At 67.0% G+C, this 112,985-nt stretch carries 105 protein-coding genes and 3 pseudogenes (2 of these 108 running past the window's edge); 51 read left to right on the forward strand and 57 right to left on the reverse strand.

What is annotated here, in order from left to right; genetic code table 11:
- The 3 genes from EC839_RS06180 to EC839_RS06190 all read right to left on the reverse strand — a co-directional run.
- Positions 1-185: the 5' end (the start) of a response regulator gene (locus tag EC839_RS06180; RefSeq protein ID WP_007159295.1), read on the reverse strand. It extends 2,227 nt beyond the left edge of the window; 185 of the gene's 2,412 nt are visible here — the first part of the coding sequence; it begins with the start codon at positions 183-185; the stop codon falls past the left edge of the window.
- Positions 186-284: 99 nt separating this feature from the next.
- Positions 285-746 carry a response regulator gene (locus tag EC839_RS06185; protein WP_007159296.1) on the reverse strand — a complete coding sequence of 154 codons (462 nt, stop codon included), beginning with the start codon at positions 744-746 and terminating at the stop codon, positions 285-287.
- Between the two features lie 8 nt (positions 747-754).
- Positions 755-3,004: an ATP-binding protein gene (locus EC839_RS06190; RefSeq protein ID WP_007159297.1), complete on the reverse strand. Its 2,250-nt coding sequence runs from the start codon at positions 3,002-3,004 to the stop codon at positions 755-757.
- Between the two features lie 214 nt (positions 3,005-3,218).
- On the opposite strand from EC839_RS06190, the pseudogene EC839_RS06195 reads away from it, so the two are divergent.
- Positions 3,219-4,244: pseudogene (locus tag EC839_RS06195) on the forward strand (alpha/beta fold hydrolase).
- A 106-nt stretch (positions 4,245-4,350) separates the two neighbouring features.
- On the opposite strand, the gene EC839_RS06200 reads toward EC839_RS06195, so the two are convergent.
- The 3 genes from EC839_RS06200 to EC839_RS06210 all read right to left on the reverse strand — a co-directional run bounded on the left by EC839_RS06200 (position 4,351) and on the right by EC839_RS06210 (position 10,013).
- Entirely contained in the window at positions 4,351-9,198 is a 4,848-nt protein-coding gene (locus EC839_RS06200; RefSeq protein WP_007159299.1) for an NAD-glutamate dehydrogenase, read from the reverse strand.
- 192 nt (positions 9,199-9,390) lie between these two features.
- Entirely contained in the window at positions 9,391-9,600 is a 210-nt protein-coding gene (locus tag EC839_RS06205) for a SlyX family protein (protein ID WP_007159300.1), read from the reverse strand.
- Entirely contained in the window at positions 9,597-10,013 is a 417-nt protein-coding gene (locus EC839_RS06210; protein ID WP_007159301.1) for an HIT domain-containing protein, read from the reverse strand. The genes EC839_RS06205 and EC839_RS06210 overlap by 4 nt, the downstream gene beginning before the upstream one ends.
- A 368-nt stretch (positions 10,014-10,381) precedes the next feature.
- Between EC839_RS06210 and EC839_RS06215 the strand changes: the two genes are divergently transcribed.
- Both EC839_RS06215 and EC839_RS06220 read left to right on the forward strand, forming a co-directional pair.
- A complete protein-coding gene (locus EC839_RS06215; RefSeq protein ID WP_007159302.1) occupies positions 10,382-11,704 on the forward strand; it encodes an OprD family porin in 1,323 nt (440 codons plus the stop codon).
- A gap of 150 nt (positions 11,705-11,854) precedes the next feature.
- Positions 11,855-13,561 carry a proline--tRNA ligase gene (locus EC839_RS06220; protein WP_007159303.1) on the forward strand — a complete coding sequence of 569 codons (1,707 nt, stop codon included), beginning with the start codon at positions 11,855-11,857 and terminating at the stop codon, positions 13,559-13,561.
- Positions 13,562-13,577: 16 nt separating this feature from the next.
- On the opposite strand, the gene EC839_RS06225 is transcribed toward EC839_RS06220, so the two are convergent.
- Positions 13,578-13,865 (reverse strand): acylphosphatase, encoded by a 288-nt coding sequence (locus tag EC839_RS06225; RefSeq protein ID WP_007159304.1) that lies wholly within the window; start codon positions 13,863-13,865, stop codon positions 13,578-13,580.
- On the reverse strand, positions 13,862-15,112 hold the full coding sequence (locus EC839_RS06230; protein ID WP_007159305.1) for a YihY family inner membrane protein: 1,251 nt from the start codon (positions 15,110-15,112) through the stop codon (positions 13,862-13,864). The genes EC839_RS06225 and EC839_RS06230 overlap by 4 nt, the downstream gene beginning before the upstream one ends.
- Before the next feature lie 91 nt (positions 15,113-15,203).
- Between EC839_RS06230 and arsC the strand changes: the two genes are divergently transcribed.
- Positions 15,204-15,557 (forward strand): arsenate reductase (glutaredoxin), encoded by a 354-nt coding sequence (gene arsC / locus EC839_RS06235; protein WP_007159306.1) that lies wholly within the window; start codon positions 15,204-15,206, stop codon positions 15,555-15,557.
- A complete protein-coding gene (gene wrbA / locus EC839_RS06240; protein ID WP_007159307.1) occupies positions 15,554-16,153 on the forward strand; it encodes an NAD(P)H:quinone oxidoreductase in 600 nt (199 codons plus the stop codon). The genes arsC and wrbA overlap by 4 nt, the downstream gene beginning before the upstream one ends.
- 15 nt (positions 16,154-16,168) lie before the next feature.
- On the opposite strand, the gene hda is transcribed toward wrbA, so the two are convergent.
- Complete coding sequence (hda, locus tag EC839_RS06245) at positions 16,169-16,873, reverse strand: DnaA regulatory inactivator Hda (RefSeq protein WP_017638945.1); 705 nt, start codon at positions 16,871-16,873, stop codon at positions 16,169-16,171.
- Positions 16,874-16,970: 97 nt separating this feature from the next.
- The gene (locus EC839_RS06250) at positions 16,971-18,050 is read right to left on the reverse strand and encodes a DUF2066 domain-containing protein (RefSeq protein WP_007159309.1); all 1,080 of its coding nucleotides are present in this window, start codon (positions 18,048-18,050) and stop codon (positions 16,971-16,973) included.
- 285 nt (positions 18,051-18,335) lie between these two features.
- On the opposite strand from EC839_RS06250, the gene purM reads away from it, so the two are divergent.
- The 4 genes from purM (at position 18,336) to EC839_RS06270 (ending at position 21,319) form a co-directional block, all read left to right on the forward strand.
- Entirely contained in the window at positions 18,336-19,397 is a 1,062-nt protein-coding gene (gene purM, locus EC839_RS06255) for a phosphoribosylformylglycinamidine cyclo-ligase (protein WP_007159310.1), read from the forward strand.
- The gene (purN, locus tag EC839_RS06260) at positions 19,394-20,062 is read left to right on the forward strand and encodes a phosphoribosylglycinamide formyltransferase (protein ID WP_007159311.1); all 669 of its coding nucleotides are present in this window, start codon (positions 19,394-19,396) and stop codon (positions 20,060-20,062) included. Before purM ends, purN begins: the two co-directional genes overlap by 4 nt.
- Before the next feature lie 15 nt (positions 20,063-20,077).
- The gene (locus EC839_RS06265; RefSeq protein WP_007159312.1) at positions 20,078-20,791 is read left to right on the forward strand and encodes a DUF3108 domain-containing protein; all 714 of its coding nucleotides are present in this window, start codon (positions 20,078-20,080) and stop codon (positions 20,789-20,791) included.
- Positions 20,792-21,139: 348 nt separating this feature from the next.
- Positions 21,140-21,319 carry a hypothetical protein gene (locus tag EC839_RS06270; RefSeq protein WP_007159313.1) on the forward strand — a complete coding sequence of 60 codons (180 nt, stop codon included), beginning with the start codon at positions 21,140-21,142 and terminating at the stop codon, positions 21,317-21,319.
- Positions 21,320-21,548: 229 nt separating this feature from the next.
- On the opposite strand, the gene EC839_RS06275 is transcribed toward EC839_RS06270, so the two are convergent.
- The 3 genes from EC839_RS06275 to EC839_RS06285 are packed head-to-tail and all read right to left on the reverse strand — an operon-like array spanning position 21,549 to position 25,284.
- On the reverse strand, positions 21,549-23,774 hold the full coding sequence (locus EC839_RS06275) for a xanthine dehydrogenase family protein molybdopterin-binding subunit (RefSeq protein ID WP_007159314.1): 2,226 nt from the start codon (positions 23,772-23,774) through the stop codon (positions 21,549-21,551).
- A complete protein-coding gene (locus EC839_RS06280) occupies positions 23,771-24,757 on the reverse strand; it encodes a xanthine dehydrogenase family protein subunit M (RefSeq protein ID WP_007159315.1) in 987 nt (328 codons plus the stop codon). Before EC839_RS06280 ends, EC839_RS06275 begins: the two co-directional genes overlap by 4 nt.
- Entirely contained in the window at positions 24,754-25,284 is a 531-nt protein-coding gene (locus tag EC839_RS06285; protein ID WP_132832477.1) for a (2Fe-2S)-binding protein, read from the reverse strand. The genes EC839_RS06280 and EC839_RS06285 overlap by 4 nt, the downstream gene beginning before the upstream one ends.
- A gap of 318 nt (positions 25,285-25,602) precedes the next feature.
- On the opposite strand from EC839_RS06285, the gene paoA reads away from it, so the two are divergent.
- Genes paoA through EC839_RS06300 form a run of 3 tightly spaced genes read left to right on the forward strand, consistent with a single transcriptional unit; the run spans position 25,603 to position 29,481 of the window.
- Positions 25,603-26,271 carry an aldehyde dehydrogenase iron-sulfur subunit PaoA gene (gene paoA, locus EC839_RS06290; protein ID WP_007159317.1) on the forward strand — a complete coding sequence of 223 codons (669 nt, stop codon included), beginning with the start codon at positions 25,603-25,605 and terminating at the stop codon, positions 26,269-26,271.
- On the forward strand, positions 26,268-27,248 hold the full coding sequence (locus tag EC839_RS06295) for a xanthine dehydrogenase family protein subunit M (RefSeq protein ID WP_007159318.1): 981 nt from the start codon (positions 26,268-26,270) through the stop codon (positions 27,246-27,248). The genes paoA and EC839_RS06295 overlap by 4 nt, the downstream gene beginning before the upstream one ends.
- A gap of 10 nt (positions 27,249-27,258) precedes the next feature.
- On the forward strand, positions 27,259-29,481 hold the full coding sequence (locus EC839_RS06300; protein ID WP_007159319.1) for a xanthine dehydrogenase family protein molybdopterin-binding subunit: 2,223 nt from the start codon (positions 27,259-27,261) through the stop codon (positions 29,479-29,481).
- 16 nt (positions 29,482-29,497) lie between these two features.
- On the opposite strand, the gene EC839_RS06305 is transcribed toward EC839_RS06300, so the two are convergent.
- A complete protein-coding gene (locus EC839_RS06305; protein WP_007159320.1) occupies positions 29,498-30,394 on the reverse strand; it encodes a DMT family transporter in 897 nt (298 codons plus the stop codon).
- A 22-nt stretch (positions 30,395-30,416) separates the two neighbouring features.
- Positions 30,417-31,319 (reverse strand): DMT family transporter, encoded by a 903-nt coding sequence (locus tag EC839_RS06310; RefSeq protein WP_007159321.1) that lies wholly within the window; start codon positions 31,317-31,319, stop codon positions 30,417-30,419.
- Positions 31,320-31,423: 104 nt separating this feature from the next.
- On the opposite strand from EC839_RS06310, the gene EC839_RS06315 reads away from it, so the two are divergent.
- The 5 genes from EC839_RS06315 to EC839_RS06335 all read left to right on the forward strand — a co-directional run bounded on the left by EC839_RS06315 (position 31,424) and on the right by EC839_RS06335 (position 34,409).
- Entirely contained in the window at positions 31,424-32,380 is a 957-nt protein-coding gene (locus EC839_RS06315; protein WP_007159322.1) for a LysR substrate-binding domain-containing protein, read from the forward strand.
- Between the two features lie 54 nt (positions 32,381-32,434).
- Positions 32,435-32,812 (forward strand): lysozyme inhibitor LprI family protein, encoded by a 378-nt coding sequence (locus EC839_RS06320; RefSeq protein WP_007159323.1) that lies wholly within the window; start codon positions 32,435-32,437, stop codon positions 32,810-32,812.
- A 70-nt stretch (positions 32,813-32,882) separates the two neighbouring features.
- Positions 32,883-33,539 carry a DUF2726 domain-containing protein gene (locus EC839_RS06325; protein ID WP_007159324.1) on the forward strand — a complete coding sequence of 219 codons (657 nt, stop codon included), beginning with the start codon at positions 32,883-32,885 and terminating at the stop codon, positions 33,537-33,539.
- Positions 33,540-33,555: 16 nt separating this feature from the next.
- Positions 33,556-33,882, forward strand: a complete 327-nt coding sequence (locus EC839_RS06330; protein ID WP_007159325.1) for a hypothetical protein — start codon at positions 33,556-33,558, stop codon at positions 33,880-33,882.
- Between the two features lie 20 nt (positions 33,883-33,902).
- Entirely contained in the window at positions 33,903-34,409 is a 507-nt protein-coding gene (locus EC839_RS06335) for a GNAT family N-acetyltransferase (protein WP_256680991.1), read from the forward strand.
- A 220-nt stretch (positions 34,410-34,629) separates the two neighbouring features.
- Here the strand turns inward: EC839_RS06335 and EC839_RS06340 are convergent, their stop codons facing one another.
- Positions 34,630-35,646, reverse strand: a complete 1,017-nt coding sequence (locus EC839_RS06340) for a LacI family DNA-binding transcriptional regulator (RefSeq protein ID WP_007159327.1) — start codon at positions 35,644-35,646, stop codon at positions 34,630-34,632.
- A 186-nt stretch (positions 35,647-35,832) separates the two neighbouring features.
- Here EC839_RS06340 and EC839_RS06345 point away from each other — a divergent pair, with 186 nt between their 5' ends.
- Both EC839_RS06345 and EC839_RS06350 read left to right on the forward strand, forming a co-directional pair.
- The gene (locus tag EC839_RS06345) at positions 35,833-36,366 is read left to right on the forward strand and encodes a gluconokinase (RefSeq protein WP_007159328.1); all 534 of its coding nucleotides are present in this window, start codon (positions 35,833-35,835) and stop codon (positions 36,364-36,366) included.
- A gap of 61 nt (positions 36,367-36,427) precedes the next feature.
- Positions 36,428-37,780, forward strand: a complete 1,353-nt coding sequence (locus EC839_RS06350; protein WP_007159329.1) for a GntP family permease — start codon at positions 36,428-36,430, stop codon at positions 37,778-37,780.
- Between the two features lie 4 nt (positions 37,781-37,784).
- Here the strand turns inward: EC839_RS06350 and EC839_RS06355 are convergent, their stop codons facing one another.
- The 4 genes from EC839_RS06355 to EC839_RS06370 all read right to left on the reverse strand — a co-directional run bounded on the left by EC839_RS06355 (position 37,785) and on the right by EC839_RS06370 (position 40,534).
- Positions 37,785-39,338, reverse strand: a complete 1,554-nt coding sequence (locus EC839_RS06355) for an alkaline phosphatase (RefSeq protein WP_007159330.1) — start codon at positions 39,336-39,338, stop codon at positions 37,785-37,787.
- Between the two features lie 62 nt (positions 39,339-39,400).
- Entirely contained in the window at positions 39,401-39,703 is a 303-nt protein-coding gene (locus tag EC839_RS06360) for a putative quinol monooxygenase (protein WP_007159331.1), read from the reverse strand.
- An 89-nt stretch (positions 39,704-39,792) separates the two neighbouring features.
- Positions 39,793-40,197, reverse strand: coding sequence for an RcnB family protein (locus EC839_RS06365; RefSeq protein WP_007159332.1), 405 nt, complete (start codon positions 40,195-40,197; stop codon positions 39,793-39,795).
- An 85-nt stretch (positions 40,198-40,282) separates the two neighbouring features.
- Positions 40,283-40,534, reverse strand: a complete 252-nt coding sequence (locus EC839_RS06370) for a hypothetical protein (RefSeq protein ID WP_007159333.1) — start codon at positions 40,532-40,534, stop codon at positions 40,283-40,285.
- A gap of 221 nt (positions 40,535-40,755) precedes the next feature.
- Here EC839_RS06370 and EC839_RS06375 point away from each other — a divergent pair, with 221 nt between their 5' ends.
- From EC839_RS06375 to trmA, 3 genes are all read left to right on the forward strand, one after another.
- Positions 40,756-42,099, forward strand: coding sequence for an MFS transporter (locus EC839_RS06375; RefSeq protein ID WP_007159334.1), 1,344 nt, complete (start codon positions 40,756-40,758; stop codon positions 42,097-42,099).
- A gap of 124 nt (positions 42,100-42,223) precedes the next feature.
- Complete coding sequence (locus EC839_RS06380) at positions 42,224-43,519, forward strand: NCS2 family permease (protein ID WP_007159335.1); 1,296 nt, start codon at positions 42,224-42,226, stop codon at positions 43,517-43,519.
- A gap of 63 nt (positions 43,520-43,582) precedes the next feature.
- The gene (gene trmA / locus EC839_RS06385) at positions 43,583-44,671 is read left to right on the forward strand and encodes a tRNA (uridine(54)-C5)-methyltransferase TrmA (RefSeq protein WP_007159336.1); all 1,089 of its coding nucleotides are present in this window, start codon (positions 43,583-43,585) and stop codon (positions 44,669-44,671) included.
- Between the two features lie 252 nt (positions 44,672-44,923).
- On the opposite strand, the gene EC839_RS06390 is transcribed toward trmA, so the two are convergent.
- Together EC839_RS06390 and EC839_RS06395 are read right to left on the reverse strand one after the other, a co-directional pair.
- A complete protein-coding gene (locus EC839_RS06390; RefSeq protein WP_039975366.1) occupies positions 44,924-45,844 on the reverse strand; it encodes a Gfo/Idh/MocA family protein in 921 nt (306 codons plus the stop codon).
- Between the two features lie 50 nt (positions 45,845-45,894).
- Complete coding sequence (locus tag EC839_RS06395; protein ID WP_007159338.1) at positions 45,895-46,779, reverse strand: LysR family transcriptional regulator; 885 nt, start codon at positions 46,777-46,779, stop codon at positions 45,895-45,897.
- A 109-nt stretch (positions 46,780-46,888) separates the two neighbouring features.
- Here EC839_RS06395 and EC839_RS06400 point away from each other — a divergent pair, with 109 nt between their 5' ends.
- On the forward strand, positions 46,889-48,037 hold the full coding sequence (locus EC839_RS06400; protein WP_007159339.1) for a YbfB/YjiJ family MFS transporter: 1,149 nt from the start codon (positions 46,889-46,891) through the stop codon (positions 48,035-48,037).
- Positions 48,038-48,189: 152 nt separating this feature from the next.
- Positions 48,190-49,836, forward strand: coding sequence for an acetolactate synthase large subunit (locus EC839_RS06405; RefSeq protein ID WP_027597019.1), 1,647 nt, complete (start codon positions 48,190-48,192; stop codon positions 49,834-49,836).
- A 178-nt stretch (positions 49,837-50,014) separates the two neighbouring features.
- Here EC839_RS06405 and EC839_RS06410 read toward each other — a convergent pair whose 3' ends face one another.
- Complete coding sequence (locus EC839_RS06410) at positions 50,015-50,884, reverse strand: LysR substrate-binding domain-containing protein (protein WP_007159341.1); 870 nt, start codon at positions 50,882-50,884, stop codon at positions 50,015-50,017.
- A 143-nt stretch (positions 50,885-51,027) separates the two neighbouring features.
- Here EC839_RS06410 and EC839_RS06415 point away from each other — a divergent pair, with 143 nt between their 5' ends.
- Positions 51,028-51,660 (forward strand): DUF998 domain-containing protein, encoded by a 633-nt coding sequence (locus tag EC839_RS06415; protein WP_007159342.1) that lies wholly within the window; start codon positions 51,028-51,030, stop codon positions 51,658-51,660.
- A gap of 34 nt (positions 51,661-51,694) precedes the next feature.
- On the opposite strand, the gene EC839_RS06420 is transcribed toward EC839_RS06415, so the two are convergent.
- From EC839_RS06420 to EC839_RS06460, 9 genes are all read right to left on the reverse strand, one after another.
- Complete coding sequence (locus EC839_RS06420) at positions 51,695-51,772, reverse strand: hypothetical protein (RefSeq protein WP_177416697.1); 78 nt, start codon at positions 51,770-51,772, stop codon at positions 51,695-51,697.
- Between the two features lie 51 nt (positions 51,773-51,823).
- Complete coding sequence (locus tag EC839_RS06425) at positions 51,824-52,159, reverse strand: hypothetical protein (RefSeq protein WP_007159343.1); 336 nt, start codon at positions 52,157-52,159, stop codon at positions 51,824-51,826.
- A complete protein-coding gene (locus tag EC839_RS06430; RefSeq protein ID WP_007159344.1) occupies positions 52,160-52,609 on the reverse strand; it encodes an ATP-dependent Clp protease proteolytic subunit in 450 nt (149 codons plus the stop codon).
- A gap of 96 nt (positions 52,610-52,705) precedes the next feature.
- Positions 52,706-53,062 carry a YajD family HNH nuclease gene (locus EC839_RS06435; RefSeq protein ID WP_007159345.1) on the reverse strand — a complete coding sequence of 119 codons (357 nt, stop codon included), beginning with the start codon at positions 53,060-53,062 and terminating at the stop codon, positions 52,706-52,708.
- 78 nt (positions 53,063-53,140) lie between these two features.
- Positions 53,141-54,760, reverse strand: a complete 1,620-nt coding sequence (locus EC839_RS06440; RefSeq protein WP_132832478.1) for a bifunctional aspartate transaminase/aspartate 4-decarboxylase — start codon at positions 54,758-54,760, stop codon at positions 53,141-53,143.
- 16 nt (positions 54,761-54,776) lie between these two features.
- Positions 54,777-56,474, reverse strand: coding sequence for an aspartate-alanine antiporter (gene aspT / locus EC839_RS06445; protein WP_007159347.1), 1,698 nt, complete (start codon positions 56,472-56,474; stop codon positions 54,777-54,779).
- A gap of 481 nt (positions 56,475-56,955) precedes the next feature.
- The gene (locus tag EC839_RS06450; protein ID WP_007159348.1) at positions 56,956-57,387 is read right to left on the reverse strand and encodes a carboxymuconolactone decarboxylase family protein; all 432 of its coding nucleotides are present in this window, start codon (positions 57,385-57,387) and stop codon (positions 56,956-56,958) included.
- Between the two features lie 3 nt (positions 57,388-57,390).
- Entirely contained in the window at positions 57,391-58,029 is a 639-nt protein-coding gene (locus EC839_RS06455; RefSeq protein ID WP_007159349.1) for an FMN-dependent NADH-azoreductase, read from the reverse strand.
- Positions 58,026-58,475 (reverse strand): GNAT family N-acetyltransferase, encoded by a 450-nt coding sequence (locus tag EC839_RS06460; protein WP_007159350.1) that lies wholly within the window; start codon positions 58,473-58,475, stop codon positions 58,026-58,028. The genes EC839_RS06455 and EC839_RS06460 overlap by 4 nt, the downstream gene beginning before the upstream one ends.
- Positions 58,476-58,561: 86 nt before the next feature.
- On the opposite strand from EC839_RS06460, the gene EC839_RS06465 reads away from it, so the two are divergent.
- The 7 genes and pseudogenes from EC839_RS06465 to EC839_RS06490 all read left to right on the forward strand — a co-directional run bounded on the left by EC839_RS06465 (position 58,562) and on the right by EC839_RS06490 (position 67,422).
- The gene (locus tag EC839_RS06465) at positions 58,562-59,962 is read left to right on the forward strand and encodes a PLP-dependent aminotransferase family protein (RefSeq protein WP_007159351.1); all 1,401 of its coding nucleotides are present in this window, start codon (positions 58,562-58,564) and stop codon (positions 59,960-59,962) included.
- Between the two features lie 349 nt (positions 59,963-60,311).
- A pseudogene (locus tag EC839_RS24865) lies at positions 60,312-61,085 on the forward strand (CHASE3 domain-containing protein); the annotation flags it as partial.
- Positions 61,086-61,346: 261 nt separating this feature from the next.
- A pseudogene (locus EC839_RS24870) lies at positions 61,347-61,943 on the forward strand (methyl-accepting chemotaxis protein); the annotation flags it as partial.
- Positions 61,944-62,072: 129 nt separating this feature from the next.
- Positions 62,073-63,266 carry a DUF2252 domain-containing protein gene (locus EC839_RS06475; RefSeq protein ID WP_007159354.1) on the forward strand — a complete coding sequence of 398 codons (1,194 nt, stop codon included), beginning with the start codon at positions 62,073-62,075 and terminating at the stop codon, positions 63,264-63,266.
- A gap of 212 nt (positions 63,267-63,478) precedes the next feature.
- A complete protein-coding gene (locus tag EC839_RS06480; protein WP_007159355.1) occupies positions 63,479-64,048 on the forward strand; it encodes an Sbal_3080 family lipoprotein in 570 nt (189 codons plus the stop codon).
- 73 nt (positions 64,049-64,121) lie between these two features.
- Positions 64,122-64,760, forward strand: coding sequence for an HNH endonuclease (locus tag EC839_RS06485; RefSeq protein ID WP_100168949.1), 639 nt, complete (start codon positions 64,122-64,124; stop codon positions 64,758-64,760).
- A gap of 49 nt (positions 64,761-64,809) precedes the next feature.
- The gene (locus EC839_RS06490; RefSeq protein ID WP_132832479.1) at positions 64,810-67,422 is read left to right on the forward strand and encodes an excinuclease ABC subunit UvrA; all 2,613 of its coding nucleotides are present in this window, start codon (positions 64,810-64,812) and stop codon (positions 67,420-67,422) included.
- On the opposite strand, the gene EC839_RS06495 is transcribed toward EC839_RS06490, so the two are convergent.
- Entirely contained in the window at positions 67,419-68,552 is a 1,134-nt protein-coding gene (locus tag EC839_RS06495) for an MFS transporter (protein ID WP_007159358.1), read from the reverse strand. The two genes, EC839_RS06490 and EC839_RS06495, sit on opposite strands and share 4 nt — an antisense overlap.
- 203 nt (positions 68,553-68,755) lie before the next feature.
- Between EC839_RS06495 and cobF the strand changes: the two genes are divergently transcribed.
- On the forward strand, positions 68,756-69,517 hold the full coding sequence (gene cobF / locus EC839_RS06500) for a precorrin-6A synthase (deacetylating) (RefSeq protein ID WP_007159359.1): 762 nt from the start codon (positions 68,756-68,758) through the stop codon (positions 69,515-69,517).
- Here the strand turns inward: cobF and EC839_RS06505 are convergent.
- Complete coding sequence (locus EC839_RS06505) at positions 69,484-70,029, reverse strand: GNAT family N-acetyltransferase (protein WP_007159360.1); 546 nt, start codon at positions 70,027-70,029, stop codon at positions 69,484-69,486. The two genes, cobF and EC839_RS06505, sit on opposite strands and share 34 nt — an antisense overlap.
- Before the next feature lie 103 nt (positions 70,030-70,132).
- Here EC839_RS06505 and EC839_RS06510 point away from each other — a divergent pair, with 103 nt between their 5' ends.
- The 3 genes from EC839_RS06510 (at position 70,133) to EC839_RS06520 (ending at position 73,093) form a co-directional block, all read left to right on the forward strand.
- Positions 70,133-70,540 carry a hypothetical protein gene (locus tag EC839_RS06510; protein WP_007159361.1) on the forward strand — a complete coding sequence of 136 codons (408 nt, stop codon included), beginning with the start codon at positions 70,133-70,135 and terminating at the stop codon, positions 70,538-70,540.
- A gap of 89 nt (positions 70,541-70,629) precedes the next feature.
- Positions 70,630-72,003 carry a PepSY domain-containing protein gene (locus EC839_RS06515; protein WP_007159362.1) on the forward strand — a complete coding sequence of 458 codons (1,374 nt, stop codon included), beginning with the start codon at positions 70,630-70,632 and terminating at the stop codon, positions 72,001-72,003.
- A gap of 481 nt (positions 72,004-72,484) precedes the next feature.
- Positions 72,485-73,093, forward strand: a complete 609-nt coding sequence (locus tag EC839_RS06520) for an FMN-dependent NADH-azoreductase (protein ID WP_007159363.1) — start codon at positions 72,485-72,487, stop codon at positions 73,091-73,093.
- Between the two features lie 131 nt (positions 73,094-73,224).
- On the opposite strand, the gene hutC is transcribed toward EC839_RS06520, so the two are convergent.
- From hutC to EC839_RS06565, 9 genes are all read right to left on the reverse strand, one after another.
- Entirely contained in the window at positions 73,225-73,938 is a 714-nt protein-coding gene (hutC, locus tag EC839_RS06525; RefSeq protein WP_007159364.1) for a histidine utilization repressor, read from the reverse strand.
- A gap of 76 nt (positions 73,939-74,014) precedes the next feature.
- Positions 74,015-75,547, reverse strand: coding sequence for a histidine ammonia-lyase (hutH, locus tag EC839_RS06530; protein WP_007159365.1), 1,533 nt, complete (start codon positions 75,545-75,547; stop codon positions 74,015-74,017).
- Between the two features lie 50 nt (positions 75,548-75,597).
- Complete coding sequence (locus EC839_RS06535; protein WP_039975375.1) at positions 75,598-76,989, reverse strand: cytosine permease; 1,392 nt, start codon at positions 76,987-76,989, stop codon at positions 75,598-75,600.
- Positions 76,990-77,073: 84 nt separating this feature from the next.
- Positions 77,074-78,738, reverse strand: a complete 1,665-nt coding sequence (hutU, locus tag EC839_RS06540) for a urocanate hydratase (protein WP_007159367.1) — start codon at positions 78,736-78,738, stop codon at positions 77,074-77,076.
- A 33-nt stretch (positions 78,739-78,771) separates the two neighbouring features.
- Positions 78,772-79,716, reverse strand: a complete 945-nt coding sequence (hutG, locus tag EC839_RS06545; protein WP_007159368.1) for a formimidoylglutamase — start codon at positions 79,714-79,716, stop codon at positions 78,772-78,774.
- Positions 79,706-80,920, reverse strand: a complete 1,215-nt coding sequence (gene hutI, locus EC839_RS06550) for an imidazolonepropionase (protein WP_007159369.1) — start codon at positions 80,918-80,920, stop codon at positions 79,706-79,708. The genes hutG and hutI overlap by 11 nt, the downstream gene beginning before the upstream one ends.
- Positions 80,921-81,078: 158 nt before the next feature.
- Positions 81,079-81,435 (reverse strand): hypothetical protein, encoded by a 357-nt coding sequence (locus tag EC839_RS06555; RefSeq protein ID WP_007159370.1) that lies wholly within the window; start codon positions 81,433-81,435, stop codon positions 81,079-81,081.
- 27 nt (positions 81,436-81,462) lie between these two features.
- The gene (locus tag EC839_RS06560) at positions 81,463-82,344 is read right to left on the reverse strand and encodes a transglutaminase family protein (RefSeq protein WP_007159371.1); all 882 of its coding nucleotides are present in this window, start codon (positions 82,342-82,344) and stop codon (positions 81,463-81,465) included.
- On the reverse strand, positions 82,344-84,824 hold the full coding sequence (locus EC839_RS06565; protein WP_085982626.1) for a circularly permuted type 2 ATP-grasp protein: 2,481 nt from the start codon (positions 84,822-84,824) through the stop codon (positions 82,344-82,346). Before EC839_RS06565 ends, EC839_RS06560 begins: the two co-directional genes overlap by 1 nt.
- Positions 84,825-85,136: 312 nt before the next feature.
- On the opposite strand from EC839_RS06565, the gene EC839_RS06570 reads away from it, so the two are divergent.
- Positions 85,137-86,336, forward strand: coding sequence for a putative zinc-binding metallopeptidase (locus EC839_RS06570; protein WP_007159373.1), 1,200 nt, complete (start codon positions 85,137-85,139; stop codon positions 86,334-86,336).
- 12 nt (positions 86,337-86,348) lie between these two features.
- Here the strand turns inward: EC839_RS06570 and EC839_RS06575 are convergent, their stop codons facing one another.
- Both EC839_RS06575 and erdR read right to left on the reverse strand, forming a co-directional pair.
- The gene (locus EC839_RS06575; RefSeq protein WP_007159374.1) at positions 86,349-86,717 is read right to left on the reverse strand and encodes a diacylglycerol kinase; all 369 of its coding nucleotides are present in this window, start codon (positions 86,715-86,717) and stop codon (positions 86,349-86,351) included.
- 109 nt (positions 86,718-86,826) lie between these two features.
- Complete coding sequence (gene erdR / locus EC839_RS06580; RefSeq protein WP_007159375.1) at positions 86,827-87,477, reverse strand: response regulator transcription factor ErdR; 651 nt, start codon at positions 87,475-87,477, stop codon at positions 86,827-86,829.
- Positions 87,478-87,649: 172 nt separating this feature from the next.
- On the opposite strand from erdR, the gene EC839_RS06585 reads away from it, so the two are divergent.
- Positions 87,650-88,546 (forward strand): DMT family transporter, encoded by an 897-nt coding sequence (locus EC839_RS06585; protein ID WP_007159376.1) that lies wholly within the window; start codon positions 87,650-87,652, stop codon positions 88,544-88,546.
- On the opposite strand, the gene EC839_RS06590 is transcribed toward EC839_RS06585, so the two are convergent.
- Complete coding sequence (locus tag EC839_RS06590; RefSeq protein WP_007159377.1) at positions 88,539-89,276, reverse strand: tRNA-uridine aminocarboxypropyltransferase; 738 nt, start codon at positions 89,274-89,276, stop codon at positions 88,539-88,541. The two genes, EC839_RS06585 and EC839_RS06590, sit on opposite strands and share 8 nt — an antisense overlap.
- A 141-nt stretch (positions 89,277-89,417) precedes the next feature.
- On the opposite strand from EC839_RS06590, the gene EC839_RS06595 reads away from it, so the two are divergent.
- Together EC839_RS06595 and EC839_RS06600 are read left to right on the forward strand one after the other, a co-directional pair.
- Complete coding sequence (locus tag EC839_RS06595; RefSeq protein ID WP_027597050.1) at positions 89,418-89,825, forward strand: quorum-sensing-regulated virulence factor family protein; 408 nt, start codon at positions 89,418-89,420, stop codon at positions 89,823-89,825.
- Positions 89,826-89,840: 15 nt separating this feature from the next.
- Positions 89,841-90,920 (forward strand): TIGR00730 family Rossman fold protein, encoded by a 1,080-nt coding sequence (locus EC839_RS06600; RefSeq protein WP_007159379.1) that lies wholly within the window; start codon positions 89,841-89,843, stop codon positions 90,918-90,920.
- Positions 90,921-91,303: 383 nt separating this feature from the next.
- Here EC839_RS06600 and recX read toward each other — a convergent pair whose 3' ends face one another.
- The 3 genes from recX to EC839_RS06615 form a co-directional block, all read right to left on the reverse strand.
- Positions 91,304-91,756, reverse strand: a complete 453-nt coding sequence (recX, locus tag EC839_RS06605; protein WP_007159380.1) for a recombination regulator RecX — start codon at positions 91,754-91,756, stop codon at positions 91,304-91,306.
- A gap of 65 nt (positions 91,757-91,821) precedes the next feature.
- Positions 91,822-92,865 carry a recombinase RecA gene (gene recA, locus EC839_RS06610; RefSeq protein ID WP_007159381.1) on the reverse strand — a complete coding sequence of 348 codons (1,044 nt, stop codon included), beginning with the start codon at positions 92,863-92,865 and terminating at the stop codon, positions 91,822-91,824.
- An 86-nt stretch (positions 92,866-92,951) separates the two neighbouring features.
- A complete protein-coding gene (locus tag EC839_RS06615) occupies positions 92,952-93,452 on the reverse strand; it encodes a CinA family protein (protein WP_007159382.1) in 501 nt (166 codons plus the stop codon).
- 163 nt (positions 93,453-93,615) lie between these two features.
- Here EC839_RS06615 and EC839_RS06620 point away from each other — a divergent pair, with 163 nt between their 5' ends.
- The 9 genes from EC839_RS06620 (at position 93,616) to fdxA (ending at position 104,069) form a co-directional block, all read left to right on the forward strand.
- The gene (locus tag EC839_RS06620) at positions 93,616-94,653 is read left to right on the forward strand and encodes a substrate-binding domain-containing protein (protein WP_007159383.1); all 1,038 of its coding nucleotides are present in this window, start codon (positions 93,616-93,618) and stop codon (positions 94,651-94,653) included.
- A gap of 57 nt (positions 94,654-94,710) precedes the next feature.
- On the forward strand, positions 94,711-95,493 hold the full coding sequence (locus EC839_RS06625; protein WP_007159384.1) for a sugar phosphate isomerase/epimerase: 783 nt from the start codon (positions 94,711-94,713) through the stop codon (positions 95,491-95,493).
- Positions 95,486-96,415: a sugar kinase gene (locus tag EC839_RS06630; protein ID WP_007159385.1), complete on the forward strand. Its 930-nt coding sequence runs from the start codon at positions 95,486-95,488 to the stop codon at positions 96,413-96,415. The genes EC839_RS06625 and EC839_RS06630 overlap by 8 nt, the downstream gene beginning before the upstream one ends.
- Before the next feature lie 37 nt (positions 96,416-96,452).
- Positions 96,453-97,736: an MFS transporter gene (locus EC839_RS06635; protein WP_039975381.1), complete on the forward strand. Its 1,284-nt coding sequence runs from the start codon at positions 96,453-96,455 to the stop codon at positions 97,734-97,736.
- 14 nt (positions 97,737-97,750) lie between these two features.
- Positions 97,751-98,734: a D-glycerate dehydrogenase gene (locus EC839_RS06640; protein ID WP_007159387.1), complete on the forward strand. Its 984-nt coding sequence runs from the start codon at positions 97,751-97,753 to the stop codon at positions 98,732-98,734.
- A 53-nt stretch (positions 98,735-98,787) separates the two neighbouring features.
- Complete coding sequence (locus EC839_RS06645; RefSeq protein WP_007159388.1) at positions 98,788-98,994, forward strand: hypothetical protein; 207 nt, start codon at positions 98,788-98,790, stop codon at positions 98,992-98,994.
- A 64-nt stretch (positions 98,995-99,058) separates the two neighbouring features.
- On the forward strand, positions 99,059-101,008 hold the full coding sequence (locus EC839_RS06650; protein WP_007159389.1) for an ATP-binding protein: 1,950 nt from the start codon (positions 99,059-99,061) through the stop codon (positions 101,006-101,008).
- 92 nt (positions 101,009-101,100) lie between these two features.
- The gene (gene mutS / locus EC839_RS06655) at positions 101,101-103,677 is read left to right on the forward strand and encodes a DNA mismatch repair protein MutS (RefSeq protein WP_132832480.1); all 2,577 of its coding nucleotides are present in this window, start codon (positions 101,101-101,103) and stop codon (positions 103,675-103,677) included.
- 68 nt (positions 103,678-103,745) lie between these two features.
- Positions 103,746-104,069, forward strand: coding sequence for a ferredoxin FdxA (gene fdxA, locus EC839_RS06660; protein WP_007159459.1), 324 nt, complete (start codon positions 103,746-103,748; stop codon positions 104,067-104,069).
- 407 nt (positions 104,070-104,476) lie between these two features.
- Here fdxA and rpoS read toward each other — a convergent pair whose 3' ends face one another.
- The 8 genes from rpoS to EC839_RS06700 form a co-directional block, all read right to left on the reverse strand.
- Positions 104,477-105,469, reverse strand: coding sequence for an RNA polymerase sigma factor RpoS (gene rpoS / locus EC839_RS06665; protein ID WP_007159460.1), 993 nt, complete (start codon positions 105,467-105,469; stop codon positions 104,477-104,479).
- 110 nt (positions 105,470-105,579) lie between these two features.
- The gene (locus EC839_RS06670) at positions 105,580-106,425 is read right to left on the reverse strand and encodes a peptidoglycan DD-metalloendopeptidase family protein (protein WP_007159461.1); all 846 of its coding nucleotides are present in this window, start codon (positions 106,423-106,425) and stop codon (positions 105,580-105,582) included.
- 176 nt (positions 106,426-106,601) lie between these two features.
- Positions 106,602-107,240 (reverse strand): protein-L-isoaspartate(D-aspartate) O-methyltransferase, encoded by a 639-nt coding sequence (locus tag EC839_RS06675; protein WP_007159462.1) that lies wholly within the window; start codon positions 107,238-107,240, stop codon positions 106,602-106,604.
- A 38-nt stretch (positions 107,241-107,278) separates the two neighbouring features.
- Entirely contained in the window at positions 107,279-108,034 is a 756-nt protein-coding gene (gene surE / locus EC839_RS06680) for a 5'/3'-nucleotidase SurE (RefSeq protein WP_007159463.1), read from the reverse strand.
- On the reverse strand, positions 108,022-109,080 hold the full coding sequence (truD, locus tag EC839_RS06685) for a tRNA pseudouridine(13) synthase TruD (RefSeq protein ID WP_007159464.1): 1,059 nt from the start codon (positions 109,078-109,080) through the stop codon (positions 108,022-108,024). The genes surE and truD overlap by 13 nt, the downstream gene beginning before the upstream one ends.
- Entirely contained in the window at positions 109,077-109,550 is a 474-nt protein-coding gene (ispF, locus tag EC839_RS06690) for a 2-C-methyl-D-erythritol 2,4-cyclodiphosphate synthase (RefSeq protein ID WP_007159465.1), read from the reverse strand. Before ispF ends, truD begins: the two co-directional genes overlap by 4 nt.
- Before the next feature lie 66 nt (positions 109,551-109,616).
- A complete protein-coding gene (fghA, locus tag EC839_RS06695) occupies positions 109,617-110,471 on the reverse strand; it encodes an S-formylglutathione hydrolase (protein ID WP_165904661.1) in 855 nt (284 codons plus the stop codon).
- A 38-nt stretch (positions 110,472-110,509) separates the two neighbouring features.
- Positions 110,510-111,622, reverse strand: coding sequence for an S-(hydroxymethyl)glutathione dehydrogenase/class III alcohol dehydrogenase (locus tag EC839_RS06700; RefSeq protein ID WP_132832481.1), 1,113 nt, complete (start codon positions 111,620-111,622; stop codon positions 110,510-110,512).
- A 101-nt stretch (positions 111,623-111,723) separates the two neighbouring features.
- Between EC839_RS06700 and EC839_RS06705 the strand changes: the two genes are divergently transcribed.
- Both EC839_RS06705 and EC839_RS06710 read left to right on the forward strand, forming a co-directional pair.
- Positions 111,724-112,629 carry a LysR substrate-binding domain-containing protein gene (locus tag EC839_RS06705; RefSeq protein ID WP_100168951.1) on the forward strand — a complete coding sequence of 302 codons (906 nt, stop codon included), beginning with the start codon at positions 111,724-111,726 and terminating at the stop codon, positions 112,627-112,629.
- Positions 112,630-112,735: 106 nt separating this feature from the next.
- Positions 112,736-112,985: the beginning of a hypothetical protein gene (locus EC839_RS06710; protein WP_007159469.1), read on the forward strand. 917 nt of this gene lie beyond the right edge of the window; 250 of the gene's 1,167 nt are visible here — the first part of the coding sequence; it begins with the start codon at positions 112,736-112,738; its stop codon lies beyond the right edge, outside the window.

The raw sequence follows: 112,985 nt of genomic DNA on the forward strand, positions 1-112,985 counted from the left end.
AGGATGATGTCGGAAAGGATGATGTCGTAGGTCTGCTGGCTCAGGGCCAGGGTGAGACCGGTACGCTCGTAGACGATCTTGGATTGCAGCTCGAAGCCGTGCCTTTCCAGCTCGATCAGGATCAGCTCGGCGTCGAGCTTGCTGTCCTCTACCAGGAGGATCTTGATCTGTTTCGAGAGGGGCATAAACGGACGTCGGCCTTGGATCTGTTCGCTCAGGGGAGCCGGGTCGCGCATATCTGCCGGTCGCGGATGACTGGATACGGATGCACTTATCTTCACTCGCTAACGGCCAATGCGCCTGGCGACACGGCGCGATCCTGGCGGCGGCTCGTTGAGTACGGCCCAGAACACGCCGAGGTCACTGATCGCGGCAACGAAATCACGGAATTCGACCGGCTTGACCACGTAGGCGTTCACGCCCAGTTCGTAGGCCTTTTCCAGATCGGGCTCCTCCCGCGACGACGTCAGCATGACCACGGGGATGCTGCACAGCTCCGGGGTACCACGCACCAGGTCCAGCACCTCGAGGCCATCGACCTTGGGCAGCTTGAGATCCAGCAGCATCACGGCGGGATTGCCCGGCTCGCGATCGGCATAGGGCTCGCGGCGCAACAGGTAATCGACCGCTTCGGCGCCGTCACGCAGGACCACGACATCGTTGGCCAACTGGCTGCGCTCCAGAGCCACCAGGGTAAGCTCCAGATCGTGCGGATTGTCTTCGACCAGCACAATGGGTTTGAGCATGAATAGAACTACCTTTTGTGTACCGGCGACGGTCGTTGTTTGGGAAGGGCGAAATAGAAGGTCGCGCCCTCGCCGATGGCACCCTCGGCCCAGACGCGACCGTCATGGCGCTCGATGATGCGTCTGACACTGGCCAGACCGATGCCGACCCCTTCGAACTCATCGGCATGGTGCAGGCGCTGGAAGACGCCAAACAGCTTGCCTACATAATCCATGTTGAAACCGACGCCGTTGTCCCGGACAAAGATGATGTCCTCGGAATCGCTCGGCAAGGTGCCGATCTCGATCACTGCCGGCTCTTCGTAGCGACTGTATTTGATGGCATTGGCCAGCAGATTGCGCAAGGCGAGATGGACGAAGGCGGCATCGGCGATGACGACAGGCAGGGGGCCGATGTGCCACTCCACCTGCCGCTCGGCATAGTCCGGCGCCATCTCTTCGCGGATGGCTTCCACCAGGGCGGTGAGATTGACGTCGGAATAGCGGATCGCGGCCCGCCCCATCTGCGAGAAGCTCAGCAGGTTGTCGACCAGGCTGCCGGCGAAGCGCGCCGACGAACCGATGTTCTCCAGGAAGCGCCGCCCCCGGTCCGACAGCTTGCCGCCCTCGATGTCGCCCAGCAGCTCGGCATAGCCGGCGATGTGGCGTAGCGGCGCCCGCAGGTCGTGGGACACGCTGTAGGAGAAGGCCGCCAGTTCCTTGTTGCTGCGCTGCAGCTCCTCGGCCAGCTCGGCCATCTCCTCGGCCTTGCGCAGGACGATCCCGCGCACCGCGTTGCGCAATTCGATGGCGCTTTCCAGCTCCAGCGGCGACCAGGGGAGCGACAGCCCCCGTACCGTCTCCTGCCAGAGCACGAAGCTCTGTCGGGGCGACAGGCGCCCGTCGCTGCCTTCCTGCTTGGTCGGCCGGCCGGCCCAGTTGACCACCTGCACCAGTTCGCTGCGGAACCAGATCAGGTAGTGGGAATGCAATTCGGAAATAGGGACGGCGAGCACCCCGGCCGCATGCTGGGCCAGCTGGGGGAGCTCGGCGATGTCCTTGGCCAGGTTGTCGGTGACGAAGTGGTCCTTGACGTTGACCGACAGCCACTCGACCAGGCTGTCCACCACCTCGCGCGGCGGTACCTGGCCGATTAGCTCGGTCCCGTCGGAGGAGATGATGGCGGCGCCCTGCGCCCGGGCGAAATCCAGAAAGACCTGCGGCAGCTCCAATAGTCCCTGGCAGACGCTGTCGCGGTCGGCCATGGTCGAGAGCATCTGCACCATGGATTGGCGCAGCGCCAGCCGGCGATCGGATTCCGCATGGGTCTCGGCGGCATCGATCTGCAGCGACAGCACCCGGCCGAACAGCTCGCAGGCGGTACGCGTCTGGAAGGACACCCGCTGGGGTTGACGGTCGTGGCAGAGCACCAGGCCCCAGAGGCGATCACCGACCACGATGGAGATGGACATGGACGCCAGGGTGCCCATGTTCCTCATGTACTGCAGGTGCACCGGCGACACGCTGCGCAGCTGCGCGAAGCTGAGATCCAGCGGCTGCCCGGTCAGCGGATTGGTCTGCGGCTGCAACGGCGAGGGCTGGTAGTAGGCGTTGCCGATCACCCGGATGCGGTTGGCCAGGTACAGGCGACGCGCCTGGGCGGGAATGTCCGAAGCGGGAAATCTCAGGCCCAGATAGCTGGGTACCCCGGGATCGCACTCCTCGGCCAGCACCTGCCCATGACCGTCCTCGTCGAAGCGATAGATCATGGTGTGGTCGAAACCGGAAATACGCTTGGCTTCGCGTACCGCGAGCTTGGCGATGGCGTCGACGGTTTCGGCCTGATGCAGCTGTTCGATGAACACCCGCACCATGGGATAGAGGGTATTGAGGCCAAGGCGGCTGTCCACCGGCGCCTCGAATTCGACGATCAGCACCCCGCCGAAGCGGTGCATGAACAGCGCGAAGGTCTGCTGCCGCGGCCCCAGGGTCACATCACCCTGATAGATGGGGTTCTGCTCTTCCTGGGTCAGAGCACCGAGCATGGCCGGCAGATCCCGTTCCGGCAGCAATTCGCCGAGGGTGCGACCCAGCACCTCCTCCACGGCGACCCCGAGGTACTCGCGGACGTTGGCACTGGCCTGGACGATGCGCAGATCCGGCTCTTCCACGGCGAACAGGAAGCCATGTTCCTGGATACTGCCGGGAATATGGATCGGCTCGTTGGCGCAATCGGCCAGAGCGTCGGGCTGCGTCTTGGAGGGTGACTCGAGCGCCAAACCGGGAACCTCATGTGATCGGAAAGAAGCGCAGGGAAAGCGGTGCGCCGAAACGGAAACAAAGGTCATTCAGACTATCAGACCCTGGGCAGGAGGCGAAGCGAAACGGCGCGCAGCCTGAACAGCGACATGCGCGGCGACACTCTCTCGCCGCGGGTTGGAATCTTCTCCGTCGGCCTTCGGTCGGAGCTGGTTTAGCCCCAGGATCCTGCCCATGTCCTTGCGCCGCGCCCTCCCCCTGGCCGCCCTGCTACTGAGTCCGCTCAGTCAGGCCGAGCCCCTCTACGGCGAACGTCTCGAAGGCTTCGACTACGACTATTCGGTCAAGACCTTCAGCTTCGACTCCCAGCGCCAACCGTTGGAAATGGCCTATCTCGACGTCGCGCCGAGCGGAAAACCGAACGGCCGGACCCTGGCGCTGTTGCACGGCAAGAACTTCTGCGCCGGCACCTGGGCGCAGAGCATCCAGGTGCTGAGCGCTGCCGGCTATCGGATCGTGGCCCCGGACCAGATCGGTTTCTGCAAATCCAGCAAGCCAGCCCACTATCAGTACAGCTTCCAGCAACTGGCCGCCAATACCCGGGCGCTGCTCGACCACCTGGGCATCGCCCGGGCGACCCTGATCGGCCATTCGACCGGCGGCATGCTCGCGACCCGCTACGCCCTGCTCTATCCCGAGGCCACCGAACAGCTGGTGCTGGTCAACCCCATTGGCCTCGAGGACTGGAAGGCCCTGGGCGTACCCTATCGCAGCGTCGACCAGTGGTACGCCCGGGAGCTGAAGACCTCCGCCGACGGCATCCGCGACTACGAGCGCAGCACCTACTACGCCGGCCAGTGGTCCCCGGCCTACGAACGCTGGGTGACGATGCTCGCCGGTCTCAACAACGGCCCCGGCAAGGAAAGGGTCGCGTGGAATTCGGCGCTGATCTACGACATGATCTAGAGCCAGCCGGTGGTCTACGAATTCGCCCGGTTGCGCGTGCCCACCCTGCTCATGATCGGCCAGCGTGATACCACCGCCATCGGCAAGGACGCCGCGCCGGCCGCCATCAAGGCGCAGCTGGGTCACTATCCCGAACTGGGCAAGGCAGCGGCGCGGCGCATCCCCCGGGCGACCCTGGTGGAATTCGAGGACCTGGGCCACGCGCCCCAGATGCAGGCGCCGGAGCGCTTTCACCAGGCCCTGCTGCAGGGCCTGAGCGCCCTCAAGGCACCCTCGACACAACCCCAGCCTTGATCGAATCCGGACTATGAAAAAGGCGGCGCACCCGAGGGTACGCCGCCTTTTTCATGCCCTATCAGACGACGCTGCCCACGAACGCCATTCATGGGCAGCGCCTGCTTCAGGCGCTGCTGCTGGCCAGATCCGCCAGTTCACGACTGGCGACGCTGTACATCGCATAGTCCTGACCGCTGGCATTGCGCAGATCCACCAGCAGCCCCCGCCAGCGCTCCACGGCCGCTCGATGGCGCTCCAGCCACAGCGAGAGCCGCGCTTCCGGATCGCTCGGCGCCTCGCTCAGGTTGAGCATGGCGATGGTGATGGTGCGCTGCTGCACATCCACCTCGTCGCGGAAGGCCTCGCGCGCCAGGGCCTGCCAGGCATTGGCCACCGGCAGCTGGTTGAGCTGCTGCTGGTACCAGGCCAGGTCCAGTACATCACCCGCGGCGAACCAGGTGGCCGCCACTTCCAGTGGATCCTGGGCGGTGACCTCCGCCGCCTGGATCACCGGCAGCAGGGTATAGATGTGGTTGGTCCCGGCGACGACCCGCGCCAGCAGTTCGGGCACGCCCGCCTCGGTATAGGCGCGGAAGCGCTCTTCCCAGTCCTGGCGCGGCTCGCCCTGCAGCAGTTCGTCCAGGCGCACCCCCAGGGCGGCGATGCGCGGCCCGAAGAAGGCCGCCACGGCGCCGGCATCCAGGCCGCTGCGATGGCTGCGCAGGAACCAGCGGGTCGCCCGCCGGCCCAGCCGCATCAACTCGCTCATCAGGCGCAGTTGCAACTCCGCGGGCACCTGATGATCCAGGGCTTCCACCTGACGCCACCAGTGCGGCAGATGCAGGACGTCGCGCATCACCACATAGGCGCGGGCGACATCGGCCGCGCTCATGCCAGTGGATTCGCACAGGCGCTGCACGAAGGTAATGCCCATGTGGTTGATCAGGTCGTTGGCGATCTGGTTGGCGACGATCTCGCGCTTGAGGCGATGGCGCGCCATGGCCTCGGGGAACTGCTCGGTCAGGCGCTGCGGGAAGGCACCCTGCATGTCCCGGGCGAGGTAGTCGTCGTCCGGCACCGAAGAGGCCAGCAACTGCTCCTTGAGATCGATCTTGCTGTAGGAAATCAGCACCGACAGCTCGGCCCGGGTCAGTCCCTGTTCCTTGGCCGCGCGCTCGGCGAGCACCTCGTCGCTGGGCAGGAATTCGAGGGTGCGATCCAGCTTGCCACGTCCTTCCAGGTCGACGATCAGCCGCTGGTACTCGGCCAGGTGCGTCCGCGCCCGGTATTCCGCCAGCGACAGGGCACCGGTCTGCATGTAGTTGTTGGCGACCACCAGTTCGCCGACCTCGTCGGTCATCTCGCCCATCAGGGTGTTGCGCTGCTTGACGGTCATGTCGCCGGCGGAGACCACGTCGCCCAGCAGGATCTTGATGTTGACCTCGTGGTCGGAGCAGTCCACGCCGCCGGCGTTGTCGATGAAGTCGGTGTTGCAGGCGCCGCCGTGCAGACCGAATTCCACCCGCGCCAGCTGACTCATGCCCAGGTTGCCACCCTCGCCAATGACCTTGGCACGCAGGTCGCAGCCGTCCACGCGCAGGGCGTCGTTGGCCTTGTCGCCGATATCGGCGTGGCTTTCGAAGCTGGCCTTGACGTAGGTGCCGATGCCGCCGTTCCAGATCAGATCCACCGGCGCCTTGAGCAGGGCGTTGATCAGCTCGTTGGGCGTCAGGTGATCGGCCTGCAGATCGAAGCGCGCCTTCATCTCCGGGCTGATCGCGATGCGCTTGGCACTGCGCGGGAAGATGCCACCACCCTGGGAGATCAGGCTGGCGTCATAGTCGGTCCAGCTCGACCGCGGCAGGTTGAACAGCCGTTCGCGCTCGACATAGCTGCGCTCGGCGTCCGGATTGGGATCGATGAAGATGTGCAGGTGGTTGAAGGCCGCCACCAGCTCCAGGCTGCGCGAACGCAGCAGGCCGTTGCCGAAGACGTCGCCGGCCATGTCGCCGATGCCCACCACGGTGACCGGATCGGTCTGGACGTCGATGCCACGCTCACGGAAGTGGCGCTGCACGCTGACCCAGGCGCCTCGCGAGGTGATGCCCATCTTCTTGTGGTCATAACCCGCCGAGCCACCGGAGGCGAAGGCGTCATCGAGCCAGAAGCCGTAGTCCTGGGCGATGCCGTTGGCGATGTCGGAGAAGGTCGCGGTGCCCTTGTCGGCCGCCACCACCAGATAGGGGTCGTCGCCGTCGTAGCGCACCACGGCAGCCGGCGGGACCACTTCACCGTCCTTGAGGTTGTCGGTGATGTCCAGCAGACCGCTGATGAAGATGCGGTAGCAGGCGATGGCCTCGGCCTGGATGTCGTCGCGGGAACCGCCGGTGGGCAGACGCCGCGGCACGAAGCCGCCCTTGGCGCCCACGGGGACGATCACCGAGTTCTTGACCTGTTGCGCCTTGACCAGGCCCAGCACCTCGGTGCGATAGTCTTCCTCGCGATCCGACCAGCGCAGGCCGCCGCGGGCGACGTTGCCGAATCTCAGGTGCACCCCTTCCACGCGGGGGCTGTAGACGAAGATCTCGTAGCGCGGCACCGGCCGTGGCAACTCGGGAATGGCCTTGGGATCGAGCTTGAAGCTGAAGTAGGCCTTGGGCTTGCCGGCAGCGTCGGTCTGGAAGACGTTGGTTCTCAGGGTCGCCTTGATCAGGTCCAGATAGCGCCGCAGGATGCGGTCCTCGTTGAGCACCGCGACATCGTCGAGGGCGCTGAGGATGGCCTGCTCCAGGCGCTGCTGCTTGTCGTCCAGGTCTTCGCTGGTCATGCGCCGCGCCAGGTAGAACTTCATGCGGAACAGCCGCACCAGTTCCCGGGCGATGTCGACGTGGGCGTTGAGGGTGGCGGCGATGTAGCCGATGTCGAAGCCGATGCGGATCTGCTTGAGGTAACGCGCATAGGCGCGCAGCACCGCGACGTCCCGCCAGGGCAGCCCGGCGGTCAGCACCAGGCGATTGAAGCTGTCGTTTTCCGCCTGCCCGTCCACCACCTGGACGAAGGCGTCCTGGAAGGTGTCGTTGAGTTGCTGCAGATCCAGCTCCAGGCCGGCCACGGTGGTGAAGGCGAAGTCATGGATCCAGTAGCGGCGGCCATTGCGATGGCGCAGCTCATAGGGGAATTCGCCGAGCACGCGCAGACCGAGGTTTTCCAGGATCGGCAGGACGTCTGACAGCGCCAGGGGCGTGTCGGCGTGATAGAGCTTGCAGTGCAGGATGTTGTCGCCGGTCTGGGTCAGCGGCTGGTAGAAGCCCATGGCCAGACGGCGCTCGTCGTTCAGCGCCAGCAGGTGACGCATGTCCACCACGGCCAGGTGCGGTGCGAAGCGCTCCCGATAGCCAGCCGGGAAGCCCAGCGGATAGTCGGCGAGGATGGAGGTGCCCTGGGCTTCGCCGAAGCTGTCCACCATCAGGCTGGCGAAGTCGTCCTTCCAGCTGCGGCAGGCCTGCACCATTTCCTGTTCCAGGCGCGCCGGATCGACATCCTGCGGCTGCAGGGGATCGACGCGCAGGATGAACTGCACCCGCGCCAGCACGGACTCGGAGAAGAAGGTCCAGAATTCGCAGTCGGTGCCATGCAGGCGATCCATGAGGATCTGCTGCATGCGCTGGCGAACTTCGGTGGAATAGATGTCGCGCGGCACATAGGCCAGGCAATAGAAGAACTGGCCATAGGGATCGCGGCGCAGGAAGACGCGCACCTTGCTGCGCTCCTGGATCTGCACGATGGCCATGGAGGTGCTGAACAGATCGTCCACCGGGGTCTGGAACAGATCGTCCCGTGGCAGGCCTTCGAGGACTTGGGCCAGTTCCTTGCCCAGGTGGGCGCTGCTGTCGAAGTCGGCCCGGCGGCGCACCTCGTCGACCTTGCGGCGGATATAGGGAATCTCGCGCACGCTGTCGTTGTAGACGCTGGAGGTATAGAGGCCCATGAAGCGGTGCTCGCGCACCACCCGGCCACTGGCGTCCACTTCGCGCAGGGAAACGAAATCGGGATAGGCCGGGCGATGCACCCGGCTCGGGTCGGCCGCCTTGGCGAAGGACAGCAGCACCGGTTCACGCAGATAGCGCAGCGGTTCACCGGACAAGGTGATCTCGGCGGTCTCGGGGCGACCGCGCAGGCGCCGCGACAGGCCGAGCAGGGAGTCCGGCACATAGCGTTGCACCGCGGTCTCGCCGTCGCCTTCGACGATGAATTCCTCGTAGCCGAGGAAGGTGAATCTGTCGTTGCGCAGCCAGTCGAGGAAGGCCTTGACCTCGGCCAGTTCGCCCTCCTCCACCCCAGCCGGACGCCGATCCAACCAGGTCAGCAGCTCGGCGACCTTGGCCTTCATGGCCGCAAAGTCGCCGACGGTCAGGCGCACCTCACCGAGAATCTCCTGCAGCGCCGCCTCCAGGGCGCGCAACTCGCTGGTTGCGGCACAGCGGTCGATCTCGAGGAACATCAGGGCTTCGCGGGTCACCCCTTCGCCCTGCTGCCCCTTGGGCAGCAACTCGAGCAGGCGACCCTGGGCATCCCGGCGCACGCTGAGGACACTGTTCTGCAGGGTATGGACGCTGTAGCCCTGACGATTGAGCTCCATGCGCACCGAGTCGACCAGGAAAGGCGAATCGGCGTGCAGCACCTCGACTACGGTGTGGCTCGATTGCCAGCCGTGTCGTTCGTAATCCGGATTGAAGACCTGGACCCGCGGCTCGGACGGATCGAAGACATCCAGCAGACGCCAGGCCGACAGCACGCAGCCGACCAGATCGGAGAGCCGACGCTGAGTGAGTTCTTCCAGCGGGACGATGCCGAAGAACTGGGCGGTGAAGCGCTCCAGCTGTTCGAGGGTATCCCCTTCGACATGGGCCGCGAGGACATTCTTGAGTTGTTGTTGGAAATCCGCTTGGCTGGCAGCGGTGAAAAACGCCATAACCGTACTCCGTCCTGAAGGTGCTGTGGGCTTCGCTCCGCAGAGGACAGGCCTCTCCCGGAGCGAGTTCCACAGGGGACGAGGCCGGACTGCACCAAAAAAGTGCAAAGATGCAGTGCGGCTAGAGTAGCCAACAAAGACAGCTATGCACGTACGTCAGGGCGACAACAAGATTCAGCTGCGGAACGGATCTCAATAGTGCGGTGGCGGCGCCTCGTCCGGCAGACCACCGCCACCCGAACTCTGCAGCTCGGCCTGGCGCTCGGCCAGGACGCGAATCTGGGCCGCGCAGCGATCCAGAGCCCGCTGCTGCTCGACGATGATGTCGTTGAGGGTCTGAATGGTGTCGTCCTGGAAGGCCTGGCGCATTTCCAGGTCGGCGATACGGTCTTCAAGGGTCATGCCTGTGTCTCCTCTTCGAGCAGCACCCGCCAGCGTTCCGCAGCGGCATGGCCGGCTTCCGCGGTATGGGGCTCGCGTGGCGAGTGCCCCCATACCGGGCCGGGCCAGGCCGGATCGCCCTCCTGCCGCAGCAGGATATGCAGGTGCAATTGCCTGACGACGTTGCCCAGAGCACCGATGTTCAATTTTAGATCCGGCTGCGCGTGGCGCAACACTTGGGCAACAAGTGTCACCTCTCGCCACAGTTGTGCCTGGTCCTGAGGTGACAGGTCGAGGATCTCGGTAACACTTTCGCGCCGGGGTACCAGCACCAGCCAGTCATAGCGCCTGTCGTTCAGCAGCAATACCTGGCAGAGCGTCAAGGACGCGACTTCCAGGGTATCTCCGGCCAGCCGTGGGTCTATCTGGAACATCTCATCTCCTGCCAACACCTGTCGGCACTAAAAGTGTGCACAGCTTTGTGCAAGTGAAACCTTTGGTGTCACAAAGGTGCAACCAACCCTTCCGAAACTGCCCATTGCCCGGGAAGCGGAGCAGCGATAGACAGGCGGGCTCAGGGGTTGAGCGTTTGTGCACGCTTTTTGCTATCACGATCCGGGTACGACGATCGGATGGGAACTCTTAAAGAGCTTTCTTAAGAGTCACGGTTAATCCGCTCATCACACGCAAAATTTTGATGAAGCCTATCGCCCCTCCGAGAGAGGTGCTATATGTGCCGCCATTAGAACAAACAGCCACGGCTGACACGATGGCTGACTTTCAACCCAAAGGAGCATTTCTGATGCAAGCGATGAAGTGGAGCATTCTCGCCCTGGCCGTAGCCGCAGGGACCACTCAACTGGCTTTTGCCGACCAGCAGTCCGAATCCAAGGGCTTTGTCGAAGACAGCAAGCTGAACCTGTTGAACCGCAACTATTACTTCAACCGGGATCGTAATGGCGGTGCTAATGATCGTCGCGACTGGAGCCATGGCTTCCTGCTGAACTACGCGTCGGGCTTCACTCAGGGCACCGTGGGTGTCGGCGTGGATGCCTTCGGCTATCTCGGCATCAAGCTCGATGGCGGCAAGGGTTATGCCGGCACCGGCAACCTGCCGATCGGCAACGATGGCCGCCCGAACGACGAGTACTCCACCGCTGGCGCCGCAGTCAAGCTGCGCATCTCCAACACCGTGCTGAAGTACGGCAACCTGCAGCCGACCTCGCCCGTGTTCGCCGTGGGCGGCAGCCGCCTGTTCCCGCAGACCGCTACCGGCTTCATGCTGACCAGCGAAGAAATCCAGAACCTGTTCCTGGAAGCCGGCCACTTCACAGCCGGTCGCGACAACATCAACACCTACCACGACGGCAATCTAGGTGCTCAACTGGCAGGCGTAACCACCAGCTCTGGTGACTACGCAGGCGGCAAGTACAAGTTCAACGACCAACTGAGCGCCTCGCTGTACTACGGTCGCCTGGAAGACCTGTGGAACCAGTACTACGCGAACGTCAACTTCGTTCAGCCGCTGAGCGCCAATCAGTCGCTGACCTTCGACGCCAACTACTACTACACCAAGGACACTGGCAGCGCCAAGCTGGGTGACATCAGCAACAACACCTTCTCGCTGGCAGCTGCCTATAGCATCGACGCCCACACCTTCACCCTGGGCTTCCAGAAGGTCAACGGTGATACCCCGTTCGATTACGTCGGTGCAGGCGGCAAAGGCGATGCCCTTGGCAGCGGCGGCGACAGCATCTTCCTGGCCAACTCCATCCAGTTCTCCGACTTCAACGCACCGGGCGAGAAGTCCTGGCAGGCTCGCTACGACCTGAACATGGCCACCCTGGGTGTACCCGGCTTGAGCTTCATGACTCGTTATGTTCGCGGCACTGGCATCGATGCACCAAACGCCAATACTGCATACGCCGGCTTCTATCAAGACGGCGATAAAGAACACGAGACCAACCTCGAAGCCAAGTACGTTCTGCAGAGCGGCCCGGCCAAGGACCTGTCCTTCCGCATTCGCCAGACCTGGCACCGCGGTGATGCCAGCACCGGTACTGGCGGTAGCGGTAACGTCAACGAGTTCCGCCTGATCACCGAGTACCCGCTGAGCATCCTGTAAGGGACAGCGCACTCGCACGATCCAGCAGCCCGGCATTCGCCGGGCTGTTCTTTTCCGGCCTCCGGTCGGCGCCACCCGCGTCCCTGTACGCCCTGCCCCACCCCGCCGTACAATGCTGGTCCCGTCTCGATGCCGACAGACCGCCTAGCCATGCGTACCAGCCAGTTCCTGCTGTCCACCCTCAAAGAAACCCCTTCCGATGCCGTGGTGATCAGCCACCAGCTGCTGCTGCGTGCCGGCATGATCCGCAAGCTGGCCTCGGGTCTCTACACCTGGCTGCCGCTGGGCCTGCGCGTGCTGCGCAAGGTGGAAGCCGTGGTGCGCGAGGAAATGAACGCCACCGGCGCCCTGGAAGTGCTGATGCCGGCGATCCAGCCCGCCGAGCTGTGGCAGGAATCCGGTCGCTGGGAGCAGTACGGTCCCGAGCTGCTGCGCCTGAAGGACCGTCATCAGCGCGATTTCTGCGTGGGCCCGACCCACGAGGAAGTCATCACTGACCTGATGCGCAACGAGCTGAACAGCTACAAGCAGCTGCCGATCAACCTGTACCAGATCCAGACCAAGTTCCGCGACGAGATCCGCCCGCGTTTCGGCCTGATGCGCGGCCGCGAGTTCGTGATGAAGGATGCCTATTCCTTCCACCTGAACCAGGCGTCGCTGCAGGAAACCTACGACGCCATGTACCAGGCGTATTGCAACGTCTTCAGCCGCCTGGGTCTGAATTTCCGTCCGGTGCAGGCCGACAACGGCTCCATCGGCGGCAGCGGTTCCCACGAATTCCATGTGCTGGCCGGCTCCGGTGAAGACGACATCGCCTTCAGCGACAGCTCCGACTACGCCGCCAACATCGAGAAGGCCGAGGCCCTGCCGCGGGAAACCGCGCGCGGCGCCGCCACCGAGGAATTGCGTCTGGTCGACACCCCCGACACCAAGACCATCGCCGATCTGGTGGAGAAATTCGGTCTGGCCATCGAGAAGACCGTGAAGACCCTGGTCGTGCGTGGCGCCGAGGAAGGCACCCTGGTCGCGCTGGTGGTGCGTGGCGATCACGAACTCAACGAGATCAAGGCGGCCAACCTGCCGGAAGTCGCCAGCCCCCTGGTGTTCGCCACCGAGCCGGAAATCCGCGCCGCCATCGGCGCCAGCCCTGGCTCCCTGGGCCCGATGAATCTGTCGATCCCCTGCATCGTCGATCGCTCGGTCGCCCTGATGAGCGATTTCGGTATCGGCGCCAACCAGGAAGACAAGCACTACTTCGGCGTGAACTGGGAGCGTGATCTGCCGCTGCCCCAGGTCGCCGATCTGCGCAACGTGGTGGCCGGCGACCCGAGCCCCGATGGCCAGGGCACCCTGGTGATCAAGCGCGGCATCGAGGTGGGCCACATCTTCCAGCTGGGCACCAAGTACAGCGAGGCGATGAAGCTGTCGGTACTGGGCGAGGAAGGCAAACCCACCACCCTGACCATGGGCTGCTACGGCATCGGGGTGTCCCGCGTGGTCGCCGCCGCCATCGAGCAGAACCATGACGAGCGCGGTATCCGCTGGCCGGCTGCCCTGGCGCCCTTCCAGATCGCCCTAGTGCCGATGAAGTACGAAAACGCCGCGGTGAAGGAGGCGACCGATCGCCTCTATGGCGAACTGAAGGCCGCCGGCTTCGATGTGCTGCTGGACGACCGTGACAAGAAGACCAGCCCTGGCGTGAAGTTCGCCGACATGGAGCTGATCGGCATTCCCCATCGCCTGGTGGTGGGTGAGCGCGGTCTCAACGAAGGCCTGGTCGAATACAAGGGCCGCACCGAGAGCGACAGCCAGAACGTCGCCCTTGCCGAGATCGTAGGCTTCCTCAAGGCCCGCTGAGGGCTACCGCTCCAGGTCAGGCGTCCGCGCGCCTGACCTGGAAGTCGGTCAGGCCGGTGCAGGCCACCTCCTCCAGCTCCACCCCGGTCACCTCGGCCGCTGCCGGTCCCTGCCAGAGCCAGAGTTCCAGCTGGGCAAGGGCTTCGATCGAACCTTCCAGGTGGCATTCCACCCGGCCATCCGCCAGGTTCCGCACCCAGCCGGTGACGCCCAGTCGCCGCGCCTCCTGCCGCGTGCTCTCGCGATAGTAGACGCCCTGGACGCGGCCACTGATCAGGCCATGACGTGCCGATTTTGCGATCATCGTGGGGCTCCTCGCTCTTCCAGTACCGGCCCGACCTTGAGCCACTGGGCCACGCTCCCGGCGAGCAGTTCATGACGCTGTGCCTGTAGCCGCGTGAAGGCGTCCTGCAGCTGTGGATACCAGTCACCGGGAAAGCGTTCGGCGGGCGGCCAGCAATCCGGCGCAGGCGGTGCCCAAGGTGCGCGATCCAGCAGATCCAGCAGCGCATAGCCATGCAGGTCGCGGCAGAGCACCCAGTGGCCGCTGTCGTTCTGGCACACCAGGCGTTCCTGCTGCAGGAACGCCAGCACCGCATGCCATTCATGCTCCGGCAGCTTCCAGCCGGCCTGGTGCAGCCGCCCCAGGTGCAGACTGGAACCGCTCTGCTGCCTTTCCAGAAAGGCCCGTAGCACGGCGAGCAGGATGAAGAAGGCCGGCAAGGGCGCGCTGCGCCAGTGATGGGTGGTGGACAGGCTGCAGACCACCTCCGCGCCGAGCAGCACGATCAGCCAGCAGACATAGATCCACACCAGGAACAGCGGCACCGTGGCAAAGGCGCCATAGATCAGCTGGTAGCCGGGGAAATAGAAGACATAGAGGCCGAACAGACTCTTGGCCGCCTCGAACAGCACCCCGGTCAGGGCTCCGCCGATCAGCGCATGGCGCAGCGGTACCCGGGTGTTGGGCACGGCGGCGTACATCAGGGTGAAGGCGGCGATGCTGAACAGCAGCGGCGTGACCTTGAGCAGCGCCTGGGCGCCCGACATGCCGTAGGAGCCGAACACCAGGGCCACCGAGGCCAGGTAGGTGCTCATGGCGAAGCCGGCGCCCAGCAGCAGGGGCCCCAGGCTGAGCACCGCCCAGTAGAGCAGGAAGCTGGAGACCCCGCGCCGCGGAATGCGTACCCGCCAGATGTCGTTGAAGGTCTTTTCCACCGTCACCAGCATGAAGAAGGACGTCACTGCCAGGAGGGCCACGCCCAGCCAGGTCAGGTGCCGCGCCTGCTCGATGAAGTTGCGCAGGTACTCTTCCAGGGTCGCCCCGGTGGAGGGCACGAAATTGCGGAAGATGAAGGCCTGGATCTGCACTTCCGTGCCCTGGAAGGCGGGTATCGCCGAGAGCATGGCGAAGGTCACGGTCATCACCGGGACCACCGCGAACAGGGTGGTATAGGTCAGGGCCGCGGCATTGTTGGGGGCGCGGTCTTCGATGAAGCGGTCGGCGAGGTAGCGAACGAAGGACAGCAGTTCACGCAAGCGGGCCGGCATTGGCGGTTCCTCGAAAGGCACGGTCAAGGGCTGGCGCGGCAGTCCTCGCCAACCCGCTACAATGGGCATCTTACCTTCTATGGATCAGCCCATGAGTGAAATCGTCCTCTATCACAATCCGCGCTGCTCGAAATCGCGGGCGGCCCTGGAGCTGCTGCAAAGCCGCGAGCTAGCCGTGTCCGTGGTGCCCTACCTGGAAACGCCGCCGGACGCCGCCACCCTGCGCGCGCTGCTCGCCAAGCTGGGCCTGGAGGCGCGCCAGTTGCTGCGCACCGGCGAGGACGCCTATCGCGAATTGAACCTCGCCGATCCGGCGCTGGACGACGCAGCCCTGATCGCGGCCATGGCCGCCCATCCCAAGCTGATCGAAAGACCCATCGCCGTGCGCGGCGAACGCGCCGTCGTCGGTCGTCCCCCCGAGCGTGTCCTGGAGATCCTGCAATGACCCCCGAAGCCTATGTCCTGGTGCTCTACTACAGCCGCCATGGCGCCACCGCCGAGATGGCCCGCCAGGTCGCCCGCGGGGTGGAGATGGGCGGCATGGCCGCGCGCCTGCGCACTGTGCCGGCGGTCTCCGCCGAGTGCGCCGCCGTCGCCCCGGCGGTACCCGAGCAGGGCGCGGTCTACGCCACCCTCGACGACCTGCGCGATTGCGCGGCCCTGGCCCTGGGCAGTCCGACGCGCTACGGCAACATGGCCGCCGCCATGAAGTACTTTCTCGACGGCACCAACAGCCTCTGGCTGACCGGCGCCCTGGTGGACAAGCCCGCTGGCGTCTTCACCTCCACCGCCAGTCTGCATGGCGGCCAGGAGAGCACCCTGCTGTCCATGGCCCTGCCGCTGCTGCACCACGGCATGCTCATCACCGGCCTGCCCTACAGCGAGAGCGCCCTGCTGGAAACCAAGGGGGGCGGTACGCCCTATGGGCCGAGTCATTTCGCCGGGGCGGATGGCAAGCGCGCGCTGGACGAGCAGGAGACGGCGCTGTGCCGGGCCCTGGGCAAGCGCCTGGCGACCCTGGCGGGTCGCCTGCAGCAATAGCGGGAGCCGGCGCGGCTACCAGCCCATGATTTCCTTGACGAAGGGAATGGTGAGCTTGCGTCGCGCCTGCAGCGACGCCTGATCCAGGCGTTCGAGCATGTCGAACAGGGCGTCCATGCTGCGGGTGTTGCGCGAGAGGATGAAGCGACCGACCTCGTCGGTCAGGTGCAGGCCGCGGCGGGAGGCACGCAGTTGCAGGGCGCGCAGCTTGTCTTCGTCGGACAGCGGGCGCAACTGGAAGACCAGCGCCAGGGTCAGGCGCGACTTGAGATCGGCCAGCTGCACCGGCAATTGCCGCGGCGAGGCGGTGCTGGAGATCAGCAGTCGCTTGCCGGCATCGCGCAGGCGATTGAACAGATGGAAGAGCGCCTCTTCCCAGCGCCGCTGCCCGGCCAGGGCGTCGAGATCGTCGAGGCAGACCAGCTCGCACTGTTCGAGGTTGTCGAACAGCTCGACGCCGTAGTCGGCCAGTTCGCCCATGGGCAGGTAGATGGCACGCTCGCCCAGTTCTTCCAGGCGGTGACAGGCGGCCTGCATCAGGTGGCTGCGGCCGGCACCCGCGCCGCCCCAGAGATAGATCAGGCTTTCCGTCCAGCCGGCGTCGGCATCGCAGAGACGCTCGACATAGCCGAGCGCCGCGGCATTGGCGCCAGGGTAGTAGTTGACGAAGGTGGCGTCGTCACGCAGACGAATGCCCAGGGGCAGCTGTAAAGGCATCATGCCGGCTCGAACGGCTCTTGGCAGTTTCGCGAGGGCGCCAAGTCTAACCAAATCCCGGGCCCCTCGCAGCAGCCGCTTCAGTCTTGGGTGCCAGCCCTCACGGCCAGCGGAAATACAGGGTGGTCCGCGCCGGTTGCGCGGCCGACGCCGGCGGGGCCGCGGGCGGGGTGGGGGCGGCCGTGGCATCCACGGGTGCAGCCGGGGTCGCCGGTGCCGGAGCGGCCGGCGCCGCGGCGGACTGCAGACCGGCAAGACCAAGTTGCGCCTGCAACTGGTCCGGATTGGCGGTGAGGTCGTAGGTCAGCTGGGTGCCGTCGACCTTGACCAGCCGGCTCGACAGGGGCTCCAGTACCTTCTGCAGCTGGGCATAGCGTTCGAAGTTGGAATTGTCGGCCACCAGGGTCAGCGGCTGGGTCGTGCCCGGGCGGGAGACGAATTTCTTCGACAGGCGCGCGGCAACGTCCTGCAGCACCGCAGCGGCCAGGGCATCCTGATCGGCGGCCTGACTGCTGCCCTGCTCGGCGGCACCGTTGTTCCACAGGCGCCACTGGGCCTGCCAGCCATTGCCCTGGGGTTTGGCGTGGACGGCCAGCAGGGCATTGGCGCCGTAGCGCTCGGAGGCCTGGCGCAGGGCGGTCGGATCGCTGGCGTCGATGTTGGCGGCGGTGCCGGCCAGCTGTTCGTTGAGGTCGGCCAGCGGCAGGCGGATCGGCAGACCGGCGCGCTGGGCGCCGCGCTGGACTCCGGTGCTGGCGGGCTGGCCGTCACCGACCAGGGTCGCCCCGCTGTCGGCGTCGTTGAGCCACCAGATCATCACCACCGGACGATTGGCGCCCCATACCGAGAGACCCGCCTGACCCAGGGCCCGCTCGGTGGCAGCCGGATCGAAGTTGACCACCAGCACCTCCGGCGGACCGGCGTCGTAGCCGTACTGGCTGATCAGGGATTCGGGCGCCGCCAGGGCGCTGGCCAGCGCCGGGGTCTGACCGGCCTGGGGGTTGCCGGTCAGGCGCCCGGCCAGGACCTGCAGGGCACGCTTGAGGGCGGCATTGCGCTCGTCCGGCTGTTGCGAGGTCACCGGCTCGCGGACCTGGTAGAGGTTGTCCACCACCTCGGCGCGGGCGAGCGGACTCAGGACCAGCAGCGAAGCGAGCAACGGAAGGACGAGACGGCGCATGGCGATTCCATAGAAGGGGCAAGGGGCATACCTTAAAAGCCGCCTGATCCGCGAGCAAGGGCACTGGGTCGCGGGCTGCGCAGAAGGTAGCGGCGGAGACTACCCGCCCGGCGAACGGGCAGGCGATCTGGCTCAGACCACGGCAGGCTGGCCGGGTGCCATCGCCGCCCGGACCGGAGGCCGCGGCGGGCCGCGTGCTTTGGCACGGCTTCTGGTAAAATCGCCCGCCTCATTGCCGGCTGGCGCCAGCCGGCTCGTTTCGCCATTAGCCAAAGGCCAGGATTCATGAGCAAACAACCCCAGCTGAGCTACAAGGACGCCGGTGTAGACATCGACGCCGGTGAGGCTCTGGTAGAACGCATCAAGGGCGTCGCCAAGCGCACCGCCCGCCCGGAAGTCATGGGCGGCCTGGGGGGCTTCGGTGCCCTGTGCGAGATCCCGGCAGGCTATCGCCAGCCGGTACTGGTCTCCGGCACCGACGGTGTCGGCACCAAGCTGCGCCTGGCCATGAACCTGGCCAAGCACGACAGCATCGGCATCGACCTGGTCGCCATGTGCGTCAACGACCTGGTGGTCTGCGGCGCCGAGCCGCTGTTCTTCCTCGACTACTACGCCACCGGCAAGCTCAACGTCGACGTCGCCGCCCAGGTGGTGACCGGCATCGGCACCGGCTGCGAACAGGCCGGCTGCTCCCTGGTGGGCGGCGAGACCGCCGAGATGCCCGGCATGTACGAAGGCGAAGACTACGACCTGGCCGGCTTCTGCGTCGGCGTGGTGGAGAAGTCCGAGATCATCGACGGTTCCAAGGTGGCTACCGGCGACGCCCTGATCGCCCTGCCCTCCTCCGGTCCGCACTCCAACGGCTATTCGCTGATCCGCAAGATCATCGAGGTGGCCGGTGCCGACATCGAGAACATCCAGCTCGACGGCCAGCCGCTGACCGAGTTGCTGATGGCGCCCACCCGCATCTACGTCAAGCCGCTGCTCAAGCTGATCAAGGACACCGGCGCGGTCAAGGCCATGGCCCACATCACCGGCGGCGGTCTGCTGGACAACATCCCGCGCGTGCTGCCCGAGGGTGCCCAGGCGGTGCTCGACGTGGCCAGCTGGCAGCGTCCGGCGGTGTTCGACTGGCTGCAGCAGCAGGGCAACGTCGACGAGACCGAGATGCACCGCGTGCTGAACTGCGGCGTGGGCATGGTCATCTGCGTGGCCCAGGAGCAGGTCGAAGCCGCTCTGCAGGTGCTGCGTGCCGAGGGTGAGCAGCCCTGGGTCATCGGCCGCATCGAACAGGCCGCCGAAGGCGCCGACCAGGTCGTGCTGAACAATCTGAAACAGCACGGATGAGTCAAGCCGACTGCGCCGTGGTGGTGCTCATCTCCGGCCACGGCAGCAACCTGCAAGCCCTGATCGACGCCGCGACGCCGCCCGTGCGGATCGCGGCGGTGATCGCCAACCGCGCCGAGGCCTATGGCCTGGAGCGGGCCCGGCAGGCCGGGATCGCCACCCAGGTGATCGATCACCGCGAGCATGCCGATCGCGAAGGCTTCGATGCGGCCCTGGCGGCCGCCATCGACGCCCAGGGCGCCGATCTGGTGGTGCTGGCCGGCTTCATGCGCATCCTCACGCCCGCCTTCGTGCGGCGCTACCAGGGTCGCCTGCTCAATATCCATCCTTCGCTGCTGCCCCTATACAAGGGCTTGCACACCCACCAGCGCGCCCTCGATGCCGGCGATGCCTGGCACGGGTGCAGCGTGCACTTCGTCACCGAAGAGCTGGATGGCGGTCCGGTCGTGCTGCAGTCGCGGGTGCCGGTACGTTCCGAAGATACGGCGGAGAGCCTCGCGACACGGGTACACGCCGCCGAGCACCTCCTTTATCCTGTGGCCGTGCGGTTGTTCGCCGAAGGCCGTCTGCGGCTGGGTACCCTGGGTGCCGAGCTCGACGGCGAGGCGCTGCCGCCTACCGGGGCCGAGTTGCCGTCGCTGACGGCCACGGCCTCCCCTTCCTGATCCAAGGAGAAACTGATGCGACGTCTGTTGTTCCTATTGGCCACCCTCTGCAGCGCCTCGGCCTTCGCCTTCGACCTGCAGCCGTTCACGGCCAGCTACACCGCCGACTGGAAGCAGATGCCGGTCAGCGGCTCGGCCGAGCGCTCGCTCGAGAAGGAAGCCGATGGCCGCTGGGAGCTGAAGTTCGAAGCCTCCATGCTGGTCGCCGGCCTCAACGAATCCAGCACCTTCCGCCGCGAAGGCGAGGCCTTTCTGCCGGATACCTACCAGTACAAGCGCAGCGGCCTGGGCAAGAGCCGCGAAAGCGAGCTGACCTTCGACTGGGCCGGCAAGAAGGTCACCGGCAAGGACAAGGATGATCCGGTCAGCCTGACCCTGGATCGCGGTCTGCTGGACAAGTCCACCTACCAGCTCAAGCTGCAGCAGGACGTGGCCGACGGCAAGAAGAGCATGAGCTACCAGATCGTCGACGGCGACAGCATCGACACCTATGACTTCCGCGTCATCGGCCCGGAGCGCATCCGCACCCCGCTGGGCCTGCTCGACACCATCAAGGTCGAGCGCGTGCGCGACCCGACCAAGAGCAGCCGCAAGACCGAGCTGTGGTTCGCCAAGGACTGGGACTATCTGCTGGTGCGTCTCTACCAGCAGGAGAGCGACGGCAAGGAATACCAGACCAGCCTCAAGGAAGGCACGGTCAACGGGCGCACGGTGAAGGGCGCCAACTGATCCAGGCACTGGCAAAGACGCCCTCTTCGGAGGGCGTTTTCTTTTATGCGCCCACGCAGGTGTGATGGCTGCCCCTGGTGACAGGCGAGTGGGTATCCAGCAGCCTTCTTCAGGCAGTGTGCCTCTTCTCCTATCGCGGCCATGGGCCGCTCCTACAAATTCCGTAAAGGTGTAGGAGCGGCCCATGGCCGCGATACCAACGCCGCGAGACGACAACCACAAGCGCGACAGATTGTCGCAGAAGTTGTAACGACTTGTTGCCGAGATACGCCTTGGTCCGGAAGCGAAACGCTCTAGTATGGGTTTTCAAGCCCTGCCGTAGCGCGGGCTCGACCAAGGAGATGCAGCATGACCATTACCGTAACCGAACGTGACGAAGACCATATGTCCCGCGAAGCCCGTGGCCTGGGCATGCATCTGTGGGACGTGAAGCAGGAAGGGGAACTGGTCGGCGTCTACCAGAGCGAAGCCGCTGCCCTGGAATACAAGGAGCAGATCGAACACGAAGGCGCGTCGCACGCCGAGTGAGTCGAAGGATCTTTTTACCGACTGCCTGAAAAAGGCCCGCCTCTTGGAGGCGGGCCTTTTTCGTTTCAGGGAGTAGCGACGGGTTGGGGTAGGTTGGGTTGAGCGGAGTGAAGTCCAGCGTCACCTGGTCCAGCGGTGTGTTTGGTTCCCCTCACCCCAACCCTCTCCCAAAGGGAGAGGGGCTGGTTCAGCGCGGGGAGCTCCATTGTCGGAGCCCAACAAGCTCCGGTCAGTGCACCAGCTCGTCGGCGAATACCTTGTCCAGGGTGATGGGCAGATCGCGGACCCGCTTGCCGGTGGCGTGGAAGATGGCGTTGGCAATGGCTGCCGCCACCCCGACGATGCCGATCTCGCCGATGCCCTTGGCGCCGAGCGGATTGACGATCTCGTCGTGTTCGTCGACGAAGATCACCTCCAGCTGCTGGATGTCGGCCTGCACCGGGAAGTGGTATTCCGCCAGGCTGTGGTTCATCCAGCGACCTTCGGAAGTGTCCATCATCCCCTCTTCCTGCAGGCCCATGCCGATGCCCCAGACGATGCCGCCGGCCACCTGGTTCTCGCCGGTCTTGAGGTTCAGTATGCGACCCGCGGCCACGGCGGTGACCACGCGACTGACCTGGACGCTGCCGAAGTCTTCGTCGACCTTGACCTCGACGAACACCGCCGAGTGGGTACCGGTGGCGTAGTCGTCGCGCCCCTCCGCCGGTTCGGCGCTGGCCAGGGTTTCCATGGACGGCGAACCCGAGGCCTTGAGGATGGCGGTGAAGTCGACGCGCTGGGCCGGGTCGGTCTTGAGGCTGATGCCGCCATCGGCGAACACCACCTGCTCCAGCTCCGCCTTGGCCAGTGGCGAGTCATCCATTTCCTTGGCCGCATCCAGCAGTTGCTGGCGCAACTGGTCGCAGGCCAGCTTGACGGCGGTACCCACCGAGGACACGGTGAAGGAACCGCCCTCCAGGGGTGCCTTGGGCAGGGTGGAATCGCCCAACTTGAAGGTGACCTTGTCCAGCGGCAGGCCGAGGTTCTCGGCGGCGATCTGGGTCATCACCGTGTAGGTGCCGGTGCCGATGTCGGAGGTGGCACTGGCCACCACCAGGCTGCCGTCGATGTTCATCACCGCCTTGGCGGTGGCGGGTTGCTGCATGGCTTCCCAGACCCCGGTGGCCATGCCCCAGCCCACCAGCTGGTTGCCGTCGCGCATGGAGCGTGGCGCCATACTGCGTCGCTCCCAGCCGAACCGCTCGGCCGCCTGGCGATAGCACGCCAGCAATTCCTTGCTGGAATAGGGCTTGCCCTTGGCCGGATCGGTGTCGGTGAAATTGCGGATGCGCAATTCCAGCGGATCTATGTCGGCAGCATAGGCCAGTTCGTCCATGGCGCTTTCCAGCGCATAGACGCCCAGCACCGCGCCCGGGGCGCGCATGTCCAGCGGGGTGTAGACGTCCAGCGCGGCCAGTTGATAGGCCAGCTTGACGTTGGGGCAGGCATAGAGCGACGCCGACCAGACCAGCACCATTTCGGTGAAGTCCTCGAAGCGCGAGGTGATGCCCAGGGCGCTGTGATCGATGGCCTGCAGCTTGCCGTCGCTGTCGCAGGCCAGCTTGAGCTGCTGGTAGGTCTCGGGGCGATAGCCGAAGGTGAACATCTGCTGGCGGGTCAGGGTCACCCGCACCGAGCGCTTGAGCTGCAGCGCGGCCATGGTCGCCAGCACCAGCTGGTACTGGGGACGCAGACCGGAGCCGAAGGCCCCACCAACGAAGGGCGAGATGACCTTCACGTCGCCCTCGCCCAGGCCGAAGATGTTGCTGACGAACTGGGCGCTGTTCTGCACGCCCTGGGTCTTGTCATGCACCGTCAGCTTGCCGTCCTTGTGGTAGACGACGGTGGAGGCATGCATCTCCATGGGGTTGTGGAATTCCGCCGCGGAGTGGTACTCGGCCTCGATACGGACGGACGCCGCGGCCCAGGCCGCCGGGGCGTCGCCGCGATTGTCCGGCAATTCCATGGGCGCTTCGTGGGCCTGGCTGCGGGCCTGGGCCAGGTCGGTGGCGTGGTCTTCCTCGCTGTACTGGGCACGGATCAGCGAGGCGGCGTGGCGCGCGGCCTCGAAGGTCTCGGCCACCACCAGGGCGATGGGCTGGCCGCTGTAGAGGATGCGATCGTTGTACAGCGGCCGGAAAGGCTTGCCGTCGGCCGCGTCCATGTCGGTGTAGCTCTCGTCGTAGCTGGCCATCTTGGGTCGGTTGAGATGGCTGAGCACCTCGAGCACACCCGGCTGGGCCAGGGCTTCGCTGACGTCCAGGCCAAGCAGGCGGCCCTTGGTGATGGTGGCGTTGACCACGAAGCCGAAGGCCAGATCAGGAACGCTGAATTCGCCGGCATAGAGCGCCTGACCGGTGACCTTGAGCGGACCGTCGACGCGGGGAACGGCTTTTTGCAGATGGACGACGGTCATTGCAGGGTACCTCCGGCGGCTTCGGTAAGGGCACGCACTATGGCGCGCCGGGCCAGTTCGATCTTGAAGCTGTTGTGGGCGAAGCCCTGGGCGCCCTGCAGCAGGCGATCGGCCAAGTGGCCAAAGGCCGCCTTGTCCGCCACCCGCCCGGCCAGCGCCTGCTCGGCTTCTGGCAGGCGCCAGGGTTTGTGGGCCACGCCGCCCAGGGCGACGCGGACCTGCTTGATGCGCTCGCCGTCCAATTCCAGCGCGGCTGCCACCGAGACCAGGGCGAAGGCATAGGAGGCGCGGTCGCGAATCTTCAGGTAGGCGCTGTTGGCCGCCAGGCTGTTGGCCGGCAGGGTCACAGCGGTGATGAGTTCATCGGCGGCGAGGTTGGTATCGCGCTCGGGGGTGTCGCCGGGCAGTCGATGGAAGTCGGCGAAGTCGATGACGCGCTCGCCACTCGGACCGCTCACCTCGACCCGGGCTTCCAGCGCGGCCAGGGCGACGCACATGTCCGAGGGATGGGTGGCGATGCACTGCTCGCTGTGGCCGAGGATGGCGTGGATGCGATTCTGCCCCTCGCGCGCGCCGCAGCCGGAGCCGGGCTCACGCTTGTTGCAGGGGGTGCCCACGTCGTAGAAGTAGTAGCAGCGGGTACGCTGCAGCAGGTTGCCGCCGGTGGAGGCCATGTTGCGCAGTTGCGGCGAGGCGCCGGCGAGGATGGCCTTGGCCAGCAGCGGATAGCGCCGCTGTACCTCGGGGTGATAGGCGACCTCGGCGTTCTTGACCAGGGCACCGATGCGCAGCCCGCCTTCGGCGGTGGTCTCGACCTCGCGCAGGGGTAGGCCGTTGACGTCGATCAGCTGCTCGGGGCGCTCGACGTTTTCCTTCATCAGATCCAGCAGGTTGGTCCCACCGGCGATGAAGTGGGTCTGGGGCCCGTGCTGGCGGATGGCGTCAGGCACGGCGTTGGGCTTGGCGTAACCGAAGCGGTTCATTCGCGGCCCTCCCCTTGCTGGCAGTCCGGGCGGGCGCGCTCGATGGCGGCGCGGATGTTGCGGTAGGCCCCGCAGCGGCAAAGGTTGCCGCTCATCTGCTCGGCCACCTCGGCTTCGCTGTGGGCGTGGCCTTCCTTGAGCATGCCGATGGCCGAACAAATCTGCCCAGGGGTGCAGTAGCCACACTGGAAGGCGTCCTCGGCGACGAAGGCGGCCTGCATGGGGTGCAGTTGGTCGCCCTGGGCGAGGCCTTCGATGGTGGTGACTTCGGCCCCGTCCTGCATGACCGCCAGGGCCAGGCAACTATTGATGCGGGTGCCGTTGACCAGCACGGTACAGGCGCCGCACTGGCCGTGATCGCAACCCTTCTTGGTGCCGGTGAGATCGAGGTGGTCACGCAAGAGGTCAAGCAGCGTGGTCCAGGGCTCCACGGCCAGCTGCAGCTGCTTGCCGTTGAGGGTCAGGGCGATGGTATGGGACTCGGGTTCGGCCAGAGGCTGGAGCTGGCGCGCGGGGGTGGTGTTCATGGCGGACCTCACGGTTAAAGCCGCGGGGTGCAGATTGCCCCCGTGGTCGGAATCAGGCGGTGGCAGCGAAAGGCCACCTCAGGTAAGGGACTGCGCCCGACCGGAAGCGGTTCAGCACCCCTGCCCAGCGGTATTCAACGTCACGTTGAAGACTGTTCAGCGGAGCGTTGGAAAGGCCGTGCCAGAGGCTTTCACCCTGAGCAGGACACATCCGGTATGGCGCTCCGCTGCACCAGCGGCCCAGTGGCCTGAACCCCAGCGGCACAGGGGCAGTCATCAGAACTCCCGTGATGTGCCCCCAACGATGAGAATCCGACCATGGCTTCCGACTCCGATGCACGCTGGCGCCTGTCCCGGCGTCAGTTCCTCGGCACCTCCGCGGTGCTGGTGGCAACCAGCGCCATACCCGGCTACGCCTTCGCCCAGGCCAGCGGTGGCGCGCCCCTGACGCCCCAGGCCATCGCCGCCCGCCTGCCGCAACTGCTGCCGCTGACCCTGCAGATCAATGGCGAGGCGCGCCGGCTCCGGGTCGACAGCCGCACCACCCTGCTCGATGCGCTGCGCGAGAACCTGCACCTCACCGGCACCAAGAAGGGCTGTGACCATGGCCAGTGCGGCGCCTGCACGGTGCTGGTGAACGGCCAGCGCATCAACAGCTGCCTGAGCCTGGCGGCCATGCACGAAGGCGACACCATCACCACCATCGAGGGCCTGGGCGACGCCGAGCGCCTGCATCCCATGCAGGCGGCCTTCCTGGCCAAGGACGGTTTCCAGTGCGGCTATTGCACCCCGGGGCAGATCTGCTCGGCGGTGGCCCTGCTGGACGAGGTCAAGGCCGGCATGCCCAGTCACGTCTCGACGCGCCTCAACGGGCCTATGCGGCTGAGCGAGGAAGAGATCCGCGAGCGCATGAGCGGCAATCTCTGCCGCTGCAGTGCCTATCCCAACATCGTCGCGGCCATCCAGATGGCGGGGGGCCAGGCATGAGGGTCTTCGACTATCAGCGCGTGCAGACCGAAGCCGATGCCAGCCGCCAGGGTGCGCGGGCCGGCAGTCGCTTCATCGCCGGCGGTACCAATCTGCTGGACCTGATGAAGCTGGAGATCGAGACCCCCAGCCAGGTGCTGGACATCAATCGCCTGCAGCTGGATCAGATCAGCCCCACCGCGGATGGCGGCCTGCGCATCGGTACCCTGGTGCGCAACTCCACCCTGGCCGCCGATGCCCGGGTGCGCGAACGCTATCCGGTGCTCTCCCGCGCGCTGCTGGCCGGTGCCTCGGCGCAGTTACGCAACAAGGCCACCACCGGCGGCAACCTCCTGCAGCGCACCCGCTGCTCCTACTTCTACAACACCGCCATGCCTTGCAACAAACGCCAGCCCGGCAGTGGTTGCGCGGCCCTGGGCGGCTTCAATCGCATGAACGCGGTGATCGGCGCCAGCGATCAGTGCATCGCCGTGCACCCCTCCGACATGGCGGTGGCCATGCGGGTGCTGGACGCCACGGTAGAGACCCGCGACGCCAATGGCCGCACCCGGCGCATCCCCCTCGCCGACTTCCATCGCCTGCCCGGGGACACCCCGCAGATCGAGACGGTGCTGCAACCTGGCGAACTCATCACCGCGGTGACCCTGCCGCCGCCACCGCCCGGCATCCAGGTCTATCGCAAGGTGCGCGACCGTGCCTCCTATGCCTTCGCCCTGGTGTCCATGGCCGCCATCGTCGAGCTGGACGGCCCGCGCATCCGCAGCGGTCGGGCGGCCTTCGGCGGCCTGGCGCACAAGCCCTGGCGGGTGGCGGCGGCCGACCAGGCCTTTGCCGGCCAGGCCGTGGACAGTGACCTGGCTGCCGTGGGCGATGCCCTGCTCGCCGGTGCCCGTGGCTATGGCCACAACGACTTCAAGCTCGAGCTGACCCGCCGCATCCTGCGCGCCGGCGTGGCCGACGCTCGCCAACAGGCCTGAGGACAGCAGCATGGAAATGAATGAACCCGCCGGCCGCAACCTGATCGACGAAAATCGCGGCGGCCTGATCGGCAAGCCCATCGACCGCGTCGACGGCCTGCTCAAGGTCACCGGCCAGGCGCCCTACAGCTTCGAATTCCGCAACGATCGCGTGGCCTACGGCTTCATCGTCGGGGCCACCATCGCTAAGGGCCGCATCAGCCGGCTGGACACCTCGGCCGCAGAGGGCGCGCCGGGCGTGCTCAGCGTGCTGACCTATCGCAACGCGCCGCGCCAGGCCGCCCGCGAGCCGGAGAACAGCGGTCGCTTCACCCGGCCCAAGCCCTACCTCGACAGCGACCAGGTGCGCTATTTCGGCGAGCCGGTGGCCTTCGTGGTGGCCGAGACCTTCGAGGAGGCGCGCCTGGCGGCGGCCTTGGTGGAGATCGACTACGCGGCCGAACCGGGCGTCTTCGACCTCGCCGCCAACCTCGGCCAGGCGGTCAAGCCGCCGGATGCCGATCAGCCCACCGATACCGCCTCGGGCGATGTCGACGCCGCCTTTGCCCGGGCGCCGATCAAGCTCGACGAGCGCTATACCACGCCATACCACATCCATGCGCAGATGGAGCCCCACGCCAGCCTCGCCCAGTGGGACGGCGACCGGGTGACCATTTATTGCTCCACCCAGTTCGTCGAGCAGGCGCAGAGTTGCGTGGCCAATACCCTGCAGCTGCCCAAGGAAAACGTGCGCATCGTGGCGCGCTATATCGGTGGCGGCTTCGGTGGCAAGTTGCCGATCTATGCCGACGCCCTGATCGGCGCCATGGCCGCTCGCGCCATCGGCCGGCCGGTCAAGGTCACCCTTACCCGCCAGCAGATGTTCCAGATCACCGATCACCGATCGGCCACCATCCAGCGCATCCGCCTGGGCGCCGACCGCGAGGGCCGTATCCAGGCGATGGCCCATGAAGGCTGGTCCCACTCCGCCCGCGGCCTCACCTACTACGAACCCACCGGCCTGTCTTCGCGCACCCTCTATGCTGGCGACGACCGCCTGGTGGCGCACCGCATGGTCGAGCTGGATCTGCCCGAGTCCGGCTCCTGCCGGGCGCCCGGCGAAGCCGTGGGCATGCTCGCCAGCGAAAGCGCCATGGACGAGCTGGCGGTCATGCTCGATCTCGATCCCATCGAGCTGCGCATCCGCAACGAGCCCAGCCAGGATCCGGAAAAGCACATCCCCTTCTCTTCCCGCAAGCTGGTGGAGTGCATGCAGGACGGCGCCCGCCGCTTCGGCTGGAGCCAGCGCAAGGCCACGCCCGGCCAGGTGCGCGACGGCGACTGGCTGATCGGCATGGGCATGGCGGCAGCCAGCCGCGCCAACATGCTCAGGCCGTCCCAGGCTGGGGTGCGCCTGGAAGCCGATGGCACGGCCACGGTCAAGACCTCCATGACCGACATCGGCACCGGGACCTACACCATCCTGGCGCAGATCGCCGGCGAGTCGCTCGGCTTGCCGGTGGAGCGGGTCAAGGTGCTGCTGGGCGACAGCGACGACCCGGCCGGGGCCGGCTCCGGCGGTTCCTTTGGCGCCGCCAGTTCCGGTTCCTCGGTCTATGTCGCCTGCGAGAATCTACGGCTGAAAGCGGCAGAGGCGGCAGGTCTGGATCCGGCCAGTGCCCGTTTCGTCGGCGGCCGGCTGATCGCCGACAATGGCAGTCGCGACCTCGCCGAACTGGCGCGCCAGCACGATCTCCAGGCCATCGGCGAGATCAAGCCGGGCCAGACCCTCAAGGACTATTCCCAGCAGGGCTACGGCGCCTTCTTCGCCGAGGTGGGGGTGCACGCCCTCACCGGCGAGATCCGCCTGCGGCGCATGCTCGGGGTGTTCGCCGCGGGCCGCATCCTCAACGAGAAGACCGCCCATTCGCAGATGCTTGGCGGGATGATCTGGGGCGTGGGCAGCGCCTTGCACGAAGACGGGGTGATCGACGTTCGCCACGGGCACTTCGTCAACCATGACCTGGCCGACTACCACTACCCCTGCCACCTGGACATTCCCGCCATCGAAGCCCATTTCCTGCCGGAAGTGGACGACAAGGCCAATCCGCTGAAGATCAAGGGCGTCGGCGAACTGGGGATCTGCGGCGCCGGGGCCGCGCTCACCAACGCCGTCTACAACGCCTGCGGGGTGCGCATCCGTGACTATCCGCTTACGGTGGACAAGGTGCTGGCCGGGCTGAAGACGGCATGACGGCGGGCGGCGCGGTTCAGCGCGCCGCCTTGCCCCCTGCGCGAGTCGCCAGTAGCACCCCTCCGATGGCGATCACCATGGCCACCCAGGCCAGCGGCGGCAGGGTCTCGCCGAGCAGCAACCAGGCGCTCAGGGCGGCGCCCGGCGGCACGCAGAAGAACAGCGCACTGACCCGCGCCGCCTCGCCGGCGCGGATCATCCACACCAGCAGGCTGATGGCCAGCAGCGAGTTGGCCAGCACCAGGTAGGCCAGGGCGCCGATGAAGGCCGGCGCCCAGTGCACCGGATTGTGCTCGAACAGCAGCGCCACCGGCGCGCAGCAGACCAGGCCGACGCTGTACTGCACCAGGTTGTTGGTGACCGGATGCTGAGCCACGCCCAGGCGCTTTTCGTAGAGCACGGCGCTGGTCATGCCCAGCAGCGCGCCGACCGCCAGGAAGATGCCCGGGACGGACTCCACGGCCACGCTGGCCCGGGCCAGGATCACCCCGATGGCGCCGAGCAGCCCCAGGGCCAGCCCCAGCCACTGCAGCGGCGTCACCCGCTCGCCCACCAGCAGGGGTGCGCCGAGGGCCACCAGGATCGGCTGCAGCGAAGCGACCATGGCCACGACGTTGGCCGAGGCGCCCAGCACCAGGGCGCCATAGCTCATGCCGAAATAGACGCCCTGGATCAGAAAGCCCACCACGGCGAGATTCGCCCATTCCCGCCGCGTTCGTGGCAGCGGGGGACGCAGGACCAGAAAAGCCACCAGCAGCACGCTGAAGGCCAGCGCATAGCGCATGGCCAGCAGGGTGAAGGGCGGCGCATAGGCCAGGCCCACCTTGGACACGGCGAAGCCGGCGGACCACAGGGCCAGGAACACCAGGGGAATGAGGCGCAGCAACCAGGGACTCAGCGAGGTGGACGACATCGGATGCTCAGGGCCAGGCGAGTCAGCGGGACGCGACTCGCGAGCGGGAAGGATAGCTGACAATCAGCAGCCCGCTGAGCACCAGGGCCGCGCCGGCGAGAAATCCCGGTCCCGGGGTCTCGCCCAGCAGCCAGACGCCCATCAGCACACCGAACAGCGGCGTCAGCAGGGTCAGCACGCCCAGGGGCGCCGCGCGATAGCGACTGAGCAGCACGAACCAGCCCAGCAGGCTGATGCCGGCGACGATGAACACCTGAAAGGCCAGGCTCGACCAGGCCAGGGAATCCAGCCCGGCCAGATCCAGGCGCTTGCCGAGCGGCAGGTCCAGCGCCAGCAGCACCACCCCGGTCACCCCGAGTTGATAGAACAGGGTGCGCAGCGGCGGCGCCTCGGCCAGGGCACTGCGGCGGATCAGCACCGTGGTGGCGCCCCAGGCCGCGCCGCCGGCCAGGCCGATCAGATCGCCCTGCCAGCTGGTGCCGCCGCTCGGCTTGCCGATCAGGAAGGCGCAGACCACCCCGCTGGCCGCCAGCAGCATGCCCAGCCACTGCCGCGCCGACAGCCGCTCCCCGGGCACCAGCCAGTGCAGACCGCAGGCGGCGAACAGCGGCGCCGTGTAGATGAACACCACCATGTGCGCGGCGCTGGTGTATTTCAGGCCGACCGCCATGCAGAGGAATTCCAGGGCGAACAGCGACCCGGCGAGCAGCCCGGGAATCAGCGTCTGGTCGCGACCCAGGCAGCGGATGCCGCGCCAGCGCGCCAGGCCATAGAGCAGCCCGGCCGCCAGCAGCGAGCGCCAGCCGATCTGCAGCAGGGGATCCACCTGCTCGGCGATGGCCTTGATCGCCGTCTGCTGCAGACCCCAGACCAGGCAGAGCACCAGCATGACCAACACAGCGGGGAGATCCAGCTCCTTGCGCATGAGCGTCGCTCCAGGAAAAAGTGAGCCTGCATGGTGAAGGTGGCTGAACAGGTCGGACAAACGATGTTTAATGGGCGTCAGGCTCAGGAAAACTAAGGCTTCGTGTGACGACCGCCCTCCCCCTCAATGCCCTGCGCGCCTTTGCCGCCGCCGCGCGACACCAGCACTTCGCCAAGGCCGCGGACGAGCTGCACGTCACCGCGGGCGCCATCAGCCGGCAGATCCGCCTGCTCGAGGAAGAGCTGGGGCAGCCGCTGTTCGAGCGCCTGGCGCAGGGGGTGCGCCTCACCGTCCAGGGGCGCGCCCTGGCGGCGGAGATCGCGCCACATCTCGACGGCCTGACCCGCGCCGTCGCCCGGGCGCGGGTCAAGAGCAGCGTCCTGACCGTCAGTGCGCCGCCCACCTTTGGCCAGGAATGGCTGCTGCCGCGCCTGGAAGACTTCCAGCGTCAGCATCCGGATATCGAGGTCTTTCTCGATGCCTCCTCCGCCATCGTGCCGCTGGGTACCGAGGGCGGTGCCCAGGCGGCGATCCGCTATGGCCGGGGCGACTGGCAGGACGGCGAGACGCGCCTGCTGCTGCGCGAATGGATCTTTCCGGTGTGCAGCCCGACGCTGATCCCGGCGCCACTGGCAGAACCCGCCGCCTTGCTGGCCTATCCGCTGCTGCATGCCGAATGGCCCGGCGGCTGGCGTTCGGGCCGGCCCAGCAGCCGTTTCAACGCCTGGCAGGACTGGTTCGCCAGCCAGCAGGTACCCCTGGGCGAGAGTCTGCGCGGTCCGCGCTATTCGCTGAGTGGCATGGCCCTGCAACAGGCCGCGGCCGGCAAGGGCGTGGCCCTCGGCGGCTGCGTGCTGGCCCAGCGCCTGCTGGCCAGCGGCGCCCTGGTCCGCCCGCTGCCGGATCGGTTCAACCAGCTGTCTACCCAGGCCTACTTCCTGGTCTTGCCCAAGGGCCCGGTGGAAGCGCCGGTACAGCGCTGGATCGACTGGCTGCTGGTGCAGATCCGCCAATTCCGCGAGACCCAGGGCGAGCCGCAGGAGACCGGCGGCGCCTGGTGAGAGCTGCGCTTTTACGGCAGTCTAGGCGGTCCGCCCCTGCAATAGTCAACCTGCATGAACACCTGTCGCCTGTCCGCCCTGCTCGCCCTGCTGCTCTCGACCGCCGCCCTGGCCGCCGAGCAGCCCCCGGCCGACTGCGATCGCCAGGGTAGCGAGGCGCAGCTGGCGGCCTGCGCCGCCGGGGATCTGGCCCTGGCCGAAGCCCGGCTGGCCGACGTCTACGGCCGCCGCCTGGCCGCGCTCTCCGCTGCGCAACGACCCGCCTTCGAACACCTGCAACAGCTCTGGCAAAGCAACCGCGCCCCCCGCTGCGCTGACGCGACGCGCGGTTTCCAGGGCGCCATGCAGCAGCTGCAGTATCTGAGTTGTCTGAAGTCGGTGACCCTGCTGCGGCTGGACGATCTGCAACGGCAACTCCCGCGGCGCGACTGACGTTTCGTCGCCACCGCTGCTGTCCGGCGCCGGAACTCACTATCATAGCGCCCCGCTGTTGGAGTTCGAGATGTACGAGCGTTACCTGCCCCTGCTGGTCCCGGCCGGACTGCTGCTTCTGGGGGCTTTGTGGTGGTGGCAGCGCCGGCGCCAGGCCGCCTTTCCCTATCGCCAGGTCGAAGCCCTCTTCACCCCCGCCGAACAGGCCTTTCTCGCGGTGCTCGACGAAGCCGTGGGCGACGACTACCGGGTGTTCGGCAAGGTGCGCATCGCCGATGTGGTCCAGACGCTGCCGCTGCGCGATCGCCGCCGCTATCTGATCGCGCAGAATCGCATCAACTGCAAGCACTTCGACTTCGCCATCTGCCGCCGCGACGACCTCGCCGTACACGCCGTGGTCGAACTCAACGACAGGTCGCACCTGCAGCGCCATCGCCAGCAGCGCGACCGCTTCGTCCGCGCGGTGTGCGAGGCCGCCCAGTTGCGCCTGGTGGAGATCCCGGCGGCGGCGCGCTATTCCGCCACCGCCGTGCGCGACGCCGTGTTCGGCGGGCGCCGTCCGCGCCAGCGAACCGCAGCGCCCAGCCAGCCCCTGGCGCCGGAATGCCCGGAATGCCAGGCGCCCATGGTCCGCCGTCGCGCACGCAGCGGTCGTCACCAGGGCCGGGAATTCTGGGCCTGCTCGAACTATCCGGATTGTCGCGGCCTGCTCGACATCGACGACTGACCAAGGGACCCCTGCCATGCGCTATCCCACCACCCCGGACGGACGCTACTTCGTGGTCAGGGGCCGGCTCTGGCGCTGCACCGACCCCAGCCTGCCCGCCGACCGCCGCGACCTGCTGACCCATGAACTGATGGATGCGCGCCGCCAGGTGGGCCTGGCCAAGCGCCAGGGTGACGAAGCCGCCCTGCGCAGCGCACGCGCCGCGGTGGACGCCGCCAAGCACGCCCTGGGCGAGCGCGGACCGGTCTGGTGGACCGATGGCGCGCCCGACTACAACCGGCGGATGGCCAGGAACACCCCCTATGCCGACTGGTACCGGCAGCTGGATGCCGAGGCTTCCTGACCCGCTCCGTGCGGCGTAAGGTGAACGGCCGACTCCTCTTGCGAGCACCGCTCTTGCGTATCCGTCCCGCCTTCGTCACCGATCTCGCCGCCGTCTGCCGGTTGGCCGAGCAACTCGCCGAGCAGCATCACCGGCAGGCCCCGGCGACCTTCGCCGAACCCTCCGGCGGCTGGCGCGACCAGGACTACTGGGCCGCCCAGCTGGAGCCGGAAGACGGGGTGCTGTTTGTCGCTGAAGCCGGTGACGAACTGGTCGGCTTCGTTACCGCGCGCCTGTCCGACACCCGCTCGATTTCCTTTCTGCAGCCGCTGATCCTCTGCCGGATCGGCACCCTGGTAGTGTCGGCCTGCCACCGACGGCTGGGCGTGGGTGCCCGGCTGCTGGACGCCGTGGAAGCCTGGGCACGGGACAACGACGTCGACGAATTGCGCCTGGAGGTCATGGAATTCAACGAGGGCGCCCAGGCCTTCTATGCCCGTCAGGATTTCCGGGGACAGTCGCGGATATTGGCCAAGGCGTTGCGGTAAGGCTGGCTGCCCCGCGATCGCGGTTATGACGGCCCGCGGAGCTGATGGATGCCAGAAGATGGATTATTCGTTGTCGGAGCAAAACCTTATCGCGGCCATGGGCCGCTCCTACAGAAGCGTCAATCCCCGTAGGAGCGGCCCATGGCCGCGATAAGCAAAGTCATACCGTTCTGGCTGCATCGACGGACCGCCGTGGTCACGATCGACCCAAGCGAAAGCCCTACACACTCTCCCGGCTCACCAACTCGAATCCCAGATCCACGCAGGTCGGTTGGCGGCGGCCGTCGAGCAGCCCCAGCAGGAGGGTCGCGGCCTGGCGCCCTACCGCGGCGCGGGGGGTCTGGATGGAGGTCAGCCGGGGGACCGTGTGCGCCGAGCCGGGCAGGTCGTTGAAGCCCAGCACCGAGATCCGCTCGGGGATGGCGATGCCCAGCCGCTGCGCCTCGAACAGCGCGCCCTGGGCGAGGTCGTCGTTGCAAAAGAACAGGCCGTCGACATCCGGGCGGCGGGCCAGCAGTTCGCGAAACTGTCGGGCGCCCAGCCCCACGGACGACGGCTGCGGATCCAGCACATCCAGACTCGGGTCATAGCAGCCCGCCTCGCGCAGCACCTCGCGAAAGCCCTCCCCTCGGGCCAGCGCCCGCGGGTCGAGCTGGGCAGCGACATAGCCCAGGCAGGTGCGTCCGGCCGCCAGCAGATGCCGCGCCGCGGCGGCCCCGGCGGCGCGCTGGGAAAAGCCGACGCTGGGCGCCGCACCGGCTGGATCCAGCTCCATCATGTGCACCCGCGGCACCCCGCTGGCCGCCAGCAGCTGGCGCGCGGCGTCGGTGCGGTCGAAGCCGGTCAGCAGCAGTCCCCGGGGCTGATAGGCCAGGTAGTTGCGGATCAGCTTTTCCTCTTCCTCGGGATCGTAGTGGTAGTTGCCGATCAGCACCTCCAGGCCACGGGGACGCAGGACCTCGTGGATGGCCTCGAGGGGCTCGATGAACAGGTGGTTGGACAGCGAGGGCACCAGCACCACCACCGAATGCCCCTGGGCCGAGGCCAGGGCACGGGCGGCCGGATTGGTGACATAGCCAAGGCGCGCGGCGGCCTCCTGCACGCGGGTGACCAGTTCGGGCGCCACGGTAGCGACACCGCGCAGGGCCCTCGAGGCCGTGATGGGGGAAACACCGGCCTGCAGCGCCACCTCGGTGAGGGTGGGCCGACCGGAACTACGAGAACCCGTTCGATTCATTGTTATGGTTTCAGGCTTGTCAGAGACGGAGAACGCGCCTAAGGTAGCGCTGTCTCAGCAGACACTACAAGCCTGACGTGGCCTTCCGCACCGCGTCGGCATTCGGCCTAACAAGATCGACAAGAACTGGAAGCCGCTGCCTTTTTCGCTTTTCGGGGTAGCGCTGTCTCCAGACCGGAGGTGACGATGAACACTCCCATTCCCGCGCTGGTGGTCATGGGCGTCGCAGGCTGCGGCAAGAGCAGCGTCGGCGCGGCCATCGCCGAGCAGGACGGTGGCCGCCTGATCGAAGGCGACGCCTTCCACCCCGCCGCCAACATCGCCAAGATGAGTGCCGGCATCCCCCTCGACGACGGGGATCGCGCCGGCTGGCTGACCCGCCTCGGTGAAGAACTGGCCGCTGCCGTGGCCGCGGGCGAACGCCCGGTGCTCACCTGCTCCGCACTCAAGCGCCGCTATCGCGACCAGCTGCGTCAGGCCGTGCCCGGTCTCGGCTTCGTCTTTCTCGAACTGACCCGCGAGACCGCCGCCCAGCGCGTGGCCAATCGCCCGGGGCACTTCATGCCCGCCAGCCTGATCGACAGCCAGTTCGCCACCCTCGAAGCACCCCACGGTGAACCGGCTACGCTGGTAGTGGACGCACGCGACACCCTGCCCGCCATCGGCACCCAGGTGTCGGCCTGGTGGAACACCTCGGCTCGCCTGGCCCAGCCGGCCTGACGAGACAGCGCTACCCAATCCAACCACCCGCAACGCCCACAACAACAATAGGAGAGGCGCCATGTTCGGCATGGACCACAACAGCTTCCTTCTGCTCGACGCCGCGGTCACCATCGTCGGCCTGGTGCTCCTGATCACCAAGTTCAAGGTCCATCCCTTCATCGCCCTGACCATCGCCTCGGGCTTTCTCGGCCTGACCTCCGGCATGCCGGTGGAAAAGGTCATGAAATCCTTCCAGGACGGCTTCGGCGGCGTGCTCGGCTTCGTCGGCATCCTGCTGGGCCTCGGCACCATGCTCGGCAAGCTGATGGCCGATTCCGGCGGCGCCGACCAGATCGCCCAGACGCTGATCCGCGCCTTCGGTATCAAGCGCGTGCACTGGGCAATGATGTTCGCCGCCTTCCTGGTGGGCATCCCGCTGTTCTTCGAGATCGGCTTCGTGCTGCTGGCGCCCCTGGTGTTCATCGTCGCCCGCCGTACCGGCTTGTCGCTGGTCAAGCTGGGCATCCCGCTGCTGGCCGGCCTGTCCGCCGTGCACGGCCTGGTGCCGCCGCACCCGGGTCCGCTGCTGGCGGTCGGGGTGTTCGGTGCCGACATCGGTAAGACCATCTTCTATGGTCTGATCGTCGGCCTGCCCACCGCCATGATCGCCGGTCCCATCTTTGGCGCCTGGATCTCCAAGCGCATCCCCGGTTCGGCCAATCCCGAGCTGGTCGCCCAGATCGCCCAGGAGACCGACAACCGCAACCTGCCGGGCTTCGGCATCACCGTCTTCACCGTGCTGCTGCCGGTGATCCTGATGCTGCTCAAGGCCTTCGCCGACATCTTCTTTGCCGCCGACAACCATTTCCGCATCTGGATGGACTTCATCGGCCACCCCATCACCGCCCTGCTCGCCGCCCTGCTGCTGAGCTTCTACAGCTTCGGCACCGCCTGCGGCTTCTCTCGCGAGAAGATCGTCAAGCTGCTCGACCAGAGCCTGGCGCCGGTGGCGGCCATCGTGCTGATCGTCGGCGCCGGCGGTGGCTTCAAGCAGATGCTGGTGGCCAGCGGCGTGGGTGAGGTGATCGGCAATCTGGCGGTGCAGACGCAGATCTCGCCGATCCTGCTGACCTGGCTGGTGGCAGCGGTGATCCGCGTGGCCACCGGTTCCGCCACCGTGGCAACCATCACCGGCGCCGGCATCGTCGCCCCCGTGGTGGCGCTGATCCCCGGGGTGAACAAGGAGCTGCTGGTGCTGGCCGCCGGCGCCGGTTCGGTGATCCTCTCCCACGTCAACGACGCCGGCTTCTGGCTGGTGAAGCAGTACTTCAACATGACCGTGGCCGAGACCTTCAAGACCTGGTCGATGATGGAAACCATCCTCTCGGTGGTGGCCCTGGCCTTCATCATGCTGCTGTCGCTGTTCGTCTGATCCGCTAGACCGGGACGGCCCCTGGCCGTCCCGCCTCCACCACGAAGCTCGCCCGGGTGCCGCGCCTGGCATCCGGGCGCGTTCGGTCACTGATGGTGCGCAGATCCACCTGCAGCCGCTCCCGCGTCAGCTCCAGGGCCAGATAGCCACGCTCCCGGCTGTCGAAGAAACGCACTTGGGGATTCTCCGGCAACATCGCCTGGAAGCGTCGGTAATCCGGTCCGTCCGAGGTGATGGAGGTGCCGACGAACTCGCTCGCCACCACCGGGCTCCGCTCGTCCTCCGGATCGCGGTGCAGATCCGTCACCCAGAAGGAATGGATGTCCCCGCCCAGGGTCACCGGATTGGCCAGGCGACTTGCGGCCATGGCCGCCAGCAGGCGCTCGCGGGTGGCCGGATAGCCGTCCCAGCCATCGGTCCAGCGCGCCGGATCGCCATCCGGCAGGCGCTGCCGCAGGGGTGCCAGCAGCAGGTCCTGGGCAATGAGGTTCCACTGCGTACCGTTATGACGAAAGCCGTCCAGCAGCCAATCCTCCTGCGCCCGCCCCAACATGCTGCGCGTGGTATCACGCAGGCCCGGGCAATCCGGATGGACCAACTGGCCACCGCGGGTCCTGGCCGTCGCGCAGGCCGGTTCGCTGCGGTATTGCCGGCCATCGAGCAGGTGGATCTCCGCCAGATCGCCAAAGCGCCACCGGTCATAGAGGCGCAGCGCGCTGCCCTGGGTGCGCCAGGCGCGCAGCGGGGCGTGTTCGCGAAAGGCCTGGTAGGCCGCCCGCCGTCGCGCGGCGAAGGCGGCCAGACTGACCTGGGGATCCGCCGACCAGGGACCGGAATAGTCGTTCTGCGCCTCATGGTCATCCCAGGTCAGCACGCTGGTGACATTGGCGTGCAGGTACTGCAGATCGGGATCGGTGCGGTACAGGGCATGGCGTCGCCGATAGCTGGCCAGGTCGCGGGCCTCCGGCAGGCCGTGGCGGCGGACCGCTGGCAGCAGCAGCAGCACATTGGACTCATAGATGTAGTCGCCAAGGAACAGCGCCAGGTCCGGCTGCTCCTCGGCCATGTGCCGATAGGCACTGAAGAAGCCCTTCTCATAGTGGGAGCAGGAGGCCGCCACCAGCTTGAGTCCCTGCGGCGCACTGGCCGGCGGAGGCAGCGTGACGGCGCGACCGATGCGACTCTGATGCCCCAGGGCAGTGAAGCGGTACCAGTAGGGTCGCCCCGGCAGCAGACCCACCAGGGTGATGGACACGCTGAAGGCCGCCTGGGGCTGCGCCTGGACCGTACCGCGATGTATCACCTGGCACAGCCCCGGATCCGGGGCGACCTCCCATTGCACCTCGACCGGGGCATGCAGACCGCCCAGGCCATCCTCGGCCAGGGGATCCGGCGCCAGACGGGTCCAGATGACGAAGCCATCGGCAGCGGGGTCGCCACTGGCGACGCCCAGGGTGAAGGGATCCGGCTGCGGCTCACGCGCACTGCACCCGGCGAACCAAGGCGCGCTCAGACCCAGGCCGAGCAGGCCCAGCGCTTGACGTCGAGAGGGATTCATCCAGGCCTCCGCGAAAAGAGGCCAGGGTGACTCAGGCAAATGACAGCGCTATGTCGCCCGGCTCACGCCAGCGGCAATTCTTCCAGGATCATCACCTGGGGCGCCTCAGTGAGCAGACCGTCGAGATCGCTCAGCAGCTGCTTGAAGTGCGCGGTCTGCTCGTGCTCGGCCAGGGCCTCGCGGCTGGCCCAGCGCTCGATAAAGACATAGCGACCCTCGTGGCTCGGATCGCGGTGCGGGGTATAGAAATGGCAGGCGGCCTCGGCGCGGGAAGGGGCGACGATGGCGCGTAGGGCGTTTTCGACGGCTGCGGCCTGGCCGGGCTTGGCCTGCAGGATGGCGACGACGCGAATTTCACTGGTCATGCAAAAAACTCCGAAAAGGGTGCCTCAGCATGCCGCCTGGACACCCCGAATACCACCGGGGTCGAGAATCGGCCCCCGGCTATGGTGGATCACTGCTTGGCTTTGACGATCTTGTCGATCACCGCATTGCTGCGCTTGATCAGTACATAGTCGGAACCGATCTTGACCCACTGGCTGTCTTCGCCCGGCTGCTCCAGACCATGCTTCTTGAAGTCCTTGATCACGTACTCGTCACGGATGTACTTGCGCGGCGCCCGGCCACCCTCTTCGAGCTCAAAGGTAGGATGATCAGGGTCGTGGGTGACGGCTTCGTCGCTCTGATTGGCGTCCTTCTTGTTGACCTTGTTCTGGTACTGCGAGCTGGTGGGCTCCGAAGCCGCCTTGTCGGCAGCCGGCTTGACCGGGGTCATGGCCTCGGGCGCGGCCTGGACGTGCAGCGCGCCGGTCAGGACGACGGTGCCCAGGGCCAGAGAGAGCAGCGATTGCTTGATCATGGGGGTGTTTCTCCTCTGCGTTCGAGGTTTTGACCCCGCGCTCGAGGGAAAAGCTCCACGAATACCTGCAGCCACGCCGTTGGCCTTACAACCGTTCGTCCTGCTCGACCTTCACCAGAGTCAGCACCGGGGGCAACTGGCGTGAGCGCTTGGTGGAGAAGGGGTCCAGCGAGCAGCTCAGGCGATAGGACTGCTGGCTGAGGCGTGAGGCCTCCTGACGCAGGGTCACGAAGTTAAGGAGATAACGCTGATGCTGGCGCTTGGCCTGGCTACCGCGTTCGAGCAGGCGCCGGGCTTCCGCCATGGCCATGATGTGGCTATCGATCACGTCCTTCATACAACAGCTTCCTCATGGCGATGACGATTATCGAACCTGTCCACTCCCGACTTTAGCAGCCTGTTCGAGAGACGGTGGCAAATCCTTTGACTTTTTATCGGCAAGCCAGGGCTGGCGCGCCTTGCAGCACCTCAGGCAGAGTAGCCCACCCCCTTGGTCTGAGGCGCTTACCCCATGGAACGCTGGAAGATTCTCGCCGGCCTGGTGAGCTTTACTTTTTCATGGAAAACCTCGACGCCACCGTGATCGCCACGGCCCTGCCGCAGATGGCGGCGTCTTTCGGCCGTGATCCGGTGGACCTCAACCTGGGCATCACCGCCTATCTGCTGGCCATTGCCGTAGGCATCCCGGTCAGCGGCTGGATCGCCGAGCGCTTCGGTCCACGACCGGTCTTTACCCTGGCTATTGGCGTCTTCACCCTGGCCTCGCTGCTGTGCGGGATGGCCCTCTCCCTCGAGCAATTCATCGCCGCGCGCCTCCTCCAGGGGCTCGGCGGCGCGCTGATGGTCCCGGTCGGGCGACTGGTGGTGCTGCAGGTCACCGAAAAGCACGAACTGGTGCGCGCCATCGCCCTCATCACCTGGCCGGGCCTGGTCGCCCCCGTGCTGGGCCCGCCCCTGGGCGGCCTGATCACCACCTATGCCGATTGGCGCTGGATCTTCTATCTCAATCTGCCGCTGGGGTCGATCGCCCTGCTGCTGGCCTGGCGCCTGGTGCCCGCCGGCCTGCCGACCCAGCGTCATCCGCTGGACTGGCGCGGCTTCCTGCTGCTGGGCGGGGCCTGCGTCGCCTTCATGTGGGGCGTCGAACGGCTCGGCCAGAACCATGGCAGCCTGGGCAGCAACCTGGCCTGGATGGGGATAGGACTGATCCTCGGCACCAAGGCGGTGCGCCACATGACCGGCATCGAACGCCCACTGATCGATTTTGGCACACTGCAAATTCCCACCTACCGCGCCGCCATCCTCGGTGGCGGCCTGTTCCGTGTCACCATCGCCACCGCGCCCTTTCTGCTGCCCCTGATGTTCCAGCTGGCCTTTGGCCTGGACGCCTTCCAGGCCGGCCTGCTGCTCCTGGCGCTGTTCGCCGGCAACCTGGCGGCCAAGCCCTTCACCACCGCCGCCATGCGCCGCTTCGGCCTGCGCACCATCCTGACCATGAACGGCCTGCTCAGCGCGCTCAGCCTGCTAGCATGTGGCCTGCTCACCCCGGACTGGCCGCTGCCGCTGATCGTGCTGCTGCTGTTCGCCAGCGGCGTGTCCCGCTCGCTGCAATTCACCGCCAGCAATGCCCTGGCCTTCGCCGACATCCCGAAACCCCAGCTGAGCCATGCGTCCACCCTGTTCAACACCAATTTTCAGCTGGCCATGGGCTTGGGCGTGGCCATCGCCGCCCTGCTGCTGCGCGCCTCGATGGAGTGGCACGGCCACCTCGACCCGCAGTTGTCGGACTTCCGGCTAGCCTTTTGCATAGTGGCCGTGCTCGGCATCCTGAGCACCCTGGATGCCTTCCGCCTGGCCCGCAACGCAGGCGATTCGGTCAGCGGCCACACCGCGAAAAGCTGACCGACCGGACAGTGCTCGACCCGATGCCGATTTGGGGGTAAGTCTTAGTGCCTTACCCGTGTTAACCGACCTGTTATGATGCGCGCCGTTTTTTCCGATCAGACCGGCGCGCACGAGGCATCCCATGCTGGAAAGACTCTTCCAACTCAAGGCCCACAACACCTCTGTCCGCACCGAACTGCTGGCTGGGGTGACCACCTTCCTGGCCATGGCCTACATCCTGTTCGTCAACCCGAGCATCCTCGGCGCCACCGGCATGGACAAGGGCGCGATCTTCGTCGCCACCTGCCTGGCCGCCGCCATCGGCTCGGCGCTCATGGGACTCATCGCCAACTACCCCATCGCCCTCGCCCCCGGCATGGGCCTCAACGCCTTCTTCACCTACACCGTGGTCCTGCACCTGGGCCATACCTGGCAGGTGGCCCTGGGCGCGGTGTTCCTCTCGGCGCTGATGTTCTTCCTGCTGTCGATCTTTCGCATCCGCGAATGGATCATCAACAGCATCCCGCTCCCGCTGCGCTCGGGTATCGCCGCCGGCATCGGCCTGTTCCTGGCGCTGATCGCCCTGCAGACCGCCGGCATCGTGGTGGGTAATCCGGCGACCCTGGTTGGCCTGGGCGACCTGTCCAAACCCGGTCCGCTGCTGGCCATCCTCGGCTTCTTCCTGATCGTCGTGCTCGAGGCGCGCAAGGTCACCGGCGCGGTGCTGATCGGCATCCTGGTGGTCACCGTGATCGCCATCGCCCTGGACGTCAGCGCCTTCGGCGGCCTGGTCTCCATGCCGCCGTCGCTGGCACCGACCTTCCTGCAGCTGGACATCCGGGGAGCCCTGGACGTCGGCCTGATCAGCGTCATCTTCGCCTTCCTGTTCGTCGACCTGTTCGACAACTCCGGCACCCTGATCGGCGTGGCCAAGCGCGCCGGCCTGATGGGCAAGGACGGTCATCTGCCGAAGATGGGCCGCGCCCTGATCGCCGACAGCTCCGCCGCCATGTTCGGCTCGCTGCTGGGCACCTCCACCACCACCAGCTACATCGAATCGGCCGCGGGCGTTTCCGCGGGGGGTCGTACCGGCCTCACCGCCGTGGTGGTCGCGGTGCTGTTCCTGCTGGCGCTGTTCTTCGCTCCCCTGGCCGGCAGCGTGCCGGCCTTCGCCACCGCCCCGGCGCTGTTCTTCATCGCCGTGCTGATGACCTCGGGCCTGGCCGAGATCGAGTGGGACGACCTGACCACCGCCGCCCCGGTGCTGGTCACCGCCCTGGCCATGCCGCTGACCTATTCCATCGCCAACGGCATCGCCTTCGGCTTCATCACCTGGACGGTCATCAAGCTGCTGTCCGGCCGTACCCGCGAGCTGAATTCGGCGCTGATCGTGCTGTCGATCCTGTTCGTGATCAAGCTGGGCTGGTTCAACGCCTGACCCTCCACCCTCGGGGCCCTGGTCCCGAGGGTTTCCCCGCCTTATCGTCTCTCCGGATCTACCATGTCCCAGCCTTCCTTCGCCCCCGCCGACTACCAGACCCAACTCGATGCCAAGGCCGGTCGCCTGCGCGACCTGCTGGCGCCCTTCCAGGCGCCCGAGCCGGAGGTCTTCGCATCGCCGCTGCAGCACTACCGGCTGCGCGCCGAATTCCGCCTGTGGCGGGAGAACGAAGAGCGCCACTACGCGATGTTCGCCCCGGGCGACAAGCACACGCCGATCCTCATCGAGGACTTCCCCATCGCCAGCCAGCGCATCAACGACCTGATGCCCCGGCTCAAGGCCGGCTGGCAGGCGGACGTGGCGCTGTCGTTCAAGCTGTTCCAAGTGGAATTCCTCACCACCCTGAGCAGCGATGCGCTGATCACCCTGGCCTACCACCGCCCGCTGGACGCCGCCTGGCAGGCCGCCGCCGAGCGCCTGGCCGCCGACCTCGGCGTCAGCCTGATCGGTCGCTCCCGCGGTCAGCGCCTGGTGATCGGGCGTGACCATGTGCTCGAAGAACTGGAGGTGGCCGGGAAGACCTATAGCTATCTGCAACCCGAGGGCGGCTTCACCCAGCCCAATGGCACCGTCAACCAGAAGATGCTGACCTGGGCCCATACCGCCCTGGGCGAGCGCGAGGACGATCTGCTGGAGCTCTATTGCGGCAACGGCAACTTCACCCTGCCGCTGGCCAGCCGGGTGCGCCAGGTGCTGGCCACCGAGGTGAGCAAGACCTCGGTCAACGCCGCCCTGCACAACCTGGCCAGCAATGGCGTGGACAACGTCAGCCTGGTGCGCCTCTCCGCCGAGGAACTGACCCAGGCACTGAACGAGGTCCGTCCCTTCCGGCGCCTGGCCGGCGTGGATCTCAAGAGCTACGACTTCGGCACCGTGTTCGTCGATCCGCCGCGCGCCGGCATGGATCCGGACACCTGCGAACTGACGCGCCGCTTCGAGCGCATCCTCTACATCTCCTGCAACCCGGAGACCCTGGCCGAGAACATCGCCCAGCTGCAGGACACCCACCGCATCACCCGCTGCGCCCTGTTCGACCAGTTCCCCTGGACGCACCACATGGAGAGTGGGGTGTTGCTGGAGCGGCGTTGAGCATCGAGCCAGCCCGCGTGGAAAAGGCTGCGCCGTTTTCCATCCTACGCCGGGGCTGGGCGCCCCTCTCCCTCGGTGAGAGAGCTGGGGTGAGGGAAGGCGTAAACCCGTAGGTTGGGTTGAGACGGCTCCACCGTCGAAGCCCAACAAGCCAAGCCATCCCTGTTGGGCTTCGCTGCGCTCAGCCCAACCTACAAGAGCCCGTGGTGACGCCCCCTCTCCCTCCGGGAGAGGGCTGGGGTGAAGGAGGCCCTACTCGTGAAATTCCGCCACCGTCTCGCGACGGCCATAGAGGAAGGCATCGGCCACATGGCGTAGCGGGGCCACGTCGACATCGGAGCGATTCGCGGCGACTAGCTCGGCGAAGCGCGCATAGAGACCGGCGTATTCCCTGTCCGGGCCCTGGTGGCTCAGTTGGCCGTCCAGGTACAGCTCGCTGCCGCCCTTGCTCAGGGTCAGGCGACCCGCATCGGTGTCGACGTGGATGTCCCAGGTCTGGGGACCGGTCTGCAGGAAGTCGAAGTCGGCGGCAATGGGCACCCCGGCGCTGTCGACGAAGGCCAGCTGCGCCGCCACCGGGGTCTGGCAGTTGCCGGGCACCTGCAGCGTCGCCTCCTTGAGGAAGAACGGCCGCGGCAGGATGGCGGTGACAATGGAAAGGGCATTGATGCCCGGATCGAAGACGCCCATGCCGCCCGGTTCCCAGATCCAGGCCTGACCCGGATGCCAGACGCGCACGTCTTCCCTCCACTCGATCCGCACCGCCTGGATGCGCTTGCCTTCCAACCACTCGCGCGCCGGCTGCACGCCCTGGGCATGGCGGGAATGCCAGGTGGCGAACAGCGAAAGGCCGGCCGCATCGGCCTGGCGCGCCAGGGCGTCCACCTCGCTCAGGGTCGCCCCCGGCGGTTTCTCCAGCATCACGTGCTTGCCCGCGGCCAGGGCCTCACGGGCCTGTTCGTAGCGCACCGCCGCGGGCGCGCAGAGCGACACGGCGTCGATCGCCGGACCGTCTTCGAGCAGGGCGCTCAGGCTGGGATAGTGGGCGACGCCGTCGAGCTGGGCATTGCGGCTGGCCACGGCGACCAGCTCGTAGTCGGGATTGGCGGCGAGCGCCGGCAGGTGCTGGTCACGGGCGATCTTGCCCAAACCGACGATGGCTATTCTTATCATGATCGTCCTCGGTAGACGGTAGGAGTCCGCCGCCTAGGATCGGGCAATCATCACACCAAAGCAACAGCTTCGCGGTCGGTCTGCAAGCTCTCGCGCAACTCCAGCCAGCTGCGCAGATTGGCCCCCTCGCGGCCCTTGCGCCACATCAGCCAGGTGGTGGCCCGGGCGAAGCGCGCCTGGATCGGATGCCGTTGCACCCGCGCGCGGCCGGGCAGGCTGTCGAGCATGGATTCCGGCATCAGCGCCACCCCGCCGGTGATCACGCAGGCCAGCATGCTGTGATAGGACTCGATCTCCATCACCGGTCCGCTGGGCACCCCGGCGGCGGCGTACCAGGTGTCCAGGTAGCGGCGATAGGAACAGCCGGCGCGAAAACCGAACACCGGGCGCCCCGCCACGTCGGCGGGCGAACGCACCGGACCGAGTTCCAGTCCGGTGATCAGCACCAGGCGCTCCTCGAACCAGGGCTGGCCTTCCAGCGCTGCATCGGGCGCTGGGCCGTCCACCAGGGCGGCGTCCAGGCGACCGGCCAGCAGGCCCTCGACCAGTTCGCCGCTGGGGCCGCTGTGCACCTGCAGATTCACCTTGGGATAGCGCTGGTGATAGCGCGCCAGCAGCCCCGGCAGGTGGATGGCCGCAGTGCTGAACATGGAGCCCAGCACGAAGGTACCGGCCGGCTCGCCGCCCTGCACCGCGCTGCACGCCTCGTCGGCCAGGGCGAACAGGCGATGGGCGTAGTCCAGCAGCCGGTGGCCGGCGGCCGTCAGGTGCAGCCGCTGGCGTTCGCGCAGGAACAGCTCCACCCCCAGTTTGTCTTCCAGCTGCCGCAGGCGCGTGGAGAGATTGGACGGCACCCGATTGAGCCGCTCGGCGGCCTTCACCAGGGATCCCTCCTCGGCCACCGCCTGGAAAATGCGTAGCTCTGCGAATTCCATGGATCGCAACCTTTCTCTTTAGCTGAACATCTATTTCTCTATTATTCGTTTTTATTGATTAACTTCAAGGCCTAGGCTGTACCTATCCGCTCGCTACTGGAGTCTTGCGATGACCGCCACCACCCGCCTGCTGGCCTGCCTGCTCGCCCTGGCCACCGCCATGGGCATCGGCCGCTTCGCCCTCACCCCCGCCCTGCCCCACCTGATCGCCGAAGGCCAGATCGACCTCACCGGGGCCAGCCTGCTGGCCGCGGCCAACTACCTGGGCTATCTGCTGGGCGCCCTGGATGTGCTCTTCGCCCGCCGCACCCATGCGCGACTGGTCGGCGGCCTCTGGCTCTGCGCCGCCCTGACCCTGGCGTCGCTGCTGGCCGATGGCCTGGCCGCCCAGGCCCTGCTGCGCTTCGGTACCGGCCTGGCGAGTGCCTGGGTACTGGTGATGGTGACCGGCCTGAGCCAGCCCCTGGCCGCCGAGGCCGGCCGGCCGCGCTTGGGCGCCCTGGTCTTTACCGGTCCCGGAGTGGGCATCCTGATCAGCGGGCTGATGGCCCTGGTCAGCAATCGCCTGGGCGGTGGCTCCAGCCAGCTGTGGCTGAGCTACGGCCTGCTCGCCAGCGTGGCGACCCTGGCGCTGCTGCCCCTGCTGCCACGGCGCGGTCCGGCCACCCCGCTAGCCACCGCCGCCGCGGCACCGGCCAAGCGTTCCCCGGCCTTCAACCGCCTGATCCTGGCCTATGGCCTGGTGGGCGTCGGCTACATCCTGCCGGCGACCTTTCTCTCGCAGATGGCCGCCAGCCGCTTCCATGGCCAGTGGCAGGCCGACCTCTTCTGGCCCGGCTACGGCCTGGCCGCGGCCCTGGGCGTGGTGCTGGTCAGCCTGAGACGCCCGGGCACCGATACCCGGCACTGGCTGATCGCGACCCTCTGGCTGCAGGCCGCGGGCGTACTGCTCTGCCTCCTGCCGGGCAGCCTGGCGCTGTTTCTCGGCGTGCTGCTCTGCGGCGGTCCCTTCCTCGCCTGCATGCAGCTGGTGATGCAATACGGCCGCGAGCTGGCGCCGGCCACGCCGCAACGCAACGCCGGGGTGCTCACCGCCAGCTTCGCCAGCGGCCAGTTGCTCGGTCCGCTGCTCGGCGCGGCCAGCAGCCATTTCGCCGGCGACCTGCAACCGGCCCTGGTGATCGCCGCGCTGGGCCTGCTGTTCGCCGGTCTGCAACTGCGCCGCGCCCGGGCGTCGCTACAGCGCTGCATCGCCTGAATCGTTTCCGCTGCGGCCATTCGTCACAGAAGTAAAACTGGGTGGTTCCTTGTTTTGAAATGTTTCGTCGTTCCTGAGTACAGTGATCGCCGCGCCTCATAGAGGAGGCGCCTCAGGCGCTCGCCATCCACCCTACAAGGAATACAACACTCATGATGAAGGCCTCCGATCTGGTCGTTCGCTGCTTGGAGAACGAGGGTGTGGAATACATCTTCGGCATTCCCGGCGAAGAGAACCTGGACCTGCTGGAATCCCTGCGTCGCTCTTCGCAGATCAAGCTGATCCTGACTCGCCACGAGCAGTCCGCCGGCTTCATGGCCGCCACCTACGGCCGCTTCACCGGCAAGACCGGTGTCTGCCTTTCCACCCTCGGTCCAGGTGCCACCAACCTGGTCACCGCCGGCGCCTACGCCTACCTGGGCGGCATGCCGATGCTGATGCTGACCGGCCAGAAGCCGATCAAGAAATCAAAACAGGGGCGTTTCCAGATTCTCGACGTGTGCCGCATGATGGCACCGCTCACCAAGTACACCCACCAGTTCGCCTCCGCCGACAACATCCCGTCGCGCATCCGCGAGGCCTTCCGCCTCGCCGAGGAAGAAAAGCCCGGCTCCGTGCACCTGGAACTGCCGGAAGACATCGCCGACGAGCACACCGAGAGCCTGCCGGTCCCGCCGAGCCTGAGCCGTCGTCCAGTCGCCGAAGCCAAGGCCATCGCCGCCGCCGTCTCCAAGCTGGAAAACGCCCGCAGCCCGGTGCTGGTGCTGGGCGCCGGCACCAACCGCAAGATGACCGCGCGCGTCCTGCGTCAGCTGATCGAGAAGACCGGCATCCCCTTCGTCACCACCCAGCTCGGCAAGGGCGTGGTCGACGAGCGCCATCCGCGCTTCCTGGGCAACGCCGCCCTCTCCGCCGGTGACTTCGTGCACCGCGCCCTGGAGTCCGCCGACCTCATCGTCAACATCGGCCACGATGTGATCGAGAAGCCGCCGTTCTTCATGACCCGTGGCGGTACCGAGGTCATCCACATCAACTTCCGCTCCGCCGAAGTCGATCCGGTGTACTTCCCCCAGGTCGAGGTGGTCGGCGACATCGCCAACGCCATCTGGGAGATCAAGGAGCGCATCGAGGTCCAGCCCACCTGGGACTTCGACCGCCTCCTGACCATCCGCGAAGCCAACGAGGCCCATGTCGCCGAAGGCGCCACCGACGACCGCTTCCCAGTCTATCCCCAGCGCCTGGTGGCCGATCTGCGCCACGTGCTGCCGTCCGACGGCATCGTCGCCCTGGACAACGGCATCTACAAGATCTGGTTCGCCCGCAACTATAAGGCCTACATGCCCAACACGGTGCTGCTGGACAACGCCCTGGCCACCATGGGCGCCGGTCTGCCGTCGGCCATGGCCGCGCGCCTGGTGCACCCCAACACCCCCATCGTGGCAGTGTGCGGTGACGGCGGCTTCATGATGAACAGCCAGGAGCTGGAAACCGCGGTGCGTCTGAAGATGAACCTGGTGGTCATCATCCTGCGCGACGACGGCTACGGCATGATCCGCTGGAAGCAGGCGCAGATGGGCTTCGAGGACTTCGGCCTGGACTACGGCAACCCGGACTTCGTCCGCTACGCCGAAAGCTATGGTGCCCACGGCCATCGCGTGGAAAGCGCGGCGGCCTTCGCGCCGCTGGTGCAGCACTGCCTGGACACCCCCGGCGTCCATGTCATCGACTGCCCGGTGGACTACTCCGAAAACGACCGCATCCTGCACCAGGACATCAAGGAGCGCAGCGCGGCGGTGTGATTGGGTAGGTTAGGTAGATAAAGGAACGCCCCGGCCATGAGGTCGGGGCGTTTTCATTTCAGCGGGAGCAAGCACCCAACCCGCTGGCCAGGTCGTCAGAGCTCTCATTTAGGTGGGGTGAGATTCTGCGTAGCGTGGAAAACGGCGCAGCCTTTTCCACCCTCGGGTGGCAACTCCCCTACTCCAGGCTGGCCTCCTCCAGCAACCACCGCTCGAAAAGCGCCAGCGTCGGATCGACGGCCTCCGCGGGACGGGTCACCAGCACATAGCGCTCGCGCAATTCCGGCATGGCCGGCCAGGGCGCCTGGAGGCGGCCGGTGGCCAGGTCTTCCTCGATGTAGCGCTGGGGCACCAGAGCCATGCCGAAACCGGCCTTGGCGGCCTCGATCAGCAGCGAATAGCGATCATAGGTAGGGCCGGTCGCCTCGGCACCCAAGGGCAGTCCGGTGAGCGCGGCATAACGACGCCAGCTGTGCGGACTCTCCCGCTTGTGCAACAACGGCAGACTGGCTGGCGGATGATCGGCCAGCCGCGGATGACAGACCGCGACCAGTTGCGCCTCGAACAGCCGTTGCACCCTCAGGCTCTGCCAGGCCGGATGCTCGTAGTTGATCGCGGCATGCAGTCCGCTGTCCTCCAAGGCGAAGGGCTGCGTCCGCTCGCGCAGGTTGACCTGGATCTCCGGATGGCGCTCGTGGAAGCGCGCCAGGAGGGGGATCAGCCAGCGACCGGCCAGGGTCGGGATGACGCCGATCTCCAGCGTCGTGGCGCCGCGGGCCTGGGCGATCAGTTGCTGGGTATGGCGCTCGATGTCGGCGAGCGCCGTGCGCATCTGCGCGGCATAGCCGGCACCGGCGGCGGAGAGCTCGACGCGATTGCCGATCCGATTGAACAGCCGGACACCCACCGCAGCCTCCAGCTTGGCGATCTGCCGGCTGATGGCGCCCTCGCTGAGCGCCAGCTCCTGCGCGGCCCTGGCAAAGCTGAGATGGCGGGCAGCCGCTTCCAGGGCCACCAGCGCCGTGGTGCTGGGCAGGCGTCTAGTCATCGGCGGTCATCCTTGGCGGCGGGGCGGCACAGGATGACGCCTGGGCAAGCTGCCTTGCAAAAAAATCCGTAACGCTCGCCGGCCAGCGCCTCCTAGCATGAGCGGACCTGAAGACCAAGGAAGCGCGAGCCATGATGACGAGGATGTCCACCTTGAACAGGGTCGACCGGGTTCTGCTGGGCATGGGCCTGGTGATTCCTGTCTGGTTGACGATCGGTGTAGGACTGACCGCCCTGGCCTATCCCGGCTATAGCCATGTCGACCACGCCCTGAGTCGGTTGGGCGCCATCGATGCGCCCACCCAGGGCTTTTCCGCCTGGATCAACAACCTGCCGCTCGGCGTGCTCTTCGTGCTGGTGGCCCTGGGCCTGGCCCGGCGCTTTCGCGGTTCGCGCCTGGCGCGCCTGAGTGCGGCCCTGATCCTGCTGCATGGCCTGGCGAGCTTCGCTACCGGCTTCTTTCCCTGCGATCAGGGCTGCGCCCCGGTGCAGCCCTCGCGCTCGCAAACGCTGCACAACCTGGCGGGCCTAGTGATGTTTCTGTCGCTGACCCTGGCCAGCGCACTCTGGGGCTGGCTTGGCAAGCGCCTGCTGGCCTCGCCGGGCTTTGCCTGCTTGTCGATCCTCTGCACCGCGCTGGCGCTGCTCACCGCGGCCCTGATGGCGGGAGCGGTCACCGACGGCCAGGGCTTCGGCCTCTACCAGCGCCTCAACTACGCCACGGGCGTCTGCTGGCTCGCGGTCCTGGCCTTGCTGGCCCGACACGAACGCGGGTAACCGGCGGCCAGCAGCAAGCGCCATTCCGGACGCCTCAGGCCTGTACGGTCAGGGCGACCAGCCGCGCCAACAGCGGCCGCACCAGCAGCACGCAGACGAACGCCGCAGGCATCGCCACCTGATATCGCCGAACGTTCGGCGCTGACCGGCAAGGTGCGCGCCTTCATCGACTTTCTCGAAGAAGCGTTGCAGACCCGCGACGGGACAGTGCCCGCTCACTGAACAGGCCTGCGTCGGCAGCGCTGCGGTCAGTGCCCCCGCCGTCGGTGACGAAGTAGGTAGCCCGGTCCAGGCCGCGTGGCAACTGCTCAGGGGTTCGGTTGATCAGGCCGATGTCCTTGGCGGCATCGTAGCCCAGGCGCCGTCTATTGCTCTCGGAGGACAGCAGGGCGGTGAGCTCCTCCGGTACCAGCTTAAGGCAGCCCTTGTAGATCTCACTGAACTTGAGGTTCGCCCGTTCCGCATCCTCGAAGGCCTGCCTGGCCTGGTCGGGCTTCATTTAGCCGTTGACGGCGATGGACGTCGCGGCCGGATGCAGTAGAAAGGTGGACAACGGCGCGGCATAGCGACCCTCGGTCGCGCAGTAGATCAGCGTGGCTGAAGAGTCCGTCGCGGCGGCATTGATGGTGTTGATATGCAGCGGATAGTGACGGATGAATTCGTAGGCGACATAGCCCGCCTCCAGGTCGCCACCATGACTGTTGAGATAGAGATTGACGTTCTTGACGGCGGGGTATTTGAAAGCGATGTCGCTCAGGGCGGCCAGCAGGGAGCTGACCGCTCGATCGCTGATGCCACTGTTGAAGTACACCGAGGCGGTGTCGGCAGTGGCCGCCCCGCCCTCCCCTCGGATGACGGTCATGTCGGCCGCAGCCTCCGTCAGCCAGCTCGCGGCCAGCAGCGCCAGGACGACCTTGTACAGCCGTGGCGCACGCGTCGAACGTCTCATCCCTGCTCGCTCCCTTCTCGGCATCAGGCCTGAAAAGGTAGATAGCGCGGCTTAAGGTCGGCTTAACCCGCCAGGGCGCATCGGCGTTCGGTGCTCTCAGTCCTTTTTCAGCAGCCCGGCCAGTCCGGCGAAGGGATTGTGGGTGGCCTGGGCCACCTTGGGCGAGCTCAGGGAACTGTCGCTGAAATATTGCTGATCGGTGTAGCGACTGTGCTCGTTGTCGTGGCAGTACAGGCACAGCAATTCCCAGTTGGAGCCGTCCTGGGGATTGTTGTCGTGGTTGTGGTCACGATGGTGCACGGTCAGCTCGCTCAGGCGCTTGCCGGAGAATTCGCGGGCGCAGCGACCGCAGACGTGGGGATACATCTTCAGCGCCTTGTCGCGGTAGCCGCGTTCGCGCTCGCGCTGGGTCTCGGCGAGGATTCGATCCAGCTTCGAGGTATCGGTGGCCATGCTGCGTCCTGAGGGGTCGTGTCGGGAGGCTCAGTATAGCCCGCGCCTGGCCCCGCGGGTGATCAGGCACGATTCCACTCAGGGCTTCGGCTGGGCGCCCCCCTCCTCCCCCTGGAATTCAGCGAAATACTGCTCCGCCATGGCCCGCAACGAGCGGCCGATGTTGGCGTATTCGTATTCGTTGAGGTTGGCGAGGGACACCCGGGCAGCCGGTTGCTGGGTGCCGAAGCCCTTGCCGGGGAGGAGTACGATGCCGGTCTCCCTGGCGATGCGGAACAGCAGGTCGCCACTGCTGAATTTGGCCTTCACCCAGGTGGCGAAGGCGTCGCCATGGAGCTTGCGCGCCAGGTCTTCCAGATCCAGCAGGGTGTAATAGTCGACGGCGTTGGGATCGTTCTCCGGGGCGACGCCCAGTTCGCGATAGAGAGCGGCTTCGCGGCGCCGCACCAGCTTCTTCAGCTCGGTCTTGTAGCCGTCGCTTTCGTCCATCAGGGCGAACAGCGCGAACAGCACCATCTGCACCTGCTGCGGCGTGGAGAGCCCGGCCGTATGGTTGAGCGCCACGGTGCGGCTGTCGGCGACGAGCCGATCGAGGAATTTGAGGCCGCGCACGTCCGGCAGCAGGCTGCCATAGCGGCGATCCAGGGAGGCCTTGGTCGCCTCGGGCAGTTCGGCCAGGGCCTGGTCGAAGATGCTGTCCTTGTGCGCGCCTATCACCCCCAGGCGCCAGCCGGTGGCACCGAAGTACTTGGAGAAGGAATACACCAGCAGGGTGTTGCGCGGGCAGGTGGCGAACAGCGAACGGAAGTCGTCGGCGAAGGTGCCGTAGACATCGTCGGTGAGGATGAAGAGGTCCGGACGCGCCTCGGCGACGAGGCGGGCGACGGTGGCCAGGCTGCGGTCGTCCATCTTCACCGAGGCCGGATTGCTGGGGTTGATGCAGAAGAAGATCTTGATCGTCGGATCGCGCAGCTTGTCGAGTTCGCTGTCCGGATACTGCCAGTTCGCCTGGGGATCGGCGTGGATGTGCACCTGCTCTAGACCGAATTCTTCCAGCTCCGGGATCTCGATGTAGGGGGTGAAGGCCGGCATGCCGATGGCCACCTTGTCGCCCCGCTTGACCAGGCCGTTCTGCTGCAGCGAATGGAAGATGTAGGTCATGGCGGCCGTGCCGCCCTCCACGGCGAAGAGGTCGACCGAGCCGGCGGGCACGTAGCCGCCGATCATCTCCTTGACGATGTAGTGGCTGACCACCTGCTCGGAGATCTTGAGCATGCGCGGCGGCACTGGGTAGTTGGCGCCGAGGATGCCCTCCACCATCTCGTGGAGAAAGGCCGAGGCCGACAGGCCCAGCTGGTCGCGCACATAGCTCAGGCTCTTGGCCAGGAACAGCACGCCGGGCTGGTCGCGGTGTTCGGCGGTATAGCGCTCGAAGCGCGCCTCGATGCCATCGATCTGCGGCAGGCCGCCGACCCCGTGGGGCATGTAGGAATAGGACAGTTCCGCCTCGCTGGTAGCGAACAGGCCGAGGCGGAAAAAGGCCCGCCGCGGCAGGGTCGCCAGGAAGTTGGGATTGCCGCGACCGGCGTTGAGCATCAGGCGGTTCTCGCTGCCCGAGGCGAGCTTGATCAGTTCGTCCTTGAGTTCGAACGGACTCAGTTTGGCGTACTGGGCGTAATCGTCTTGAACTTCGCTCATGACTTGTTTCCTTCGGTTAGGCGAAGGCCACGACCAGTGGCCCGAGCAGGGTGAGAAACACGTTGGCCAGGGCGTAAGTGACCGCGAAGGGCACCGTGGGGATCGAGTTGCCGGCCTTGTCCAGCACCTCGCCGAAAGCGGGGTTGGCGCTGCGCGCTCCGGCGACGGCCCCGGCGAACAGCGCCAGGTTGCGGTAGCGCAGCACATAGCGACCGACCAGGATGGTGATGACGATGGGCACCACGCAGACCACCACCCCGATGAGGAAGATGGAGAGGCCCTGGGTAGCGATGGTCTCCACCGCCTGGCGCCCGGACTGCAGCCCCACCACCGCCACGAAGCCGGCCAGGCCGAGGTCGCGCAACAGCGTCGAGGCCGGCAACGGCAGGTTGCCGCGGGTCAGGTGGCGACTGCGATACCAGCCAAAGACCAGGCCGGCGATCAGCGCCCCGCCCCCGCTGCCCAGGGTCAGGGGGATGGCGCCCAGGCGGATCACGACCAGGCCGATGAGCAGCCCGACGGCCAGGCCGAAGCCATGGAAGACGAAGTCGGTCTTGTCGCTGGGGACGATGATGGAGCCGACCTGCTGGGCGACCCGCTGGATGTCGTCCGGGGTGCCATAGAGGGTGACCAGGTCGCCTGCCTCGATGACGGTATCGGGCTCCAGCGCCAGGGGCCGCCCGGCGCGTTTCACGCCAACCACGTAGACGCCGTGGCGCAGGGCCTGGCTGGCGGCCTGGCGGATCTCGGCCACGCGGCGACCGACGAAGGTCGGGTTGTCGAGGCTGACGTCGCGCTGCACCACCACCACGTCCATGTCGGGCGAGGACTGCAACTCGGCGCCCAGGCACCCGGCGATGGCCACCACCCCGGCGCGCCGCCCCACCACCAGCACCACGTCGCCGGCTTCCAGCACCGTCGTCGGGGTCACCCCGACCAGAGCGCCGCCGCGCTTGATGCGCTCGATGGTGAGGGCCGCCTGGGGATCACCCTGGTCGCTGACCTCCAGCTGTGCCACGGTCTGGCCGGCCGCCTGGTCGATGCGATAGAGCCGTCCCACCAGCGGCGGGATGGCGGGCAACTCCCCCGGGCCATAGACCTTGGCCCCGGCCAGCAACTCGGCCTCGGCCTGGGTCGCATCGTCGCGGATGCTGCGCCGCATGAACCAGGGCAGCACATTGACGCACAGGATGATGGCGCCAAAGGAGCCGAAGATGTAGGTCACCGCATAGCCCACGGCGACGTTGCCCTGCAGTGCCTGGATCTGCTCCAGCGGCAAGTCGAGCTTGGCGATGGCAGCGCTGGCGGTGCCGATGATGGCGGACTGAGTCATGGAGCCGGCGGCGATCCCCGCGGCGATGCCCTTGTCGAGGCCGAATAGCCGGGCGCAGGCGATGATGGTCAGCAGGCCGCTGAGCGCCATCACCGCGGCCAGGACGATCTCGCGCAACGATTGCCGACCCAGGGAGCGAAAGAACTGCGGTCCGCTCTCGAAGCCTACGGCGTAGATGAACAGCGCGAAGAGCACCGACTTGATGCCGTTGTCGATGCTGATGCCGACCTGGCTGATGACCACCGCCACCAGCAGCGAGCCGGCGACCCCACCCAGCTGGAACTTGCCGAACTGGATGCTGCCGACCCAGTAACCGATGGCCAGGGACAGGAACAGGGCCAGTTCCGGTGCCTGATTCAAGATCTGCCGCAGGTATTCCATGGGAGCCGCCTTCAACCAGGGATTCGAGAGCGGAACGAAGTGAAGGGGGTCCGGGCTGGCCTTCGAACGGCCCGGCGAGCCACGGCTCCACCTGCTACGCCACCTGTGCCCTGCAGGAAACTCCTGACAGCGAGGGCGCCCCGCTGACGATAGTCTTGTCATATGAAGACCTATGTCGGCATGGCCCAAAGAACCTAAGCACAGCATTCTAGAGCTGTCAAAAGCGCAGCCACCGCGAAGCGGCGCCGCGAAGACAGACTTCGCGGGCGTGAAATCCGCTCCCCATGACGGGGCTCGGCAGGCCACCGGCAGCCCGCCGACACTGGCCTGGCAGGAAGGTCGAGCGCGCCAGCGCCTGGCGTTCTTCGGGTGGAACTCACCTGGCACCTGTGCCCGCCATTCATCGGGTACTTCGGCGCGGTTGGTCCGGGTTTCGGCTGATCCTTTCGCCCTCGGCTGCTGCCCTTGGCCGCGTCACCGGCTAGAGCTTCATGCCCACCGCCAGCCGGTTGAAGGCGTTCATCAGCGCCACGGCAAAGGTCAGATCGGCGATTTCCGCGTCGCTGAACTGCGCCTTGAGCGGTTCGTAGGCCGCATCGGGCGCGCCCTTGTCGGCGACGGCGGTGAGGGTCTCGGCCCATTCCAGGGCGGCGCGCTCGCGGGCATCGAACAGTTCGCTGATGCGCCAGCCGGCCAGACGATCCAGCTTGGCCTGGCTGACGCCCTGCTCGCGCAGGGTTTCGGCGTGCTTGCCCAGGCAGAAGGCGCAGCCGTTGATCTGGGAGATGCGCAGGTAGATGAGCTCCACCAGTTCCAGGCCGAGGGAGCTCTGCGCCAGGGCCTGGCCCGTGGCGATCAGGCCCTGATAGGCGGCGGGCGAGAGGGTGGAAAACGGCAGTCGTAGTTGGCTCATGGTTCACTCCAGAGTGGTGGTGGCAGGATTGGCGAGATGGCGGAAGGGCACCTCGCGGGAGAGTTGTTCACGGGCGCTCGCCAGGGTGTCGGCCACCTCAGCCGGGTCGCCGACCAGGCCCTCCAGATAGCTGAAGTGCAGGTCGAACAGCCCGAGCGTGCCCAGGGCATGGCGCACGTAGGAGGTCAGGAAATCCGGCTGCCATGCGCGTGGCCCGCGGTGATGACCGCCCGAACTGACCAGCAGATAGACCGGCCGGTCGGCCAGCAGCCCGCGCTTGCCCTCGGCGGTGGACTCGAAGGTGCGGCCGATGCGCAGCACGAAGTCCAGCCACAGCTTGAGCGCCGCCGGCAGGGTGAAGTTGTGCAACGGCGTATTGATCAGCAGCAGGTCACTGGCCTCCAGCTCGCCGATGAGGGTTTCGGACAGGGCGAATACCGGCGCCTCCGGTGGCGTCCACCGGGTCAGGGCCTCGGCATAGTCGGCGCTCAGCGGTGGCAGCGGCGCGGTAGCCAGATCCCGCTCCAGTACCTGCAGGCGGGGATAGCCCTGGCGCAGGGCAGCCAGGAGTTCGCCGGCCAGCCGATGCCCGTGGGAGGCGGCCGGGCGCGGACTGGCGTTGAGGTAGAGGGCGGTCTTCATGCCGGCACCTCTCCGCTCAGGCGCTCGGCGAAATGCAGGCCACGGGCGAGCAGGCCCTGACGGAAGTAGAAGCGTTGGGCCAGGGGCATATGCAGGCCGGTATCCAGTATCAGATGGGAGCAGCCGCGCTCCAGGGCCTCGCTACGGACCGCTGCCAGCAGGCGGGCCCCCAGGCCATCGCGCTGGCGAGCCGGCGCCACCACCAGATCGTCCACATAGAGGAAAAGACCGTAGAGCAGATTTTCCAGTTCGCGGTAACCGGCCAGGCCGACCACCTCGCCCTCCTCCAGGGCGGCCAGCAGCCGATAACCCTGGGCCGCCTGGCGCTGAAGTTGCGCCTGGTAGCGCTCGGCGTCGGCGAGATGGGGGCGCAGAACCTGCATCAGCGGCAGACTGGCCTGGCACAGGGGATGATCGGGCGGCAGTGGCTGGAAGGTCAGGGCCATGGTGAGGGTCTCCAGGAAAGATGCCGCCACTCTAGGCCGCCAATGGCCTAGGCTATAGAGCCAAGAAAGCTACAAACGACCAGGCCATGACCCTGAACGCCGCCCTCGACAGCCGCCTTGCCCTGCCGCTCTATCGCCAGCTCTACCAGCGCTTCCGCCAGGCATTGGACGAAGGCCAGCTGCGGCCCGGTGACCGGGTCCCGGCGGTGCGCGCCCTGGCGGCGGAGTTGAACGTGGCCCGGGGCACGGTGGAGATGGCCTACCAGCAGCTGATCGCCGAAGGCTTTCTGCTGCCGCGCGGTCCGGCCGGGACCATCGTCTCGCCGCAGTGGAGTCGCCCGACCGCTCCACCAGCGGCCGTACCCTCCGTGCCGACCGCCTCGGCAACCCACGCCGGCGGCGTGCCGTTGCCGCTGCAGCTGGGTCTGCCGGCGCTGGACGCCTTCCCGCGCAAGCTCTGGACGCGCCTGGCCGCGCGGCAACTGCGCAGCCAGGGACTGGAGGGTCTGGTCTATCCCGATGCCCGGGGTCACGCCGGCTTGCGCGCCGCCCTCGCCACCTACCTCGGCCTGTCCCGCGGGATCGCCTGTCGTCCGGAACAGGTGTTCGTCTGCGCGGGCTATCGCGCCTGCCTGGATCTGATCGTGCAGACGCTGCTGGCGCCGGGTGCTGCCTGCTGGTTCGAGGAGCCCGGCTATTTCATCGCCCGCCGGGCATTGCAGGACGCCGGCCTGGAACTGGTGTCGGTTCCCGTGGACGCGGCGGGACTGGATGTCGCCGCCGGCCTCACCCGGGCGCCGAGCGCCCGTTGCGCCCTGGTCACCCCCAGTCACCAGAGCCCGCTGGGCGTGTCTCTCGCCCTGCCCCGGCGGCTGGCACTGCTGGACTGGGCGGGGCGGCAGAACGCCTGGATCATCGAGGACGACTACGACAGCGAATACCGCTACCAAAGCAAGCCGCTGCCCGCGCTCAAGAGTCTGGATGACGGAGGACGGGTGCTCTACACCGGTACCTTCAGCAAGGTGCTGTTTCCCGGCCTGCGCCTCGCCTACCTGGTGGTGCCACCCGAGCAGGTCGCCGCCTTCGGTCGCAGCGCCGACCGCTTGCACAACCATGCGCCCCTGCTGCTGCAGGGCACGGTGGCGAGCTTTCTCGAAGAAGGGCATTTCGCCCGCCATCTCAATCGCATGCGCACCCTCTACCGACAGCGCCGCCTGTGGCTGGCCGAGGCGCTGACGAGCGCGCTGGGCGACGCGGCGCGGATCGACCTGCAGGCCGGCGGCCTGCACCTGCTGGCACGCCTGACCCAGGGCGACGATCGCCGCTGGGCGGAGGCCGCCCAGGCCGACGGCCTGGCGGTCCAGGCCCTGTCGCGCTGGTATCTGGAGACGCCCAGTGCCCAGGGCCTGCTGCTGGGCTTCACCAATGTCGTCAGCGCGGCGGAAGCCGTAGCCCTGGCCCGGCGGCTGGCTCAGCTGGCGCCCTGACCGCTCGCTGTTCGTCTCGACCCTTCGCCCGTCCCGTCATCAGGGGCTGCCCCGAAGCGCAAAAATGTTTATTGCATCACATAAAACTTTTTCAGGTGCGACTGCTCAAAGACCAGGCTCGGAGGCTCTAGCCTACCACTCTTGGTCGGAAACAAAGCCTTTTTCGGCACCCACTCCGCAGGGAGCGGCGCGAGCGAAGTCACCCGCGATACCTGCACTACCAGGAGCCACGCTTCCCCGCCGTCCACGCAAGACACGGATCAGTCGCGTTTCCCTCCGCTCGTTCGCTGTGCTCCCAAAACGTTGCCCTCTGGGCGTGAGTCGACAACCTGGCGCGTGAGGCCTTCCCATGCTGCAACAGCTGACCATCGCGAACAAACTCAGACTCGGCTTCGGCGCCATTCTGGTCATCATCCTGGCGCTGATCCTGGCGGCCCGGCAGGGCTTCAACCAAGTCAATCTGGCGGTTCAGCAGAACATTCATTCCTACCACGTCCTGCAGGATTCGGACGCGGCCCTGCTGGCGCTGGTCAACATGGAGACCGGCATGCGCGGTTTCGCCCTGACCGGCAAGGAAGAGTTTCTCGAACCCCTGAACAGGGGTGAGCAGCGCTTCGCCGAGCAGTTGCAGGAGCTGACTCAGCTCACCCGCGACAACCCCGCCCAGCAGGCCGATCTGGCCCAGCTGGGCCAGGCCAAGCAGCAGTGGAATAGCGAGTCCGTCCAGCAGATCCTGGCGTTGCGCCGGCAGGTCAATGCCGGCACCCAGCCACTGGATGCCCTGACCGCCCGCATCGCCACCGCCCAGGACAAGGGCAGGATGGATGGCATGCGCGAGTTGCTGGCGCAGATCAAGACCCGTGAGAACGCCTTGCTGGACGGCCGGACCCAGTCGATGGCCGGCGCCAAGCAGCAGGCCATGGCGATCCTCATCAGTGGTGGCATCCTCGCCGCCCTGCTGGCGCTGGGTATCGCCTGGTCGCTGACCCGTACCATCGTGGGTCGGCTCACCCAGACCGTCGCCATCGCCCGCACCATCGCCGCCGGCCAGCTGGATTCGCCGATTCCCACTGGCGGACGCGATGAACTGGGCCAGCTGCTGGCCGCCTTCGGCCAGATGCAGGACAAGCTGCGCGGCATGATCCAGGGGATCAAGCAGGGCACCGACCAGTTGGTGGCCGCCTCCCACAGCATCTCGGCCAATTCCCAGCAGCTGTCCGCCGCTGCCCAGGAACAGTCCAGCGCCGCCTCCAGCATGGCGGCTACCGTGGAAGAGCTGACCGTGAGCATCAACCATGTCTCGGACAACGCCGGGGAAGCCCACGACCTCTCCAGCCAGTCGGGCCGACTGGCCCAGGACGGTGGCCAGACCATCCAGGCCTCGGTGGACAGCATGAGATCCATCGCCGGCACGGTGCAGTCCTCGGCCGCGCGCATCGGCGAACTGGGCGAGCATTCCGAGCGGGTCTCCTCCATCGTCAGCGTGATCAAGGGCATCGCCGACCAGACCAACCTGCTGGCGTTGAATGCCGCCATCGAGGCGGCGCGGGCCGGCGAACAGGGACGCGGCTTCGCCGTGGTGGCCGACGAGGTGCGCCAGCTGGCGCAACGCACCACCAATTCCACCCAGGAGATCGCCGCCATGATCGAGAAGATCCAGGCGGCGACCCAGGCCGCCATGAGCGACATGGAAGTGGGCGTGCGCCAGGTCAACGGCGGGGTCGACCTGGCCAACCAGGCGGGTGAGGCGGTGGTCAGTATCAACACCTCTTCGGACAAGGTGGTGCGGGTGGTCAACCAGATCTCCCTGGCCCTGCGCGAGCAGACCGCCGCCAGCCACGACGTCGCCCGTACCGTGGAGCGCCTGGCGAATATGGCCCAGCAGAACAGCGAAGCCATCGGCGAGACGGTACAGACCGCGGTGTCCCTCGACGCCCTGGCCAACGACCTGAATCGCCAGATCGGGCAGTTCCGCTGCTAGCGCCAGGCTCCCCCGCACCGCCTTTCCATCGATCCCGGCACCTGGCCGGGATCGCCTCGCCGAAACACCTCGCAACATTCTCTTGGCGCAACGGTCACACAGGCGTCTCCCTCAAGGCCTGCGTCCTGCATGAAAACCCCGCGTCCCGTCGATCGCCTGCCCCGCCTCAACCAGCTGCGCAATCTGAAAATGGCCCGCTCCGCCCACGCCTACGTCCGCGGCAGCACGGTGCAGTTCTACGAGTGGCTGCACAGCCAGCCCGGCCGCAACCTGCCCAATGGGCCGGCGGTATGGATCTGTGGCGACTGCCATGCCGGCAACCTGGGCCCCACCGGCGATCTGCACGGCTCCACCGACGTCAACATCCGCGACCTGGATCAGACCGTGGTCGGCAATCCGGCCCATGACCTGGTGCGCCTGGCGCTGTCGCTGGCCACGGCGGCGCGTGGCTCCGACCTGCCAGGGGTGACCACGGCGCGGATGCTCGAAGAGATGATGCGCGGCTACGAGGTGGCCTTCGAAGACGACCTCGAACGCGAGGTGCCGCGCCCCGCCCAGGTCAAGGCCGGAATGCGCAGCGCGGTGCAGCGCACCTGGAAGCACCTGGCCAAGGAGCGCATGGAAAACACCCGCCCCAAGCTGCCGCTGGGCAAGCACTTCTGGCAGCTGAGCAAGGACGAGCGCAAGGCCATCGCCGAGCTGTGCGAGACGCCGGGCATCCATGCCCTGGTGACCTCGCTCAAGGGCCGCAGCCACGACAGCCGCGTCGAACTGCTCGACAGCGCCTACTGGGTCAAGGGCTGCAGCTCCCTGGGGCTGCGCCGCTATGCCGTGCTGCTGGGCGTGGATGACGGCGACGACCAGGACTACTGCCTGATCGACGTCAAGCAGGCGGTGGCCGCCGCCGCCCCGCGCGTGGCCCATGCCACCATGCCCCGCGACAACGGCAAGCGCGTGGTGGAAGGCGCCCGCCAGCTCTCCCCGGCCCTGGGCAATCGCATGCTGGCGGTGCGTATGCTCGACCACTCCTTCTTCATCCGCGAATTGCTGCCCCAGGATCTCAAGCTGGAGCTGGACGAACTCAGCGCCCGCGAAGCCATGAGCGCCGCCGCCTACCTGGCCCGGGTGGTCGGCCGCGCCCACGCCCGGCAGATGGACCTGGCCACCCGCGTCGAGTGGATGAGCGACCTGCAGCGCAACCGTACCCGCACCCTGGATGCCCCCTCCTGGCTGTGGAGCAGCGTGGTGCAACTGGTAGGCGCTCACGAGATGGGTTACCTCGCCCACTGCCGCGCCTATGCCCTGGAGCATGCGCAGGACTGATCAGGTAGGGGCCAAATCTCCAGACTGGCACGCCACGTGGCCACTTGCGGAGCACTACTTGCGGTCCTTGTACCGTAAGTGATCCAGGAGAGTGGTAGTGAGACCTCTGGCACTCGCTACCACTCTTCCCCTCCTTTTGCCCGTCCTGCCAGTTTCTACGGCAGACAATGCCATGCCGCACTTAAACTTCCATTTTTTACAAGGAGGTTTCAGTGAAAAGGACGGTCATTCTCTTTGCTGCTTTGCTTAGCGGCTGCAGCATAAAACAGCAGGTGGCCCCGGCCGAGCTGTCCGGGGCGAGCTCTTCTGAGATCTGTACTATCCCTGCGGCAGGGCTAAGATCGGGCTTCAATACGACCTATGTCGATGCCCTGGAACGGAAAGGATTCAAGGTCAGGCCACTACCTGCTGGTTCGAACCCCGCCGAGTGCGACCTTTCCACCACCTATACCGGAACGTGGGGTTGGGATCTGGCGCTGTACATGAAGTTCGCGGATATCCGCGTGTTTCAGAATGGACGTCAAATTGGCCAGGCTATATACGACTCACGCTGGGGCTCGGGTCGACCGGACAAGTTCATCAACGCCGAAAACAAAATCAACCAGCTTGCAAACGAGTTGTTTCCCCGCGGTGCCGGCGAGCTCGTCCGCAAGTACCAGGCACCCGCTTCCATATCGGCGCCTAGCCTCTCGTCCAAGGAGGCCCGGATCCAGGCTCTTCAAGGTCAAGGGTTGTCTTATGAGGAATACTCGAGACGTTATCGGGAAATCATGGCCCAGTGATACTTCGTACTTTGTCATTGCTCATTCAGAAGGGCACCTTGAGTAGATGTCGGGCGGGCCGAAGGTAGTGACCATGAAACGCTGCTTTCGCTCGCCCATTCCCGCGCTCTTCGATGTCGCACGTTATCTGGACGCTGCGGTATCCGCACACCACGCGGGCTATGCAATGGACGCAGCAAGATTGTTCACGCTCGCTGACTGTCAGCTTTCGCGGCAATGGCTGGAGTCCATCTGGGGCCGAGCCAGCCCCTACGTGACGGTGACCAAGTTGCCGCCCTTACCTATCACGATGCCTGTCAAAGCCAGGATGCCCACCAACGCCCAGATCCGCAGCCTTCATGCGCGCGACGGCTTTCATTGCCGTTTCTGTGGACTACCCGTGATTCGCGCGGAAATTCGGAAGAAGGCGGTCGCGCTGTATCCCGAGGCCGTCAGCTGGGGCAGGACCAATGCCTCCCAGCATGCGGGCTTCCAGGCGTTATGGGCTCAGTACGATCATGTCGTGCCCCATTCCGCAGGCGGTACCAACGAGCTGGATAACCTAATCGTGACCTGTGCCGCCTGCAACTTCGGCAAGATGTCCTATCGTCTGGAGGAAATTGGCCTGCTGGACCCCAGAGAGTTTCCCATCGTGGTCAGCCATTGGGACGGACTGGAGCGATTCGAGGCTTTCCCGGAGCATAAATTCGAGCTGAACGGAGACTCTTACTAACTCGCAAGGTCCGATTCTGCACGTTCCTGAACAAGGCTGTACTTCGCCCATGCCCTCCTCCCCCCGTCCCGGTTTCGTCTCCGTCCGCGGTGCCCGCGAGCACAATCTGAAGAACGTCGACGTGGACATCCCTCGCGATGCCCTGGTGGTCTTTACCGGGGTGTCCGGCTCGGGCAAGTCGTCGCTGGCCTTCGGCACCCTCTACGCCGAGGCCCAGCGCCGCTACTTCGAATCCGTGGCGCCCTATGCGCGGCGACTGATCGACCAGGTCGGGGTACCCCAGGTGGAAGCCATCGAGGGTCTGCCGCCGGCGGTGGCCCTGCAGCAGCAGCGCGGCCAGCCCAGCAGTCGCTCGTCCATGGGCAGCGTGACCGGACTGTCCAGTCTGGTGCGGATGCTCTACTCCCGCGCCGGGCGCTATCCCGCCGACCAGCCGATGCTCTATGCCGAGGACTTCTCGCCCAACACGCCCCAGGGCGCCTGCCCCAAGTGTCACGGCCTGGGCCGGGTCTACGAGGTGACCGAGGCCTCCATGGTGCCGGACCCCGCGCTGACCATCCGCCAGCGCGCCATCGCCGCCTGGCCCACCGCCTGGGGCGGGCAGAATCTGAGGGATATCCTGGTGACCCTTGGCTATGACGTCGACGTCCCCTGGCGCGACCTGCCGCAACAGCAGCGCGACTGGATCCTCTTCACCGAGGAGCAGCCCACCGTCCCGGTCTATGCCGGCCTCACCCCCGAGCAGACCCGCGCCGCGCTCAAGCGCAAGGCCGAGCCCAGCTACCAGGGCACCTACACCGGGGCGCGGCGCCATGTGCTGCACACCTTCGCCAATTCCCAGAGCGCCAAGATGAAGCAGCGCGCGGCGCGCTTCATGATCGGCCAGACCTGCCCGCTGTGCCACGGCAAGCGGCTGACCCGGGCGGCGCTCTCGGTGACCTTTGCCGGCCTGGACATCGGCGAGCTGTCGCGGCTGCCGCTGGACGACCTCACCGTACTGCTGCGCCGGGTCGCGGCCGGCGATTTCGACGAGGCGAAGGATGCCCGCGTGCTGGACGCCAAGACCGGCAAGCAGGATCGCGCCCGGCGCAAGGCCGCTGGTGGCAGCGACCACGCCGGCGCACCGGACGTGCGCCGCACCCCCGATCTGTCCCCGGAGAAACGCCTGGCCGCCCAGCGCATGGCCAGCGAATTGCTGGAACGGCTGCAGACCCTGACCCGCCTGGGCCTCGGCTACCTGGCGCTGGAGCGCAGCACCACCACCCTCTCTTCCGGCGAGTTGCAGCGGCTGCGCCTGGCGACCCAGCTGGTGTCCCAGCTGTTCGGCGTGGTCTATGTGCTGGACGAACCCTCCGCCGGTCTGCATCCGGCCGATGGCGAATCCCTGCTGGAAGCCCTCGACGGCCTCAAGGCCCAGGGCAATTCGCTGTTCGTGGTGGAGCACGACCTGGCCACCATGAAGCGTGCCGACTGGCTGGTGGATGTCGGTCCCGCCGCTGGCGAAGGCGGTGGCCGGGTGCTCTACAGCGGTCCGCCCGCCGGCCTGGCCGACATCGAGGAGTCGGTGACGGCGCGCTATCTATTCGCCGCGCCGCAGCGCGAGACCCGGCCGCCCCGCGAACCCCAGGGCTGGCTGCGCCTGGCCGGGGTCACCCGCAACAACCTCCAGGGCCTGGACGCCGCCTTTCCGCTGGGCTGCCTGACCGCGGTGACCGGTGTCTCCGGTTCGGGCAAATCCAGCCTGGTCAGCCAGGCGCTGCTGGAACTGGTGGGCGCCGAGCTGGGCCAGCGCGCCGCCGAGGACAGTGACGAGGCAACGGAGCTGGACGCCGATGCCCTGCCCGCCACCACCGGCCAGGTGGTCGACGGCCTCGGCGGCATCCGCCGGCTGGTGCCGGTGGACCAGAAGCCCATCGGCCGCACCCCACGCTCCAACCTCGCCACCTACACCGGGCTGTTCGACGGGGTGCGCAAGCTGTTCGCCGCCACCCCAGAAGCCCAGGAAAGAGGCTTCGATGCCGGGCGCTTTTCCTTCAACGTCGCCAAGGGCCGCTGCCCGACCTGCGAGGGCGAAGGCTTCGTCAGCGTCGAGCTGCTGTTCATGCCCAGCGTCTATGCCGCCTGCCCCACCTGCCAGGGAGCCCGCTACAACCCCGAAACCCTGGAGGTGCGCTGGCAGGGCAAGACCATAGCCGAGGTCCTTGGCCTGACGGTGGACGAGGCCCTGGCCTTCTTCGCCGAGGAAGTCCCGGTGGCGCGAGCCCTGCGGGTATTGGCCGACATCGGCCTGGGCTATCTGCGCCTGGGCCAGCCGGCCACCGAACTCTCCGGCGGCGAGGCCCAGCGCATCAAGCTGGCCACCGAGTTGCAGCGCACCAGCCGTGGCACCACCCTCTATGTGCTGGACGAACCCACCACCGGCCTGCACCCGGCCGACGTGGAGCGCCTGATGCGCCAGCTGCACGGCCTGGTCGACGAAGGCAATACGGTGGTGCTGGTGGAGCACAATCTGCAGGTGGTGGCCGGCAGCGACTGGCTGATCGACATCGGCCCCGGCGCCGGCACGGCCGGCGGTCGCATCGTCGCCAGCGGCACGCCCCGCGCGGTGGCGGACGATCCCGCCAGCCCCACGGCGCCCTATCTTCGCCCCCTGTTCGACTAGCTGGCCAGCGGTGCCAGGCTGCGGCGACAGGCCGCCAGCACCAGCAGGGAAGCCACCGCCGCCAGGGCACCGAACTGGAAGGTGGCGGCGGAGCCGAGAAAGTGCCAGAGCGCGCCGGCGATGCTGCTGGCCAGCAACAGGGCGATGCCACTGACCAGGTTGAACAGGCCGAAGGCGGTGCCGCGCAACTCGGCCGGGGCGGTGCGGGCGACCATGGCGGCAAGCAGCCCCTGGGTCATGCCCATGTGCAGGCCCCAGAGCACGATGCCCAGCGCCAGACCGCTCCAGCCGATGCTCAAGGCCAGGGCCAGGTCGGCCAGGATCAGCAGCATCAGCCCCCAGGCCAGCAGCGCGCGGTGACTGACCCGGTCGGATAGCGCGCCCAGCGGATAGGCCGACAGCGAGAACACCAGGTGCATGCCCACCATCACCAGCGGCACCAGCGCCAGGGGTACCCCCACCTGCTCGGCCTTGAGCACCAGGAAGGCTTCGCTGAAGCGCGCCAGGGTGAAGATGCCGCCGAGCAGCGCCACCTGCCAGAAGGCCGCCGGCAGCTTGCGCAGCTGGCTGCGGGTCAGTGGATTGGTGCGCGCCTGGACGATAGCCGCCTTGGGTTCGTCCAGGCCGAAAACCAGCAGGGCCACGGCGATGAAGGCCGGGATCACCGCCACCCAGAACACCGCGCGGAAATCGTTGGCCCAGAGCAGCATCAGCCCCACCGCCAGCAGCGGGCCGAGAAAGGCGCCAAAGGTGTCCAGCGACTGGCGCAGGCCATAGGCGGCGCCGCGGATCTCCGGCGGCGTCACATCGGCCACCAGGGCGTCGCGCGGCGCCCCGCGGATGCCCTTGCCGATGCGATCCATGAAGCGCGCGCCGAACACCAGACCGGCACCGCTGGCCAGGGCGAACAGCGGCTTGCTCAGGGCCCCCAGGCCATAGCCCAGCACCGCCAGGCCCTTGCGCTTGCCCAGGTAGTCGCTGAGTACGCCGGAAAAGATCTTGGTGATGAGCGCGGTCGCCTCGGCCACCCCTTCGAGAATGCCGATATAGAGCACGCTCAGGCCCAATCCGGTGGCCAGGAACAGCGGCAGCAGGCTGTGGATCATCTCCGAAGAGATGTCCATGAACATGCTCACTCCACCCAGAATCCAGACCCCTCGGGGTATCCGTCGCCAGCTCGCCGTCATCGTCACGCCCCTGTCCCCCTCGATCCCGTCCATCCCTGCCTGGCGGCAGGCAAACCGGTCGAAACTAGCATGACGATTGCCTGAGGCTCTACGGACGTGACATCCCCCGTTACACTGGGCGCCGCTCCTTTCCTCGAGGCCATCCCATGAAAACCCTGCTGGTCATCGGCATCGGCGCCGGCGATCCCGACTACCTCACCCTCCAGGCCATCGCCGCCCTCAATCGCGCCAGTACCTTCTTCCTGTTCGACAAGGGCACGGAAAAGGACAGCCTGATCCACCTGCGCGAAACCATCTGCGCCCGCCACATCCGCCAGGCGGACTATCGCTTCGTCACCGCGCCCATTCCCGAGCGTCGCCGCGAAGGCGACTACCGCCAGGCGGTGGACGACCTCAACGCCGCCAAGCAGGCGCTGATGGTGGAGATGATCGAGCAGGAACTGGCGGACGATGAATGCGGCGCCTTCCTGGTCTGGGGCGATCCGGCGCTGTACGACAGCACCCTGCGCATCCTGGCGGCGATCAAGCGCGAAGGCCGGCTGGACTTCGACTACGAGGTGATTCCCGGCATCTCCAGCGTCCAGGCCCTGGCCGCGCGCCACCGGGTGCCGCTCAATCGCATCGGCCAGGCCCTGGAGATCACCCCGGGCCGGCGCCTGGAGCGCTTCCCCGCGCACCTGGACAGCCTGGTGGTGATGCTCGACTCCCATGAGGCCTATCGCCGCCTGGACGAACCCGGCCTGTATATCTACTGGGGTGCCTATGTGGGTACGGCGGACGAGATCCTTATCGCCGGTCCGCTGCAGGAGGTGGCCGAGGAGATCCACCGGGTGCGCAGCGCCGCGCGTGAAGAGCACGGCTGGATCATGGACACCTATCTGCTCTGTCGGGGGCCGGCGGACGCCTGAGAGTTGTCCAGGCGTCGATCCAAGTGAAGGGTCTGCCAGGGCAAGGCCCTCTCCCGCGCGACGACCTGAAAGCCCTGGTCGAGCCAGAAGGCTTCGGCCCCGGGCAGAAAGGGATGGGTGTGCAGGTAGAGGCGCTCGACCGCGTCGCGCCGCGCCTGGGCCAGCAGCGCCCCGAACAGCCGTCGCGCCAGGCCCTGGCGCCGCTGCCGGGGCACCACGAACAGCCGCACCACTTCGACCACCCTTTCACCCGGATAGGCCAGCTGGGGAAAGCGTCGGTCGTAGGGTCGATAGGCGATGCTGCCGATCGGCTCTCCGGCGGCGCCCCGGGCGAGCAGCAGGCAGCCACGATCCGCACCATAGTGGTCGGCGAAGCGCTGTAGATCCCGGGGTACGGCGTTCGCCTCGACCCGGCTACCGAACAGCTCGCGATAGCTCGCCAGCAGAAAACCCAGCGTCTCGTCATCCGCCACGGTGAGCCGTTCGAGGGTGATGGGTGGCGCTTCGCTCATGGTCCTGTTCGTCTCTCCAACAGCGGCAGGGGCGCGACATTTCGGCGCAGGTTCGCGCCGGCCGGGCTGTGCGTGGCCCGCGACGATGATACAGTCCCTCGCCATGATAACCGTCCGTTCCCCGCGCGCTTCGCTCGCCTGGATGCTGCTCGCCTGCATCCTGCTGAACGGACTCGTCTGCGCCCTGGGCCATGGCCAGATGCTGGCGCGACTTACCTTGCCGGTCTCGTCTCCGCTGGCCCAGACGCACGAGCACCATCACGGCCTGCACGCCCAGACCGCCCAGGACGACATGGCCGGCATGCATGCGGGCCTGCCGGGCGGCAGCGGGACCACCCTCTCCCCCACGGGTGACTGCGTCTTCGCCGCCACCCTCTTCCTCGCCACGCTGGCCGCCGTCGTGCTGCAGTGGCTGCTGCGTCCCGGCGATCCTCATCGTCCTCGCTACCAGAGTGCCCTGCCGCCGCCGCCCCGCGCACGGCGCTCCACGCTCCATCCCCAGGCGCCCTGACACCCCGGCGACGAAAGACAGCTGTCCTCCTTTCTCGTAATCCTGCGCGTGGCCCCTCGCTGGCCGCGCGTCGCTCCGTGGTGAACGCTATGACTTCGCACCCCTCCACTCCGGCCGCCAAGACGCCGGGGCCGCTGCTGCAGCTGTTGGCGCGGCTGCATTTCCTCATTGGCCTGTTCGTCGGTCCCTTCCTGCTGGTGGCCGCCGCCAGCGGCCTGATCTATGCCCTCACGCCGCAACTCGAGGCCCACCTCTATGCCGAGGCCCTGCATACCCCCAGCCGCGGCAAGCCCCTGCCGCTGGCCGAGCAGATCCATATCGCCCAGGCCGCGGTAGGCCCCACCCTGACCCTGGGCGCGGTGCGCCCCGCGCCGGCCGAAGGCGACACCACCCGGGTGATGTTCAACGATCCGGCGCTGGGCGAGTCGACCCACCGGGCGCTGTTCATCGATCCGTTCACCGGCGCCATCCGCGGCGATCTGGCGGTCTATGGCACCAGCGGCATCCTGCCGCTGCGCACCACCATCGACCAGTTCCACCGCAGCCTGCTGCTCGGCGAACCTGGTCGCCTCTACAGCGAACTGGCCGCCTCCTGGCTGTGGGTCGCGGCCCTCGGCGGTCTGACCCTGTGGCTGGTGCGCCGCCGCCAGCGCCGCCCGGCCCGCGGCCTGCGCGGCCTGCATGCCAGCACCGGGGTCTGGCTGCTGGGTGGCCTGCTGTTCTTCTCCGCCACCGGTCTGACCTGGTCGCGCTTCGCCGGCGACAACATCGGCGTGCTGCGCGCCCACTACGGCTGGTCCACGCCGGGCGTGAAAACCGCCCTGGGCACCGCCCCCGCGCCGGCCATGACCCATGACGAGCACGCCGATCACCATGGCGCCATGCACATGGCCAAGGCACCGGCTCTGGATCCGGCCACCTTCGACGGGGTGCTGGCCAGCGCCCGCGCCGCCGGCATCGACGCCGGCAAGCTGGAGATCCGTCCGGGGCGCAGCGCCGACAAGGCCTGGACGGTGAGCGAGATCGACCGCCGCTGGCCGACCCAGGTGGACGCCGTCGCCGTCGACCCGACCAGCTTCAAGGTGGTCGATCAGGTGCGTTTCGCCCAGTACTCGCTGCCGGCCAAGCTGACCCGCTGGGGCATCGATGCCCACATGGGCGTGCTGTTCGGCCTGGCCAACCAGCTGGTGCTGGCGGTCATCGCCCTGGGCCTGCTGGTGATGACCGTCTGGGGCTATCTGCTCTGGTGGCGCCGTCGGCCCAGCCGCGATCCGGCACAACCCGGCCTGATCGCCCTCTGGCGCCAGCTGTCGCCCTTGCCGCGTCTGCTGGTCCCGGCGACGGCCCTGCTGCTCGGCCTGTGCCTGCCGGTGCTGGGCGGCAGCCTGCTGCTGTTCCTGATGGTAGACGCCCTGCTCGGCCTGCGTGGCCCAGCGCTGCGCACGGAGGCCGGTTCGGCCTGAGGCGGGGATGGGTGGTTGTTGGCCTTCGCCCTGACCTAGTCGGAGCGTGGAAAACCGCGCAGCGTTTTCCACCTGTGCCCACCCCGGACGCGTGGACAAGGCTGCGCCGTTGTCCACCCTACCCGCACGTAGCCTCCCGCCCACACCAACCACCCCCCTCTCCCTCCGGGAGAGGGCTGGGGTGAGGGCCCGCCCCAAATCGCAGTCGTAGCGTGGAAAACCGCGCAGCGTTTTCCACCTGTGCCCATCCCGAACGCGTGGACAAGGCTGCGCCGTTGTCCACCCTACCCGCACGTAGCCTCCCGCCCACACCAACCACCCCCTCTCCCTCCGGGAGAGGGCTGGGGTGAGGGCCCGCCCAACATCAGTCGTCACGCCAGGAACCGCCTCCCAGACCATCCATCGGCATACCTATCCGACGCTGGCGCACCCCAGCGAGACGCTTATAGTTATCGCAATCCCCATCCATCAAGGATCTGCCATGCCTCGCCTGTTGCACGTGATAGGTTCGCCCCGCCAGGATCGCTCCGCCTCGCTGGAAGTCGCCACTGCCTTCATCCAGGCCTGGCAGGGCAAACACCCCGATGCCGAGGTCGATACCCTCGACGTCTGGCAGTGCGACCTGCCGGAGTTCGACGGTCCCATCCTCGACGCCAAGTACGCCGGCATCCAGGGCGAGTCCCTCAGCGGCGAGCAGGAGCACGCCTGGAAAGTGGCCAAGACACTGGCACAGCGCTTCAAGGCCGCCGATGTACTGGTGTTCGGCGTGCCCTGCTGGAATTTCGGCATCCCCTACAAGCTCAAGCAGCTGTTCGACGTGGTCAGCCAGAAGGACCTGCTGTTCACCTTCGACGACCGCGGCCTCAACGGCCTGCTCGGCGGCCGCCAGGCCCTGGTGATCGCCGCCCGTGGTGTGGCCCTGGATCGTCAGGAGCACCAGGAATCCTATCTGCGCACCTGGTGCGAGATGGTCGGCATCGATCGGATGCACACCGTGGTGGTGGAAAAGACCCTGTTCGGGCCGGAAGTCGACCAGGCGTCGCGCGACCAGGCCAAACAGGACGCCGTGGCCCTGGTGAGCAAGCTCTGACCCCTGACTGCAGGGGCCACCCTCACCCCAACCCTCTCCCCGGGGGAGAGGGGGTAGATCGGCGCGGGCGGACGGGCGCGTAGTTTGGGTCGAGCACCGCGAGGACCTACCCCCTCCCCGCGCCAGGTCCCTCAGCGATGCCGGGTGGTCGAGCTCAGCTTGTACCTGTCGCCCGGATGCAGCAGCCGCACATAGCTGACCAGGTGCTCGTCCGACCAGGTGCGGCGGATCATCGACAGGCAGGCCGCGCCCTCGGCGATGTCCAGCCAGCGTGCGGTCTGGGCGGTGGCCAGCACCGCCTCGACGATATGTTCCACATCGCTGATCGGACAGCTGGCCACCAGCACCTCGTTGGGCGTCTGGCGGCTGAAGTCGCTTTCCAGGTAATGCGGCACCCAGCGCGGATTGACGTAGCGATCCTCCAGCTGGATGGGCAGGCCGTTCTCGCGGTGCACCAGGATGCTGTGAAACACCTGGCTGCCGATCCGCAGGCCCAGACGCAGGGCCACTTCATCGTCGGCGGCGATGGCCTCGCTGCGCAGCACCTCGTTGGAATAGACATGCCCTCGGGCGCGCACCTCGGCGGCGATGTTCATCACCTCGTGCAGCGAGGACTCGGCCTTGCGCTCGATGACAAAGGTCCCGAGCCCTGCCTGGCGCGTCAGGTAGCCCTGCTGCACCAGGCGGGTGATGGCCTTGTTGGCGGTCATGCGGCTGACCGCGAAATCCCGCGCCAGCTGCTCCTCGGTGGGGATCTGGTGATGCACCGGGTAGGCACCACCCTGGATGCGTTCGAGCAGAAAGTCCTCGATCACCTTGTAGCGCGGGGGTGTCGTGCTGCTCACGCGAACTCCAGGCCGGAAAATGGAAAGCCGATGATAACGCGCGGTCCGGCGTTCTGGCTGCCGGACCGCGTCCGCCTCAGAGACTGGGCAACAGCCGCGGCGTGACCAGCCCGTTCAGGCAACCACTGGCCAGCAGCGCGCTGGCCGCCTCGATGTCGGGGGCGAAGAAGCGGTCTTCCTGGTAGTAGGGCACCCTCTCGCGCAAGAGGCTGCGCGCTTTTTCCAGGCGTTCCGAACTCTTCAGGCCATGCCGGAAGTCCAGGCCCTGGCAGGCACCCAGCCACTCGATGGCCAGGATGCCGCGCACGTTCTCGGCCATAGCCCACAGTCGCTTGCCGGCATTGGGCGCCATGGACACATGGTCCTCCTGGTTGGCCGAGGTGGGCAGGCTGTCGACGCTGGCCGGATGCGCCAGGGCCTTGTTGTCGCTGGCCAGGGCCGCGGCGGTGACCTGGGCGATCATGAAGCCGGAATTGACCCCGCCGTTCTCCACCAGGAAGGGCGGCAGCTGGGACATGTGCCGATCCATCATCAGCGAGATGCGCCGCTCCGAGAGGGCGCCGATCTCGGCCAGGGCCAGGGCCAGGTTGTCAGCGGCCATGGCCACCGGCTCGGCGTGGAAGTTGCCGCCGGAGATGACGTCGCCCTCTTCCGCGAACACCAGCGGGTTGTCGGACACGGCGTTGGCTTCCACCTCCAGCACCTCGGCGGCCTGGCGCAACTGGGTCAGGCAGGCGCCCATCACCTGGGGCTGGCAGCGCAGCGAATAGGGATCCTGGACCTTGTCACAATTGGCGTGGGAGCGGGACACCTCGCTGCTGTCAGTGAGCAGCTCGCGATAGGCCGCGGCCACGTCGATCTGGCCACGCTGGCCCCGCGCGGCATGGATACGCGCATCGAAGGGCGCCCGAGAACCGAGCATGGCCTCGACGCTCAGGCCGCCGCAGACCGTGGCCGCGGCGAACAGGTCTTCACCCTCGAACAGCCCGCGCAAGGCGTAGGCGGTGGACACCTGGGTGCCATTGAGCAGCGCCAGGCCCTCCTTGGCCGCCAGGGTCATGGGTTCGAGGCCCGCGACCGCCAGCGCCTCGCGGGCCGGCAGCCACTGGCCCTGGTAGCGCGCCTTGCTCTCGCCGATCAGCACCAGCGACATGTGCGCCAGCGGCGCCAGGTCACCCGAGGCCCCCACAGAGCCCTTGAGCGGGATGTGCGGATAGACCTCGGCATTGATCAGGGCGATCAGCGCCTCGATGACCTGGCGGCGAATGGCGGAGAAACCGCGAGCCAGGCTGTTGACCTTGAGCAGCATGATCAGCCGCACCAGGTCATCATCCAGCGCCTCGCCCACGCCGGCGGCGTGGGACAGCACCAGGGAGCGCTGCAGCTTTTCCAGATCCGCCGGCGCGATCCGCGTCGAGGCCAGCAGGCCGAAGCCGGTGTTGATGCCATAGGCGGTCCGGCCTTCGGCCAGGATGCTTTCCACGCAGGCCACGCTGGCGTCGATGGCGGCATAAGCGGCGGGATCCAGCTCCATGCGTAGCGGCTGCAGATAGGCCTGGCGCAGCTGGGCCAGATCGAGGGTGCCGGGTTTCAGGATAAGGGTGTTCATCTAGGGCTCCAGAGCCGCGTCATCGGGACGCCGGCATTGATCAAGGGTATTCAGGCGGCGACCGGACGTGTGCTCTGCAGCGCGTGGCGCCGGGCAAGCAGGTAATAGAGGATCGCTGGCACCAGCAGGCCGATGATCCAGGAGATGTCCACGCCCCCCAGGTGTGCCACCAGCGGGCCGGTGTAGAGCTTGGTCGAGAGAAACGGCAGCTGGATCAGCACGCCGACGCCATAGGCGAGCAGGCCGGCAGAGTTCCAGCGGCCGTAACGTCCGTTTGGATCGGCCAGAGCCGCCAGGTCGTAGCGACCGTGATTGATGGCGTAGTAGTCCACCAGGTTGACCGCGCTCCAGGGCGTAAAGAAGGTCAGCAGGAAGAGGATGAAGGACTTGAAGGCACCGAGGAATTCTCGCTGGCCCAATAGCGCCACCAGGGTGGCGGCTCCGACGATGACAAGCACGAAGCCCAGGCGCTGCAGCCGCGAGACCTCCAGATGACCGCGAAAGCCGCTGATCACCGTGGCGATGCACATGAAGCTGCCATAGGAGTTGAGCGTGGAAATGGTGATCTTGCCGAAGGCGATGCTGAAGTACAGCAACGCTGCGGTCACGCCGTTGCCGCCAAGGCCGACGATGTAGGCCACCTCGCGCCCGGCGAACTGCCCGTTCGCCAGGGCTGCAGCCAGCACGCCGAGAATCATGGCTGCCTGGGCACCGAGTACCGAACCGGCCCCTACCGCGGCAAAGGTCTTCCAGCTGGAGGTTGCACTCGGTAGGTAGCGCGAATAGTCCGCCACATAGGGGCCATAGGCGATTTGCCACGAGGCGGCCAGAGACACGGCGAGCAGAAAAGATGCCCAGCTGAAATGGCGGATCTGCAGCAAGGCGCCCAGGTCACCGAGGCTGATCAGCCGGGCGAACAGATAGCAGAAGGCCAGGATGCCCAGCAGGCTGGCCAACCGACCGACCCAGTGGATCACGCGGTAGCCCAGCACCGTGGCCACCACGATGCAGGCAGCAAAGACCAGGATCCCGGCGCTGTCGCTGATGCCGACCAGTTGCGCGATCGCCTGGCCGGACAGCACGGTACCGGTGGCAGTGAAACCCAGGTACATCAGGCACACCAGGACGATGGGGATCGCCGCGCCATAGACGCCGAACTGTACCCGACTGGAAATCATCTGCGGCAGACCTAGCCGCGGGCCCTGAGCAGCATGCAACGCCATCACCCCGCCCCCCAGCAGTTGGCCGACCAACAGCCCGGTCAGCGACCAGAAGACGTCGCCCCCCAGCACCACGGCGAGGGCACCCGTGACGATGGCGGTGATCTGCAGATTGGCGCCCAGCCAGAGGGTGAACTGGCTGTAGAGCCGGCCGTGACGCTCGGCCTCGGGGATGAAATCGATCGAGCGGCGCTCGATCACAGGGGTACCGGTCCTTGCCATGGGTCGCGCTCCACCGCGCCGCAGGACGGCGCTCTTGTTGTTGTCGGGAACGGCGCGCCGGTGCTACCACCGGCGCCAGGTTGCTCAGCCCTTGAGCATGGGCAGATTCAGGCCCTGCTCGCGGGCGCAGTCGATGGCGATGTCATAGCCGGCGTCGGCGTGGCGCATCACCCCGGTGGCCGGGTCGTTGTGCAGCACCCGGGCGATACGGGCGGCGGCGGCGTCGGTGCCGTCGCAGACGATGACCATCCCGGAATGCTGGGAGAAGCCCATCCCTACCCCGCCGCCGTGGTGCAGCGAGACCCAGGTGGCGCCGCTGGCGGTGTTGAGCAGGGCGTTGAGCAGTGGCCAGTCGGAGACGGCATCGGAGCCGTCCTGCATGGCCTCGGTCTCGCGGTTGGGGCTGGATACCGAGCCGCTGTCCAGGTGGTCACGCCCGATGACGATGGGCGCCTTGAGTTCGCCGCTGCGCACCATCTCGTTGAAGGCCAGCCCCAGCTTGGCACGCAAGCCCAGGCCGACCCAGCAGATGCGCGCCGGCAAGCCCTGGAAGGCGATGCGCCCGCGGGCCATGTCCAGCCAGCGGTGCAGGTGGGCGTCATCGGGAATCAGTTCCTTGACCTTGGCGTCGGTGCGATGGATGTCCTCGGCATCGCCCGACAATGCGGCCCAGCGGAACGGACCGATGCCGCGGCAGAACAGCGGACGGATATAGGCCGGCACGAAGCCCGGGAAGGCGAAGGCATCGGCGACGCCGGCTTCCTGGGCCATCTGGCGGATGTTGTTACCGTAGTCGAAGGTGGGGACGCCCATCTTCTGGAAGTCCAGCATGGCCTGGACGTGCACGGCCATCGACTGCTTGGCCGCGGCGACCACGGCAGCCGGATCGGTTTGGGCGCGATCACGATACTGCTCCCAGCTCCAACCGGCCGGCAGGTAGCCATTGAGCGGATCGTGGGCGCTGGTCTGGTCGGTGACCATATCCGGGCGCACGCCGCGGCGGACCAGTTCCGGCAGAATCTCGGCGGCGTTGCCCAGCAGGGCGACGGACACCGCGGCACCGGCGGCGGTGTGCCGGGCGATGCGTGCCAGGGCGTCGTCCAGGTCGCTGGCCTGTTCGTCCACATAGCGGGTCTTGAGGCGGAAATCGATACGGCTCTGCTGGCACTCGATGTTCAGCGAACAGGCGCCGGCCAGGGTCGCGGCCAAGGGCTGGGCGCCGCCCATGCCGCCGAGACCGGCGGTCAGCACCCAGCGGCCGCGCAGGTCACCCTGGTAGTGCTGGCGCCCGGCCTCGACAAAGGTCTCGTAGGTGCCCTGCACGATGCCCTGGCTGCCGATGTAGATCCAGCTGCCGGCGGTCATCTGACCGTACATGGCCAGGCCCTTGGCATCCAGTTCGTTGAAGTGCTCCCAGCTGGCCCAGTGCGGCACCAGGTTGGAGTTGGCGATCAGCACCCGCGGGGCATCGGCGTGAGTCTTGAACACCCCGACCGGCTTGCCCGATTGCACCAGCAGGGTTTCGTCGTCACCCAGCGCCTTGAGGCTCTCGACGATCCTGTCGTAACACTCCCAGTTGCGCGCCGCGCGGCCGATGCCGCCGTAGACCACCAGCTCCTGGGGGTTTTCCGCGACCTCGGGATCGAGATTGTTCATCAGCATGCGCAGCGGTGCCTCGGTCAGCCAGCTCTTGGCATTGAGCTGGGTGCCGCGGGGGGCGCGAATCTCACCTTCACGAAAGCGGGTCATGGGATTTTCCTCTCTTGTTGTTCGCGGCAGGCCCTAGAGGTCCAGTGCCAGGGTATGGATCAGCCGCGCCGCGACCCGGGCCGTGCGGCCGTCCTGGTCGAGCGCGGGATTGAGTTCGGCCACGTCGGCCAGGCGCAACTTGCCGCTGGCCTTGAGCCGACGGATCAGCGGTTCCAACAGGGCGAGGCTGACGCCATGGGCGGCAGGCGCGCTGACCCCGGGCGCCTCGCCCGCGGGCAGCACATCCAGGTCGAAGGTGAGATAGAGGGCATCGCAGCCGGCGGCGAAGGCGTCCAGCTCGGCGCCGATGCGCTCCAGGCTGCCCTCGCGAATCTCGTGGTCTTCGCGGATCAACACGTCCAGCTCAGCGGCACGCCTGAGCAGGGTGCGGGTATTGGCGGCCAGGCTCAGGCCCAGGCAGGCATAGTGAAAGGGCCAGTCGTGGCGGGCACAATGAGCGGCGATCTGGGCGAAGGGCGTACCTGAGGTGGGTCCCCGAGTCGGATCGCGCAGGTCCAGGTGGGCATCGAAATTGACGATGCCGATGCGTGGCTTGGGTAGCGTCTTGGCCAGGTGCAGCGCCAGGCCCGACCAGCTGGCCCAGGCGACTTCGTGACCGCCGCCCAGCACCAGCGGCAGATGACCGCCGTCCAGCAGACCGCGCACGGCCCCGGCCAGGCGCGTCTGAGCGCCTTCCAGATCACCGTCGGCGCAGCGGATATCACCGGCGTCATAGGCCGGGCCCTGCCGCTGCCAGGCGACATTGGCCAGGGCCCGCCGCAGGGCGACGGGACCCTCGGCAGCGCCCACGCGACCCTGGTTGCGCCTTACCCCCTCGTCGCAGGCGAAACCCAGCAGCGCCATACCCGGCGCGCTGTCCACTGCCAGTTGCTGGATGCACTGGTGCCAGTGCAAGGCGTCGGCTTCCGGATCGGTACGACCGGTCCAGCATTCCAGGGTCTGGCGATCAGCGAACATGCTGCACCTCCCCGCCGAAGACGCGCTGCCGCAGGCGCCCCGGACGCACCTCATAGGCCAGCTCCGCCGGCTGACCGACGTCCCACAGGCAGAGATCCGCCACGGCGCCGACCTGGATGCGGCCCAGTTCCGGACGCCCCAGGGCCTGGGCCGCATGGGCGGTCATGCCGGCCAGGGCTTCGCGGGGGGTCAGGCGAAACAGGGTGCAGCCCAGGTGCGCGATCAGGGTCGGCAGATAGAGCGGCGAGGTGCCGGGATTGGCGTCACTGGCCAGGGCCATGGGCACCCCGTACCGACGGAGCAATTCCACCGGCGGATGCTGGGTTTCGCCCAGCATCAGGAAGGCGCCGGGCAAGAGCACGGCGACAGTACCGGCGGCGGCCAGGGCACGCACCCCGGCTTCGTCGAGATACTCCACGTGATCCGCCGACAAGGCGCCCAGCCGCGCGGCCATGGCGCTGCCACCCAGATTGGACAACTGCTCGGCATGGGCCTTGATCGGCAGACCGTGCTCGCGCGCCGCCAGGAATACCCGCTCGCACTGGGCCGGCGAAAAGGCGATGCCCTCGCAGAAGACGTCCACCGCATCGGCCAGGCCCTCGGCCACCGCGGCCGGGATCATCTCCCGACAGACCAGATCGACGTAGCCGTCGGCATCGCCCTGGAATTCCGGGGGTACGGCATGGGCACCCAGCAGCGTGGTGATCACCCGTACCGGTAGCGCCTCGCCCAGACGCCGAGCGACCCGCAACAGCTTGAGTTCGTCGGCCACCGTCAGGCCATAGCCGGACTTGATCTCCACGGTGGCGACGCCCTCGTCGATCAGCGCCTGCAAGCGCGTTCGGGCAACGGCGAAGAGTTCTGCCTCGCTGGCCGCCCGCGTCGCGCGCACCGTGCCGAGGATGCCACCACCGGCCCGGGCGATCTCGGCATAGCTCGTCCCTTCCAGCCGCTGCTCGAATTCCCCGGCACGCTGGCCGGCATGGACCAGATGGGTATGGCAATCCACCAGCCCGGGCGTCAGCACCCCGCCTTTCCCGGCCAGTTCGGCCCCCTCGCCCTGCGCGGCCTGGAAGTCGGCTTCCGGCCAGAGTCCGACAATGCGGCCAGCCTCCACCCGCACGGCCATGGGCGTGGGCCAGGTCTGGAGGCCATCGAACAGGGTGACATGGCGCCAGAGCAGCGCTTGGGTAGCGACGGACATGGTGACCTCTCCGGTTAATGTATATACATTTAATCCAGAGTCGATCCCTCGTCAAGCATTCCCGATATAGCTATCGTCTCAAAATAGCAGACAAGCGCCTCCGTTCATGGGCGGCCAATGTTAGGTAAAAGGTAGTTTATTTTGTATAGACAATAGCTTCAGTAGATATCTGGAAACCAGATGCCCGCCTGTTGGCATAGCCAGCTCGTAACTGGCCGCGACAACGGCTCAATCTTGAAAATCGCCACGATCAGTGCCGCTCTTGCCAGCAAGACCAGTAGAGGCGCGAAGCCGTAACGGCAGCGTCGGCTCCAGTCGTCCAGCCAATGAAGGCGCGTAAACACTGCCCAGGTCAGGGGAAGGCCGATCAGTAACAGATACATCCAAGCTTCTGGCGTCGCAGGTCGACCGATCCGGATGCCTAGGAGCAAGGCCAGGAGGACCGTTATGCAGAACAGGAAGGTATTGGGTCGTGCAGGGCCGAGCGGGATGTTCAGCCACTTGGGATCTTTCATCAATGGAGTCCTTTCCAAACCAGCACGCTACAGCGGCGTCACCGTCACCTCGACCACCGGATCGTGGTCGCCGCCGCCGAGGATCACCCCGCGTAGCGGCGAGACGTCGGTGAAGTCGCGGCCCCAGGCCAGGGTGATGTGCTCCAGATCCGGCAGGACATCGTTGGTGGGATCGAAGTCGACCCAGCCCAGCAGCGGGCAATGCACGCTGACCCAGGCGTGGGAGGCGTCGGCCCCGATCAGCCGCGGCTTGCCCGGCGGCGGCCGGGTCAGCAGATAGCCGCTGACATAGCGCGCCACCAGCCCCAGGGCGCGCAGGCAGGCCAGCATCAGGTGGGCGAAGTCCTGGCAGACGCCATGGCGATGCTCCAGCACCTCGCGTAGCGGCGTCGCCACCTGGGTGGCGGTGGCGTCGAAGCGGAATTCGCGGTGGATCTTTTCCATCAGCGCCCGGCAGCCCAGCAGCAGGGGGCGGCCCGGTGGGAAGCAGTCCTCGGCGAAGCGGGCGAAGATGCCGTCCACGGGCACCGCCGGGGATTCGAAGCGGAAGTGATGGACGTCCAGCGGCACCCGGGCAGCGGGATAGCGCAGGCCATCGCGCACCTGTTCCCAGGGGGGCGAATCCGCCAGCCCGAGACCGGCGCGGGAGTCCACTTCCACCTCCAGCTCGGTACCGACATAGAGTTCGTCGTGGGGCCGCTCGAAGGACAGCCGGGTCAGCGGATTGCCGAAGGCGTCCCAGGCGTCCTGGCGCTGGGTCGGCTGCGGCAGGATCACCAGTTGCCGGGACAGGCAGCGCTGCCAGGCGCAGTCGCGCGGCAACAGGTGCAGCAGCTGCTGCGACAGCGACACCGGCGCCTCGTAGCGATAGTGGGTGTCGTGCTGGATGCGGTAGCGAACCTGACTCATCACATGGATACCGTGCGCTGGCTGACGGCGTCGACATGGGCGAAGCAGCGATAGATGACCCGTTCGGACAGCTGGCTGCTGGCCTCGGCGATCTGTCGCAGCAGGCGCGCCAGGCCCTGCTGCACCTCGACCCGGCCGGCGTCGCCGAACAGGGTGTTCTCCAGGGTGCCGAGGTCGAAGCGGCGCAGGCGGTCGTAGGTATCGTGCAATGCCGGATCGCGGGGCAGGCCGTAATAGCGCTCCAGGTGCTCCACGGCGTTGATCAGCGCATGCAGCTGGAAGCGGATCGAATAGGGGTTGTGCTCGTGCAGCATCAGCAGGTCCAGCACCGGGATCAGCTGGGGCGCCGCCTGGTAGCGCGAGCGATAGGTGATGATGCTGTTGCCCAGCTCCAGCAGCCATTCCAGGCCCGCCGCATCCCAGGTGGCACCGCCTTCGAGGAAGTGCGCCAGGCTGCCGGCGAGGAATTGCACCCGTTCGATGCGCCGGCCGATCATCAGAAAGCGCCAGCTCTCGTCGTGGGTCATGTCGTCGAAGGTGAAGCCGGCCACCGCCGCCAGCGCCATCACCAGGCGGTTGAGACTCTGCAGCGCTTCGCCCGGCTCGCTGCTGACCTGGCCCAGGCCATGGGCCTCGCGCTCCACCTCGCGGATGGCGCGCCAGTTCTCCGGCGACAGCCGGCCGCGGACCTGGGCCGCAGCCCAGTGCAGCCGTTGCAGATTGGCGCCCAGGCCGCTGGGAAAGTCGCCCGGCCCCAGGGCGGCATGCAGCTGCTCCGCCAGCCGGCCGCCCGCGGGCAGCAATTCCAGGGCCGTGGCCAGATCGATGGCCGACTGCACCGCCGGCCCGCCGTCGTCGGCGTCCAGGTAGCGACTCAGGACGATCCGCAGCAGGCGCGCGGCATCCTCGCAGCGCTCGCTGTAGCGACCGTACCAGAACAGATTCTCGGCGGTGCGCGAGGGCAGGAAGGGGTCCTTGCGCACCAGGTCGCGCACCCCCAGCACCCGCGCCCCGGGCACCTCGGCGGCGCCGCGACTGCCGCCCAGCACCCAGGTGTCCTTGCTCGACCCGCCGCGCTGCATGGAAACCACCGCGGCGCCTTCATGAGCGACCCGGGTCAGCCCACCGGGCATCACCCAGTAGCCGTCTTCGCTGGCCACCGCATAGACGCGCATGCCGATGGCCCGCGACTGCAGACTGCTGCCCTGCCAGACCGGCGCCTGGGACAGCTGGATGCGTTCCTGGGCCACAAAGGCGTGGGGCGTGGCCAGGATGCGCGCGCGCAGTTCGGCCAGCCCCGCGGCATCCAGGGCCTTGCCGAACACCGGCTCGAAGCCCTGGGCCGGATAGGCCGGCTTGATCACCAGCTCCGCCAGCCGCGCCAGGGCCGCTTCGCGCACCGGCGTCTCGCCGCACCACCAGGTGGCGACGGAAGGCAGTGCCAGGGTCTCGCCCAGCAGGGCCTGGCAGACACCGGGCAGAAAGCCCAGCAGACCGGGCGACTCCAGCAAGCCGCTGCCCAGGGCATTGGCCATGATGACGTTGCCCTGGCGCACCGCTTCCAGCAGCCCGGGTACGCCCAGCGCCGAGTCGGTGCGCAATTCCAGCGGATCGCAGAAGTCGTCGTCCAGCCGGCGGAACACCGCATGGACGCGCCTCAGCCCGCTCAGGGTCTTGAGATAGAGGCAGGCGTCGCGCACCGTGAGGTCCTGGCCTTCCACCAGCGGAAAGCCCAGTTGCCGCGCCTGGTAGAGGTGCTCGAAGTAGGTCTCGTTGTAGCGCCCCGGTGTCAGCAGCACCGCCAGCGGCGCCTCCTCGCCGGTGTCCAGGCCGGCGCTCAGGGTGCGTTGCAACGCCTGGAAGTAGCCGTTGAGCGGCTGGACCTGCAGATCGCGGTGCAACTCGGGAAAGGCCCGCGCCACGATGTGGCGATTCTCCAGGGCATAGCCGGCGCCGGACGGCGCCTGGGTGCGATCGGCCAGCACCCACCAGCGACCATCGGGCGCCCGCGCCAGATCAACCGCATAGACGTGCAGCCAGGTATCGCCCGGCGGACGCAACCCCTGGCAGGCCCAGAGAAAGTTGTTGTGCCCGAACACCAGCTCCGGCGGCAACAGCCGCTCGTGCACCAGGCGCTGCTCGCCATAGAGATCGCCCAGCACCCGATTCAGCAGGCGCGCCCGCTGCGCCACGCCGGCGGCCAGGGGCGCCCACTCCTCCGCCGAGATCAGCTGCGGCAAGAGGTCCAGCGCCCAGGGCCGGTCGCTGCCCTTGGGATCGGCGTAGACGTTGTAGGTCACGCCGTTTTCCTGGATCTGCCGCGCGATCAGGGCCTGGCGCTGGTCGAGCTGGGCGGGCCGCAGCCCGGCCAGGTGCCCATAGAAGCGCCGCCAGGGCGGCCGCACGCCGCCCCGCGGACTCCAGAGTTCGTGGTAGCTGCCGGTCATGTCGCTGGCATTGCGGGAAGCGTTCGGGGGCATGGTCAAGGGACGGCTGACAGGGTACGGAAGCGGATTCGGACGGCGCGCAGCGGCGGGGGCGCCGCAACGCCCGCGCCCGTTTCGATGGTCACTAGGGTAGTGGTGTGGCTCGGGATGCGCCACCGCAAACGCGGGCCACCACGGCCAGCGGAGCGTCAGCGGTTGCCGGGACCGATCCCAGAGCCTTCGCCGGTCGTCCCAGGCGACGAACAACCCGGAACTCCAGGGTCTGGCCGCTCTACTAATTCGCTAGCAAGACGCCGGCGCTCCGCCGGCGTCCGACGCGGCCGCTCTCGCCAGGTATCAGCCCCCATGCGCAATTTTCTCGGAAGCTACAGTTCCAATCGTCAGCAACGCAACGCCCTGCGCGCCCTGCCCGTCCAGCGCAAGGTCGCCAACTGCACCTGCGGCCAGGCCATCTTCTTTCCCAACAGCGAATGCCTGGCCTGTGGCAACGCCCTGGGCTACGCCCCGGACCAGGGCACGCCGACGGCGCTGCTGCCGGGCGAAGGCGGTCTCTGGCAGTTGCCCGAGGCCAGCAGCGGCCTCTATCGCCGTTGCGCCAACCTGGACACGCCGGCCGCCTGCAACTGGCTGGTGCCGGCCGATTCCGCCAATGAATTCTGCGCGGCCTGCCAGCTCAACCACACCATTCCGGATCTGTCCTTCGAGGGCAACGGCGAGCGCTGGCGCAAGCTGGAGCTGGCCAAGCGGCAATTGGTCGCCCAGCTGCTGGGCCTGGGGCTGCAGGTGATCCCCCAGACCGTGGATGCCGAGCACGGACTCGCCTTCGACTTCCTCGCCCCCGACGCCACCGGCACCCCCACCACCGGGCATGCCAATGGCCTCATCACCCTGAACATCCTCGAAGCGGACGATGCCCACCGGGAAAAGGTCCGTGCCGACATGCACGAGCCCTATCGCACCCTGCTCGGGCATTTCCGTCATGAGGTCGGTCACTACTACTTCGATCGTCTGGTCGCCGGGACCGACTGGGAAGAGCCCTTCCGCGCCCTCTTCGGCGACGAGCGCGCCGACTATGGCGAAGCGCTCAAGCGCCACTATCAGCAGGGCGCGCCGGCAGGCTGGGAAAGCCAGTACGTCAGCGCCTACGCCACCATGCACCCCTGGGAGGACTGGGCGGAGACCTGGGCGCACTACCTGCACATGATGGACACCCTGGCCACCGCCGCCAGCCTGGGCATGAACGCCGGCAGCCTGCAGCTGGACTTCCAGCCCTTTACCCGCGAGGCGCTGTACGAGGCGGAAGACCGCAGCGACGACGAATTCCTCGGCTTCGCCAATGCCTGGATCGAACTGGCGGCCATGCTCAACGAATTGTCCCGCAGCATGGGCCAGCCGGATTTCTATCCCTTCGCCCTGCCCGCTCCGGTGATCGCCAAGCTGCACTTCATCCACAAGGTCATCCATTCGGCCCAGCCCAGCCTGCTGGAACAGGGCCTGGCCACGGACGACACGGCAGCCGGCGCCACCCTGGGCGCGACCCTGTGATCTTCGTCCTGCTCAGCCGAGCAGGACGATGCCCCAGACCACGGCGATGATGATCATGGCCACGAACTGCGCGGCACTGCCAAGATCCTTGGCGTTCTTCGACAGTTCGTGCCAGTCCAGGGAAATGCGATCCACCACCGCTTCGATGGCGGCGTTGAACAATTCGACCACCAGCGACAGCAGGCAGACCGCCACCAGCAGCGCCCGCTCGCCGCGACTCACGTCTAGCCAGAAGGCCAGGGGCACCAGCACCACGTTGAGCAGCACCAGCGAACGAAAGGCCGCTTCCTGGCGAAAGGCCGTGCGCAGGCCGGCCAGGGAATAGCCGGTGGCGTTGATGACCCGGCGCAGACCGGTCTTGCCTTTGTAGGGAGAGATCACGAAAAAGCTCCATCCAGCAGGGGCGAACCGCCGACGCGCGTGGACGGCAGGTGCGGAAAAGGGGAAAGCGGGCAGTCACGCCTACGCCGGGCGCCGCTGCCAGCGGACATCAGCCGGACGTGCTCTCCAGCTGCTGCAGCAGCAGGGCCGCCTGGGTGCGGGTGCGGACGCCGAGTTTACGAAAGATGGCCGTGGCATGGGCCTTGACCGTGGCTTCGGAGACATTCAGCTCGAAGGCGATCTGCTTGTTGAGCAGTCCCTCGCAGAGCATGGTGAGCACCCGGAATTGCTGTGGCGTGAGACTGGCGAGGCCGGCGCTGGCGGCCTTGGCCTCCTCACTCAGGGCGGCGGCGCCTTCCACCTGGGGTGGCCACCAGGTATCGCCATCCAGCACCTGACTGACCGCCTGTTGCAGGGTGCTCAGATCGCTGGACTTGGGAATGAAGCCACTGGCGCCGAATTCCCGGGCGCGCTGCACCACGGCGGGTTCTTCCTGGGCCGAGATCATCACCACCGGCACCTGGGGATACTGGCCGCGCAAGAGGACCAGTCCGGAAAAGCCATAGGCGCCGGGCATGTTGAGATCGAGCAGGACCAGATCCCAGTCGGTGCGCTCGGCCAGGCAGGCCTGGAGTTCGGCGATGTCGGCCACCTCGGTGAGCCGCGCCTGGGCACCCAGACCAAGGGTCAGGGCCTGCTGCAGCGCGCTGCGAAACAGCGGATGATCGTCGGCGATCAGGATCTGGTAGGCAGCCGCCATGGTGTAGCTTTCCTTGTTGTCGTGAGCGCCCCCATCGACCAGGAAGCTGGCGCACGGGCTGCACGCAAGCATGCCGAACGGCGCGGACGGGAGCAAGGCCGGGTGGCTCGCCGACGGTAGGCAAGGCCCTGCGGTTTGCGGCACAGTTGCCGTTTTGCCCAAGAGATGCCCCATGCCCAGCGCCGCCCTGCGTGCCGATCTGCTCATGCTGCTCACCGCCCTCATCTGGGGCAGCGCCTTCGTCGCCCAGACCGGCGGCATGGAGCACATCGGTCCCTTTCTCTACACCGGCCTGAGATTCGCCCTGGGCGCCCTCACCCTGGTTCCGCTGCTGCTGTTCCTGCGCCGCCGCGGCCGCCAGCAGCGCCTGACCCGCGACACCCTCAAGGGCGGCCTGCTGATGGGCCTGGTGCTGACCCTGGGCATCAATCTGCAGCAGGTGGGGCTGCTGTTCACCAGCGTGACCAACTCCGGCTTCATCACCGGTCTCTACGTCATCGTGGTGCCGCTGCTGGGGCTGCTGCTCGGCCAGCGCAGCCACCTGGGCACCTGGATCGGCGCCAGCCTGGCGGTGGTGGGCATGGGGCTGCTGAGCATCGGCGACAACTTCCAGGTGGCCTCGGGCGATCTGCTGCAACTGGCCGGCGCCCTGGCCTGGGGTGTTCATGTGCTGCTGGTGGGCCACTATTCCAGTCGCCACGACGCCACGGTGCTGTCGATCCTGCAATTCGGCGTCTGCGCCGTGCTCAGCCTCGCGCTGGCGCTGGCGTTCGAGCCGATCCAGTCGACGCGGATCGTCCTGGCCCTGCCCGAGCTGCTCTATGGCGGGGTGATCGCCGCCGGCATCGGCTACACCTTGCAGGTCTTCGCCCAACGCGGCGCCATCGCCTCCCATGCGGCGGTGATCTTTTCCCTGGAGGCGGTGTTCGCCGCCTTCTTTGGTGCCTGGCTGCTGGGCGAGGCCCTCAGCGGTCGTGGCTACCTGGGTTGCGTCCTGATGTTCGCCGGCATGCTCGCCGCCCAGCTCTGGCCGCGCCAGGCGCCGGTCGAGGTCAAGCCGGTCAACTAGCGCGCAGGGTCTTCAGTTGCTGGCTGGCCGGGCTGTCCGCCGCCAGCGGCAGGTGATGCTTGGCATCCAGGTAGCGCTCGCTGAAGACATCCAGATAGGCCTCAAGCAGGCGTCCGGCCGGTGCCTCACCGGCCAGTTCCAGGCACAGGGCGGCGACCTCGGCGGTGCACAGGTGCTCGCCGCGAGTGGAGCGCCGCAAGCGGTAGCGCGACAGCGCATTGGGCTGAAAGCTCAGCACCGGCAAGTGGTCCAGATAGGGACTCTTGCGAAACATCTTGCGCGCCTCGGTCCAGGTGGCATCCAGCAGCACGAACAGCGGGCGCTGACCGGGGGCCAGCGGCAGGCTCTCGACCACCCGCTCGGGCGCGGCGTATTCGCCGGGAAACACCAGCAGCGGCTGCCACTCGGGCTGCGCGAGCAATTCCGGCAGCGCCGGATCCACCGCCGTGCGACTCCAGCCGAAGGCGTGGGTGTCGGCCACCACGTCGGCGATCAGCCAGCCGGTGTTGCTCGGCTTGAGCGGCTCGACGTCGTGCATCAGCAGGCACATGCCGGCCTGGGTCTGGCGCAGGGGACGCAGGTCGCAGAGGCAGTGGCTGGGCGCCAGGCGGCAATTCGGACAGCGCGCCATGCGCGAGCCACGGGCGATGAAGGGCTTGATGCTGCGCGCCAGGCGCTCCTGGCGCAGACGGGCCACGGCATGCAGAGGGGTGTCGCTGATCGGGGTCATGCCGGGCTCGCGGGCAAAAGCGCAGTTTACCAGAGCGATCGGGATGCCCGCGGCGGCCAGGCAGGTTACCCTGCGCAGACGCCTTGCGAACCCCCGCCCGCGACCACGGTCGAAACGGGCTCCTCTACGCTGGAGAACACGATGCCTCGTTTTGCTTTGCTCGCCCTGACCCTCGCCCTGCCCTTCACCGTCCAGGCGGCCGAGTCGCTCAAGGACCACGAGCTCAACCAGATGCTGCGCAAGGTGGCCACCGAAAGCAGCCAGGGCACGCCCCGCGCCATCAACGAGGACATCCTCGACCGCGGCTACACCGTGCAGGGCAAGCAGCTGATCAACAACCTCAGCGTCCGCCCGGCCCATGCCGCCCGCATGCGCGAGAATCCGGCCACGGTGCGGGTGCAGCTCGCCGAGAGCGTCTGCCAGAACAACGGCTATCGCCAGTTGCTGGCCCGCGGCGCCACCCTGGTCTATGACTTCACCGAATACCAGACCAACAAGCCGGTCATGGTCGAGCGCTTCCAGGCCGCCGACTGCGGCCTGGGCAAGTAAGCGGAGACTGCGGCCATGACCGAGGACAGCGACGACAGCTACCTGGCCCGCCATGTGGAGCCCAGCGCCGCGGACCTCGGTCAGCGCATCGACGAATTGCTGGCGCACGCCCTGCCGGGCGGCAGCCCCAATCTGGGCCTCTACCGCGAGATGCTGGTGACGGTGGTGCGCATGGCGCAGACCAATCCGGCGCGCTGGGACGCCAAGATCATGCTGCAGACGCTCAAGGAGCTGGAGCAGGCCTTCCGCACCCTGGAGCGCTTTCGCCGGCGGCGCAAGGTCACGGTGTTCGGCTCGGCGCGGACCCGCATCGATCACGGCCTCTATACCCTCGCCCGCGAGCTGGGCAGCGCCCTGGCCCGCCGCGACATGATGGTCATCACCGGCGGTGGCGCCGGCATCATGGGCGCTGCCCACGAGGGCGCGGGGCCGGAAGCCAGCCTCGGCTTCAACATCACCCTGCCCTTCGAACAGCGCGCTAATCCGACCATCGAAGGCACGGATCACCTGCTGTCCTTTCACTTCTTTTATGTGCGCAAGCTGTTCTTTCTGAAGGAAGCGGACGCCCTGGTGCTCTGTCCCGGCGGCTTCGGCACCCTGGACGAGACCTTCGAGGTGCTCACCCTGATCCAGACCGGCAAGAGCCCCCTGGTGCCGCTGGTCCTGCTGGACACCCCCGACGGCCATTTCTGGGACGACACCCTGGCCTATCTGCAGCGCAACCTGCTGGAAGAAGGCTACATCCTTCCCGCCGATCTCAAGCTGGTGCGCCTGGTGCGTTCGCCGGAAGCCGCCGCGGCCGAGATCGAGCACTTCTACGGCAACTACCACTCCACCCGCCGGCGTGACGGCCTGCTGCATATCCGTCTCAAGCACGCCGTGACTCCCGCCTGCCTGGAGCAGCTGGCCACGGATTTCGCCGACCTCTGTCGCACCCCGGGCTTCACCCAGCTGGCCCCGGGCGAAGGCGAGGCCGACGAAGCGGAATTCGCCCACCTGACGCGCCTCACCTTCGACTTCCACGGCCGTCACTATGGCCGTCTGCGCGAACTGGTGGACGAACTTAATCGGCCGGAGCATTGGGCAGACAATTAAGTTGGGTCGAGCGCAGCGAAGCCCAACGCTCTCCAACACCAGAACCGATGTTGGGCTGCACTGTGCTCAGGGCAAACCTGCGCGACCGAGGTTGATCGCTGCCATCGCGGTCATGGGCCGCTCCTACGGACGCTGAGTTGACGGTAGGAGCGGCCCATGGCCGCGATAGCGCTGAGCTCGAGTCGTTCCAGGCAAAAGCACGGGAAAAGGCCGCCTTCTTTTCCCCCTCGGGCATCACCGCGACGCGCGCCCTCACCCCAACCCTCTCCCTCAGGGAGAGGGGGTTAGCCGTGCGTGCGTTTGTCTTCCACAATCAGGCCTCACCGCGGGCGGGATGGACCTGCGGTCTGGGTCAAGCGCAGCGAAGCCCGGCACCCCAGGCACTACCGCCGGCTCAGCACCCGGTTGATCCCGTCCATGGCATAACCTCGGTAGGCCAGGAAGCGGCCCTGCTTGGCGCGCTCCTTGGCGTCGGCCGGCGGTGTACCGAACTTCCGGCGCCACACCTCTTCCAGCTGCGCCTGCCAGTCCACATCCGCTTCGCGCAGGGCCGTTTCCACCTGCTCTCTTTTCAGGCCACGCTGGCCCAGTTCTTCGCGGATCCGCATGGGGCCGTAACCGGAGCGGGCACGGCTGGCGATATAACTCTCCAGATAGCGGCTTTCGTCGAGCAGGCCATCCTCGGCCAGGCGATCCAGCACCGGACCGAGCAGGCTTTCCTCGGCCCCGCGCCGCCGCAGCTTGCGCGACAGCTCTTCACGGCCATGCTCGCGACGCGCCAGGAGGTCCATGGCGGCGAAACGGATGGCAGCGGTGGTATCCAGTGGATTGCCCAAGGGTGATCCTCCTTATGCGAAAACCCCCGCACGGGGCGGGGGTCGTCTAGAGCACTGGCCGGCGATCAGAAATCGACGTCCGCGTCTTCTTCAGCGGCCACTTCGGCCTTCTGATTGGTCGGCTGGCTCAGCAGCTTCTCGCGGATCGCCTTGTCCACGGCGCCCTTGATCTCGGGGTTGTCTTCCAGGAATTTGGCAGCATTGCCCTTGCCCTGGCCGATCTTGCTGCCCTGGTAGCTGTACCAGGCGCCCGACTTCTCGATCAGACCCAGTTGCACGCCCAGATCGATGATCTCGCCGTTCAGGTAGATACCCTTGCCGTAGAGGATCTGGAACTCGGCCTGGCGGAACGGCGGTGCCACCTTGTTCTTGACCACCTTGACGCGGGTTTCGCTACCGATCACCTCGTCGCCTTCCTTCACCGCGCCGATGCGGCGGATGTCGAGACGGACCGAGGAGTAGAACTTCAGGGCGTTACCGCCGGTGGTGGTCTCGGGGTTGCCGAACATCACACCGATCTTCATGCGGATCTGGTTGATGAAGATGACCAGGCAGTTGGCGTTCTTGATGTTGCCGGTGATCTTGCGCAGCGCCTGGGACATCAGACGCGCCTGCAGACCCACGTGCATGTCACCCATCTCGCCTTCGATCTCGGCCTTGGGCACCAGGGCGGCCACGGAGTCGACGATGATGACGTCGACCGCGTTGGAGCGCACCAGCATGTCGGTGATTTCCAGGGCCTGTTCGCCGGTATCCGGCTGGGACACCAGCAGGTCGTCGACGTTGACGCCCAGCTTGCCGGCGTAGTCCGGGTCCAACGCGTGTTCGGCGTCGACGAAGGCGCAGGTGGCGCCCTGCTTCTGGGCCTGGGCGATGACCGACAGGGTCAGGGTGGTCTTGCCCGAGGACTCGGGACCGTAGATTTCGACGATACGGCCCTTGGGCAGACCGCCGATGCCGAGGGCGATGTCGAGACCCAGGGAGCCGGTGGAAATCGCCGGAATGGCCTGGCGATCGTGATCGCCCATGCGCATCACGGTGCCCTTGCCGAATTGCTTTTCAATCTGTCCCAAGGCCGCGGCCAGGGCACGCTTTTTGTTGTCGTCCATTAGATTCCTCTCGGAGAAAGAAGGGCCAGACGGCCGTGGATACCTGTATAAGTGAACAGTATTAAACCATAGTCGCCCCCTGGTTGCTACACCTGAGGGCCTTTTTCCTCGGTCAGAAACGCCAATAAAACCTCCAGCGCGCGGACCTGGGTCTGCTGGCGGACGGCGGCGCGATCGCCGGCAAAGACCTGACGTTCAGTGCCCAATTTCTCGCCGTCGCGCCAGGCCAGCCAGACGGTGCCGACCGGCTTGCCCGGCACCGCGCCACCCGGCCCGGCGATCCCGCTCACCGCCACGGCGAAGCGCGCCCCGGCGCGCTGTTGCGCACCCAGCGCCATGGCCGCCACCACCTCTTCGCTGACCGCTCCGACCTGCTCGAACAGGGCCTCGGGCACGTCCAGCTGCAAGGTCTTCTGGCGGTTGGAATAGGTGACGAAGCCGGCCTCGAACCAGGCGGAGCTGCCAGCGATACGGGTAATGGCTTCGGCGATACCGCCACCGGTGCAGGATTCGGCGGTGGTGACCTGGGCGCCGGCCGCCTGCAGGGCTTCACCCAGGCGTTGGGCCAGGCTGTCGAGGAGGTCCATCGAGAGCTTCCTGTGCAAAGAGACTTAGAAGGTGACCGCGGCAAGCGAGCGGCTGCGGCGACCACTGGTCGGCCTGCACCTTAGACCGGCTTGCCGCCGCGCGTGAGAAAAGATTTACTGAAACCGGTTTCAGGCACCTACAAAATCCTAACAGCGGTATGCCATGAACGATGTCTACCTCCCCGGTCCGCGCGCTACCCGTGCGACCATCGCCGAAGTGGCCGCCGCCGCCGGCGTGTCCAAGGCCAGCGTGTCCCGCTACATCAGCGGTGATCGCCGCCTGCTGTCCGACTCCCTCGCCGCGCGCATCAAGCAGGCCGTGGTCGCCCTCGATTTCCAGCCCAACCAGATGGCCCGCGGCCTCAAGCGCGGTCGCAGTCGCCTGATCGGCATGCTGGTGGCCGACCTGCTCAACCCCTACTCCACCGCGGTCATGCATGGCGTCGAAACCGCCTGCCGCCAGCAGGGCTATTCGCTGCTGATCTGCAACACCGACCAAGACGCCCGCCAGGAGCGCCAGCAACTGGCCGCGCTGCAGTCCTACAGCATCGAAGGCCTGATCGTAAACACCTTCGGCCAGCACGCCGCCGACCTGCGCCAGCTGAGCAGCCGCCTGCCGCTGGTGCTGCTGGATCGCGAACTACCCGGCGTCGAGGCCGATCTGGTCGGCCTCGACAACCACCAGGCCATCGCCACCGGGGTCGCCCACCTGCAACGCCAGGGCTATCGCGAACTGCTGCTGGTCAGCGAACCTCTGGACGGCGCCAGCTCCCGCCGCCAGCGCCTGACGGCCTTCGACACGGCACTGGCCGAACACCCCGGCTGCCGTGGTACCCATTGCGCCCAGGCTGACGATGCCCTGGCGCTGCAAGCCGCCCTCGCCACCTTCCTCGCCGCTCCCGGTCCCGGTCCCAAGGCGCTGCTCACCGCCAACGGTGTGGCCACCCTGGCCACCACCCTGGCGCTGCAAGCCTTGGGCGAGCCCCTGTTCGAGCGCTTCGGTCTGTTGGCCCTGGATGATCTGGATTGGTTTCCCCTGGTGGGCGGCGGTATCAGTGCCCTGGCCCAACCGACCCATGCCCTGGGCGTGGCCGCCTTCGAGCGCCTGCAGCGGCGTATCGACGGCGATCGCAGCGCCCCGGTGCAGCAGACCTTCGGCGCGGAGTTGCGTATCCGCCAGTCGACTCGCGCCAGAACCTAGGGGCACCTTTCGTCCTTTTGTGCGTCTTTCTTTGAAACCGGTTTCAGGAGAACAACAATGCCACCGGAGATCGCCATCACCACCTCGGCCTTTGGCGCCGACGGGGTCCGTGCCCAGGGTCAGGCCGCCTGGCTCGATCTGATCGCCGCTGCGGGAGCCTCCCATGTGGAGATCCGCGCCGAACTCTTTACCGAGGCCCCCGACTTCGCGGCCCTGGGCGCCGCCATCCGGGCCGTCGGCCTGGGCTGCGTCTATTCCGTCCCCCTGGAGCTCTGGCCCGAAACCGACGCCGCGCTCTCCCCACGCCTCCCCGCCGCCCTCGCCGAGGCCCGCCTGCTGGGCGCCGATACGCTCAAGGTGTCCCTCGGGCACTATCGCGCCGCAGCCGATCTGGCGGCGCTCGCCCTCCTGCTGACCGACGCCGGCCCTCAACTGCTGGTGGAAAACGACCAGACCGCCCAGGGTGGCCGGATCGAACCGCTGCGCGCCTTCATCCAGGCGGCGCGGGCAGCGCAGCTGCCGGTGGGACTGACCTTCGATGTCGGCAACTGGCGCTGGCAGGACGAAGACCCGCTGCAGGCCGCCCGCCTGCTCGGCCCGGACGTCCGTTACCTGCATTGCAAGGCGGTGCGCCGGCGTGCCGGTGGCCTGCATGCGGTGCCGCCGGAAGCCGCGGACCTGCTGGCCTGGCAGGGGCTGATGACGCACTTCCCCAGCGGCCTGCGGCGGGCCATCGAATTTCCCCTGATGGGTGCGGATCTGCTGGCCGAGACCCGTCGCCAGGTGGCGGCGTTGCGCACCCTGGATGCCCAGGTTCAGGAGGCGCGCCGGCATGGCTGACATCGACATCCTCGCCTTTGGCGAAACCATGACCATGTTCGTCGCCGAGACACCGGGCGAGCTGGCCACGGTCGGCCAGTTCGGCAAGCGCATCGCCGGCGCCGACAACAACGTGGCCATCGGCCTGAGCCGCCTGGGCTTCAAGGTCGCCTGGCTGTCGCGGGTCGGCGATGACTCCTTTGGCCGCTTCGTGCGCGCCAGCCTCGAAGCCGAGGGGCTGGACTGCCGCCGCCTCAGGGTCGATCCCCGGCACCCCACCGGCTTTCAGCTCAAGTCTCGCGCCACCGATGGCAGCGATCCGGTGGTCGAGTACTTCCGCCGCGGCTCGGCGGCCAGCCACCTCAACATCGAGGAAGACTTCGACCCCAGCCTGCTCCAGGCGCGCCACCTGCATGCCACCGGTATTCCACCAGCGCTGTCGCCCAGCGCCCGCGCCTTCAGCCGCCACCTGCTGCAGGCCATGCGCGACGCCGGCCGCAGCATCTCCTTCGATCCCAATCTGCGGCCGTCGCTGTGGGACAGCGAAGACCAGATGCGCCGTGAACTCAACGACCTCGCCGCCCTGGCCGACTGGGTGCTGCCCGGCCTGGCCGAGGGCCGCCTGCTGACCGGCTACGGCACCCCGGCGGACATCGCCGCCTTCTACCTCGACCGTGGCGCCAAGGCCGTGGCCATCAAGCTCGGCCCCGAGGGCGGCTACTGGCGCACGCCCGACGCCGAGGGCGAGGTCCCCGGCGTGCCCGTGGCCGAGGTGGTCGACACCGTCGGCGCCGGCGACGGCTTCGCCACCGGCTTCGTCAGCGCCCTGCTCGACGGTCTCGACGTCGCCGCCGCCGTCGCCCGTGGCAACTGGATCGGCGCCCGCGCCGTGCAGGTGGTCGGCGACATGGAAGGACTGCCCTACCGTCACGAACTACCCTGATCTACACCCCTACAAGAACAATCAAGCAGGTGACCCCATGAACGCCTCTTCTCTCGCTCCACGCCGCTGGTGGTATCTGATGCCAGTGGTCTTCATCACCTACAGCCTGGCCTATCTCGATCGGGCAAACTACGGCTTCGCCGCCGCCTCGGGCATGGCCGACGACCTGGGCATCACTCCGGCGATGTCGTCGCTGCTCGGCGCACTGTTCTTTCTCGGCTACTTCTTCTTCCAGGTGCCCGGCGCCATCTACGCCGAGAAGCGCAGCGTCAAGCGGCTGATCTTCTGGAGCCTGATCGGCTGGGGCGGCCTGGCGACCCTGACCGGCATGGTGCCCAACGTCACCCTGCTGATCGCCATCCGCTTCCTGCTCGGTGTGGTGGAGGCGGCAGTGATGCCGGCGATGCTGGTCTATCTCTGCCACTGGTTCACCAAGCGCGAGCGCTCCCGGGCCAACACCTTTCTGATCCTCGGCAATCCGGTGACCATCCTCTGGATGTCGGTGGTCTCGGGTTATCTGATCCATGCCCTGGACTGGCGCTGGATGTTCATCATCGAAGGCCTGCCGGCGGTGATCTGGGCCTTTATCTGGTGGCGGATCGCCGACGAGCGCCCCAAGGATGCCAAGTGGCTCGCCGCTGACGAAAAGGCCCGCCTGGAAGAGGCCCTGAAGGCCGAGCAGCAGGGCATGAAGCCGGTCAAGAACTACGCCGAAGCCTTCCGCTCGCCCAAGGTCATCCTGCTGTCGCTGCAGTATTTCTGCTGGAGCATCGGCGTCTATGGCTTCGTCATCTGGCTGCCCTCGATACTGCGCAAAGGGGCCCAACTGGACATCGTCCAAGCCGGCTGGCTGTCCTCGCTGCCCTACCTCGCCGCCGTGCTGGCCATGGTCGGCGTGTCCTGGGCGTCGGATCGCCTGCAGAATCGCAAGCTGTTCGTCTGGCCGCCGCTGCTGATCGCCGCCCTGGCCTTCCTCGGCTCCTTCGCCCTCGGCACCCAGCACTTCTGGTGGTCCTATGCCCTGCTGGTGGTGGCCGGTGCCTGCATGTACGCCCCCTACGGCCCCTTCTTCGCCATCGTCCCGGAAATCCTCCCCGGCAACGTGGCCGGTGGCGCCATGGCGCTGATCAATAGCATGGGTGCCCTGGGCTCCTTTGCCGGCTCCTACCTGGTGGGCTATCTCAATGGCGTGACCGGCGGTCCCGGGGCGTCCTTCGGCTTCATGGGTGGCGCCCTGCTGGTGGCCGTGGTCCTGACCCTGCTGCTGCGCCAGGAGCCGGTCGCCCGCGCCGCGGCGCTCAAGCCCGCCGCCAGTCACTAGAGGAAACGCTGTCCATGAAAAAGAAGGTGATCCACTACAAGGCCCTGTCCCCGGCGCTCACCGCGCGCCTGGAAGAAGCCTTCGACCTGGAATACGTCGACGTCAAGGCGCCGGGCGGCGAAGCCCGGCTGCGCGAGCGTCTGCCCGAGGCTCAAGGCCTGCTCGGCTCCAGCTTCAAGCTGACGCCCGAGTTGCTGGATCTGGCGCCCCGGCTGGAAGCCATCGCCAGCGTCTCGGTCGGATTCGACAGCTATGACCTGCCCTATCTGCAGCGGCGCGGCATCCTGCTCTGCAACACCCCGGATGTCCTGACCGAAAGCGTGGCCGACGCCGCCTTCGCCCTGCTGCTCGCCACCGCGCGGCGCATCGTCGAGCTGGCCGACTGGGTGCGCGCCGGCCAGTGGCAAGCCAGTCTGGGCGAGGCGCACTTCGGTTGCGACGTCCATGGCAAGACCCTGGGGCTGGTGGGCATGGGCCGCATCGGCCAGGCCATCGCCCGCCGCGCCCACCTGGGTTTCGGCATGCAGGTCAACTACACCGCCCACGCCGCCAAGCCCGGGGTGGACGAGCGCTTCGGCGCGCGCTTCCTGCCGCTGCCCGAGTTGCTGGCGAGCTGCGACTTCCTCTGCGTCACCGTGCCCCTGAGCGAGGAGACCCATCACCTGCTGGGCGCCGCTGAACTCGCGCGGCTACCGGCCCACGCCATCCTGATCAATGTCTCGCGCGGACCGGTGATCGACGAGGCCGCGCTGGTCACGGCCTTGCAGGAAGGCCGCCTGCGCGGCGCCGGCCTGGATGTCTTCGATCAGGAACCCGTGGCAGCGGACTCGCCCCTGCTGCAACTGCCCAACGTGGTGCCTACGCCGCACCTGGGCTCGGCGACCCGGGAGACGCGTGAAGCCATGGCCCGCTGTGCGGTGGACAATCTGCTGGCCGCCCTGGGCGGTCAACGACCGGCGAATCTGGTGAATCCCGAGGTCTGGCAGCGGCGCGAGTGAGCCTTGGCCGTCATTTGTGGTCAGACAAGTATCATCCCCACGGAGAACGCCCCATGACCGCCTTCGACGATCCCCAAGCCTTCGTCAACCGCGTGCGCGAGCAGGCCGCCGATGCCGAGCGCAGCGGCGACATCCCGCGCCTGCTGCAGCTGGTCAACGAACTGGCCACCGCCTTCGAGCGTCAAGCCCGCAGCACGGCGGCGGACAATGCCGAGGTAGCGCGTGCCGTCGAGGAATTCGAGCGGCACGAGGGCACCTGATCGGCCTGCCGCTCGTGCAGCCTTTCGCTACCGTGACGGACCCGCGTCCCGAGGTCTAGCGCCAGTGCCCATCGCCCCTTACATCCTGCTCGGCCGGTTGCTCAAGCTGGCCCCGCGGGACGCCCCTGCCCCCTTGCGCTATCTGGGCGCGGCCCTGCTCATCGCCGTCGCGGCCGGCATCCGGCTGAGCCTGGGGATCGACAGCCTGCCCTATCTGCTGTTCATTCCCTTCATCATGGCCGGGGCCTTCTGGTTCGGCCTCGGTCCCGGGATCTTCGCCACCCTGCTGTCGGTACTGCTGGCCGAGACCCTCTTCGTCAAGGCCCCGGCCTATTTCGCGTTGTTCTCCGAACGCTGGGTGTCCCATGCGCTGTTCGTGCTGGTCAACGTCATCATGGCCATGGTCTGCGCAGCCCAGCGCCGCAGCCTGGAGTCCCTCCACCGCTTCGCCGGCAATCTCGGCGAACAGGTCACTCTGCGCACCCGGCAGCGGGACCTGATCTGGCAGGCCAGCCCAGACCTGCTCTGCACGGCTACCCTCGAAGGCCAGCTGCTGGACCTCAATCCGGCCTGGACCAGCACCCTGGGCTGGAGTGCAGAGCAGCTGCGCCACGAACCCTTCATGGCCTTCGTTCACGTCGAGGATCGCGCCCGCACCGAGGCGGCGCTGGAACGCCTGACGCTTGGTGAACCGGTGTTCGGCTTCGAGAATCGCTACCGGCATCGCGACGGCGGCTATCGCTGGCTGTCGTGGAATTCGGTCTTGCAGGATGGCCTCATCTATTCCGCGGTACGCGAGGTGACGGCCATCCGCGAGCAGCAGGAAGCCCTGCGCCAGACCGAGGAACAGTTGCGCCAGAGCCAGAAGATGGAAGCCGTGGGCCAGCTGACCGGTGGCATCGCCCATGACTTCAACAACCTGCTGACCGGCGTGATCGGCAGTCTCGACATGCTCAGCCTGAGACTCGCCCAGGGCCGCTACACCGATCTCGAACGCTATGCCACGGGCGCCAAGGGCGCCGCCGAACGCGCCGCAGCCCTGACCCATCGCCTGCTCGCCTTTTCCCGCCGCCAGGCGCTGGATCCCACCGCCACCCAGACCAACGCCCTGGTGCTGGGCATGGAAGAACTCATCCGCCGCTCGGTCGGTCCCCAGGTCGAGATACACATCGAATTGGCCGAGGCGTTGAATCCCACCCTGTGCGATCCCCACCAGCTGGAGAACGCCCTGCTCAACCTGTGCATCAACGCCCGGGATGCCATGCCCGAGGGTGGGACGCTGCGCATCGTCACCGCCAATCGCCGGCTCAACGACGGCCAGGCTGCCGCCCTGGAATTGCCGCCTGGCGACTATGTGACCCTGGCGGTGCTCGACACCGGGACCGGCATGCCGCCCGAGGTCCTGGCGCGCGCCTTCGATCCCTTCTTCACCACCAAGCCGGTGGGCATGGGCACCGGCCTCGGTCTGTCGATGATCTATGGCTTCGCCAAACAGTCCGGCGGCGTCGCCCATATCGTCTCGGCACCCGAGCGGGGCACCACCGTCACCCTCTATCTGCCGCGCCTGGTGGACGCCCCGCCGCCGTCGATCGAGACGCTGCGCACCTCACCGTTGCGCTATCCCGCTGGCATGACGGTACTGGTGGTGGACGACGAACCCCTGGTGCGGACGCTGGTGGACGAGGCCCTGCGCGAACACCGTATCCGCACCCTGGAGGCGACCGATGCCGCCACCGCCCTGCAGGTGCTGGAATCGGACACGCCGCTGGACCTGCTGATCGCCGATGTCGGCCTGCCAGGCGGGCTGAGCGGCTGCCAGCTCGCCGCCCTGGCCCGTGAACGCCGCCCCGGTCTGATGACCCTGCTGATCACCGGCTACGCCGAGGCGGACCTGCCAGGTCAGCCCCTGCCGGTCCCCGGCGTCGAGGTGCTGGCCAAGCCCTTCACCCTGGAAAGACTCCTGACCCAGATCGATCTGCTGCTGGCCGCCCGCGAACAACGACCGCAGGCCTGATGCCGCTGCCCTGAGCCGAGCGGGGCCGACAAATGCCGCCAGTTGATGGACAATACGCGGCTATCCACAGGCAACCGGATCGAAACACCCGCATGAGCGATCTCTCCGCGCACACGCCCATGATGCAGCAGTACCTCAAGATCAAGCATCAGCATCCCGAACAGCTGCTGTTCTATCGCATGGGCGATTTCTACGAGCTGTTCTATGACGACGCCCGGCGTGCCGCCAAGTTGCTCGACATCACCCTGACCGCCCGTGGCGCCTCGGCCGGCAAGTCCATCCCCATGGCCGGCATCCCCTTCCATTCCGCCGAAGGCTACCTGGCCAAGCTGGTCAAGCTCGGCGAGTCAGTGGTGATCTGCGAGCAGATCGGCGACCCGGCCACCAGCAAGGGCCCGGTGGAACGCCAGGTGGTGCGCATCATCACCCCCGGCACCGTCAGCGACGAGGCGCTGCTCGACGAGCGCCGCGACAACCTGCTGACCGCCGTGCTGGGCGACGAACGCCTGTTCGGCCTGGCCGTGCTGGACATCGCCAGCGGTCGCTTCACCGTGCAGGAACTGGCCGGCTGGGAAACCCTGCTGGCGGAGCTGGACCGTCTCAATCCCGCCGAGCTGCTGATCCCCGACGACTGGCCCGCCGGCCTGCCCGCCGAGAAGCGCCGCGGAGTACGTCGTCGGGCGCCCTGGGATTTCGACTGCGATTCGGCGCTCAAGAGCCTCTGCCAGCAATTCGGCACCGGTGACCTCAAGGGCTTCGGTTGCGACAAGCTGGGCCTGGCCCTCGGCGCCGCCGGCTGCCTGCTGGCCTATGCCAAGGAAACCCAGCGCACCGCCCTGCCGCACCTGCGCAGCCTCCGCCACGAGCGCCTGGACGATACCGTCATCCTCGACGGCGCCAGCCGCCGCAACCTGGAACTGGACGTCAACCTGGCCGGCGGTCGCGACAACACCCTGCAATCGGTGGTGGACCGCTGCCAGACCGCCATGGGCAGTCGCCTGCTGACCCGCTGGCTGAATCGCCCGTTGCGCAATCGCGCCATCATCGAAGCCCGCCAGGACGCCATCACCTGCCTGCTGGAAGGCTATCGCTTCGAGTCGCTGCAACCGCAGCTCAAGGACATCGGCGACCTGGAACGCATCCTCGCCCGCATCGGCCTGCGCAACGCCCGTCCGCGGGATCTCGCCCGCCTGCGCGATGCCCTGGCCGCGTTGCCAATGCTGCAGGAGGGGCTGACGCAGATGATCGCCCCGCACCTGCTCGACCTGGCCCGGAGCATCCAGACCTATCCGGAGCTGGCCGCTACCCTGGCCCGCGCCATCATCGACAATCCGCCCGCGGTGATCCGCGATGGCGGCGTCATCAAGCGCGGCTACGACAGCGAGCTGGACGAGTTGCAGACCCTGAGCGAGAACGCCGGCCAGTTCCTCATGGACCTGGAGGCCCGGGAAAAGGCCCGCACCGGCCTACAGGGCCTCAAGGTCGGCTACAACCGCGTCCACGGCTACTTCATCGAGATCCCCAGCCGCCAGGCCGAATCGGCCCCGGCCGACTACATCCGCCGCCAGACCCTCAAGGGCGCCGAGCGCTTCATCACCCCCGAGCTCAAGGCCTTCGAAGACAAGGCGCTGTCGGCCCAGAGTCGCGCTCTGGCGCGGGAAAAGGCGCTCTACGAAGCCCTGCTCGACGAGCTCATCGGCCACCTGGCGCCGCTGCAGGACAGCGCCGCCGCCCTGGCCGAATTGGACGTCCTGGCCAACTTCGCCGAGCGCGCCCTCAACCTGGACCTGAACAAGCCGCGCTTCGTCGAGGAGCCCTGCCTAAAGATCGGCCAGGGGCGCCACCCGGTGGTGGAACAGGTGCTGGAAACGCCCTTCGTCGCCAATGACGTCGCCCTCGACAACGACACCCGCATGCTGGTGATCACCGGTCCGAACATGGGCGGCAAGTCCACCTACATGCGCCAGACCGCGCTGATCGTGCTCCTGGCCCATGTCGGCAGCTTCGTCCCGGCGGCCAGTTGCGAGCTGTCGCTGGTGGATCGCATCTTTACCCGCATCGGTTCCAGCGACGACCTGGCCGGCGGCCGTTCCACCTTCATGGTGGAGATGAGCGAGACCGCCAACATCCTGCACAACGCCAGCGAACACAGCCTGGTGCTGATGGACGAGGTCGGTCGCGGCACCAGCACCTTCGATGGCCTGTCGCTGGCCTGGGCCGCCGCCGAGCAACTGGCGCGGCTGCGCGCCTGGACGCTGTTCGCCACCCACTACTTCGAGCTGACCGTGCTGCCGGACGGCCAGCCGAGCGTGGCCAACGTCCACCTCAACGCCACCGAGCACAATGACCGCATCGTCTTCCTGCACCATGTGCTGCCCGGCCCGGCCAGCCAGAGCTACGGCCTGGCCGTGGCGCAGCTGGCCGGAGTACCGGAAGACGTCATCCTGCGCGCGCGCGAGCATCTCGCCCGCCTGGAAGCGGCCAGTTTCAACGGTGAGGTGGGTACGCCGCTGCCGGTGAGCGCGCCAGCCAAGGATCGTCCGCTACAGGCCGATCTGTTCGCCAGCGCCGCCCATCCTCTCATCGAGGAACTGGAACGCCTGCAGCCGGACGACATCACACCCAGACGGGCCCTGGAGCTTATCTACGAATGGAAAAAGCGTATCTGAGTTAACGGATACGAGGGTTGCGGCAATGCTGCTAGAATCCGCCGCCTTAGCCTGAGGAGAACGAGCAGATGACCTTCGTCGTCACTGACAACTGCATCAAATGCAAATATACCGACTGCGTGGAAGTCTGCCCGGTGGACTGCTTCTACGAAGGCCCCAACTTCCTGGTGATCCACCCGGACGAGTGCATCGACTGTGCCCTGTGCGAACCCGAATGCCCGGCCCAGGCGATCTTCTCGGAAGACGAGGTGCCGGCCGGCCAGGAAGCCTTCATCGAACTCAACAGTGAGCTGGCCAACATCTGGCCGAATATCACCGAGAAGAAGGACGCCCTGCCTGACGCCGCCGAGTGGGATGGTAAGCCCAACAAGCTCCCCCAGCTCGAACGCTAGGCCTTGCCTGGAATCTCCAGGCAATAAAAAAGGGGGCGGATCGCTCCGCCCCCTTCGTCCCTGTCCCTGTAATCCTGCCACCGTCCTGGTGAACCTCGTCCTGAGGTGTTCCTGATCCGCATCCTGCCGATCCGTGTCGTCCCAGACACAGCGCCGATAGTACGCTTTTCCCGCAGGATGGCAATCTGCCATAGCGCGCCTTTCGATCTCGCCTCGCGCTTCGACCGGAAACAGAAAAACGTTATGTAGCAGGTACTTGGCGTCTTCTCGCGCTGATCAAGCGATGCTTTCTGGCAGCTCCAAGCGATACAGGCTTACGCAGGCTGTAAGCCCTGGCTTACAAGAACACGCAGAAAAAAGCCCGGAAAAATCCGGGCTCCGTTTGGCTGACATTCAGCTAAGCGCGATCAGAACAGCGAATCACTGGACAGGCCGTTGCGTTCGAAGATTTCCCGCAACCGCTTGAGCGCCTCGACCTGGATCTGCCGGACCCGCTCGCGGGTAAGGCCTATCTCCTGCCCTACCTCTTCCAGGGTGCAGGCTTCATGACCGCGCAGCCCGAAGCGCCGGATCACCACTTCGCGCTGCTTTTCCGGCAACTCCAGCAGCCACTGGTCGATGCTCTGGTTGAGATCCGAATCCTGCAGCAGTTCGCAGGGATCGGTGGGACGGTCATCGGTCAGGGTATCGAGCAGGGTCTTGTCGGAATCGGGGCCGAGCACCATGTCCACCGAGCTGATCCGCTCGTTGAGGCCCATCACCCGCTTCACGTCTGCCACCGGCTTTTCCAGCAGGGCGGCGATTTCCTCGGGAGAAGGCTCATGATCGAGCTTCTGGGTCAGCTCCCGCGCGGCGCGCAGGTGCAGATTGAGCTCCTTGACCACATGGATCGGCAAGCGAATGGTGCGGGTCTGATTCATGATCGCCCGCTCGATGGTCTGCCGGATCCACCAGGTGGCATAGGTGGAAAATCTGAAGCCCCGCTCGGGATCGAATTTCTCCACCGCGCGGATCAGACCCAGGTTGCCCTCTTCGATCAGATCGAGCAGCGACAGGCCACGGTTGATGTAGCGCCGGGCAATCTTGACCACCAGACGCAGGTTGCTTTCGATCATGCGCTTGCGACCGGCGGGATCGCCGCGCTGCGCGAGACGGGCGAAATGCACCTCTTCTGCCGGTGACAGCAGTGGCGAGAAGCCGATTTCATTGAGATAGAGCTGAGTGGCGTCGAGTGCACGGCCATAGTCGGCCAGCTTGGCACCGCGCAAGACCTGGTTGCCGCGCCCGGACAGGGCCTTGGTCATGGCGGTATCGGCGGATTCCTCACCGAAGGGATTGGAATCGAGAAGCAGGACATCGTCGCCGAGATCGTACTCGGTTTCTTGTTTGTTCTGGATCATCTTGAGTAACCCTTGCTCGTCTGTGCTTCGAGCCAGGGCGTATCGATACGTTGCCGATGCGCCATGACTCGCCCCCAAAGAGCTGCGGGATCGAGTCGGCGCCTAGCGAATCAGCGATTGGGCAAAAACTGCAAGGGATCCACCGGCTTGCCCTGACGGCGAATCTCGAAATGGAGCTTGACGCGGTCGGTCCCGGTCGAACCCATCTCGGCAATCGTCTGCCCTATCTTGACACGCTCACCTTCCCGAACCAGCAACCTACGATTGTGACCGTAGGCACTGACGTAGGTTTCGCTGTGTTTGACGATAACCAGTTCACCATAACCCCGTAGACCATTTCCCGCATAGACCACGGTGCCATCGGCGGCGGCCATCACGGGCTGACCTTCCTGGCCGGCGATGTCTATTCCCTTGTTTAGGCTGCTGCTGGCCGAGAAGCGACTGATCAACGTACCTTTCGTCGGCCAGGCCCAACCGGCGGCGGATTGGGGGACGTCACGGGTCGGCGTCTGGGCCGGTGTCACCGGCGTCGGCGGCGGTGCCGCGGGCAGATTCGGGGTCACCACCGGGGTGGCGGCGGTGGGATTGGAGGTCACGGGCGGCGGAATGGGTACCGGGGTCGCCACCGGATTGCCGGGTGCCGGCGCGGAAGCGACAGGGGTGGCCGAGCCCGTGGCCGGCCGGCGGATGATGCGACTGGAACCCGTGGCGCTGCCGCCATTGCCGAAGCGGATCACCTGGCCGACATGGATGACATAGGGCGCAGCGAGGCCGTTCTGAGCCGCCAGGGCGCGCCATTCCCAGCCGTTGCGCGAGGCGATGGAAAACAGGGTGTCTCCGCGCTTGACGCGATACTGCCCGGAGGTGACCTGGGGCACGCTGCTGCGGCCATCGCCGCGGTCGACCACCGGCGCTCGCGAGCCGTTGCTCGAACAACCCGTCAGCAGCAGGGCCACGAGCAATGTCGCCAGCCAGCCTGAACGCCCTCGTCCTGGAAATCCTTGCGCTCGGGCCTTCACCCGTTCCTCCCGCAGAGTCTGATCATCTACCGTCCGGCCATCCTGCCGGCCTCAAGCGGCCGCTGCCGTCAGGCAGCCTTGGAGCGCGGTACCGGGGTAACGTTCCCTGTATCTCACTGGGCCAGAGGTCCGTTGAGCAGGGGCACGAAACGGACGGCGTTGAGTTCGTGGCGGACGAAGCCTTCGGCCTCGCGCACGATCAGCAGGAGCTTCTGCTCCTCGTCGACGCCTACCGGGATCACCAGGCGACCGCCAGGGGCCAGCTGGTCGAGCAGCGCCTGGGGCACTTCCCGCGCGGCGGCGGTGACGATGATGCCGTTGTAGGGTGCCAGTGCCGGCCAGCCTTCCCAGCCATCGCCCCAGCGGAACACCACGTTGCGCAGGTTGAGTTCGAGTAGACGCTCCTTGGCCCGATCCTGCAGCGACTGGATACGCTCCACGGAAAACACCCGCTCCACGGTCTGCGCCAGGATGGCGGTCTGGTAGCCGGAGCCGGTGCCGATCTCCATGACCTTGTCCAGCGGCCCGCCGGCGAGCAGCAGCTCGGTCATGCGCGCCACCATGAACGGCTGGGAGATGGTCTGGTTGTGGCCGATGGGCAACGCCGTGTCTTCGTAGGCGCGATGGGCCAGGGCCTCGTCGACGAACAGGTGACGCGGCGTACGGCGGATCACCTCCAGCACCTGGGCGTTGGACAGCCCCTCTTCGTAGAGGCGCTGGATGAGCCGCTCCCGGGTGCGCTGGGAGGTCATGCCGATGCCGTGTCTTTGCATATGCTCTTGCCCCTGAGTCATGCCAGCAGCTCCGTCAGCGCCGACAGGCCGGCGAAGCCCTCGCGGAAGGTGCGATCGAACTGCAGCGGCGTCACCGAGACATAGCCTTCCAGCACGGCGTGGAAGTCGGTACCCGGTCCGCCATCCACCGCATCGCCGGAAACCGAGATCCAGTAACCGGCCTTGCCGCGCGGATTGATCTCGCGCACCGGCGGCTTGGCCTGGGCCCGGTGCCCCAGGCGGGTCAGCTGCAGGCCCTTGATCTGCTCGAGCGGCAGATCCGGGATGTTGACGTTGAGCACGGTGCGCGGCGGCAGATCGAAGCGTTCGTGCAGGGCCACAATGCGAGCGGCGATCTCGGCCGCCACCGCCATGTTGTCGGCACTGCGCGACACCAGCGAGAAGGCCAGCGCCGGACGATCGAGGAACCGTCCTTCCATGGCCGCGGCCACGGTGCCGGAATAGAGGACGTCGTCGCCCAGGTTGGCACCCAGGTTGATGCCGGCCACCACCATGTCCGGCGTCTCTTCCAGCAGGCCATTGAGGCCGAGGTGAACGCAATCGGTGGGCGTGCCGTTGACGCCCAGGAAGCCATTGGGCAGGCGCTGCGGATGCAGGGGGCGGTCCAGCGTCAGGGCACTGCTCACACCGCTCATGTCATAGAGCGGCGCGACTACCTGGCACTCGTAGTCCGCACGGGCGGAGAGCGCGGCATGCAGCGCGGCGATACCGGGGGCCAGCACCCCATCGTCGTTGGCGATCAGAAGTCGCATGGATGTTCCGTCTGCCCTGCCTCGCCAAGCGTTACCAGCTCGCGAACCACTGCGGTGGCGAAACAGCCGGCCGGCAGGACGAATTCGAGTTGCAGAATGTCAGGAGCGGGATAATGCCACGTCAGGCCGCCGATGGGGAGGCGCAGGATGCGCCGTTCATGCGAGAGGCCGGCACCGGCCAGCCAGGCGGGCAGCTCTCCGGCGGCCTCTGCGACCTGCCGTTCCAGGTCTGCGGCCGGCCCCTGCACCGGCGACTCGCCGGCGCCCCACAGGGGGCCGGTGGGGTGCAGATCGAGCGCCGCCAGGCGCGGATCGGTCAGATCGGCGGCGGTGGCCGGAAAGTGGCTGCGGCTGTCGGTGAAGGCCAGCAGATCGCCCTCCTGCGCCCGCTTCCAGGAGCCGTCGGTGATGCGCCCGGCCAGCACCTGATTGAACAGCCAGCTGCGCGCGGCGGACAGGGTGCGCGAGCGCCGATTGCGTTGCTCGGGCAGGCGCTGCTCGCGGGCGCACTGCTGGGCGTCCGCCAGGTTGCCACCCTGATAGCCGAAGCGCTGCGGACCGAAATAATTGGGCACGCCAGCGGCGGCGATGGCCTGCAGCCGCGCCTCCAGCGCTGCCGGATCGGCCTGGAGCCCGGTCAGCCGCAGGCGGAAGCCGTTGGCGGCATGGGCGCCGCGCTGCAGCTTGCGGCGGTGGCGACCCTGCTGGAGGATCACCAGCGTCTCGTCGCAGGCGGCCGACAGATCCGGATCGGCCTTGCCGGGCAGGTGCAGGCTGAACCACTGGCGGGTCAGGGCCTGGCGATCCTTGAGACCGGCATAGCTGATCGCCCGCTGCGGCACCCCGGCGGCGCGCGCCAGGCGGCGCACCGCTTCCTCGGTGTTGAGGCCGCGCTTCTCGACCCACAGCCAGAGGTGCTCGCCATCACCGCTGAGCGGGATGTCCAGCACCTCATCCACCTGGAAGTCCTCGGCACTGGCCTTGAGGATCGCCTGGCCGCAGGGCTCGCCATGGGCGCGCGGCCCGAGCAACTGGTCTTCGGTCATAGCGGCAGCAGCAGGGCCACGGCGTGCACGGCGATGCCCTCTTCGCGCCCGACGAAACCCAAGCGTTCGGTGGTGGTGGCCTTGACGTTGACCTGACCCAGCTCGACGTGCAGATCCTCGGCAATGGCCTGGCGCATGGCTTCGATGTGCGGCGCCATCTTGGGCGCCTGGGCGGCGATGGTGCCGTCGACGTTACCGACCTGCCAGCCCTGCTCGCGGACCAGGCCGACCACATGACGCAGCAGCACCCGACTGTCAGCGCCCTTGAAGCGCGGATCGGTATCGGGGAAATGCTTGCCAATGTCGCCCAGGGCGGCCGCGCCCAGCAGGGCATCGGCCAGGGCATGCAGCAGCACGTCGCCGTCGGAGTGGGCGACCAGGCCACGGTGATGGGGAATACGAATTCCGCCGAGGGTGATGAAGTCGCCCTCGCCGAAGGCGTGAACGTCGAAACCGTGACCTATGCGCATGAAGAGAGACGCCCTTGAGACTGACAGGGCGTCGATTCTACCGGCTGGGGACAGTTCCCGTCGCCCTCAGGGGGCCGTGAGCGCCGCCGCGTGATGCCGCAGATGGTCGTCGACGAAGCTGGCGACGAAGAAATAGCTGTGGTCATACCCCGGTTGCAGACGCAGTTCCAGCGGATGGCCCACGGCTTCCGCCGCGCGCTGCAGCGCCTGGGGCTTGAGCTGTTCGGCGAGGAAGCTGTCCTGCTCGCCCTGGTCGATCAGCAGCGGCAGGCGCTCCTCGGCCTTCTCCAGCAGTGCACAGGCGTCCCACTCGGCCCAGGTGCTGCGGTCCTCGCCCAGGTAGTTGGAGAACGCCTTGTGCCCCCAGGGACAATCCAGCGGATTGACGATGGGCGAGAAGGCCGACACCGAGCGATAACGACCGGGATGCCGCAAGGCGCAGATCAGGGCACCGTGGCCGCCCATGGAGTGACCGCTGACGCCGCGACGATCCGAGACCGGGAAGTTGGCCTCGATCAGCGCCGGCAATTCTTCCACCACATAGTCGTGCATGCGGTAGTGCTTGGCCCAGGGCTGCTGAGTGGCGTTGACGTAGAACCCCGCCCCCAGGCCGAAATCCCAGGCCTTTTCGGGGTCGTCCGGTACGCCTTCGCCGCGCGGACTGGTATCTGGCGCCACCAGCACCAGGCCCAGCTCGGCGGCCAGGCGCTGGGCACCGGCCTTCTGCATGAAGTTCTCGTCGGTGCAGGTCAGCCCCGACAGCCAGTAAAGCACCGGCAGGTCGCTGCGCGCCTCCGCCTGGGGCGGCAGGTAGACGGCGAAGGTCATGTCGCAGTCGAGACTGCGGGCGCGATGGCGATAGCGCTTGTGCCAGCCGCCGAAACTCTTGTTGCTGGAGAGCAGTTCGAGACTCATGGTCATCTCCCGCGCAGAGGGCGCACTGGGCGCCCTCCCGCCGATCAGTAGTGGACGACGGTGCGGATGCTCTTGCCTTCGTGCATCAGCTCGAAGGCCTCGTTGATCTGCTCCAGGCCCATGGTGTGGGTGATAAAGGTGTCCAGCGGGATCTCGCCGCTCTGCGCCTTGCGCACATAGCCGGGCAGCTCGCTGCGGCCCTTGACGCCGCCGAAGGCGCTGCCGCGCCAGACGCGACCGGTCACCAGCTGGAACGGGCGGGTACTGATTTCCTGGCCGGCACCGGCCACGCCGATGATCACCGACTCGCCCCAGCCCTTGTGGCAGCACTCCAGCGCCGCGCGCATCAGGTTGACGTTGCCGACGCACTCGAAGCTGTAGTCGACGCCGCCATCGGTCAGCTCGACGATGACCTCCTGGATCGGCTTCTGGTGATCCTTGGGATTGATGAAGTCGGTGGCGCCCAGTTCACGGGCGATGTTGAACTTGGACGGATTGATGTCGATGGCGATGATGCGGCTGGCCTTGGCCATCTTGGCGCCGATGATGGCGGCCAGGCCGATGCCGCCCAGGCCGAAGACGGCGACGGTGGCGCCCTCTTCCACCTTGGCGGTGTTGAGCACGGCGCCGATGCCGGTGGTCACGCCACAACCCAGCAGGCAGACCTTCTCCAGGGGCGCTTCCTGGGGGATCTTGGCCACCGAGACCTCCGACAGCACCGTGTACTCGGAAAAGGTGGAGCAACCCATGTAGTGGTAGATCGGCTCGCCGTTGTAGGAGAAACGGGTGGTGCCGTCGGGCATCAGGCCCTTGCCCTGGGTGGCGCGTACCGAGCTGCACAGGTTGGTCTTGCCGGATTTGCAGAATTTGCACTGACCGCATTCGGCGGTGTACAGCGGGATGACGTGATCGCCCACGGCGACCGAGGTCACGCCCTCGCCCACCGCCTCGACGATGCCACCGCCCTCGTGACCGAGGATGCAGGGAAAGACCCCTTCGGAATCCTGACCCGAGAGGGTGTAGGCATCGGTGTGGCAAACACCGGTGGCGACGATGCGGATGAGCACCTCACCGGCCTTGGGCGGCTCGACGTCCACTTCGACGATCTTGAGGGGCTCGTTGGGCGCGAAGGCTACGGCGGCGCGGGACTTGATCATGGTCGACTCCAGAGGGGCGAAAAAACGAGAGGACCAGTTTAGACGCCAGAATTCCTGGAACAATCGGGCATACTGGAATTCATTTTTGCCGCAGAGAAACAATCATGAGCTGGGAGGGAATCGACGAATTCGTTGCCGTGGCGAGCACCCTGCACTTCGGCCAGGCCGCCGATCGCCTCGGCACCTCGACCTCTCACGTGAGCCGGCAGGTGGCCCGACTGGAAGAACGGCTGCAGGCCCGCCTGCTCTATCGCAGCACCCGCAGCGTCGCCCTCACCGAAGCCGGCCACACCTTTCTGCAGCACTGCCGCCGGCTGCAGGAGGCGCGCGACGAAGCCCTGCGCGAGGTCAGCGATCTCTCCAGCCAGCCCAAGGGGCTGATCCGCATGACCTGCGCGGTGACCTATGGCGAGCGCTTCGTCGTGCCCCTGGTCAACGACTTCCTCGCCCGCTATCCCGAGGTCAGCCTGGAACTGGACCTGACCAATCGCACCGTCGATCTCTTGCACGAAGGCTACGACCTGGCCATCCGCCTGGGGCGCCTGGCCGATTCACGCCTGGTAGCGACCCGCCTGGCGCCGCGGGAGCTCTATCTGTGTGCCGCGCCCAGCTACCTGGAGCGCTTCGGCGCACCCCATACCCTGTCGGAACTCGGGCGCCATCGCTGCCTGGTGGGCACCAGCGATATCTGGAGCTTTCGCGAAAACGATCGCGAGGTGCTGCACCGGGTCCAGGGTTCCTGGCGCTGCAACAGCGGTCAGGCGGTGCTGGACGCCGCCCTGCGCGGCTTCGGCCTGTGCCAGCTGCCGGACTACTATGTCCTGCCGCACCTGGCCCGCGGCGAGCTGCGCGCCCTGCTGGACAATCGCCAGCCGCCCAACAGCGCGGTCTGGGCGCTCTACCCGCAGCGGCGCTTTCTCTCACCGAAGATCCGCCTGCTGGTGGAACACCTCAAACAGGGCCTGAGCACCCCGCGCCCAGGCGCTCGCCACCCATCCGGAAGCTGAGCGCAGCGGAGGAACCGGGTCTTTCGAGCGCCCTTCGAAAGGGTGTCGGTCGTCCTGACCCCGCCCTGCCGGTGGCGTCACGGCGACTCCTGCAGCCGGAGGTCCCATGAACGACACCCTCGATCATCACGCACTCGCCACCTGGATGAAGGAGGCGACCCCACCATGCCTGTCTCTCTACATGCCCACCGAGCGCGCCTTTCCGCAGCGTGAGCAGAATGTCATCCGCTTCAAGAATCTGTTGCGGCAGCTGGAAGCGGATCTCGTCGAGCGCTTTCCCGAAGCCGATCACGCCGCGCTGCTGGCGCCGCTGCAGACCCTGGTGGACAACGCCGATTTCTGGCACTACCCGCGCG

The organism is Pseudomonas sp. JUb52, assembly GCF_004341115.1.
GTDB lineage: Bacteria > Pseudomonadota > Gammaproteobacteria > Pseudomonadales > Pseudomonadaceae > Chryseomonas > Chryseomonas oryzihabitans.

Coding starts and splice junctions, on each gene's coding strand:
- EC839_RS06185 (WP_007159296.1), bottom strand. CDS start 746: ATGCTCAAACCCATTGTGCTGGTCGAAGACAATCCGCACGATCTGGAG.
- EC839_RS06200 (WP_007159299.1), bottom strand. CDS start 9,198: ATGGCGTTTTTCACCGCTGCCAGCCAAGCGGATTTCCAACAACAACTC.
- EC839_RS06205 (WP_007159300.1), bottom strand. CDS start 9,600: ATGACCCTTGAAGACCGTATCGCCGACCTGGAAATGCGCCAGGCCTTC.
- EC839_RS06210 (WP_007159301.1), bottom strand. CDS start 10,013: ATGTTCCAGATAGACCCACGGCTGGCCGGAGATACCCTGGAAGTCGCG.
- EC839_RS06215 (WP_007159302.1), top strand. CDS start 10,382: ATGCAAGCGATGAAGTGGAGCATTCTCGCCCTGGCCGTAGCCGCAGGG.
- EC839_RS06220 (WP_007159303.1), top strand. CDS start 11,855: ATGCGTACCAGCCAGTTCCTGCTGTCCACCCTCAAAGAAACCCCTTCC.
- EC839_RS06225 (WP_007159304.1), bottom strand. CDS start 13,865: ATGATCGCAAAATCGGCACGTCATGGCCTGATCAGTGGCCGCGTCCAG.
- EC839_RS06230 (WP_007159305.1), bottom strand. CDS start 15,112: ATGCCGGCCCGCTTGCGTGAACTGCTGTCCTTCGTTCGCTACCTCGCC.
- arsC (WP_007159306.1), top strand. CDS start 15,204: ATGAGTGAAATCGTCCTCTATCACAATCCGCGCTGCTCGAAATCGCGG.
- wrbA (WP_007159307.1), top strand. CDS start 15,554: ATGACCCCCGAAGCCTATGTCCTGGTGCTCTACTACAGCCGCCATGGC.
- hda (WP_017638945.1), bottom strand. CDS start 16,873: ATGATGCCTTTACAGCTGCCCCTGGGCATTCGTCTGCGTGACGACGCC.
- EC839_RS06250 (WP_007159309.1), bottom strand. CDS start 18,050: ATGCGCCGTCTCGTCCTTCCGTTGCTCGCTTCGCTGCTGGTCCTGAGT.
- purM (WP_007159310.1), top strand. CDS start 18,336: ATGAGCAAACAACCCCAGCTGAGCTACAAGGACGCCGGTGTAGACATC.
- purN (WP_007159311.1), top strand. CDS start 19,394: ATGAGTCAAGCCGACTGCGCCGTGGTGGTGCTCATCTCCGGCCACGGC.
- EC839_RS06265 (WP_007159312.1), top strand. CDS start 20,078: ATGCGACGTCTGTTGTTCCTATTGGCCACCCTCTGCAGCGCCTCGGCC.
- EC839_RS06270 (WP_007159313.1), top strand. CDS start 21,140: ATGACCATTACCGTAACCGAACGTGACGAAGACCATATGTCCCGCGAA.
- EC839_RS06275 (WP_007159314.1), bottom strand. CDS start 23,774: ATGACCGTCGTCCATCTGCAAAAAGCCGTTCCCCGCGTCGACGGTCCG.
- EC839_RS06280 (WP_007159315.1), bottom strand. CDS start 24,757: ATGAACCGCTTCGGTTACGCCAAGCCCAACGCCGTGCCTGACGCCATC.
- EC839_RS06285 (WP_132832477.1), bottom strand. CDS start 25,284: ATGAACACCACCCCCGCGCGCCAGCTCCAGCCTCTGGCCGAACCCGAG.
- paoA (WP_007159317.1), top strand. CDS start 25,603: ATGGCTTCCGACTCCGATGCACGCTGGCGCCTGTCCCGGCGTCAGTTC.
- EC839_RS06295 (WP_007159318.1), top strand. CDS start 26,268: ATGAGGGTCTTCGACTATCAGCGCGTGCAGACCGAAGCCGATGCCAGC.
- EC839_RS06300 (WP_007159319.1), top strand. CDS start 27,259: ATGGAAATGAATGAACCCGCCGGCCGCAACCTGATCGACGAAAATCGC.
- EC839_RS06305 (WP_007159320.1), bottom strand. CDS start 30,394: ATGTCGTCCACCTCGCTGAGTCCCTGGTTGCTGCGCCTCATTCCCCTG.
- EC839_RS06310 (WP_007159321.1), bottom strand. CDS start 31,319: ATGCGCAAGGAGCTGGATCTCCCCGCTGTGTTGGTCATGCTGGTGCTC.
- EC839_RS06320 (WP_007159323.1), top strand. CDS start 32,435: ATGAACACCTGTCGCCTGTCCGCCCTGCTCGCCCTGCTGCTCTCGACC.
- EC839_RS06325 (WP_007159324.1), top strand. CDS start 32,883: ATGTACGAGCGTTACCTGCCCCTGCTGGTCCCGGCCGGACTGCTGCTT.
- EC839_RS06330 (WP_007159325.1), top strand. CDS start 33,556: ATGCGCTATCCCACCACCCCGGACGGACGCTACTTCGTGGTCAGGGGC.
- EC839_RS06340 (WP_007159327.1), bottom strand. CDS start 35,646: ATGAATCGAACGGGTTCTCGTAGTTCCGGTCGGCCCACCCTCACCGAG.
- EC839_RS06345 (WP_007159328.1), top strand. CDS start 35,833: ATGAACACTCCCATTCCCGCGCTGGTGGTCATGGGCGTCGCAGGCTGC.
- EC839_RS06350 (WP_007159329.1), top strand. CDS start 36,428: ATGTTCGGCATGGACCACAACAGCTTCCTTCTGCTCGACGCCGCGGTC.
- EC839_RS06355 (WP_007159330.1), bottom strand. CDS start 39,338: ATGAATCCCTCTCGACGTCAAGCGCTGGGCCTGCTCGGCCTGGGTCTG.
- EC839_RS06360 (WP_007159331.1), bottom strand. CDS start 39,703: ATGACCAGTGAAATTCGCGTCGTCGCCATCCTGCAGGCCAAGCCCGGC.
- EC839_RS06365 (WP_007159332.1), bottom strand. CDS start 40,197: ATGATCAAGCAATCGCTGCTCTCTCTGGCCCTGGGCACCGTCGTCCTG.
- EC839_RS06370 (WP_007159333.1), bottom strand. CDS start 40,534: ATGAAGGACGTGATCGATAGCCACATCATGGCCATGGCGGAAGCCCGG.
- EC839_RS06375 (WP_007159334.1), top strand. CDS start 40,756: ATGGAAAACCTCGACGCCACCGTGATCGCCACGGCCCTGCCGCAGATG.
- EC839_RS06380 (WP_007159335.1), top strand. CDS start 42,224: ATGCTGGAAAGACTCTTCCAACTCAAGGCCCACAACACCTCTGTCCGC.
- trmA (WP_007159336.1), top strand. CDS start 43,583: ATGTCCCAGCCTTCCTTCGCCCCCGCCGACTACCAGACCCAACTCGAT.
- EC839_RS06390 (WP_039975366.1), bottom strand. CDS start 45,844: ATGATAAGAATAGCCATCGTCGGTTTGGGCAAGATCGCCCGTGACCAG.
- EC839_RS06395 (WP_007159338.1), bottom strand. CDS start 46,779: ATGGAATTCGCAGAGCTACGCATTTTCCAGGCGGTGGCCGAGGAGGGA.
- EC839_RS06400 (WP_007159339.1), top strand. CDS start 46,889: ATGACCGCCACCACCCGCCTGCTGGCCTGCCTGCTCGCCCTGGCCACC.
- EC839_RS06405 (WP_027597019.1), top strand. CDS start 48,190: ATGATGAAGGCCTCCGATCTGGTCGTTCGCTGCTTGGAGAACGAGGGT.
- EC839_RS06410 (WP_007159341.1), bottom strand. CDS start 50,884: ATGACTAGACGCCTGCCCAGCACCACGGCGCTGGTGGCCCTGGAAGCG.
- EC839_RS06415 (WP_007159342.1), top strand. CDS start 51,028: ATGTCCACCTTGAACAGGGTCGACCGGGTTCTGCTGGGCATGGGCCTG.
- EC839_RS06420 (WP_177416697.1), bottom strand. CDS start 51,772: ATGCCTGCGGCGTTCGTCTGCGTGCTGCTGGTGCGGCCGCTGTTGGCG.
- EC839_RS06425 (WP_007159343.1), bottom strand. CDS start 52,159: ATGAAGCCCGACCAGGCCAGGCAGGCCTTCGAGGATGCGGAACGGGCG.
- EC839_RS06430 (WP_007159344.1), bottom strand. CDS start 52,609: ATGAGACGTTCGACGCGTGCGCCACGGCTGTACAAGGTCGTCCTGGCG.
- EC839_RS06435 (WP_007159345.1), bottom strand. CDS start 53,062: ATGGCCACCGATACCTCGAAGCTGGATCGAATCCTCGCCGAGACCCAG.
- EC839_RS06440 (WP_132832478.1), bottom strand. CDS start 54,760: ATGAGCGAAGTTCAAGACGATTACGCCCAGTACGCCAAACTGAGTCCG.
- aspT (WP_007159347.1), bottom strand. CDS start 56,474: ATGGAATACCTGCGGCAGATCTTGAATCAGGCACCGGAACTGGCCCTG.
- EC839_RS06450 (WP_007159348.1), bottom strand. CDS start 57,387: ATGAGCCAACTACGACTGCCGTTTTCCACCCTCTCGCCCGCCGCCTAT.
- EC839_RS06455 (WP_007159349.1), bottom strand. CDS start 58,029: ATGAAGACCGCCCTCTACCTCAACGCCAGTCCGCGCCCGGCCGCCTCC.
- EC839_RS06460 (WP_007159350.1), bottom strand. CDS start 58,475: ATGGCCCTGACCTTCCAGCCACTGCCGCCCGATCATCCCCTGTGCCAG.
- EC839_RS06465 (WP_007159351.1), top strand. CDS start 58,562: ATGACCCTGAACGCCGCCCTCGACAGCCGCCTTGCCCTGCCGCTCTAT.
- EC839_RS06475 (WP_007159354.1), top strand. CDS start 62,073: ATGAAAACCCCGCGTCCCGTCGATCGCCTGCCCCGCCTCAACCAGCTG.
- EC839_RS06485 (WP_100168949.1), top strand. CDS start 64,122: ATGAAACGCTGCTTTCGCTCGCCCATTCCCGCGCTCTTCGATGTCGCA.
- EC839_RS06490 (WP_132832479.1), top strand. CDS start 64,810: ATGCCCTCCTCCCCCCGTCCCGGTTTCGTCTCCGTCCGCGGTGCCCGC.
- EC839_RS06495 (WP_007159358.1), bottom strand. CDS start 68,552: ATGTTCATGGACATCTCTTCGGAGATGATCCACAGCCTGCTGCCGCTG.
- cobF (WP_007159359.1), top strand. CDS start 68,756: ATGAAAACCCTGCTGGTCATCGGCATCGGCGCCGGCGATCCCGACTAC.
- EC839_RS06505 (WP_007159360.1), bottom strand. CDS start 70,029: ATGAGCGAAGCGCCACCCATCACCCTCGAACGGCTCACCGTGGCGGAT.
- EC839_RS06510 (WP_007159361.1), top strand. CDS start 70,133: ATGATAACCGTCCGTTCCCCGCGCGCTTCGCTCGCCTGGATGCTGCTC.
- EC839_RS06515 (WP_007159362.1), top strand. CDS start 70,630: ATGACTTCGCACCCCTCCACTCCGGCCGCCAAGACGCCGGGGCCGCTG.
- EC839_RS06520 (WP_007159363.1), top strand. CDS start 72,485: ATGCCTCGCCTGTTGCACGTGATAGGTTCGCCCCGCCAGGATCGCTCC.
- hutH (WP_007159365.1), bottom strand. CDS start 75,547: ATGAACACCCTTATCCTGAAACCCGGCACCCTCGATCTGGCCCAGCTG.
- EC839_RS06535 (WP_039975375.1), bottom strand. CDS start 76,989: ATGGCAAGGACCGGTACCCCTGTGATCGAGCGCCGCTCGATCGATTTC.
- hutU (WP_007159367.1), bottom strand. CDS start 78,738: ATGACCCGCTTTCGTGAAGGTGAGATTCGCGCCCCCCGCGGCACCCAG.
- hutG (WP_007159368.1), bottom strand. CDS start 79,716: ATGTTCGCTGATCGCCAGACCCTGGAATGCTGGACCGGTCGTACCGAT.
- hutI (WP_007159369.1), bottom strand. CDS start 80,920: ATGTCCGTCGCTACCCAAGCGCTGCTCTGGCGCCATGTCACCCTGTTC.
- EC839_RS06555 (WP_007159370.1), bottom strand. CDS start 81,435: ATGAAAGATCCCAAGTGGCTGAACATCCCGCTCGGCCCTGCACGACCC.
- EC839_RS06560 (WP_007159371.1), bottom strand. CDS start 82,344: ATGAGTCAGGTTCGCTACCGCATCCAGCACGACACCCACTATCGCTAC.
- EC839_RS06565 (WP_085982626.1), bottom strand. CDS start 84,824: ATGCCCCCGAACGCTTCCCGCAATGCCAGCGACATGACCGGCAGCTAC.
- EC839_RS06570 (WP_007159373.1), top strand. CDS start 85,137: ATGCGCAATTTTCTCGGAAGCTACAGTTCCAATCGTCAGCAACGCAAC.
- erdR (WP_007159375.1), bottom strand. CDS start 87,477: ATGGCGGCTGCCTACCAGATCCTGATCGCCGACGATCATCCGCTGTTT.
- EC839_RS06585 (WP_007159376.1), top strand. CDS start 87,650: ATGCCCAGCGCCGCCCTGCGTGCCGATCTGCTCATGCTGCTCACCGCC.
- EC839_RS06590 (WP_007159377.1), bottom strand. CDS start 89,276: ATGACCCCGATCAGCGACACCCCTCTGCATGCCGTGGCCCGTCTGCGC.
- EC839_RS06595 (WP_027597050.1), top strand. CDS start 89,418: ATGCCTCGTTTTGCTTTGCTCGCCCTGACCCTCGCCCTGCCCTTCACC.
- EC839_RS06600 (WP_007159379.1), top strand. CDS start 89,841: ATGACCGAGGACAGCGACGACAGCTACCTGGCCCGCCATGTGGAGCCC.
- recA (WP_007159381.1), bottom strand. CDS start 92,865: ATGGACGACAACAAAAAGCGTGCCCTGGCCGCGGCCTTGGGACAGATT.
- EC839_RS06615 (WP_007159382.1), bottom strand. CDS start 93,452: ATGGACCTCCTCGACAGCCTGGCCCAACGCCTGGGTGAAGCCCTGCAG.
- EC839_RS06620 (WP_007159383.1), top strand. CDS start 93,616: ATGAACGATGTCTACCTCCCCGGTCCGCGCGCTACCCGTGCGACCATC.
- EC839_RS06625 (WP_007159384.1), top strand. CDS start 94,711: ATGCCACCGGAGATCGCCATCACCACCTCGGCCTTTGGCGCCGACGGG.
- EC839_RS06630 (WP_007159385.1), top strand. CDS start 95,486: ATGGCTGACATCGACATCCTCGCCTTTGGCGAAACCATGACCATGTTC.
- EC839_RS06635 (WP_039975381.1), top strand. CDS start 96,453: ATGAACGCCTCTTCTCTCGCTCCACGCCGCTGGTGGTATCTGATGCCA.
- EC839_RS06640 (WP_007159387.1), top strand. CDS start 97,751: ATGAAAAAGAAGGTGATCCACTACAAGGCCCTGTCCCCGGCGCTCACC.
- EC839_RS06645 (WP_007159388.1), top strand. CDS start 98,788: ATGACCGCCTTCGACGATCCCCAAGCCTTCGTCAACCGCGTGCGCGAG.
- mutS (WP_132832480.1), top strand. CDS start 101,101: ATGAGCGATCTCTCCGCGCACACGCCCATGATGCAGCAGTACCTCAAG.
- fdxA (WP_007159459.1), top strand. CDS start 103,746: ATGACCTTCGTCGTCACTGACAACTGCATCAAATGCAAATATACCGAC.
- rpoS (WP_007159460.1), bottom strand. CDS start 105,469: ATGATCCAGAACAAACAAGAAACCGAGTACGATCTCGGCGACGATGTC.
- EC839_RS06675 (WP_007159462.1), bottom strand. CDS start 107,240: ATGACCTCCCAGCGCACCCGGGAGCGGCTCATCCAGCGCCTCTACGAA.
- surE (WP_007159463.1), bottom strand. CDS start 108,034: ATGCGACTTCTGATCGCCAACGACGATGGGGTGCTGGCCCCCGGTATC.
- truD (WP_007159464.1), bottom strand. CDS start 109,080: ATGACCGAAGACCAGTTGCTCGGGCCGCGCGCCCATGGCGAGCCCTGC.
- ispF (WP_007159465.1), bottom strand. CDS start 109,550: ATGCGCATAGGTCACGGTTTCGACGTTCACGCCTTCGGCGAGGGCGAC.
- fghA (WP_165904661.1), bottom strand. CDS start 110,471: ATGACCATGAGTCTCGAACTGCTCTCCAGCAACAAGAGTTTCGGCGGC.
- EC839_RS06700 (WP_132832481.1), bottom strand. CDS start 111,622: ATGATCAAGTCCCGCGCCGCCGTAGCCTTCGCGCCCAACGAGCCCCTC.